A 113,561-nucleotide genomic window follows, 5' to 3' on the forward strand; every position below is an offset into this window, starting at 1 on the left:
GGGTGGTGGGGGCATCGCTCTGGGGTGAGGAAGACCGAGGCGCGTGCGCCCGCGGTGGTTTGTGGAGCGGCGTCTCGCGGTGGTTGAGGAGGGCCGCCAGGCCCGTCTCGAAACCACGCCTGCGGTGGTTGAGCAGGGCCACCAGGCCCGCGGTGGCGGAGGAGCGGCGTCTCGCGGTGGTTGAGGAGCGAGCGCCAGCGAGCGTCTCGAAACCACGGCTCCGGTGCTCGAGGAGGGCCGAAGCGCTCGCGCCCGTGGTGATCCAGGAGGGCCGCCAGGCCCGTCTCGACACCATGTCGCCCGGGGCGCCAAAAGCCCTCTGACCTGGTCAAACAGTTATCCCCAGATCACCATCAGAGGCTAGCGATCGAACGCGTGATCGAATAGAATCAGGGTATGAGCCCGACCACCGCCACCCTCGGAGACACCGTCTCGAGCGCCGCCTCCCCGGCTGTGCTGCTCGACGGTGCCCGGGCGGCGCTGGCGCGCCAGCGGGTCGCTGAGGTCGAGGTGCTCGTCGCCGTCGCGGACTGGGCGGACGCCCACACCGAGGACGGTGAGGTCGCCAACCAGCACGGGCCGTTCGGGCTGATCCGCCCTGATGCGCATCTCCTGCCGGGCGCGGACGTGTTCGGGGAGCTCGGCGGACCGGGCGCGCCGCTGGTGTCCGAGTTCTGCGTCGTCGAGATCGCGGCCGCACTCGGCCTGTCGACCGACTCGGGTCGCCGGCTCGTCGGCGAGGCGGTCGAGCTCCGCCACCGCCTCCCGCGTCTCTGGAACCGGGTGGTCGACGGGGTGCTGCCGGCGTGGCGGGCACGGAAGATCGCCCAGGAAACCACCCAGCTCACACCGGATGGCGCCGAGTTCGTCGACCGCCACCTCGCCCCCGTGGCGCACAAGACCGGGATGGTCACCGCCCAGAAGCTGGTCGCGGAGGCGGTCGCCCGGTTCGACCCCGAGAAGGCCGAGCTCGACCGCGCCGACTCCGACGCCACCCGCCGGTTCGACATCGACTTCGACGCCCAGGTGGACCCGGCTCGGGGTGTGGTGCCGGTGTCCGGCACCCTCGACCTCGCCGACGCCCTCGACCTCGAGAACGCCGTGTCCCGCGTGGCCGCTGACCTCGCAGTGGCAGGGTCGCTGGACTCCCTCGACGCACGACGATCATCCGCGGTCGGTGAGATCGCGCGGCGCCAGACGACCCTCGACCTCAGCGGCTGCGACAACGCCGACGCTGTGCGGACCACGACGGGCGAGGCCAGCAACCAGACCGGCAGCGACACCGCGCCAGCCGCGACGCGATCGAAGGCCCGCCAGGTCGTCCTGCACGTCCACCTCGCCGAAGCCGCCCTCACCGACCTGGACCCCAACGCCTGCGGCGGCGTCGACCTCGCCCGGGTCGAGAAGACCCGCAGCTTCGTGCTCGCCGAGCAGGTCCGCGAATGGTGCAGGTCATCCTTGACGCAGGTCGTCGTGAAGCCGGTCATCGACCTGCGCGACCAGGTCGCGGTCGACGCCTACGAGATCCCCGACCGGATCGCCGAACGCGTCCGCCTCACGAGGCCCACCTGCGTGTTCCCCCACTGCACTCGACCCGCACGGGGTTGCGACCTCGACCACGTCGACGAGTACGTCCGAGCAGAGGACGGCGGACCACCGGGCCAGACCTCCACGACCAACCTCGCCCCGCTCTGTCGCAGGCATCACCGCGTGAAGACGCACCCCTCAATGAGCGGCGTAGGGCGAGAACGCAGGTGGCGCTACCGGCGCCTACCCGACGGCTCCTTCATCTGGACGAGCCCGCACGACCACCAGTACCTCGTCGACCCCCACGGCACGATCCCGCTACCGCCTGACCGCGCCGCCTGACCCACCGCGCGTCGTACCCGCCTGACCGCACACCCCAGCGACACCACCGTCGCTGGGGTGTGCCGTCATGCCCGAAGTTGTGGCTTCGAGACGCTCGCTGCGCTCGCTCCTCACCCACCGACCAACTGCGCTCGCCCCGCACCCACCGACCAGCCGCACTCACCCCTCACCCACCGACCAGCTGCGCTCACCCCTCACTCACCGGACGCGCCGCACTCACCCCTCACCCACCAGCCAAGCCGCGCTCACCGCGACCGGGCTCGCGACGCCAGACCTCACCCTCCGGGCAGCTCGGCGGATCGCGTCAGGAGCGCCGCCTCGATGACGTGGTCGGGCACGAGTGCGAAGTACGCCTCGTCGAGCTCGACCCACAGCTGATCCCAGAGGGCGTCGTCCTCGTCGGAGAACTCGGTGCCCTCGGCGGGCTGGAAGCGGCGGTACTCGGCGGTCGCGCGCTCCACCAGATCGGCGGCGTCGTCGAGACCGAGCCAGCGGTACGCGGCGACCGCGTCGGCCAGGTGCTGCTCGTTGCCGCTGAGCAGGCAGTTCTCGACCCCGCCACCCACCAGCCCGCCGTTCAGGGCGATCCCGTGGAACATGACCAGCGCCCCCACGCGACGCAGGGCCGGGGCGTGCGGCGAGTCCTCATCGAGGTTGTAGGCGTCGATGGCGCGCTCGGCGAGGGCGTCGAGGTAGGGCGTCTCGTCCATGCCGACGATTCTCTCGAACACGCCCGGCGGACGCACGACGAGCACGGTCCGGGGAGCGACCGCTCAGCTCCCGACGCCCGCGACCGCCTCGAACCCCGCCGCGACCTCGAGCAGGCGTCGGTCGGCGCCGTGGGGGGCGACGATCTGGACGCCGACGGGGAGTCCGTCGCGGGTGGTGCCGGCGGGCACGGAGATGGCCGGGCAGCCGGTGACGGTGACGTAGTACGCGGAGCGCATCCAGTCGAGGTAGGTCGCCATCTCCTGGCCGTCGACGTGGGTCGGGTACTCCTGGTCCGCAGGGAAGGGCGGCACCTGCGAGACGGGGAGGACGAGCACGTCGTACGACGTGAAGAACTCCCGCATGCGCTCCGACAGAGCGGTGCGCTGCGCGTAGGCGCGGGCGACGTCGCGGCCCGTGAGGTGCGCGCCCGCGCGGATGTTGTCGGCGAGGCTCTGCTTGAAGCCGTCCGGGTGCGCCTCGAGCAGCGCGCCGAACTTCGCCTGGAAGTGCCAGGCCCGCAAGGTGCGGAAGGTGTCCTCGGCCTCGTCGAGACGCGGGTGGGCGTCGTCGACCTGCGCGCCGGCGCCGGCCAGGAGGGCACCGGCCTCGGCGACCACGCGTCGTACCTCGGGGTCGACGGCGAACGCACCGCCGAGGTCCGGCGACAGCGCCACGCGCAGCCCGGCCAGCGGGGTCGCGCCGTCCGCGAGCAGCGGCGGGGCGAAGGTCGCTCCCGGGTCGCCGAGGGCGTGGGGGGCGCGGGCGTCGGGCCCGGCGAGCGCGGAGAGCAGGAGGGCGAGGTCACCGACGTTGCGCGCCAGCGGTCCCCCGACCGACGTGGTCTCCCACTGGTTGGCCAGCGGCCACTCCGGCACGCGGCCGAGGCTGGGGCGCAGGCCGACGACGCCGCAGAACGACGCCGGGTTGCGCAGGCTGCCCCCCATGTCGGAGCCGTCCGCCAGGGCCACCATGCCGCTCGCGAGCGCGCACGCCGCTCCCCCGCTGGACCCGCCCGCCGACCGCGTCGGGTCGTGCGGGTTGAGGGTCGTGCCGAAGACGCGGTTGAAGGTGTGGGAGCCGGCGGCGAACTCCGGCACGTTCGACTTCGCCACCACCACCGCGCCCGCGCCGCGGATGCGCTCGACGATGAGCTCGTCGCGCTCCGGGACGTGGTCGGCGAAGAGCGGCGAGCCGTACGTCGTGCGCCAGCCCGCCACGGCGTGGGTGTCCTTCACCGCGAACGGCAGGCCGTGCAGCGGGCCGAGCGTCGCGCCGTCCCGTGCCGCCCGTACGACGGTCTCGTCGGCGACGTGCGCGGCCGCCCGTGCCTTCTCGGGGTCGAGCGACACCAGGGCGTTGAGCTCCGGGTTGCGCTCGTCGATGCGCTCCAGGTGCAGCTCGAGGAGCTCGCGGGCGGAGATCTCCCGGGCGGCGACGGCCGCGGCCATCGCCCGCGCCGTGGAGTCGGGGGTGAGCGTCACCGCCGACGCCCGAGCACCGACCCGAGCACGACGCCGAACGTGACGAGCCCGGCCCCGACGGCGACGCCGGTGAGGAAGTCCCCGCCCGACGACGACCCACCGGACGCGGCGGGACGGCGGAACTGCTGGCCCACGGTCTGACCGCCGGCCGGGGCCCCGCTCTGCCCGCCCGACGCGGCCGGGACGCCCGCGGCACCGGGCTCTGCCGCCGCCGGCGCGTCCGTGACCGGTCCGTCCGCCACCGCCATCGTGACGTTGCCGAAGAACTCCTTCGCCATGCGCTTCGCGACGGACGTGAGCATCCGCTGGCCGACCCCACCGACCATGCCGCCCACGACGGCGTCGGCGTCGTACGTGATGCGGGTGCCGTCCTCGGTCGGGGCGAACGCGACGTTCACCGTGGCGCCGATGGTGCCGGGTGCCCCCGCGCCCTGGAGCCGCATCACGAGCGAGTCGTGCGGCGCGAGGTCGGAGAGGACGCAGGTGCCGTCGTACGTGCCCTTGATCGAAGCGACCCCGGCGCTCACCGTCATGCCGTACGCGTTCTCCCCCGTCGTCTCGAGCCGCTCGCAACCCGGGATCGTGGCGACGAGCACCTGCGGGTCGAGCAGCGCGTCCCACACCTGCTCGGGCGGGAACGGCAGCACGTGGTCGCCGGTGATCTTCATCGGTCCTCCTGGTCGGACGGGTCGGACGGGCGGGACGGGTCGGGCGCGCCGGACGCGCCGGCGGCGTGCTGCTGGCGCAGCGCGAAGAGGTCGGACGGCGATATCGGCATGGCGGTGATCGGGAAGCCCTCGGCGTCCTCGATCGCGGAGGCGAAGACCGCCGCCGACGGGATCACGCCGGCCTCGCCGGCACCCTTGATGCCGAGCGGGTTGAGCGGCGAGGGCGTCTCGAGGTGGTCGATGTCGATGCCGTCGGGCACCTCGGTCACGTACGGCATGAGGAAGTCCATGAAGGAGGCGTTGAGCAGCTGCCCGGACTCGTCGTACTCCATGCGCTCGTAGAGCGCGCCGCCGATCCCCTGGGCCACGCCACCGTGCACCTGGCCCTCCACGATCATCGGGTTGAGCAGGTGGCCGCAGTCGTGCACGACGGCGTACTTGAGGATGCGGATCTCGCACGTCTCCGGGTCGGTCTCGACGATCACGGCGTGCATCCCCGACGCGAACGTCGAGCGCTCGGGCGAGTAGAAGTCCTTGCCCTCGAGGCCGGGCTCGTCGTCCTCCGCCACGGGCGGGCGGCCGGGGTCGCCGACCGTGAACTGCGTGGCGGCCTTCGACGCCTCGTCGAACGCGTAGCGCAGCGGGTTGGAGAGCACGGCGACCGTGCCGAGCGAGATCGACGACCCGGGCGCGCCGCGGACCGAGACGATGCCGTCCACGATCTCGAGGTCGCCCTCGTCGGCCTCGAGCGCGTCGGCGGCGATGCGCAGCGCCTTCTCCTTCGCCCGCTTGGCGGCGAGGTGGATGGCCGAGCCGCTCATGACGGCGGCCCGCGACGCGAACGTGCCGACCGAGTAGGGCATGCGGCGGGTGTCGCCGGTGACGACCTCGACGTCCTCGAACCGGCAGCCGAGCTCGTCGGCCACCAGCTGGGCGAAGACGGTCGCGTGGCCCTGGCCCTGGGTCGTCAGGCCGGTCGCGACCTTCACCTTGCCCGAGGTCTCGACGTGCACGTGGGCGCCCTCGTAGGGCCCGACGCCGGTGCCCTCGACGTAGCAGGCCAGCCCGATGCCGACCGTGCGTCCCTCGGCGCGGGCCGCGTCGCGCACGGCGGTGAACTCGTCCCAGCCCACGAGCGCCTTGATCTTCTCCAGCGACTGCGGGTAGTCGCCGGAGTCGTAGACCAGCGGCCGACCGTCCTGGAACACCATCTGGTGGTCGTAGGGGAACTCGTCGGGCTGGATGAAGTTGACGGCCCGCACCTCGGTGCGGTCCTTGCCCAGGTAGGCGGCGATGGCGTCCATCGTCCGCTCCATCGCGTAGACGCCCTGCGGCCGACCGGCGCCGCGGTAGGGCGTCACCATCACGGTGTTCGTGTAGAGGCTCTCGAACACCACCCGGTAGGCGCCCGGCTTGTAGGGCCCGAGCAGCTGGGTGGAGGTGATGATGGGGACGATCAGCCCGTACGGCGTGTAGGCGCCGTGGTCGTGCCAGAACTCCACGTCGAGGCCGAGCAGGCGTCCGTCGTCGTCGAAGCCGACCTCGACGTGCTGCACCTGGCCGCGCTCGTGGGCCGACGAGATGAAGTGCTCGCGCCGGTCCTCGGTGAACTTCACCGGGCGGCCCAGCACCTTCGCCGCCATCGGGACGAGGAGCTCCTCGGGCCACGGGTGGTTGATCTTCACGCCGAAGCCGCCGCCGGTGTCGGGCGTCAGCACGTCGACCTGACCGAGGTCGAGGCCCAGCTTCACGGCCACGGCTGCGCGCACGCCGCTCGCGGTCTGCGTCGAGGTCCACATGGTCAGGCGGCCGGAGTCCGGGTCCCAGCGCGCCACGGTGCCGCGGCCCTCGAGCGGCATGCAGGCGCTGCGCTCGACGGTGAGGTCGAGCGCGAGCCGGTGGGGTGCCGCCGCGATCGCGGCCGGCGCGTCGCCGACCGTCTGCTCGAGGCGGGCACCGACGTTGCCGGGCACGTCGTCGTGCACCAGGTTCGTGGCCGCCCGGGCGGCGTCGACGCCGACCACGGGCGGCAGGAAGTCGTAGGTCACCCTGATGCGGGCGAGGGCGTCCTCCGCGACGTACCGGTCGCTCGCCACCACGAACGCGACGGCCTCGCCGACGTAGTTGACCTCGTCCTTCGCGAGCGCGTACTGCGTGCGGCCGTGGGTCAGCGCCGGGTGCGGGATGAGCAGCGGCAGCGGCTCCGCCATCGTCGCCGGCATCACGGCGGCGTCGGCGAGGTCCTCGTAGGTCCACACGAGGTGGACGCCCTCGACGTCGAGCACGTCCTCGACGTCGATCTCCACCACGCGGGCGTGGGCGTGCGGGCTGCGCAGCACCGCGGCGTGCAGGGTGGTCGCCCCGACGAGCACGTCGTCGACGTACTTCCCGCCGCCGCGCAGGAAGCGCTGGTCCTCGACGCGGGGCACCTTCTGGCCGACGAGCCTCGTGGTCATGCGGCACCCCCGTCGGCAGGCCGGGCGTCGTCGCCGTCGGGACGGCCCCGCCCGGCGAGGTCGGCCGCGCGCTCGACGGCCTTGACGATGTTCTGGTAGCCCGTGCAGCGGCACAGGTTGCCGGCGACCATCTCGCGGGCCTCGTCGTGCGTGGGGTCGGGGTTGTCGCGGAGCCCCGCGGTGATGGTCGTGAGGAAGCCGGGCGTGCAGAACCCGCACTGCAGCCCGTGGCAGTCGACGAACGCCTGCTGCACGGGGCCGAGGCGGCCCTGCGGCGTGCCGTCGTCCTCGGTGAGGCCCTCGACCGTCGTGACCTCCGCGCCGTCGGCCGAGACCGCCAGCACCAGGCACGAGCGGGCGGGCGCACCGTCGAGCAGCACGGTGCAGGCGCCGCAGACGCCGTGCTCGCACCCGACGTGGGTGCCCGTGAGCCCGAGGTCGTGGCGCAGCGCGTCGGAGAGCAGCCGCCGGGCCGGCAGCCGCACCTCGTGGGGCGTGCCGTTGACGACGAGCCGCACGTCGTACGTCGGCTCCGCCGCCTGGTCGGTGCTGGTCGTGCTCACGCCGTGCCTCCAGTGGTCGGGGTCGGGGCTGTCGTCCGGGTGGTGGTGCGGGTGGCCGCGTCGTCGTACGCCGTGCGCAGCGCCCGCGCCGTCAGCACGCGCACGAGGTGACGTCGGTAGGCGGCGGTGCCGTGGATGTCGCCCTCGACGTCGAGCACGCCCAGCGCCAGGTCGGAGGCGGCCGTGACGACGTCGTCGCCCAGCGGTCCGCGCGCGCCGACGAGCGCCGGCAGGTCGACCACCGCGGGGGTCTCGTGCACCGCGAGGTAGCCGCAGCGCGCGCTCGCCACCGCGCCGTCCTCGTCGAGCATCACGACCGCGGCGACGCCGCAGAGCGCGTAGTCGCCCTGGCGTCGCGAGATCTCCGTGAACGCCGTGCCGGCGCGGGCGTCGAGCGCCGGGAAGCACGCCTCGAGCGCAACCTCGTCGTGCTCGAGCGACGACTGCAGCGGGCCGACGACCAGGTCGCGGGCCTCGATGCGGCGCCGGCCGCGCACCGACGCGACCTCGACGTGGCCGTCGAGCACCGCCAGCACGGCCGGCATCTCGGCGGCGGCGTCGGCGTGCACGATCGAGCCCACCGTGGTGCCGCGGTTGCGGATCGTGGCGTGCGCGACGTGCGAGAGCGCGTCCGCCAGCAACGGCTGCGTACGACGGGCCGCGGCGTCGGCGAGCACCGCACTGTGGCGGGCGAGGGCGCCCACGTGCACGCCGTCCGGCGCGGCCATCACGTGGTCGAGACCGGGCAGCCGGTTGATGTCGACCAGCAGCGTCGGGGCCGCGAGCCGCATGTTGAGCAGCGGCACGAGGCTCTGGCCACCGGCCAGCACCTTGGCGTCGGGCGTGCCCGCGAGCAGCTCGAGCGCCTCGGTGAGGCTGGTCGGGCGGGCGTAGGCGACCGGGGCGGGCTTCACGCGGTCTTCCTCACCCCGTCGCCGTCGTCGGGCGTGGCCCGGCGGGAACCACCGCCCGTGGCGGCACGGCCGCGGTTCACCAGGTGGTAGTAGACGAGCACGAGGATCGTGCCGAGCGCGATGCCGCCGATCTGGAAGTCGTCGGTGACCACGAGGGTCACGTCGCCGACGCCGACGATGATGCCGGCGGCCAGGCCGACCAGGTTGACGGGGTTGCCGAAGTCGACCCGGTTCTCGACCCAGATCTTGGCGCCGACGAGGCCGATCATCCCGTAGAGCACGACCGTGATGCCGCCGAGCACGCCGCCGGGGATCGCGTTGACGACCGCTCCGAACTTCGGGCAGAGGCCGAGAAGGATCGCGACGATCGCCGCCACGTAGTAGGCGGCCGTCGAGTAGACGCGGGTGGCCGACATGACGCCGATGTTCTCGGCGTACGTCGTGGTGGGCGACCCGCCGAACGCCGAGGAGAAGGCGGTGGCGAAGCCGTCGGCGCCGATGGCGCGGCCCATGTAGGGGTCGAGGTCCTCACCGGTCATCTCGGCGACGGCCTTCACGTGACCGGTGTTCTCCGCGATGAGGGCGATGACGCCGGGGATGACGAGCAGGATGAACGTGAGCGAGAAGCTCGGGCCGTGCACGACGCTGACGCCGTCGCCCAGCGTGCCGCTCGGGAAGCCGAGCCAGCTGGCGTTGCCGACCGCGTCCCAGTTGACGCGGTCGTGCTCGAACGCCGTGGCGACGCAGTAGAGGCCCTCCGGCGTGCAGGGGTTGCCGTCGGCGTCGAGGGTGTTGGCGCCCGGCAGCACCGAGCTGATGGTGCCGGTCGTGAGGTCGAGGGCGTACGAGAGCGCGTAGCCGAAGACGAGCGCGAGGAACACCGCGATGCGGCTCCAGAAGCCCGGCAGCAGGACCGCCGCGACGACCATGAACGACGCGGTCGCGAGCGCGACCCACTGGTCCTGGGGCCAGTAGGTGTTCGCCACGACGGGCGCGAGGTTGAAGCCGATGAGCATGACGACCGCGCCGGTGACGGCCGGCGGGAGCAGGCGGTTGATGAGGCCGGTGCCGCCGAAGTGCACCGCGAGCCCGATGGCCCCGAGCAGCAGCCCGGCGACCATGATCGCGCCGGTGACGTCCGAGGAGTCACCGCCCGAGGCCCGGATCGCGAAGACACCGCCCACGAACGAGGCGCTGGTGCCGAGGTAGCTCGGCACCTTGTTCTTCACGATGAGCAGGAACAGGATCGTGCAGACCCCGGAGAACATGATGGCCAGGTTGGCGTCGAGGCCCATGATGAGCGGGAACACGAAGGTGGCGCCGAACATGGCCACCACGTGCTGCGCGCCCAGCCCGATCGTCTTGCCCCACGACAGCCGCTGGTGCGGCGCCACGGCCTCCCCCGGAGCGGGATCGACCTTCTCCCACGTGAACAGACCCATGCCGACTCCCTCACCGCGATCGTGCTGACCCGGCATGCGTGCCGGTCCGTCCGTGACCCGTGTGCCGGGCCCGTGCCGACCGAACCTAGTGCCGGCCCCGGGGCTCGGTAACGTCGAGTTCTGCCGAACGACCGGTCCAGCCTGTAGCAGGACTCGCCCGCGCGTCCAGGGCGACGGCGGGCGCGCGTCGTACCGTCACGGAACGGTGACCCGGCCGCGACCGTCCCGCCCGGCGGCCGGCTCCCGCGGGCCCTCGCGGACGCCGGGCCGCAGCACCTCGAGCACCCGCAGCGCCACCGCGACGTCGAGCCGGAGGTGCGGGTCGCGCGACAGCGGACCGAGCAGCCGCTCGAGCTTGCCGACCCGGTAGCGCATCGTGTTGTAGTGGAAGAACTGGGTGCGCGCGGCCTCCGCGACGTTGAAGTTCGTGTCGAGCAGCACCTGCAGCGTCTCCCGCAGGTCGACGGCCTCGGCGTCGTCGCCGGCCAGCGGCCCGAGCACGTCGGCGGTGAACGACGCCAGCTCGGCCTCGTCGGGCACGAGGGCGATCAGGCGGTGCACGCCCAGCTGGTCGAAGTACGTCGTCGAGCGGCCGCCGTGGACCCGTCGGCCGACCTCGACCGCACGTCGCGCCTGGGCGTAGGCGTCGGGCAGGGCGGCGATGCCCGTCACCACCCGGCTGACCCCGACGGAGAACGGCCGGCGACCGCCGCCCCGGTCCCCCGCGACCCCGGCCACGATGCGGCCCACCGAGCGCTCCGCGAACGCGCCGAGGTCGACCTCGGGGGCGTCGTCGGCGCCGGACGTCCCGCCCCCCGGGGGCCGCAGCGGCACGATCGTCACGACCTCGGAGGAGAAGTCGACGCTGGGCGCGGAGTCGTCGTGGCCCTTCGCCACCACGCTCCACGCGTGGGCGAACCGCTCCTGCCAGCGGCGACGCACCCGGCTCGAGACCGGCGACTCCCCCGCGTCGAGGGGGTCGATCTCGGCCGCGACGACCACGACGGGCCAGGTCAGGTCCCAGCCGAAGGAGCGGGCGTGCTCCACGACGTACTGCTCGTTGCCCGCCCGTCGCAGGAAGACGTCGCGCAGGAAGTCGCCGCGGTACTTGTTCTCGACCGCGGTCACCGCCTCCTCCCGGGTGATGAGCAGCGCCGCGACCGCGGCGGCGCGCTCGAGCGCGTGCACGTCGTCGGCGCTGACCGGGCCCTCGGCGCGGAAGGCCACCAGCCGGCCCAGGTCGTCGCCGCCGGCCACGATCCGCAGCTGCCGCAGCTCGCCGGCCCCGACCTCGATGCCGCGCCCGCTGGCGCGCTCGACGCGGAAGCGGCCGGTCGGGTCGACGAGCTCGCGCTCGGTCAGCGCGGCCCAGGACGCGTCGGAGACCACGGCCGCCCGCTCCCGACCGTCGGTCGACGTGACGAGCACGTCGACGCCGAGCACGCGGGCGACCTCCGCAGCGATCTGGTCGAGCGCCCCGCCCTCGAGCACGATCTGGGTCAGGGCCGTGTGCAGCGCGTCGATCCGCGCCAGTGCCGCCGCAGCAGCTTCACCGGTGGTTATCAAGGTTTGTCCTCGCATCGACGTTCCGTTGGCACAACCTCACATCGCCGGAGTGTAGGCCCGCTGACTAGGTTCGGGGCGTGACCCGTCGAGCTCCTGGCCCCCGCGTGGTGCCGGCCGCCGCTCCCGCCCGGGTGCGCGACCGCCTCGCCGCGGCGTCGGGCCCCGTGCCGGTCGTGCACCGCGGCCTCCACGCGCTCTACCTCCGCCTCGACGACCTGTGCGTCGGGGTGACGGCCGCCGGGGCGACCTCGGTGCCGTGCGCCCTGCGCGTCGCCTCCCCCGACCTCGGCCCGCTCGCCGCGGTGCGCTCGGCCCGGGTCGCCGACGGGGTGCTGCACCTCGACGACTCCGCCGTCGTCGTGCGCCGCCTCGTCGACGTCTCCGTCCCCCGCCTCGACCCCGCCCCGCTGCGGCAGGTGCCCCTCGCCCGGGGCGCGGCCGACGTCGTCGGCGCGGTCGCCGCCGAGCTGCCCGCCCCCGCGCTGCGGCTCCTGGCCGCCGGCGACCCGGCCGCGGTGCTCCTGCTGGTCGGCCGGGGCAGCGGGCTGACGCCCCTCGGCGACGACGTGCTCGCGGGGTGGCTCGCGCTGCACCGGGCCTCCGGCGCCGCCGCCCCCGCCGTCGAGGACGCCGTCGTCCGACACCTCGGCCGCACCACCCTGCTCTCCGCCACGCTCCTCGACTGCGCCCTGCGCGGCGAGGTGCTCCCGCAGTACGCCGCCGTGGTCCGGGCCCTGCCCGGCCACCTGGCCGGCACGGGTCGGCCCGCGCTGCAGGCCGCCGTCACCGACCTGGTGCGGGTCGGCCACACCTCGGGCGCCGGCCTGCTGCTCGGCCTGCGCACGGCGATCGACCACCTCACGAACCAGCACACGTCCCCGCTCACGTCCCCCCGCTCCCTCGTCCCGTCCCACGGAGGCCATGCCGCATGAGTCACGAGCACGTCGAGGTCCGAGCCGGCGCCTATGCCGACTCCGTCGCCCTCCTCCAGGTGAGCCGCACCGTGGCCGGGACCCCGGGGGTGGAGGCGGCGCAGGTGGCGATGGCGACCGACCTCAACCTCGAGGTGCTGGCCCAGATGGGGTTCACCCTGCCGGCGACCACGCCCGACGCGATGGTCGTCGCCCTGCGCCTGGCCGACGCCGACGCGCTGCCCGCCGCGCTGGCCGCGGTCGACGCGGCACTGGTGCGCCGCCGCAGCGACACGACCGCCGAGGTCGCCCCGCACCGCACCACCCGGGCCGCCCTGCGCGAGCACGGCGGCGACCTGGCGCTGGTGTCGGTGCCCGGCAGCGGCGCCTTCCTGGAGGCGATGGACGCCCTCGACGCCGACCGCGACGTCATGGTCTTCAGCGACAACGTGCCGCTCGCCCAGGAGGTGGCGCTCAAGCGCACGGCCGCCGAGCGTGGGCTCCTCGTCATGGGCCCCGACTGCGGCACCGCCGTCGTCGGCGGGGTCGGGCTCGGGTTCGCCAACGTGGTCGAGCCGGGCCCGGTCGGCCTCGTCGCCGCCTCCGGCACCGGCTGCCAGCAGCTGCTCGCCCTGCTCGACCGGGCCGGCGTCGGGGTCGCCTCGGCGCTCGGCGTCGGCGGACGCGACCTCTCGGCCGAGGTCGGTGGGCTCGCGACGCTGGAGGCCCTGCGCCGCCTCGACGCCGACCCGGCGGTCGAGGTCATCGTGCTCGTCTCCAAGCCCCCGGCGCCCGAGGTCGGCGAGGCGGTCGAGCGGGCCGCCGCCGCCCTCTCGACGCCCGTCGAGCTCGCGCTGCTCGGCCCGGGCCGTGCCGACCTCACCGAGGTCGCCGAGCGGGTCGTCACCCGCCTGGGCCTCAGCGTCGACCTGGCTCCGTCGGGCACCGCCCGGGCCGCGGTCGACGGCACGCTGGTGCGCGGGCTCTACGTCGGCGGCACCCTGGCCCAGGAGGCGGCGCTGCTGCTCGCGGACGGCACCGGCACGACGGTCGGCCGCGCGGCCGCCGACCTCGCGGGCCCCGGGCACGCCGTCGTCGACTTCGGCGACGACGAGCTCACCGTGGGCCGGGCCCACCCGATGATCGACCCCACGCTCCGCGACGAGCACCTCGCCCGCGTGCTCGCCGACCCCGCCACCGGCGCCGTGGTGCTCGACGTCGTGCTCGGCCACGGCGCCGAGGCCGACCCCGCAGCCGGCCTGGCGCCGCTGGTGGCCGGGAGCGCCGTACCCGTGGTCGTCGCGCTCGTCGGCACGCGGGGCGACCCGCAGGGCCACGACGCCCAGGCCGCCGCGCTCGTCGCGGCCGGCGCCGAGGTCCACCCGTCCAACGCGGCCGCCGTCCGACGCGCGCTCGCCCTCGCCCTCTCCCCCGCAGGAGGAGCCGCATGAGCAGCCCCGCCCCCACCCCCGAGCGCGTCACGACCTCCGGGATCGCCCTGCTCTCCGACGCCCTCGTCGACCAGGCCGTCGCCGTCGACCGCGTCGACTGGCGTCCGCCCATGCCGGGCACGGAGGCCGACCTCGTCACCGTCGCGGGCGACCCGCTGCGCCGTACGGCGAACGCCCGCGCCCTCGAGGCGGTCCTCGGCGTCCAGGCGACGCTCGTCGACGTGGCGCCCGCGTCCGAGGTGCTCGGCCTGGGCCGCGGCGAGTTCCTGCACGCCGGTCCCCCGATCACCTGGGACCGCGCGTCGGGCCCGCTGCGCGGCGGGCTCATGGCCGGCGCGGCCTTCGAGGGTCTCGTCGACGACCCGGAGGCGGCCCCCGCGTCGTTCGCCGACGGCACCTTCACGCTCGGCCCCTGCCACCACCGCGGTGCGGTGGGCCCGATGGCGGGCGTCGTCACGCCGTCGATGTGGATGTTCGTGCTGGAGGACCCGGAGACCGGCCGACGCACCTACTGCTCGCTCAACGAGGGCCTCGGCAAGGTGCTGCGGTACGGCGCCTACTCCCCCGACGTGCTCGAGCGCCTGCGCTGGATGGCCGACGTGCTCGGCCCGCTGCTGCGCGCGGCGGTGCGGGCGAAGGCGGCCGACACCTCGCCGAAGGGCGGCGCGGTCGACGTCACCGGGATCCTCACCCAGATGCTGCAGATGGGCGACGAGGCCCACAACCGCAACCGGGCGGGCACGCTCATGCTGCTGCGCGACCTCGCGCCCTACCTGGTGACCGCGGGACCCGACGCCGGCTTCAGCGCCGACGACGTCGCCGCCGCGCTGGCCTTCGTGGGCGGCAACGACCACTTCTTCCTCAACCTCGCCATGCCCGCCTGCAAGCTGGCGCTCGACGCGGCCCGCGGCATCGAGGGCGCCACGCTCGTCGTGGCGATGGCGCGCAACGGCACCGACTTCGGCATCCAGACGGCCGGCACGGGCGACGAGTGGTTCACCGGTCCGGCCCAGGTGGCGGAGGGACTGTTCCTCGGCGACTACGGGCCCGACGACGCGAACCCCGACATCGGCGACTCGGCCATCACCGAGACGGCCGGCATCGGCGGGTTCGCCATGGCCACGGCCCCGGCGATCGTGCGGCTGGTCGGCGGCTCCGTGCCCGACGCCCTCGCGACGACGCGGCGGATGCACGAGATCACGCTGGGCGAGAACCCCCGGTGGCAGGTGCCGGTGCTGGAGTTCCAGGGCACCCCGACCGGCATCGACGTCTCCCTCGTCTGCCGCACCGGGATCCTGCCGCAGATCAACACCGGCATGGCCGGCAAGGTCGCCGGCGTGGGCCAGGTCGGCGCCGGCCTCGTGACCCCGCCGGCCGAGATCTTCCCCGCGGCGCTCGCGCGGCTCGCCGAGCTGGCGCGCGCCCGCGGCTGACCGGGCAGCTGTCGGGCGGCTCGTCAGGCGGCTCGTCAGGCGGCTCGTCAGGCGCCGGTCAGGAGGGCTGCCAGTACGCCGCGACCATGTCGACGCGGCCGGAGGCCGTCAGCGGGGTGCCCTCCTCGGCGTACGCCGCGTGGGCCCGCTCGTCGTGGCTCGGGGGCAGCGAGCCGTCGGCGCGCACGACGCGCCACCACGGCAGGCCGTCCGCCTCGCGCGCCATCACGGAGCCGACGCGGCGGGGGCCGCTGCCCACGACGTCGGCGATCGAGCCGTACGTCGTGACCCGGCCCGGCGGCACCTGCTCGACCACCGCCAGCACCGCCTCGACGTACGCCTCGCGCGGGTCCGGCGGGTCGCTGTGGCTCACGTGCCCACGGTAGCGACCCGCCGGCCCCCGTCGGTCAGGTGCGTCGGCCGACCTCAGCCGAGCGGCAGCGCGCGGAACGGCTCCGTGCCGGCCGCCAGGGTGAGACCGTCGATGCCCGCGTGGGTCTGCGCGTAGGCCAGCTCGCGGGAGAGGTCACCGACGCCGTTGGAGAGCGGCACCGGCGCGAGCGCCAGCGTGGAGAGCGTGCCGAGCGCCCGGCCCTGCGCGTCGAGGAAGCCCGAGCCGGAGTCTCCCGGGACGCCCGGCGTCACGGTGTAGACCGAGTGCGTCCAGCCGCCGCCGCTCTGGCCGAGGCTCGTGCCCACCTTGGGCGAGAGGATCTCGACGCCGGCGCGCAGGCTCGAGTTGCCGAAGGAGTAGACGGCCGTCGCCGCCCCGTTGCCGGTGGTGTTGAGCGCGACCGGGCCGCCGAAGAACGGCACGGACGGGTTGACGTCGTCGGTGTCGGCGGCGTCGACCTGCACCAGGGCGAAGTCGTTGTAGGCGCAGGTGTCGGCGTCGGTCTCACCGACCGCGTCCATCGCGAGCCAGCTCGAGTAGACCAGCGTGCCGCCGCCCACGCGCTCGCCGGCACCGAGGAGCGAGCCGCCCTCGACGAAGTCGACCGGGGTGCCCAGCGGCAGCGAGCCGGCCTCGCACCCGTTGGTGTCCGTCGCCTCGCCCAGGCCCGCGCAGTGCGCGGCGTAGCCGACGTACGTCGCGCCGGCGGCGTCGGTGAAGACGAAGTTCGCGGTGCACTGCGCGCCGTCGGTGTACATCTGCACACCCGGGTGGATGGCGGCGGAGTCGGCCGGGGCCCAGTCGGTGCGGGGCGCGGCGGAGGCCGGGGCGGAGGACGCGACGGTCACGGCGAGGGCCGAGACCAGGGTCGTGGCGGCGAGGCCGGCGAGGGTACGGCGCGCGCCGGCGGAGGAGGGGGTCCGAGAGAGGGTCATGCTCGGTGAACGGTCGTCCCCCGCGCGGGGTTACGCACGAGTAGTGACCCGGGACACACGCCACGGGCCCTGCCGGGACGCCGCGAGGGCCGGCCCCCGTGCGGGAGGCCGGCCCTCGTGGGGTCGAGCAGTGAGGCGTGAGCGGTCAGTACGACGGCTGGCTGGGGTCGATCTGGTTGACCCAGGCCACCACGCCGCCGCCGACGTGGACGGCGTCGCCGTACCCCGCGCCCTTGACCACGGCGAGGGCCTCGGCGGAGCGCACGCCGGACTTGCAGTGCAGCACGATCGGCTTGTCGGCCGGCAGCTGGCCGAGGGCGTTGCCGTTAAGGAACTCGCCCTTGGGGATCAGCACCGAGCCCGGGATCTTGTTGATCTCGTACTCGTTCGGCTCGCGGACGTCGACGAGCAGGAAGTCGCGCGTGCCCTCCTCGCGCTCCTTGAGCATGTGCTCGAGCTGGACGACCGAGATCGTCGAGCCCGCGGCGGCGTCGGCGGCCTCGTCGGAGACGGCCCCGCAGAAGGCCTCGTAGTCGATGAGCTCGGTGACCGTGGCGTTGTCGCCGCACAGCGCGCACTTGGGGTCCTTGCGGACCTTCAGCTTGCGGTACTCCATCTCGAGGGCGTCGTAGATCATCAGCTTGCCGACGAGGGGCTCACCGGCGCCGGTGAGCATCTTGATGGCCTCGTTGACCTGGATGGAGCCGATGCTGGCGCAGAGCACGCCCAGCACGCCGCCCTCGGCGCACGACGGCACCATGCCCGGCGGCGGCGGCTCGGGGTAGAGGCAGCGGTAGCAGGGCGCCTCGGCCGACTCGCCGTTCTCGTCGACCGCGTGCGGCCAGAAGACCGACGCCTGGCCGTCGAAGCGGTAGATCGAGCCCCAGACGTAGGGGATCTTCAGGAAGTACGCCGCGTCGTTGACCATGTAGCGCGTCGCGAAGTTGTCGGTGCCGTCGACGATGAGGTCCCAGCCCTCGAAGATGCCGAGCACGTTGTCGTTGTCGAGACGCTCCTCGTAGACGACGACCTCGATCAGCGGGTTGATCTCCTGCACCGACTCCTTCGCGGAGACGGCCTTGGGCCGGCCGACGTCGGACTGCCCGTGGATGATCTGGCGCTGGAGGTTGGACTCGTCCACCTCGTCGAACTCGACGATGCCGAGCGTGCCGACACCGGCGGCCGCCAGGTACAGCAGCGCCGGGCTGCCGAGACCACCGGCGCCGATCACGAGCACGCGGGCGTTCTTCAGGCGCTTCTGCCCCGTCATGCCGACGTCCGGGATGATCAGGTGGCGGCTGTAGCGGCGGACCTCGTCGACGGTCAGCTCGTCAGCCGGCTCCACGAGTGCTGGGAAGGACACGGGTTCTCCTCGTCCGGTGGTGGTGCGCCCGGTGTCGCCGGACGTACGTCTGTCTGCGTGCCAGGCCCAACGTCACGCGCGGCGACGATGTTCCCGGGCGGCCCGCGGGGAGCCGCGGCACGCACCCCACCATGGTCCCCGGCCCCCGTCGGGCGCCGCGCGGGCGTCCCGTCATCCGGACGGAGGTGACCGGGCGGTAGGCTCGGCGCCCGCGGCGAGGTGGCCGCGCACGGAGACGAGGGAGCGAACGTGAGCATTGGCGACTACGCCGGGGGCAGCAACGTCCGTCCTCGCGGCGGACGGCTGCCGCGACGCGAGCGGCGCGCTCAGCTGCTCGAGTCCGCGCTCGAGGTCTTCGTCGCGCAGGGCTACCACGCGGCCGCGATGGACGACATCGCCGAGCGCGCCGGCGTCTCGAAGCCGGTGCTCTACCAGCACTTCCCCGGCAAGCTCGACCTCTACCTCGCGCTCCTCGACGAGTCGTGCACGATGATCATCGCGAACTGCCGCGAGGCGCTCGCGTCGACCGACGACAACAAGCTCCGCGTCGCCGCGACCATCAAGGCGCTCTACGACTACGTCGCCGCCGACACCGGCGCCTTCCGCCTCGTCTTCGAGTCCGACCTCACCAGCGAGCCCGCCGTGCGCCTCCAGGTCGAGCGCGTCACCAGCGACACCGCCGAGCTCGTCGCCGAGGTCATCCGCGACGACACCGGTCTCCCCGACGAGGCGTCGCGGCTGCTCGCCGTGTCGCTCGTCGGAATGGCTCAGGTCAGCGCGCGGTTCTGGCTCTCGGAGACGGCGGGCATCACGCTCGACCAGGCCACGGCCCTCGTCTCCGGACTCGCCTGGCGCGGCATCCGCGGCTACCCGAAGGCCGACGAGCACGAGGGCGGCGGCGCACCCGCCTGAGTCCGCACCACCGGCACGACCGCACGACCCGCAGCAGCACGACGTACCCAGCCCGCACCACCACCGACTTCGGGAGGACCCCCATGGAGATCAAGATCGGCGTGCAGCACGCCCCCCGCGAGCTCGTCATCGACACGAACGAGGACGCCGACGCGGTCGCTGCCATCGTCACCGGCGGCGGCCCGTTCCTGACGCTCACCGACACCAAGGGCCGGCGCGTCCTCGTGCCGACCGACAAGATCGCCTACGTGGAGATCGGGTCGCCGTCCGCCAGCACGGTCGGCTTCCGCGGCTGACGCTCCTGCGTCCACCACGCCACCACCCGGTCGACGACCGGTCCTGGTGAGCGGACCCACCGAACGTGGTCGTTGCTCGCTCCGGCGGGCACGGCCACGTTCGTGTACGTCCAGCGGGTGACCTCGGCGGGGTCGTGCGTCCAGCGCCCGGCGAGCGCGCCGACCGCCCGCGGCACCGCGAGGCCGTCGCCCTCGAGCACCACCGACAGCACCGGCCCCCGCAGGCCGCGGCTGACGTCGTACGGCGGACGCCCCGTCAGACCCATCCGGGCCCACTCGCGCATGAGCGTGCGGGCGCCCGGCCCGCCGAAGAGGCGCCGCGGGTGGTGGCCCAGCACCCGCGTGACGACCGGGACGAGTGCGGCCATCGTCAGGATCCCGAGGCCGAGGCGTCCCGGGTAGAGACGGTGGTGCGGCAGGGCCGCACCGATGAGCACGAGCCCGTCGGCCGGCTCCCGCGTCAGCTGGTGGCCGACGGCGAGCTGGCCGCCGAGGCTGTGGCCCAGCACGACGACCGGCCGGCCGGGCTCCTCGGAGCGCACGCGCGCGACCGCCTCGGCGATGACGTCGATCTCGTCGGCGTACGACCAGTCGTGGCCCCGCGACGCCGGCGGCAGGTCCTTCTCGAACCCGCGCCGGGGCAGCGCCCGCGCCGACCAGCCGACGGCCTCGAAGGCCTCGACGAGGGGCCGGTAGTAGCCGGAGCCGATGCCCATCGCCGGGGAGACGAGCACGACCGGGGGCAGGTCGGCGGGCACCGCGCTCAGTGCGCCAGGCCCAGCTGCGTCATGCGCTCGGCGTGGCGCTCGGTCATGCGGGTGAACATGCGCCCGATGGCGGCGAGGTCGAGACCGGGGCGGTCGACGCCGCCGGCGAGCATCGCGGAGAGCGAGTCGCGCTCGGCGGCCACGCGCTGCGCCTGGGTGAGGGCCTCGCCCATGAGCCGGCGACCCCACAGCGCGAGCCGGCCCGCGATCTGCGGCTCGGTCTCGAACGCCTTGCGCACGCGGTCGACCACGAAGTCCGCGTAGCCGGCGTCGCCCAGCGAGTCGATGATGAGGTCGCGGGTGTCGGCGTCGAGGAACGCGGCGATCTCGCGGTAGAAGTCGTCGGCGAGGCCGTCCCCGACGTACGCCTTGACGAGGCCCTCGTACCAGTCCGCCGGGGCCGTGTGGCGGTGGAAGTCGTCGATCGGGGTGCGGAACGGCTTCATGGCCTCGAACGGGTCGGCACCCAGCTCCTCCAGCCGGGTGAGCAGCGCGGTGAGGTGCTCGACCTGGGCGGCGGCCATGGCGGCGAGGGCCACCTTGTCCTCCAGCGTGGGCGCCAGCTTCGCGTCCTCGGCGAGCCGCTCGAAGGCGGACAGCTCGCCGTACGCGATCGCGCCCAGGAGATCGACGACGGCGGCCCGGTAGTGGGGGTCGTCGAGCGCCACGGACGGGGCGGGATCCGCCTCGGGGGTCGCGCCGTCGGTGGGGGCGTCGCTGCTTCCCGCGGGGGATTCGGTCATGGCGTGCAGCCTAGCGATACACTCGGCTGCACCGAGCGCACCCCGCGCCGCTGCCGCAGGCCGGCCAGCACGCGCGAGACGCGCCCGGGCGATCGGCGGGAGACCCCGCCGGCATGTGCGTGGCAGACCTCCTTCTCCGCCACCGCGCGGTCGATCCTCCCGAGCAGATCGGGCGGACCTGCGTGGGTGAGCGCTTCGACGGGTCGTCGGCCACAGACGACACGAAAGCGACCAGGACACTGACCACCACGTTTCGCACGCTCGGCGTGCACCCCCAGATCTGCGACGCCCTCGAGCGCGCCGGCATCGTCACCCCCTTCGCCATCCAGGAGATGACCCTCTCGGTCGCCCTCGGCGGCACCGACCTCATCGGCCAGGCCCGCACCGGCACCGGCAAGACGCTCGCGTTCGGCATCCCCGTGCTGCAGCGCAGCCTCGCGGCGACCGACCCCGGGTACGACGCGCTGCCCGCCGGCAAGCCGCAGGCCCTCGTCGTGGCCCCGACCCGTGAGCTCGCGCTCCAGGTCTCCAACGACCTCAAGCTCGCCGGCGCCGACCGCGGCATCCGCGTGCTCACCGTGTACGGCGGCGTGGGCTACGAGCCGCAGCTCGAGGCCCTCGAGTCCGGCGTCGACGTCGTCGTCGGCACCCCCGGCCGCCTGCTCGACCTGGCGAACCGCAAGGCCCTCGACCTCTCGCACGTGCGCTCGCTCGTGCTCGACGAGGCCGACGAGATGCTCGACCTCGGCTTCCTGCCCGACGTGGAGCGCCTGCTCTCCAAGACGCCCAGCACGCGCCAGACGATGCTCTTCTCGGCGACCATGCCGTCGGCCATCGTCGCGCTTGCCCGCGTGCACATGCGCACGCCGATGAACATCCGCGCCGAGTCGTCGTACGAGAACGCGACCGTCCCGCTGACGGCCCAGTTCATCTACCAGGCGCACGACCTCGACAAGCCCGAGATCATCGCCCGCATCCTGCAGGCCGACAACGCCGACAAGGTCATCGTCTTCACGCGCACGAAGCGCCAGGCGCAGCGCGTGGCCGACGACCTCGAGGTGCGCGGCTTCGCGGCCAGCGCCCTCCACGGCGACATGCAGCAGGCCGCCCGCGAGCGCGCGCTCACGAAGTTCCGTGAGAACAAGCTGCGCGTGCTCGTCGCCACCGACGTCGCTGCCCGCGGCATCGACGTCGCCGGCGTCAGCCACGTGATCAACCACAACTGCCCTGAGGACGACAAGACCTACGTGCACCGCATCGGTCGCACGGGTCGCGCCGGCGCCACGGGCGTGGCGGTCACGTTCGTCGACTGGGCCGACGTGACGCGCTGGAAGGTCATCAACAAGACCCTTTCGCTGCCGTTCGAGGAGCCGGTCGAGACCTACTCGACGTCGCCGCACCTCTACACCGACATGGGCATCCCGGAGGGCACCAAGGGCCGCCTCGTGCCCGAGCCCCCGCGCGAGCCGAAGCCCCGCACCGACCGCGACCGCGACCGCGGCGGTGACCGCGGCGGCCGTTCCGAGGGCGGCGACCGCTCCGGCCGCAACCGCAGCCGCACGCGCACCCGCAGCACGTCCACCGACGAGGCCGCGGTCCCGACCCACGCCGCTCCGGCCGAGGGCGCGGCTCCCGCGTCCGCCGAGGGCGAGGGTGGCGAGGGCGGTCCGACCCGCAGCCGCAACCGCCGTCGCCGCCGCCGCTCGGGCGGTTCGGGTGGCGAGGGCAACGCGACGACGACCGAGTCGGCGCCCGCCACGGCCACCGAGGCCTGAGCACCCGCACGACGTACGACAGCAGCGCCCCACCACCTCCGGGTGGTGGGGCGCTCGTCGTTGCGTGGTGTGTCGGGGGCAAGGGGTCTCGCGCGTGGCTGCGGACTCACACGGGCACTGTCCGCAGGCGCCAGACCGCACCTCGGTCCGGACCCCACCGCCGCGGACTCGCACGGGCACTGTCCGCAGGCCCCAGACCGCAGCTCGACGAGGTCAGGCCGTGACGACGACCGTCGTGCCGATCGGGGCGAACTCCCAGAGCGCGATGGCGTCGTCACGCTCCTGACGGATGCAGCCGTGCGAGAGCGGGGTGCCGAGCTGGGCGGTCGTCTGGACGAGCTCGCCCTCGTGGATCGGGATGTCGTGGAAGCCGATGGCGGCGCGGTCGCCGCGGGTGAAGCGCACGAAGTACTTCATCGTGCCCGAGTCGTCGATGCCCGTGGCGTTCTCGGAGCGCGAGTAGACCTCGAACGTGCCGGGGTCGAGGTTGTCGTAGACGCTGCCCGAGACGAGGTAGGTGCGCCGTACCTGCTCGGCGTCGTCGACGAGCCAGACGCGCTGGCGCTCCTCGCTGAACACGACGCGGCGGCCCTCCCCGGAGGCCGCCGGCAGCGCGGTGTCGAGGGCGGGGTCGGGCGCAGGCGCAGGCGCGGGCGCGGGCGGCGGAGCCGGTTCCGGGGCGATCGGCTCGGTGGCCGTCGGGGCCGCTGGCACCTCGTACGCCGTGGGGTCGAGGGCGCTGGTGGCGGCCTCCTCCGGAGGCAGGAGCGACGCGGGCAGGAGGCCGACCGTGCCGAGCAGGGCCCCGACCATCGTGCCGACCGCGAGCAGCGCGACGACGATGCGTCCGTAGCGCACCCGGGTGCGGGGCGCCCGACGTGCGCCGCCCGTCCGATGGGTGCCCACGGGGCCGCCTCAGCGTCCGGCGCGCTTGGTGGGCTTGCCGGGCTCGGGCTGGGCGGCCCGGGCCACGAGGTGGCGGGCGACCTCGCGGTACGCCTCGGCGCCCTTCGTGGTGCGGGCGGTCCCGAGGATGGAACGACCCTTCGAGGGAGCCTCGGCGAACCGGATCGTCTTGGGGATCGGCGGCGAGAGCACCTCGAGGTCGAACGCCTCGGGGATCGAGGCCAGCACGGCCCGGGCGTGGGAGGACCTCCCGTCGTACAGGGTCGGGAGCACCCCCCAGACCTCGAGTCCGCGGTTCGTGAACCGGCGGACGTCGTGCACGGTGTCGAGCAGCTGCGCGACCCCGCGGTGCGAGAGCGTCTCGCACTGCAGCGGGATGAGCACGCCGTCGGCGGCGGTCAGCGCGGCGACGGTGAGCACGCCCAGGGAGGGCGGGCAGTCGAGCAGCACCCAGTCGTAGTGGACGTCGTCGTCCTCGAGCTGGTCGAGGACGGACTTGAGCACGTGCTCGCGACCGGTGCGGGTGAGCAGCTCGGCCTCGGCACGGGCCAGCTCGATGGTGGCCGGCAGCAGGTCGACGCCGTCCTCGGTCGCCAGGATGACCTCACGGGCGTCGAGGCCCTTGGTCAGCACGTGGTGGATGGAGAGCTCGAGGTCCTCCGGGTCGATGCCCAGCGAGAACGTCAGCGACTCCTGCGGGTCGAGGTCGACGAGCAGGACCTTCTGGCCCAGCTCCGCGAGCGCGGCCCCGATCGACGCGACCGATGTCGTCTTCGCGACGCCACCCTTCTGGTTCGCCACGGCGAGAACGGTGCCCATGGGGCCTCATCATGCCCGACCCGGGTGCGCGCACGGGGATCCGACACCGATTCCAGCCGTCGAGACGGCCCGACGGCATCCCGGGGCGGGTCATGATGGGCCCATGAACGACTCCTCCACGCCCTCCCCCGGCACCGCGGTGGTCACGGGTGGCACCTCCGGCATCGGGCTCGCGTTCGCCGAGCACCTGGGCGCCCGCGGCCACGACCTGGTGCTGGTCGCGCGCGACCGGGCCCGCCTCGACACCGTCGCGGCCGAGCTGCGGACCCGCCACGGGGTGGCCGTCGACGTGCTCGTCGCCGACCTCTCCGACCGTGCCGACGTCGACCGGGTCGCCGCCCGTCTCGCCGACCCGGCCGCTCCCGTCGCCTGGCTCGTCAACAACGCCGGCTTCGGGCTCAAGGAGCGCTTCGTCGACGCCGACGTCGAGGCCGAGCAGCGCATGCTCGACGTGCTCGTCACCGCCGTCCTGCGACTCTCCCACGCGGCCATCGGCGGCATGGTCGCGCGCGGCGGCGGCACCGTCGTCAACGTCTCGAGCGTCGCGGCGTTCCTGCCGCGGGGCACGTACGGCGCCGCGAAGGCCTGGGTCAACCGCTTCGGTCTCTGGGCCGCGGCCGAGTACGCCCCGCGCGGCGTGCGGGTCACCACCGTCTGCCCCGGCTTCGTGCGCACCGAGTTCCACGGCCGGATGGGGGTCGAGCAGTCCTCCGCCCCGCGCGCGCTGTGGCTCGACGCCGACCGCGTCGTGCTCGACACCCTCGCCGCGGTCGAGAAGGGCAAGGCCCTGGTCGTGCCGTCGAGGCGCTACCAGGTGCTCATCGGGGCGGCCCGCGTCGTACCGGCCGGGATGGTGCAGCGCCTGCAGTCGCTCGGTCGCTGAGCACGACGGAGGCCGACGGTCACGGCCAGAGCATCGCCGGGGCGGGTCGTCCCGAGGCGGCGGCCGCGTCAGCGGCGGCCGCCAGCAGCCGCTCGAGCTGGTCCGGCGGGGTGGTGTTGCACCCGAGGTCGTGGTCGACCTTGCCGGTGCCGTGGTAGTCGCTCGACCCGGTCATCACGAGGCCCAGCTCGGTGCCGATGCGTCGCAGCGCCGCCCGCGAGGCCGGGTCGTGGTCCTGGTGGTCGACCTCGATGCCCACGAGCCCGCGGGACTGCAGGTGGGCCAGGCCGTCGGCGTCCAGCACGCCCGGGTCGTGGCGTCCCCACGGGTGGGCGACGACGCCGACGCCCCCAGCCGCGGTCACCAGCGCGAGCATCGTCTCGAGGTCGGCGGCGGAGCGGTTGTGGTAGGCCGGGCGCCCCGGCGAGAGGAAGCGGTCGAACGCCTCGGCCCGGTCGACGACCACCCCGAGCCGCACGAGCTCGTCGGCCACGTGGGGTCGGCCGACGGCCGCGGTCGGTCCGGCCACGCGTCGTACCTGCTCGACGGTGATGTCGATGTCGAGGGCCCGGAGCCGCTCGACCATGCCCGGCACCCGCGCGTCGCGGCCCTCGAGCACCGCGGTCAGCTCGGCCGCCAGGCCCGGGTGGGTGGGGTCCGGCAGGTAGGCCAGCAGGTGCACGCCGCGCCCGCGGAACCGCGTGCTGATCTCCATGCCGCGCACGAGGCCGACGCCGACCTCGGCGGCCGTCTCGGCCGCGCTCGCCCACCCCACGCTGGTGTCGTGGTCGGTGATCGCCAGCACGTCGAGCCCCGCCTGCGCCGCGGCACGGACGAGCGCGGCGGGGGTGTCGGTCCCGTCGCTCGCCGACGTGTGGGCGTGGAGGTCGATGCGCACGGACCGACCCTAGGGCACGCCTCACCAGGTGGGGCGGTCACCACCGAACGGCAGCTCGACCAGCGGCGGACCGAGGCCCGAGACGTCCTTCAGGATCCAGTCGTCGCGCAGCAGCAGGATCGCCGAGGCGGGTCGCAGCACGATCCACAGCCACCGGCCGTACGCCTCCCCCGCCACCACCGAGCGGTCGAAGCGGTCGTCGTCGGCGCTGGTCGAGACCGTCCACAGCGGCACCGACTGGTGGCCGATGCGCACGCGCACCACGGGCGGACCCTGGCCGATCTCGCCGCCCGGGTCGCTCGCCGTCGTACCGGCGACACGGCTGCCGAGCCCGACCCCGGGCTCCTCGGCGACCACGACCACCTCGACCTCCCCGTCGAGCGCGCTCGTGCCCGAGGCGCAGGTGAGGGTGGCGGTGGCCTCGTCGGGCGCCGCGCCGACGAGCGCGAAGTCCGCCACCCGCCAGCCCGGTCCCAACGGCCACGGCAGGTAGGTCGGGAAGCTCGGCGTGCGCCCCAGGTGGCGGGTGAACTCGTCGTACGACGCCTCCTGCGGCCGCCACAGCGGCGCAACGGGCCCGTGCTCGCCGCACGCCCAGGTGCGCTCCCACTCCGTCACCGGGGAGGGACACCTCGGACAACCCGCGACCAGAGCCATGCGCCTACGGTGCTGGGCGCACGGGATCGGCGTCAAGGGCCTCCTACGCGTTCCAGCTAAGCAGCACGCGCTGCTCCCGCTCGTGGCCGAGCTCGGTGAGCCGGGCCGTGTCGAGGCGGAACAGCCGGCCGTCGGTGGGCGGCAGGCCGAGCCAGCGGGCCGTGAGCACGCGCAGCAGGTGGCCGTGCGCCACGAGCAGCGCCTCGGGCTCGGGGGCGTCGTCGCCGCGCAGGCGCCGTACGTCGTTCAGCCCCGCCACGACCCGGGCGATCACCGCGTCGCAGCGGGCACCGACCTGCTCGGGGGTCTCGCCCTCGGGGCTCTCGTGCGACCAGATGGTCCAGCCCGGCACGTCCGTGCGGATGTCGGGCGTGCTGCGGCCCTCGAAGACGCCGTAGTCCCACTCGACGAGGTCCTCGTCGACCTCCGCGTCGCCGAACCCGATCAGCTCGGCGGTGCGTCGGGCCCGGGTGCGGGGACTGGTGAGGGCGAAGGCGATGTCGCGACCCGCGAGCCGTGGTGCGAGCGCCCGGGCCTGGTCCTCACCGACCTCGGTGAGGGGCAGGTCGGTGGTGGAGGTGTGCTGCCCGCTGCGGCTCCACTCGGTCTCGCCGTGGCGGACGAGGAGGATCGGCATGCGGGGTCAGTCCGCGACCGGGGCGGCGTCGCGCGGACCCGCCCAGTTCTTGTCCGGCTGCGGCACCGGACGACCGGGCTGCTCGCCGCCGCGCGACTCGAGGTAGCTGTTCTTCGGCACCATCACCTTGCGGCGGAAGATGCACACGACCTTGCCGTCCTGGTTGTAGCCGATGGTCTCGACGTAGACGACGCCCCGGTCGTCCTTGCTCTTGCTCTCGGTCTTCTCGAGCACCGTGGTCTCGCCGTAGAGCGTGTCGCCGTGGAACGTGGGCGCGACGTGGCGCAGCGACTCGACCTCGAGGTTGGCGATGGCCTTGCCGGAGATGTCGGCGACGCTCATGCCGAGCAGGATCGAGTAGACGTAGTTGCCGACCACCACGTTCTTGCCGAACTGGGTGGTCTCCTCGGCGTAGTTCGTGTCCAGGTGCAGCGGGTGGTGGTTCATCGTGAGCAGGCAGAACAGGTGGTCGTCGTACTCGGTGACCGTCTTGCCGGGCCAGTGCTTGTACGTCGCCCCGACCTCGAACTCCTCGTAGCTGCGACCGAACTGCATGGGTGTCTCCTTGATCTGCCGGGACCGGTACGACGGCTGTCGCCGGACATCATGACCGACGGGTAACCCCCGCGGGGCGCGGGGTCACGGTGCGGGCACCCGCTCACGACCAGCGCGGCGCCCGCTTCTCGAAGAACGCGGTGATGCCCTCGACGGCGTCGCTCGACGCCGCGGTGCGGGCGGCCGCCTCCTCGGTCCGGCGCCACTGCGCGACCTCCCCCTCGGCGCGGGCCTCGTGCAGGGCGCCCAGCGTGGTCGCGACGGCCTGGGGGCTGTTCTCCACGATCCGGGCGGCCAGGGCCCGCGCGGCGTCGACCGCTCCCCCGGGCTCGCTCAGCACGTTGACGAGGCCGAGCCGGTGGGCCCGCTCGGCGGTGATGCTGTCGCCCGTCAGCAGCATCTCGGTCGCGACCGCCGGGGCCAGCCGCTCGGGCGCGCGGAAGAAGGCGCCGCAGTTGGCGACGACCCCGCGCTTCACCTCGGGCAGGCCGAAGGTGGCGTCGCGCGCCGCGACCACCAGGTCGCACGCGAGCACCATCTCGAACCCGCCGCCGAGCGCGTAGCCCTCCACCGCGGCCACGAGCGGCTTGGTGCGCTGCCGGCGCACGAACCCGTACTCCCCGCCCTCGGTGGCCGGGCTGGCACCCGCGGCGAGGTCGGTGCCGGCGGAGAAGCAGACGTCGTCGCCCGTCAGCACGGCGACGCGCAGCGCGGGGTCGGCCTCGAAGTCGTCGAACGCCGCCGAGAGCGCGTCGGCCAGGGCCCGGTCGACCGCGTTGCGGCGGGCGGGTCGGTGCATTGTCAGCAGGAGCACGCCGTCACGGGCCTCGGTGAGCAGCACGGGCGCGTCGCTCATGCGAACAGCTCCGCCATCAGCCGCATCGTGGCGGGCTCCGCGTCGAGCAGCATCGTCGTCAGCAGCGACGACTCCCAGGCCGGCAGCTCGGCGGCGATCTTCTCGCGGGGCCCGACGAGCGCCACCTTCTCGACCATCGCGAGCGGGATCGACGCGATCGCCTCGTCCTTGCGGCCGGCGAGGTAGAGGTCCTGGATCGTCGCGCACTCGGCCTCGAAACCCATGCGGGCGAAGACCTCGTAGTGGAAGTTGGCCCCCTTGGCGCCCATGCCGCCGATGTAGAGGGCGTAGAACGGCCGCAGCCGGTCGGCTGCGCGCTCCACGTCGTCGTCGAGCACCACGCTCACCATGCAGGCGACCTCGAACTCCTCCGCCGTACGGCGGGCGCCCGGCCGCGCGAAGCCCTCGGCGAGCGCGGCGCGGTAGTGGGCGTCGTCGTGGGGCGAGTAGAAGAGCGGGAGCCAGCCGTCGGCGATCTCCGCGGCCAGGGCGACGTTCTTCGGGCCCTCGGCCGCCAGCAGGATCGGGATGGACTCCCGCACCGGGTGGAGGGTCGAGCGCAGCGGCTTGCCGAGGCCGGTCGAGGGCAGGGCCCCTCCGGTGGAGGCGGGCCCCCCGGTGAACGGGACCTGGAAGTGGTCGCCGTCGAACGTGACCTTCTCGCGGGCCATCGCCGCCCGCAGGATCGCGACGTACTCGCGGGTGCGGGCGAGCGGCTTCGGGTACGACTGGGCGTACCAGCCCTCGACCACCTGGGGGCCGGACGCACCGAGCCCCAGCGCGACCCGGCCGCCGCTGAGGTGGTCGAGCGTCATCGCCGCCATGGCCGTCGCGGCCGGGGTGCGGGCGGCCATCTGGACGATCGAGGTGCCGAGCCGCAGCGTGGACGTGCGTGCCCCCAGCCACGCGAGCGGGGTGAGGGCGTCGGAGCCGTACGCCTCGGCCGTCCACATCGAGTCGAACCCGAGCTCCTCGGCGAGGGCGACGGCCTCCGCCTGCCCCTCGGGCTGGCCCGCTCCCCAGTACCCGAGGCTGAGTCCCAGCTTCATCCACGCACCTGCTTCCGCTGCCGACCGACCGATCAGTCGGTGCGCTCCGAAACTAGGGTGCGCCCCTCGGAGGGTCAAGCACCGGGCGCGCGCCGCAGGTCCGCCGGCACGAAGCGCTCGAGCCCCATCAGGTCGTCGAGGTCGGGCTCCTCGCCGGGCTGCTGCACGACGCCGGCCAGCGCGTCGTACGCCGAGCCGTCGAGGTCCGGACCGATGAGCACGAGCTCGGAGCCCCGGCTGCGCGAGGGGGCGCCGGGCGTGACGCGCACGTGGCGACCGACCCGGTGCACCGTCCAGCGCGACGTGGCCCCGGGCACGTCGATCGTCACGAACCCCTTGATCCGGAAGGCCTCGGGGAGGCCGCCGCCCAGCACCTCCGCCAGACGGCGCGGGTGCAGCGGGGCCGACTGGCGCCAGGCCACGGTCCGGTACGGCGTGTGGAGGTGGGCGTGCTCCCCGGCGTGGATGTCGCCGAGCGTCAGCTGCCGGGACTCCTCGTGGCGCAGCTCGAACAGCAGGCTCGGGTCGAGCGCGCCGTGGCGGGCGGTCGTGACCGGGCGGCCGGGGACCAGCCGCCGGACGCCCGCGCGGACCTCCTCGAGGCGGTCGGCGTCGACCCGGTCGGCCTTGGTGACCACGACGAGGTCCGCCAGCGCGAGGTGGCGCTCGAGCTCGCCGCCCGCGTCGCACGCGTCCGAGGGCGTGTGCTCGGCGTCGACCAGCAGCACCATCCCGCCGAACCGCGCACGCTTGCCGACGCTGCCGAGCACCTTGTGCACGAGCACGGCCGGCTCGGCGACGCCGCTGGCCTCGAGCACGATCACGTCGATGCCGGCCCGCGGCGCGGTCAGCCGCTTCACGAAGTCGGCGATCATGCCGTCGTCGGTGGCGCAGCAGAGGCAGCCGCCGGCCGCGGAGAAGAGCATGTCGGCCTGCCCGGCGACCAGCAGGCCGTCGACGTCGATGTCGCCGAAGTCGTTGACGATGACGCCGATCCGGGTGTCGGCGCTGTGGCGCAGCAGGTGGTTGAGCACCGTCGTCTTGCCGGCGCCGAGGCCGCCGGCCACGACGATCACGGGCACCGGCTCCTTCACGTCCGTGACCCTAACGAGTGCGCCGAGCGCCCCGGACGCCGGTGGTGGGCGTGACCGGGGCGCTCGACGGACGCCGCGCTCAGACGGACCCGAGCCGCTCCCGCAGCCAGGGCGTGCGCCGTACGACGAGGTGGTCGGCCGCCAGCAGCAGGAGCACCGTGAGGCCGAACAACGGCAGCAGGACGCCCAGGACGACGACCGCCACGGCGAGCACCGGCGAGGCGCGCAGCGGCAGGCGACCGCGGGGCGCACCGAGGCCGCCGCCCTTGCGGCGCCGCTTGAGGAACATCAGCGGACCCGTGACGCACGCGGCGATGATGACGACGCACATGAGGGCGGCCCCCCAGAACGACCAGAGCCCGAACGTGCGGCCCTCGTGCAGGCCGATGCCGTGGGAGACGACCTTGGCGAGCGTCGGGTAGTCGTCGAAGCCGTACGTCGACACCACGTCGCCGCCGAAGCGGTCGACGTGCACGGTGCGCTCGTCGCTGGGGGCGTCGAAGGCGTAGCCGATGACGGAGAAGACCCCGTCGTCGTCGGCCGGGAGCGCGATCGTCATCGGGTGCCGCAGGCCCTGCCGCTCGGCCACCAGGACCGCCGTGTCGACGCTCGCGACGCTGAGGTGGTCGGGGGCGTTCTCGCGGTCGGACCTCGGCACCTGGGTGGCGCCCGCACCCCACGGCACGTCGTGGCTGTGCGGCAGGCTCTCGTCGAGCCGGGAGGTGGGGTCGGAGAGCGCACCGTGGTCCTGGCTCCACAACGAGCTGCCGTTCGCCGTCGCGATCTGCTGGACGGTGCCCCCGAACACGCCCGTCCACGGCAGGCCGGAGACGAGCAGCATGATCAGCCCGAGGCCGGCGACGACACCGATGCGGGCGTGCCAGGTGCGCAGCCGGGCGCCCGGTCGCCGGGACTTCTGCTGCCGCTTGCGGGCGGCGCGTCCCTTCACGACGAGGTAGTAGCCCATCAGGGCGCTCACCAGGGCCCAGGAGGCGCCGAGCTCCATGATCCGGTCGCCGACGGTGCCGCTCATGAGGTCGGCGTGGAGGGCGACGGCGACGCCCGACACCGTGGTGTCGGGGTCCAGGTCGCCGAGCACCTCGGCGCGCCACGGGTCGACGAACACGTCGAGGGGTTCGCCGTCGGCGGTCGTCACGGAGAAGCGGGTGCTGTGGTCGACCTCCTCGGGCTCGGTCATCGACACGACCGTGGCGTCGGGGTAGTCGCGCTCGACCGACGCCAGCTGGGCGGAGTAGGGCTGGCTGAAGTCGACGTCCGCCGGCTGCGAGACGCGCATGAGGTCGGCGTGCAGCAGCGGCTCGATCTGGAACCGGAAGAGGTAGATGAGCCCCGTGACGCTGAGCACCAGCAGCACGGGCACGATCAGGAAGCTGGCGAAGAAGTGCCAGCGCCAGAGCGCGCGGAAGAGGCCCCCGCCGCCGGGCTTGCGGGTGGGGCGGGCTCGGGGGCCGGGCGGCGAGGGGTCGGAGGGGTCGGGCCCCTCCGAGGGCGTGCGGGTGGGCGGGGACGACGTGGTGGTCACGGGTTCTCCAGGGCAGGGGTGCACGCAGGCGCGCGCGGACGTGCGACCACCGCCGGGTCTCGTGGGACGAGTCGCGGCGGGATCGGGGACGGGTCGTGTGCGCCCGGACCACGTCCCCTCGCCGGGCGAGGGGGTCGTCGGGTCAGGCGCCCTGGAGGGCAGGTGGCCCGCGTCGTACGACGCTGCGGCTCAGCTGGAGCAGGTGGGCGGGTCTCGCAGGCGTACGACGACCCGCCCGCGGCCGCGGGCCGGTGACGGGACCGGCGTCGAGGCCGACGACGAGGGCCCGCAGGCGCAGCACGCCGCCGACGGCCCAGGCGACGAGGGCCAGGACGGTCCAGAGCGCACGCTCGCCGAGCGCGAGCCACAGCGCGACGAACGCCGCCGCGACGAGGTGGAGCAGCATCATCGGTGCGTGGTCGACCATGTCGGTGACGAGGTGGACGACCGGCTCCGGGACCGTCAGTCCGTGCCCGCCGCCCCCGCCGGCGCCGCGCTGGGCGACGTCGGCCTGGTAGACGTCGAGCAGCGACCGCTGGCCGCCGAGCGCGCTGGGCGCTGGCGGGGCGACGGGCGGCGTCGGTACGGCGGGCGGCGGTACGGCGGGCGCCGCCGACGGCGGGGTCGCGCCGGCGGCGTGATCACCTCGGTGCCCCGCCGCCGCGGTCAGCACGGCGTGCACCACGGTCTGGCCGACGACCGTCAGCACGACGAGCCGGGTCGCGGTCGCCGGACGCCCGAGCAGCGCGGCGCAGACGAGGGTCGTGACACCGAGGACGGTGAGGAGCACCCGGTTCGACGGGAGCATGCCGTCGGCGGTCTGGTGGGCGACGACGCCCGTGCCCAGCACGACGGCGGCGAGCAGGAACGCGCGGACCCACCGCAGCGTCACCCCGACCCGTTGCTCCACGAGGGTCGATGGTGCCAGAGGTCGCTCAGAACTCGCGGTCGGAGGCGCCGGTCTCGGTGACCGGGGTGGCCGAGACGGCGCGGCCGGCGAGGTCGAGGGCCGTCGTCGAGGGGGTCCACGTCATCGCCGAGGCGGTGTTGACCGTCGAGAGACCGGAGCTGCTCGTGGGGGCGCCGAGCACCACGACGACCTGGGTCACGCTCACTCCCCCGACGACCACCGTCGTGGCCGTCATGGTGGCGGCGAACTGGACGGTACGTAGCGACCTGACGTAGCTCTGGCGCAGGTTGACCGAGCCGAGCGCGACCGCCGCGCCGTTCCGGAGGACGTCGAGCGTGTCGCCGGTGCTGCCGGTGCCGACCAGGTTGCCGTCACGCAGCCGCAGCGTGACCGGCAGCGCCGTACCGGTCCAGCCGGCACTGAGGGAGGCCGGCCGTACCTGCCCGCTGTAGGTGAAGGTGACGCGGTCGCCCTGGTCGAGGCGGCCGGCGCTCGCGCCGCCCTGGGTCGTCTGCACGTCGGCCGCCCGGACCGGGCTGTTGTCCACGCGTCGACCGGTGACGGTCGCCGAGGTCGTGGCGCGTCCGGCGGTGTCGGTCGAGATCGCCCGCAGGTCGTAGAGCCCGTTGGCGACGAGCCGGGTGTCCCAGGCGCAGGTGTACGGCGACGTGGTGTCGGTGCAGACGTCGGTCCAGGTCGTGGTGCCGGCGGCGGCGCGCTGGATCCGCACCGAGGCCACACCGGCGGGGGCGTTGGCCGTGGCGGTGAGCTGCACGGTGCCGCTGAGGAACGCACCGGGGTCGGTGACGGCGACCGAGGCGACCCGGTTGTCGACGGTGCGGTTGGCCACGACGGTGGAGGTCGTGGAGTTGCCGGCCTCGTCGGTCGCCACGGCGCGGAACGAGTAGGTGCCGTCGGCCAGCGTCGTGGTGTCGAGACGACAGGTCGCGGGCTCCTCGTCGGACGTGCACACGTCTCGCCACGTGGAGGTGCCGGTCGCGGCGTACTGCACGACCACCCGGTCGACCCCGGAGTGGGCGTCCCCGGCGCTGGCGGTCAGGGTGACGGTGCCGCGCAGCGGCGTGCCCGGGTCCTGGAGGACGACGGTCGGCGCCGTGTTGTCGACGGTGACGTCCTCGACGAGCTCGGAGGTGTGCGTGGTGGTGCCGGCGACGGCGACCGCTCGCAGGTCGTACTCCTGGTTGGTCAGCGACGTCGTCACCCAGCTGCACGAGTACGGCGTGGTGGAGTCCGTGCAGATCGTGCGCCAGGTGGTCGTGCCGGCCACGGCGTAGTCGATGCGCACCGCGGTGACGGTCCCGCCCGAGTCGGTGAGGGTCGCGGTCAGCGGAACGGTGCCGCGCACGGCGTCGCCCGGTCGGGTGAGCGCGACGCGGGTGGCCAGGCTCGTGGAGACCGTCCAGCCGGAGCCGGCGTTCACGGTGGTGGCGGTGAAGGCGGCCCCGGCGGTGCCCGACCAGGCGGCCGCGCCGGCCAGGACGACCGTCATGGCCAGCACCACGGACGCGACCCGACGCAGCGACGAGCGGGTGCGCTCGGCGCGGTGCGCCGGGTCGCCCGGGCCAGCGGAGGGTGCGATGCGGCGGGCGGATCCGTCGGTGGGCTCCGCGTCCGCCTCGTCGGCGGGGGCGGCGGCCTTGTCGACGTCGGTTCCGGTGTCGTCGGTGTCGTCGGTGTCGTCGGGCTCCTCGGTCTTTTCGGCGGTGCCGCGCCGACCGGCCACGACGAAGGCAGCGATGGTCAGCAGGAGCCAGCCGCCGAGCAGCACCAGCTGGGCCGGCGCGCCCCCGGTGACCCAGAGGTAGGGCTTGCCCACGAACGGCACGAGCAGCAGCGCTCGGCTCTGCAGGTCGTCGCGCGAGACCGGCGTGGCGTCGTTCTGGCCGTTGGCGTCGCCGCGGCTGGTCCAGGTGCCGTCGCCGCGGTCGCTGACGATGCGGTGCACGAGCAGCTGCTCCGACTCCGGGTGGGCCGGGTTGCGGAAGACGAGGATCCGGCCGACGGGCACGTCCTCGTCGGCCGAGAAGGGCTGGGCGACCACGATGTCGCCGGTGCTGATGGTGGGCTCCATCGAACCGGTGCGGATGACGTGGCTCGACCAGCTCCACAGCACCGGCACCGTGGCGACCACGACGAGGGTGACGAGAGCTGCCCGGTAGGCGCGGGCAGCGACCACCGCCGCCAGCCCCGCCCACGCCCGCCAGGAGGCGGGCGCGGCGGGCGCGACGGGTCGGGTCGCCCGGTGGCCGGCAGGCGGTTCCGTCGTCGCGGGGATGCCGAGGGGCACGCCCGGCAGGGCGGGCGTGGGGGCCATGGCATCGGCCACGAGCGGAACCTCCTCTCCGGTCACCGGCACTTCTGGGTCGGGACGTCAACGATCGGTGCGGCCGGTGCCGCGACGCGTCACTCGCTCTGCAGCTCCCACTGGAAGTCGATGCCCGTGTGCGCGCCCTGCAGCTGGTCGACCTGGGCCTGGTTGAGACCGGTGGTGTCGAAGGTCCAGGTGATCGCGTAGGTGCGCGAGGTGGTGCCCGCCGGGACGTCCCAGCCACCCACGCCGTCGGCGTACTCGTCGAAGAGAGCGAGGGCCTTGAGGCTGGTGCCCGCAGGGATGACGGTGTTCTCCTCGACGTAGCCGCTGCAGGTGCCGAAGCCGCCACCGTCGCCCGACGTCACCTTGACCTTGACGTAGTTCTCGAGGCCCTGGGGCGACGTGACGGGGTTGATCGCGTAGCCCTTGACGGTGCCGGCCACGGTCGTGTTGGCCGTGACCCGGATGCACTTGGTCTCGGTGTCGCCCGGCGTCATGGTGCCCACCTGGAAGCGCGCGCTACCGGCGTCGTCGTCGGTCAGGCTGACCGCTCCGGTGGCCCAGTCGTTGCCGGAGTTGCGGGTGGTGCCGCTGAACGCGGCGTACGACGACTGCCAGACCAGCGCGCCGGCGACGAGGACGGCGACGGGGGTGGCGGCAACGGTGGCGATCTTCGCCGACTTGCTGGACGGGGTGCGCATGGGGGTGCCTTTCCAGGAGTGATGTGACGTCCTCATCCTCGGCATCCGGAGAGGCGCCCGCAGCGCTCTCGAGCAGCTCGATCCCTTTACCGTCGAGAAATGGCTGATCGGCCGTCGGGGTGGCGAGCATGGGCCACCCGCAGTAGTCCGAACGGGCCCCCCGGGCCGCCCGACCGGGTGGTGGACGTGGCCCATCCGCGGCGCCGGTCCGTGGGCGCCGGTCCGTGGGCGGCAGCGTCGCCGCGCGGGCCATCACCGGGACAGGCGTCACACACGCGTGCGGCGTGCGGCGTGCGGCGTGCGGCGTGCGGGCATGACGGCGCACCCCAGCGACGGAGGTGTCGTGGGGAGCGCGGTCAGGCAGGCAGCGGGATGGTGCCGTGGGGGTCGACCAGGTACTGCTGGTCGTGGGGGCTCGTCCAGACGAACGTGCCACCGGGGAGGCACCGGTAGCGCCACCGTCGCTCCCGGCCGACGCCGCTGAGCGAGGGGTGGGTCTTGACCCGGTGGTGGCGTCGGCAGAGCGGCGCAAGGTTCGTGGTGGAGGTCTGGCCTGGTGGGCCGCCCTCGTCCAGTCCGACGTACTCGTCGACGTGGTCGAGGTCGCAGGCCCGGGCCGGCCTGGTGCAATGCGGGAACACGCAGGTCAGGCGGGTCAACCGGACGCGGTCCGCGACCCGGTCGGGCACCTCGTAGGCGTCGACCGCCAGCGCGGGCAGGAGCGGTCCGGCGAACGCGGCGCGCTCCGAGAACGCCCAGAGGAACGCGGCGGCACCGAACCCGGCGACGAGGATCAGCTCGCCGGTCGGCCAGCGGTCGGCCTCGGCGGGAACGTCGTCGGTGTCCGGTCGCTCACCACTCCCGGTCGTCGCCGGCTTCTGCGCGTCGTCGCGGTCCATGGCGTCATCCTACGCCAGAATTGAACGCGTTCATTTCTGCTTCGGGTGCGCTCCGGTGTCACCTGGTGGCACCGGAGCGCACCTCTGGCCGGCGGCGGTCGCACCGGGCCGGGTCGCGTCGCGTCGCGTCGCGTCGTCGCGAGGATCCGGGTGATCCGGGTGATCCGGTGCCACCAGGTGACACCGGATCACCCGGATCTCGCCGCCTCCTCATGCCCAGTGCCGCCGCATGACGGCGGTGACCGAGAACGGGTCGCTGCCGTGCTGGGCGGTGAGGATGCCGGCGCCCTCGGCCGAACCGGTGTAGAGCGGGGTGCGGGCGCCGCCGACCCAGTGGGCCCAGGCGTCGCCGTACGCGTGGGCCCGGTGGGTGTTGACCCCGAGCACGGTCGGGACGGCGTGCCAGACGGCGCCGTCGGGCCGGACGTCGCCACGGGCGGCCCGCCGCAGCATCTCGGCCGGGTCGCCCTCGGGCGGCTCGGGGGCGAGCACGTGCCGCTGGACGACGTACCGCGGGTGGCGCAGCGGCCCCACCGCCTCCTCCAGGGCGTCGGCGAACAGCTGCGACTCGTCCTCGTCGACGTGCAGCAGCTGGCAGCGGTAGGTGCCCGTCGGGTCGACGTCGACCGTCAGCGACGCCGCGCCGTGGGCCACGAGTCCCGACGCGCGCAGGCCGTCCGCCACCGCGGCCGCGACCTGGTGGACCGAGACCGGCCGGCGCGCCTCGGCGAGCAGGTCCCGCGCCCGCTCGTCCCGGGCACGGGCTGCGGCGACCCTCCGCACGCCGAGCAGGGTGCCGACGACGCCGAGCCCGACCGCCGCCAGGACCACCGCCCCCGCCACGCCGACGAGGTCGATCGCCCACCACGCCAGCACGAGCACGGCCACGGTCCCGACCGCGGCCGCGACGGTCACCGGGCCCTCCCGGCGCGGCGCAGCGACGGCGGTCCGGTCCGGCAGCCGCAGCCCCTGCGGCGTCACGGCCACCTCGCGCCGGCCCACCTGGTCGCCCAGGCCCGCCCCGAGGCCGCCCGTCGCGCGCGAGCGCAGCCGCAAGGCGGTGCCGGCGAGGTCGTCGTACGGCTCCCCCACCCGCCAGCGCGCCCGGATCTCGTCGCGGTCCTGGGAGCGCAGCACCGCGCGCGCGTTGAGTCCGTCGAGCTCGTCGGCCGCTGGTGGTGCGTACGGCGACAGCTGCGGGTCGAGGTGGGCGACGCCGTCGACGACGTCCCCGGTCTCGTCCACGCCGTAGAACCCGTCGTGCTTGCGCACCAGCCGCTGCCAGTCCGCGTCGCCGCGGGGGTGGCCGGGCGCGACGCAGGTGACGGTCCAGTTGACGGCGACCTTCTCGGGCCACCGGGGGTCGAGGCGCAGCGAGCGGCCGCGCGTCTGGACCACCGAGGTGCTCGTCGTCGACGACGTCAGGTCGACGATCCCGGTGACGCGGCGGGCGTCCCAGCCCTCGCCGAGGAGTCCCCGGGTGCCGACCAGCACCCGGCAGCGGCCCTCCTCGAAGAACGCCGTCACGTGCGGCACCCAGCGACGGCTGCGCCAGGCCCCCGTCGTACCGACGAGGCGCGCCGCCGGCACCGACCCCGAGGCCGGGTCGTCCGCCGGCACGGGACGCACCTCGAGGGTGGCGCCGAGCTCGGGGTCGCGGCTCGTCACGTACGACGCGAGGTCGGCCATCGTCGTCGGGTCGCCGGCCACCGTGCGACCGGTGACGAGCACGGGACGCAGCGCGTGGCTGACGGGGTCGGCGAGCAGCCGGTCGAGGATCGCCCAGGCCGAGCCCGCCTTCGCGTCGACCACGCCGGCGAGCGTGAACGGCACGGTCGCCGCCGCGCTCTCGTGGTCGCAGAGCACGAGCATCCGCAGCCGCTCGAGCAGCGTCGACGCCTCGTGGCCCACGATCTCGACGCAGGCGTCGGCCTTGGCCTCGGAGCGGGCGAGCACCCGGTCGACCGTGCTGCGGCCGCGGCGGATGCCGTTACGCGTCCACACCCGCCCCACGGACGGCAGCGCCGCCCGGACCGCGTCGAGCACACCGGCGTCGACCGGGTCGTCGCTCGGCACGATGCTGCGGCGCAGCCAGTCGTCGACCAGCAGCATCCAGTCGTCGGCGCTCGGCGGGCGCCGGTGCTCCTCGCGCAGCACCGCCCCCTCCGGCAGGGCCAGCATCTCGCCGTACGAGAGCCGCAGGACCGCGTCGGTGAGCTCGGGCTCGGAGAGGGCCAGGCCGTTCCACGTGACCAGCGAGGCGGCTGCGCCGGCGGGCTCGACGAACCGGCGCTCGAGCCAGGTGAGGAACGGGGTGCTGCCGACCGTGGGGTCGAGCAGCAGGGTGCTGAGCTCGGTGAAGCGGGTGGCGCCCTCGTCGAGCCACGCCTGCTCGGCCGGGGTCGGCGTGGTGAACCAGGCGAGCTCCGCGAAGGGGGCGAGGTCGCCCTCCCGCACGACGGCCGGCACCGTCGTCGCGTAGGTGATGCGCCCGAAGAGGTCGCGCACGACCTCGGCCTGGCGCCGGTTCAGGGTGTCCTGGGGCGTGGCCGTCAGCCCCAGGACCCGCGCCTGGCCGACGTGCTCCAGCATCGCCAGCAGCAGCTCGCCCCAGAGCTCCAGCAGGTGGTGGCACTCGTCGAGCACGAGCAGCAGCGGCCCGGCCTCGGCCAGGCGCGCCACGAGGTCGCTGCCGTTGGGGTGCAGCCGGGCGAGCAGGTCGGGGTGCCCGGGGTCCTCGGCGTCGTCGGGGTCGCCCGCCTCGTCCGGGTCGATGTCCGGGTCGACGTCCGGGTTGTCGGGGTCCTCCTGCTCGGCGCGGGCGTCGGCCCCGCCGTCGGTCGCGACGGCGTCCGCGGCGCCCGTCCCGAAGACGGCGACGGACTGGTAGGTGAGCACGACGACGTCGTGGTCCAGGCGCCGCGAGGTGCCGGCCGTGAGGCCGAAGTCGGCGAAGGACCGCACCCACTGGCCCTGGATGGCGGTGTTGGGCGTCAGCACGACCACCTGCTCGACCTCGCCGGCGGCGAGCGCCCGGCGGGCGACGTCGACGCCGACGTACGTCTTGCCGGCGCCGGGCGGGAGCACGACCCAGGAGCGGGAGTGGTGGCCCCTCGCCGTCTTGGTCGCGTGGTCCTGGTCGATGGCGGCGAGCGCCCCCCGCTGGTGGTGGCGCCACACCCGGTCGTGGACGGACTCGACCGGCTCCCCCACCGGCTCGGCTGCCGGCTCCCCCACGCTCAGCCCCAGAACACGCGCTCGACCACCGCGCGCGCGTGCCGGGTCGTGCGCAGGTAGTCGTTGACCATCTCGTTGCTGCCGCCGGCCGGGTAGCCGAGCACGTCGGCCACCGCCGCACGCTCCCGGGGGTCGCGCGGCAGCTGGTCGGAGGCCTTGCCGCGCACGAGCGTCACGGCGTTACGGACCCGGCTGACCAGCCGCCAGGCGTCGGAGAGGGTCGCGGCGTCGTCGGAGGTCACGAGGTCGGCGGCCTCCGCGGCCGCGAGCGCCTCGAGGGTGCGGGGCGTGCGGAGGGCGACGATGCTGCCGGCGTGCTGCATCTGCAGCAGCTGCACGGTCCACTCGATGTCGGCGAGACCGCCGCGACCGAGCTTGAGGTGGGTGTGCGGGTCGGCGCCGCGCGGCAGGCGCTCGGTGTCGACGCGCGCCTTGATGCGACGGACTTCCGCCACGTCGTCCTCGCTCAGCCCGGCGGCCGGGAACCGCAGCGGGTCGATGAGAGCGGTGAAGCGCGCGCGCAGGTCGGGGTCGCCCACGACCGCGTCGGCCCGGAGCAGGGCCTGGAACTCCCAGACGTGGGACCAGCGCCGGTAGTAGGCGGTGTAGGAGTCGACGGTGCGCACCATCGCGCCCTGCTTGCCCTCGGGCCGCAGATCGGCGTCGATCTCCAGCGGCGGGTCGGTGCCCGGACCCGCGAGGGCCTTGCGCAGCTCGCCGACGACCGCCTGCGCGAACGAGGCCGCCGCGTGGGTGTCGACGGTGCCGTCGGGGCCGGGCACGGGCTCGTGCACGAACATCACGTCGGCGTCGGAGGAGTAGGAGAGCTCGAACCCGCCGTACCGGCCCATGGCCACGATCGCGATGCGCGTCGGCGCCGCGTCGAGACCGCGCTGCCGGGCGACGGTGCGCACCACGGTCTGCAGCGTCGCCTCGAGCGTCGCGTCGGTGAGGCGCGAGAGCCCGGCGCCCACCGCCTCGACGTCGGTGAGGCCGAGCAGCTCGCCGGCCGAGATCCGGAAGAGCTCGCGACGCCGTACCGCGCGGATCGCCCGCACCGCGGTGACGAGGTCGTCGTGGCGACGGGCGTTGGCGACCATCTCGGTGGTGAGGACCTCGGAGCTGAGCGGCGCGAGGTCGGCGCCGAGGATGCGGACGCCCTCCGGCTCGCGCTGCAGCAGGTCGGTGGCGTAGCGCGAGGTGGCCAGCACCTGCGCGAGCCGCTGGGCGACCTCGCCCTCGTCGCGCAGCAGGCGGAGGTACCACGGCGAGGAGCCGAGGGACTCCGAGATGCGCCGGAAGCCGAACAGCCCGGCGTCGGGATCGGGTGCGTCGGCGAACCACCCGAGCAGCGCCGGCAGCAGGGTGCGCTGGATGAGGGCGCTGCGCGAGAGCCCCGAGGTGAGGGCCTCCAGGTGGCGCAGCGCGGCGGCCGGGTCCTGGTAGCCCAGCGCCGAGAGACGCTTCTGCGCCGACTCGGTCGACAGCCGCTGCTGGTCGCCGGGGATGCGGGCGACCGCGGCGAGCAGCGGTCGGTAGAAGAGCTTCTCGTGCAGCCGCCGGACCTCGCGGCGGTGGTGGCGCCACTCCTTGTCCAGCTCGACGACCGAGTCGCGCAGGTGGCCGAGCGAGCGGCCCAGCCGGCGCAGCGCCGCCTCGTCGTCGGGCACCACGTGGATGCGCCGCATCTGCCACAGCTGCATGCGGTGCTCGAGCGTGCGCAGGAAGGTGTAGGCCTCGTGGAGCGCGATGCCGTCCTCGACCCCGACGTACCCGCCCTCGGTCAGCTCGGCCAGCGCGCTCAGGGTCGTGGGGGTGCGGATGCGCTCGTCGGAGCGGCCGTGCACCAGCTGCAGGAGCTGGACGGCGAACTCGACGTCGCGCAGACCGCCCGAGCCCAGCTTGAGCTGCCGCTCCGCCTCCTGGCTGGGGATGTGCTCCAGCACCCGGCGGCGCATCGCCTGGACGTCGGCGACGAAGCCGTCGCGCTCGGCGGCCCGCCAGACGAAGCCCTGGGCCATCTCGAGGTAGGCCTCCCCGAGGGCACGGTCGCCCGCGACCGGTCGCGCCTTGAGCAGCGCCTGGAACTCCCAGGTCTTCGCCCAGCGGTCGTAGTAGCCCTCGTGGCTGGCGAGCGTGCGGGTGAGCGGACCGCGCCCGCCCTCCGGCCGCAGGTTGGCGTCGACCGGCCAGATCGTGCCCTCACCCGTGTGGTCGGAGCAGACCTGCATCAGCTGGGAGGCCAGCCGGCTCGCGACACGCAGCGCGACGTCGGCGTCGACGCCCTCGGCGGGCTCGTGCACGAACACCACGTCGACGTCGGAGATGTAGTTGAGCTCGTGGCCCCCGCACTTGCCGAGGGCGATCACCGCGAGCCGCGCCTTCGCGGCCTGCTCGGCCCCGACCCGGCCGCGGGCCACCGCCAGCGCGGCCTCGAGCGTGGCGGCCGCGAGGTCGGAGATCTCGGCGGCGACGTCGTCGACGCCCAGGTGGTGGGCCAGGTCGCGGGCCGCCAGGCGCACGAGCCAGCGGCGGTACTCCACGCGCAGCGCGTCGACCGCCGCCCGGTCGGTCGCCGGGGTGGCCACGTCGGCCACCGGGCTCGCCGAGGCCGGGTCGGCGCCGACGGCAAGGAGCAGACCCTCCCGCATCGCCCAGGCCGCCGGCCGGGTGGAGCCGAGGTCGGCGTCGCGCAGCTCGGGCCAGTGCTCGGGGTGGCGGCAGAGGTGGTCGGCCAGGGCCGAGCTCGCGCCGAGCACGCTGAGCAGGCGCATGGCCGTGCCCTCGTCGTCGACCAGCTCGCCGAGCAGGTCGTCGCGGCTGCCGCCGGTCTCGACCACGCGGTCGCCCAGGCGGCAGAGCGCGCTCAGGGCCGCGTCCGGGTCGGCCGTGCGGCCGAGGATCGCCAGCAGCGGCGCCGCGTGCTCCCCCAGGCAGACCAGGCCCGACTGGGCCTCGTCGACGTCGCCGAACCCGAGGCGCACGAGGTCGCCGCGGGTCGGCGGGCGCACGGTCATCCGCCCACCCGGGCGAGCACGCGCTCGCGCACGAGCCGGGCGTACGACGCGGCGAGCGGCTCCCACGTCGCGACGAGCTCGGGCCGGGCGGCCTCGACGGCGTCGAGCACGGCCGCCTGGTCGGTGCCGCGCGCGGCGTGCTCGTCGGCGTCGGCGGCGGCCCAGGGCTCGACGATGGCGCGGTCGGCCTCGGGGTGCAGCTGCACACCCCAGACGCTCGGGGCGTGCCGCGCGGCCTGCACCTCGCCGCCGGGGGCGGTCGCGAGCCGGGTCGCCCCGGCGGGCAGCGTGGTGACGACGTCGTTGTTCCAGTGCACGCCACGGGCCGGGGCGCCCGGGACGGGACCGCCGGCGGCCACGAGCGGACCCACCAGGGGGTCGGCGGCGGCCTCGTCGGTCCAGCCGATCGGCGTCAGCCCGAGCTGCTGGCCGTTCGGGTTGCGGTGGATCTCGCCGCCGAGCGCGACCGCGGCCAGCTGGTGGCCCAGGCAGATGCCGAGCGTCGGCACGCCGGCGGCGGCCGCCGTACGCACGAGGGCGCGGACCCCGGGCAGCCACGGGGCCACCTCGTCGTCGTTCGCCCCCGGTGAGCCGCCCAGCACGAGGAGGCCGTCGTGGTCGCCGAGGTCGGTCGGCACGGGCTCGCCGCTGCCGGCGCTCCAGACGTCGAGGGTGCAGCCGGCCGCGGCCAGCCAGTCGGCGAAGAGCGCGGGCGGGCAGTCGAGCTGGTGCTGCACCACGAGCACCCGGGCCCCGGAGGCGGCGACGGGGTCGGCGACGGGGTCGGGGGCGTGCGGGGCGGGGGGCGGTGTGGTGGCGTCCACGGCTCAGATGACCGGCAGCATCCGGTCGCGCTCGAAGGCGGAGACCTGGGTGCGGTACTCCTCCCACTCGGCACGCTTGTTGCGCAGGAAGAAGTCGTAGACGTGCTCGCCCAGCGCCTCGGCCAGCAGCTCGGACTGCTCGGCGATCACGATCGCCTCCGACAGCGTCTTGGGCAGCGGGTCGATGCCGAGGCTCTTGCGCTCGCGCTCGGTGAGCGACCAGACGTCGTCCTCCGCCTCGGGCGGCAGCTCGTACTCGTTCTCGATGCCCTTCATGCCCGCCGCGAGCACGACGGCGTACGCGAGGTAGGGGTTGCACGCCGGGTCGATGGTGCGCAGCTCGACGCGGGTCGACTGGCCCTTGTTCGGCTTGTACATCGGCACGCGGATCATCGCGGAGCGGTTGTTGTGGCCCCAGCAGACGTACGACGGCGCCTCGCCGCCCCACAGCAGCCGCTTGTAGGAGTTGACCCACTGGTTCGTGACGACCGAGATCTCGCCGGCGTGGCGCATGATGCCCGCGATGAACTGGCGGCCGGTGCGCGAGAGCTGGTACTCCGCGCCCGCCTCGAAGAAGGCGTTGTTGTCGCCCTCGAAGAGCGAGACGTGGGTGTGCATGCCCGAGCCGGGGTGGGTGGTGAACGGCTTCGGCATGAAGGTGGCCCACATGCCCTGGTTGAGCGCCACCTCACGGATGACCGTGCGGAACGTCATGATGTTGTCGGCCGTGCTGAGCGCGTCGGCGTAGCGCAGGTCGATCTCCTGCTGGCCCGGGCCGCCCTCGTGGTGGCTGAACTCGACCGAGATGCCCATCGCCTCGAGCATCGTGATCGCCTCGCGACGGAAGTCGGCGCCCATCGACTGCGGGGTGTGGTCGAAGAAGCCCGTGCGGTCGACCGGCTCGGGCTCTCCCCCGGCCTCCGGCATGGTCTTGAGCAGGTAGAACTCGATCTCGGGGTGCGTGTAGAAGGTGAAGCCCTTCTCGGCCGCGTTGGCGAGGTTGCGCTTGAGCACGAACCGCGGGTCGGCGTACGACGGGCTGCCGTCGGGCATCACGATGTCGCAGAACATGCGGGCCGTCGACGGGCCCTCGGCACGCCACGGCAGGATCTGGAAGGTGGCCGCGTCGGGCAGCAGGAGCATGTCGGACTCGTAGACGCGCGCGAAGCCCTCGATGGCGGAGCCGTCGAAGCCGATGCCCTCCGAGAAGGCGCCCTCGAGCTCGGCCGGGGCCACCGCGACGGACTTCAAAGAGCCCAGCACGTCGGTGAACCAGAGCCGGACGAACCGGACGTCGCGCTCTTCGAGTGCGCGGAGAACGAAGTCTTCCTGCTTGCCCATGGCGTCACCCTAGCCGTGGGCGGGCGCACCCTCGCGGGCGCGGCTCACTCGCTGTGCGGCACGGTCTCCAGGTCGGCCAGCCACGCCGCCGGGGAGGCGTCGGACGGCATCCGCCAGTCGCCCCGCGGGCTCATCGTGCCGCCCGCCGAGACCTTCGGTCCGTTGGGCAGCGCGGAGCGCTTGAACTGGTTCGCGAAGAACCGTCGCACGAAGACCTCGAGCCACGTCCGCACGGTCGCGAGGTCGTACGACGCGCGCCGCTCGGTGGGGAAGCCCGGCGGCCACGCGCCCGCCTCGGCGTCGTGCCACGCGTGCCAGGCGAGGAAGGCGATCCGGCTGGGCCGGTGGCCGCGGCGCAGGAGGTGGTAGAGCGCGTAGTCGGCGAGCGCGTAGGGCCCGACCGAGTCCTCGGTGGCCTGCGGCTTCTCGCCCTCGACGGTCGGGATCAGCTCGGGGGTGATCTCCAGCTCGACGATCTCGCGCAGCACCTGGTTGGCCTCGCTGGCCGGGTCGGGGTCGACCTCGCCGGCGTCGGCCACCCAGCGGATGAGGTGCTGGATGAGCGTCTTCGGCACCCCGGCGTTGACGTTGTAGTGCGACATCTGGTCGCCCACGCCGTACGTGCACCAGCCCAGCGCCAGCTCGGAGAGGTCGCCCGTGCCGAGCACGAGCCCGCCGCGGTGGTTGGCGAGCCGGAAGAGGTAGTCGGTGCGCAGCCCGGCCTGGACGTTCTCGAAGGTGACGTCGTAGACGTTCTGCCCCTCGCCGTACGGGTGGCCCAGGTCGGCGAGCATCTGCGTGGCGGCCGGACGGATGTCGAGCACCTCGAACGTCGTGCCCAGCGCCTGCGAGAGCCGGGTGGCGTAGCCCTTCGTCACGTCGCCGGTCGCGAAGCCGGGCATCGTGAAGGCGTGGATGTCGCTGCGCGGGCGACCCAGGCGGTCCATCGCGCGGGCGGCGACGATGAGCGCATGGGTGGAGTCGAGCCCGCCGCTCACCCCGATGACGACCTTCGGCTGCCACGTCGGCGTGCTCATGGAGACCAGGCGCTGCTCGAGGCCCGCGACCTGGATGTTGTAGGCCTCGTAGCAGTCCTGCGCGAGCAGCGCCGGGTCGTCGGGCACGAACGGGAAGCGGTCGAGGTGGCGGCGCAGGCCGACGTCGTACGTCGGGGGCGCGAGCTCGAAGCCGACCGTGCGGTGGCCGTCGCCGTCGGTCCGCGCCTCGTCGTGGCGGCGGTTGTCGTCGAAGGTGCCCTGGCGCCAGCGCTCCTGCTCCAGGCGCACGAGGTCGACGTCGGCGATCGTGCGGACCGCGCCGGCGGGGAAGCGCTCGCCCTCGGCGAGCAGCTCGCCGCACTCGTAGACGAGGGTCTGGCCGTCCCACGAGAGGTCGGTGGTCGACTCGCCCTGGCCCGCCGCCGCGTAGACGTACGCCGCCAGGCAGCGCGCGCTGGCGCTCCGGGCGAGCAGCTGGCGGTCGGCCGCACGGCCCACGGTGATGGGCGAGCCCGACAGGTTGGCCAGCACCGTCGCGCCCGCCAGCGCGGCACGGGCGCTCGGCGGGACCGGCACCCACATGTCCTCGCAGACCTCGGCGTGCAGGCGGAGCCCCGGGACGTCGAGGGCCTCGAAGACGAGGTCGTTGCCGAAGCGGTGCGACTCCCCCAGGAGGTCGATGTAGCCTCCGGCGCCCTCGCCGGAGCCGTAGTAGCGCGCGTCGTAGAACTCGCGGTAGGTCGGCAGGTAGGTCTTCGGCGCCACCCCGAGGATCGTGCCGTGGTGGACGACGACCGCGCAGTTGTAGATGCGGTTGAGGTGCCGCAGCGGGGCGCCGACGACCAGCACGGGCAGGAGGTCCGCGCTCGCCTCGACCACGGTGGCCAGGGCGTCCTCGACGGCGTCGAGCAGCACGTCCTGCAGCACGAGGTCGTCGATGGCGTAGCCGGTCAGGCACAGCTCGGGGAAGACGGCGACGGCGACACCCTCGTCGTGGCACGCCCGGGCCTGCTCGACGACGGTCGCGGCGTTCACCGCCGGGTCGGCGACGCGCACCGGCATCGTCACGGCCGCGACGCGCGCGAACCCCTGGGCGTAGGCGGACCAGAAGAGGGACTCGTCGGTCGTCGCAGGCACGGCGCCAGTCTGCCAGTCGCCCGCCTCGGGCGTGGCGTCAGCGGCCGCGGCGACGCTGCCGGGCGTCCTCCTCGGCGTACCCCCGCCGGTACTCGCGACGCATGACGACGGCGAGCGGCAGCCAGAAGAAGAGCACGACGAAGGCGAAGAGGCCGAGCTGGACGGGGGTCGACACCGGGATCACGGCCACCGCGACGACGAAGACGACGAGCAGCCAGACGGGCGCGGAGTGCACCCGGGCGACGGCGCGGGCGTACGTCGGCAGCAGGCCGCCCGGGGATCGCTCCATGGCCCCGATCGTGCCACGGCGGCCGCGCCCGCGTCGTACTCCGCCGGAGCCCCGGTGTGGCGCACGCGTCACCCCCACCGACGTGGAGCGACCGCGCGGGCGACCTACGGTTGAAGCTGTGACCATCACCTACGCGCACGTCGACGGCCTGTCCAGCATGACCCTCAGCCAGGAGGAGCCGCCGGCCGACCTGGCGCCCGGCACCGTCGAGGTGGCCATCACCTACTGCGGCATCTGCGCCACGGACACCCACAACTACACGTCCGGGGGCCAGGTGCCGCCCGCCGTCTTCGGGCACGAGTGGACCGGCACCGTCAGCCGCGTGGCCGACGACGTCACCGGGCTCCACCTCGGCCAGCGGGTGCTGGCCTGCGTCGGCCCCGCCTGCGGCGCGTGCGCGATGTGCCGGGCCGGGCACGCCGACCACTGCGACCTCGCGTTCGCCGAGGCCAACGGGGTCGCGCCCGGCTCGCCCGCCCACGGCGGCTTCGCCGCGTCGATGGTCGTGCCGGCCCGCCGCGTCATGCCCGTGCTCGACGCCCTCAGCGACGTCGAGGCCGCGCTCGTCGAGCCGACCGCCGTGACGTTCCACGCGGTGAAGCGCACCCGGCAGCGGCTGGGCGCGGTCGTGGTGGTGCAGGGTGCCGGCCCGATCGGCCTCCTCGCCGCGCAGCACGCCCGGCACGCCGGCGCGGGCCGCCTCGTCGTGATCGAGCCGAACGAGTCCCGCCGCCGTGCCGCCGAGGCACTGGGCTTCACCGAGGTCCTGGCGCCCGGCGACGCCGCCCGCGAGGCCGTGCTCGCCGCGACCGACGGCCTGGGCGCCGACGTGCTCTACGAGTGCACCGGCGTGGCCGCGCTGCTCCAGCCGTCCGCCGAGCTGGTGCGCCGCGGCGGCACCCTCTCGCTGCTCGGCTTCCCGATGACCGACTCCACCGTGAGCTACGGCGACTGGCAGGTGCGCGAGCTGACCGTCGTCGGTTCGCTCGCCTACAACCACGAGGACTTCCTCGGCGCCCAGCGCGCGATCGCCGACGGCTCGGTGCAGGTCGCGGGCCTGCACACCGGGACGATCGGTCTGGGCGACCTGCAGACGATGCTCGACGAGCTCGACTCCGGCGAGACCACCCACGCGAAGGTGCTGGTCGACCCGTCCCGCTGAGCCCCGCCGGGTGATCCGGACCACACCCGCCGGCCGGGCTGCGGGCGTAGCCTGGCCGGCGGTCCGTGGACTCCAGTGGGGAGCCGCGAGAGCACAGCAAGGAACTCGACGATGAGTGAGCAGCCCAGCCCGTACGGCGCAGGGCCGCAGGCGTCAGCCGCGGCACCCGGAGCCACCCCGAGCGCGACCGGCACCCCGCCCGTGAAGCGCGTCCGCACCCACCACCTCCGCGAGATGAAGTCGCGCGGCGAGCGGTGGTCGATGCTGACGGCGTACGACATGTACACCGCCCAGGTGTTCGACGAGGCCGGGGTGGAGGTGCTCCTCGTCGGTGACAGCGCGTCCAACAACGTCTTCGGCAACGAGACCTCGCTGCCCGTGACCGTCGACGAGCTGATCCCGCTCACGCGGGCGGTGGCGCGGTCGGTACGGCGGGCGCTCGTGCTCGCCGACCTGCCGTTCGGCTCCTACCAGGCCAGCCCGGAGCAGGCCTACCTGACCGCGGTGCGGTTCATGAAGGAGGCGGGCGCCCACGCGGTCAAGCTCGAGGGCGGCGCGGAGATGGCCCCCCAGATCGCCAAGCTCACCCAGGGCGGCATCCCGGTCTGCGCCCACATCGGCTTCACGCCGCAGTCGGAGCACACGCTGGGCGGCTACCGCGTGCAGGGCCGCGGCGAGACCGCCGACCGGGTGCTCGCCGACGCGCACGCCGTGCAGGAGGCGGGCGCGTTCGCCGTCGTCATGGAGATGGTGCCCGGCGACGTCGCCGCCCAGGTGACGAAGGAGCTCGACATCCCCACCGTCGGCATCGGGGCCGGCCCGGACTGCGACGCGCAGGTGCTCGTCTGGCAGGACGCCTTCGGCCTGCGCACCGGCCGCATGCCGCGCTTCGTCAAGCAGTACGTCGACGTCCGCTCCGTGCTCCTCAAGGGGGCGCAGGCCTACGTCGCCGACGTCCGCGGCGGCGCCTTCCCCGGGCCCGAGCACACGTTCTGAGCCGGGCGGGGCGGCGGGCGGCTCAGTCCTCGAGCTGCTCGTCGCTCCAGCCCGCGTCCTTCTCGTTCTCGGCGTCCCAGGCCTCGTTGCGGGCCTCGACCTTCTCGAGCGCGCCGGCGGCCTCCTCGCGCGTGGCGAAGGGGCCGAGCCGGTCGGAGTTCTTGCAGCCCTTGCGCGGCTCGACCGTGTGGTGCTTGAGGCAGAACCAGTAGTCGTCCGGGGTGGTGTCGGAGAGGGTGGCCATGGCCGAGAACCTACGCCCCGAACCTAGACTCGACCACATGTCTGCTGCCGGAACGCTCGTCCCCGGGACCGTCTCCCCCACCCGCCCGGTGCCGCGCCACATCGTCCGCCCGGAGTACGTCGGGAAGGAGACCCCCGCCCGGTTCACGGGCGAGGAGGTCAAGGACGCGGAGACCATCGAGAGGATGCGGGTCGCCGGCCGCGTCGCCGCCCAGGCCCTCGCCGAGGTCGGGCGCCACGTCGTACCGGGCGTGACCACCGACGAGCTCGACCGCATCGGCCACGAGTTCCTCTGCGACCACGGCGCCTACCCGTCGACGCTCGGCTACCGCGGCTACCCGAAGTCGCTCTGCTCGAGCCTCAACGAGGTCATCTGCCACGGCATCCCCGACTCCACCGTGGTCGCCGACGGCGACATAGTGAACATCGACATCACCGGCTACCTCGACGGGGTGCACGGCGACACCAACGCCACGTTCCTCGCGGGCGACGTCGACGAGGAGTCGCGCCTGCTGGTCGAGCGCACCCACGAGGCGATGAGCCGCGGCATCAGGGCCGTGAAGCCGGGCCGCCGGCTCAACGTGATCGGCCGTGTCATCGAGGCCTACGCCGCGCGGTTCGGCTACGGCGTGGTGCGCGACTTCACCGGGCACGGCATCGGCACCCACTTCCACTCGGGGCTCGTCGTGGCCCACTACGACAACGACGTGTACGACGACCTGATCCGGGTCGGCATGACCTTCACGATCGAGCCGATGCTGACCCTCGGCACGCCCGACTACGACATGTGGGACGACGGGTGGACGGCCGTGACGAAGGACCGCCGCCGGACGGCGCAGTTCGAGCACACCCTCCTCGTGACGCCCACGGGTGCGGAGATCCTCACGCTCCCCTGACCGGTGGTCCCCGGTCGTCCGAACGTGCGTTCCGTCCGTGAGCGCGGCGTGCAACACCCGTGTCACAGGGTCTGGGTAGGGTCCGGCCCATGACCGCCATGTTCGAGGGCTACACCGGGGCACACGGGCCGGCGTACGACGAGATGTTCGACCCCGAGGGGTTGCGCACGTCGTACCAGCAGCTGTCGTCCAGCTTGGACGACATGAGCGAGCCCGAGCTGCGAAGTCGGGTCGACGCCCTCCAGGCGGCCTACCTGGACCAGGGCGTCACGTTCGACATCGGCGGCGAGGAGCGCGCGTTCCCCCTCGACATCCTGCCGCGCGTGATCGAGATGGACGCGTGGACCCGCATCGAGAAGGGCGTGCAGCAGCGCGTCAAGGTGCTGGAGATGTTCCTGGCCGACGTGTACGACGAGGGCCGCGTCTTCGACGACGGCGTCATCCCGCGCTCGGTCGTCAACACCTCCTCGCACTACCACCGCGCCGCCGCGGGGATCGAGCCGCCGAACGGCGTGCGCATCCAGGTGTCGGGCATCGACCTGATCCGCGACAACGCGGGTGAGTTCCGGGTGCTCGAGGACAACGTTCGCGTGCCGTCCGGGGTCTCCTACGTGATGACGAACCGGCGGGCGATCTCGTCGGCCCTGCCCGAGACGTTCGCGCAGCACCGCATCCGGCCGGTCGCCAGCTACCCCCAGCGCCTGCTCTCCGCGCTGCGCGCCGCGGCCCCGGCCGGCGTCACCGACCCGACCGTCGTCGTGCTCACCCCGGGCGTCTACAACGGCGCCTACTTCGAGCACGCCCTGCTCGCCCGCACGATGGGCGTCGAGCTCGTCGAGGGGCGCGACCTGGTGTGCCGCCGCGGCCGCGTCATGATGCGCACCACCCACGGCCTCGAGCAGGTGCACGTCATCTACCGCCGCGTCGACGACGAGTTCCTCGACCCGGTGCAGTTCAAGGGCGACTCGCTGCTCGGCTGCCCCGGCCTCATCAACGCCGCCCGCGGCGGCAACGTGACCATCGCCAACGCGGTCGGCAACGGCGTGGCCGACGACAAGCTCGTCTACACCTACATGCCCGACCTGATCCGCTACTACGTCGGCGAGGAGCCGGTGCTCCGCAACGTCGACACGTGGCGGATGGGCGAGCCGGCCCACCGCGCGGAGGTGATGGACCGCCTCGACGAGCTGGTGCTCAAGCCCGTCGACGGCTCGGGCGGCAAGGGCATCGTCATCGGGCCGCGCGCGACCAGGGCCGAGCTCGACGAGCTGCGCACGAAGGTGCTGGAGGACCCGCGCGCGTGGATCGCGCAGCCGGTCGTGCAGCTCTCGACCGTGCCGACCTACATCGGTGGCCGCATGGCGCCGCGCCACGTCGACCTGCGGCCGTTCGCCGTCAACGACGGGCAGCGCGTGTGGGTGCTGCCCGGCGGCCTCACCCGCGTCGCCCTGGCCGAGGGCGAGCTGATCGTGAACTCGTCGCGCGGCGGCGGCTCGAAGGACACCTGGGTGCTCGCCGGCCCCGGCGGCGGCCAGCGCCGTCCCGCCCCGTCGCGCCCCGCCCCGTCGAGCACCGCTCCCCCGGTCGCCGGCCCGGCCATCGCCGCCCTCACCGGCCCGGCCGAGCAGGAGCAGCAGCAACAGCAGCAACAGGGCCCGGGCGGCGGGTCGCAGTCCCAGTCGCAGGGCCGGTCGCAGGGCCAGTCGCAGAGCCAGGAGCAGGGAGACCCCACGTGCTGAGCCGGATCGCCGAGTCGATGTTCTGGATCGGGCGCTACGTCGAGCGCGCGGAGGACACGGCACGCATCCTCGACGTCCAGACCCAGCTCATGCTCGAGGACCCGACGGTCGACGAGCCGGCCACCTGCCGCACCCTGCTGTCGATCATGGGCGTGCCCCACGACGACGACGCGGACGTCAACCGCCAGACCGTGCTCGAGCTGCTGGCGTACGACGCGACCGCCCCCGCCTCGATCGCCGCCACCCTGGGCGCGGCGCGCGAGTCGGCCCGGCGGGCCCGGGAGACGCTGTCGGAGCCGCTGTGGGAGGCGGTCAACACCACGTGGCGGGCGCTGCCCTCGGGCCGGTTCCGCACGCTGCGTCCCCCGGCGGTCTTCGGCTGGGTGCGTGACCGCGCGGCGCTCATCAACGGCACCGCCGAGGCGACGATGACCCGCGACGAGGGCTACCAGTTCCTGGTGCTGGGGCGCAGCATCGAGCGGGCCGACATGACCGCGCGGCTCGTGGCGACGGCCGCCCTGACCACCACGGGCAGCGCGTCGGCGTGGACCTCCACGCTCCGCGCGTGCGGCGCCTACGAGGCGTTCCTGCGCACCTACCGCGGCCTCGAGACCGACCGGGGCGCGGCGGAGTTCCTGCTGCTCGACCGCCTGTTCCCGCGCTCGATCGTGCACTCCATCAGCCGGGCCGAGCAGTGCCTCGACAACCTGGAGTCGGCGGGCCAGCGGGCCGGCTTCCAGAACGACGCCCAGCGCCTCCTCGGACGCACGCGTGCCGACCTCGAGTACCGCTCGCTCTCCGACGTCGTCGCCAACCTGCCCGCCGAGATGGAGCGCCTTCAGTACACGTGCGCCGCGGCCACCGAGTCCGTCACCCGTCGCTACTTCGCCGGCTCCGAGGCGACCGAGTGGCACGGAGGTGCCCTGTGAGCATGCAGCTGAGGATCACCCACACGACCGGCTACGAGTACGACGGCAAGGCCGTGACGTCCTACAACGAGGCGCGGCTGACCCCGCAGACCTCCCCCGAGCAGATCGTCGTGCACACCCGTCTCGACATCTCGCCGACGCCGTGGACCTACACGTTCCGCGACTACTTCGGCACCCAGGTGACGAGCTTCGAGGTGCTCGACCCGCACGACTCGCTGACCGTGAGCGCTCACGCGACGGTGCACACCAACCGGTCGCCGCTGGCCGCGCCCACCCTGGGCTGGGACGACCTGGCCTCGCCGGACGTCGCCGAGGTGCACACCGAGTACCTGATGCTCCCCGACCTCGTCGTGCCGACGACGGACCTCGCGGCGAAGATCGAGACCATCCGCGGTGACTCGGCCACGCCCGGCGAGGCCGCCACCGCGGTCTGCCGGCTGGTGCACGACGAGGTCGAGTACATCCCCGGCGCGACCCAGGTGCACAGCCGGGCGGCCGAGGCGTGGGAGAAGCGCGGCGGCGTCTGCCAGGACATGGCGCACCTCGCCATCGGCGGCCTGCGGTCGCTGGGCATCCCCGCGCGCTACGTCTCCGGCTACCTCCACCCGCAGTCCGACCCGGAGGTCGGCGCCACGGTGCAGGGCGAGTCGCACGCCTGGGTGGAGTGGTGGGACGCCGGCTGGCACGCCTACGACCTCACCAACGACCAGCCCATCGGCGACCGCCACGTCGTCATCGCGGCGGGTCGCGACTACGGCGACGTGAAGCCGCTGAGCGGGATCTTCTCGGGCACCCGCACGTCGCGCATGTTCGTCAACGTGGAGGTCACCCGCCTGGCGTGAGCCGGGCCTGCTCGACGAACGCGCGGATCCGCGCGGGGTCCTTGACGCCGCGCACGCCCTCGACCCCGCTGGAGACGTCGACGCCCCAGGGGCGCGCGGCCCGCACGGCGTCGGCGACGTTGTCGGGGCCGAGCCCGCCGGCGAGCAGCCAACGGCCCTCGGGGCGGGCCCCGTCGAGCGCGGCGAGGTCCCACCGCTCGCCCGCGCCGGGCACCGGGGCGTCGAGCAGCAGGGCGTCCTCGCCCCAGGCGCCGACCGTACGGCGCGCCTCGCCCTCCGCCGTGAGGGCGGCGAGCGTCGTGGCCCACCAGACGCGGGGGTGCCCGGCGACCGCGGTCTCGACGTCGGCCCGGCCGTAGGCGCCGTGCAGCTGCAGCACGTCCGCCCCGATCTCGGACGCCACCGCCAGCGCTGTCGCGACCGGCAGGTCGGCGACCACCAGCACCCCGTCGACGCCGGCCGGCAGACCGCCCAGGATCGTGGCGGCCTCGGCCGTCGTACGGTGACGCGGGCTCCGCTCGCAGACGACCACGCCCACGGCGTCGGCGCCGGCCGCCACCGCGACGGCGGCGTTCTTGGGGGTGTCCAGGCCGCAGATCTTCACGTACATGCCGCCCATCCTCCCCGGGCGGGCGCCGGGCCCGCCGTACGGGCCCGGCGCGTCAGCGCCCCTCGGTCAGCGCAGCCGGTCGAAGTCCCCGGTGGTCTCGGCGAGGCGCCGCTCCGTGCGCAGCACGGCCGTCTCGTGCTCGGGGTCGCCGGTCATGGCCGCCGCGAGCCGCAGGTGCGGCAGCGCGTCGGCGTACCGGGACTGCCGCTCGAGGCTGCGCCCGAGCGCGTGACGCGCCCAGTCGTCGCTCGGGTTCTCGTCCACGAGGCCCCGCAGCTCGGACTCCGCCCGCTGCAGCTGGGCGCGGAGCAGGAAGGCCCACGCCCGCAGGCTGCGCAGGCCGTAGTTGCCCTCGTCGACGGCGAGGGCCGGCTCGATCACCTCGAGCGCCTCGACCGGGGCCCGGCGGGCGAGCAGGTCGAAGGCGACGCGGTGGGCGTCCGTCGGGTCGGCCGTCTGGCCGGGGAAGACGAGGGCGGGAGCGGCGATCTCGACCTCGTCGTACGTCGGCGTCTCGCTCCGCTGGGGCTCGAGCTCGTTCATCGCTGCTCCTCTCGTTCGTGGGTCCCGCGTCAACGTTCGGTGATCCGCGGTGATTCCCCTATCCTGACGCGTGCGGATGGGCTGGCCGGGCGACCGCGTGACGTGCTCGAGAGGGTGCGTCCCGAGGAAGGTCCGGGCTCCACAGGGCGAGGTGGTGGGTAACGCCCACCCGGGGTGACCCGCGGGAAAGTGCCACAGAGAACAGACCGCCTCCGGCCACGGCCGGCGGTAAGGGTGAAACGGTGGTGCAAGAGACCACCAGCGTTCCGGGTGACCGGAACGGCTCGGTAAACCCCACCTGGAGCAAGGTCGAGAAGCCGGTGTCCTCACGGGGACGCCGGTGCGCGTGCGTTCGAGGGCTGCCCGCCCGAGCACGCGGGTGGACTGCACGAGGCTGTCGGCAACGGCAGCCCTAGATGGATGGTCGCTCACCGGAGGCCCGCGAGGGTCCCGGGGACAGAACCCGGCCTACAGGCCAGCCCGTCCGCACCACGGGGGTTCGGCCGGGTAGACGCTGCGCTGCGGCGTTCTCCGGACGCCGCGGCCGACGGCGTGCCAGCATGTCGGGGTGCCCTCGATCTCCTCTCGTCGCACCGTCCTCCGCACGGCGGCCTGGTCGGTGCCCGTGATCGCCGTGGTGGGAGCCGCGCCCGCGTTCGCCGCCAGCGTCGCGCAGGCGCTGCGCCTGGACCACGAACTGGCTCCGTGGCAGTACTCCCTGGGCACCCGCGCCCTCCGGCTCACGGTGACGAACCCGACCACCGACGATCTCGACGTCGTCGTCACCTACGCCGAGAACGGCCCCGACGGCACGGTGACGTTCCCCCTGTTCGGCGGGTCGGGCCACTGGACGCTGCAGAAGGTGGACGGGCAGTGCGTCGTCACGGGACGCGTCGGCGCGGGGGCGACCTCCCCGGCGTTCACGCAGGTCTGGGGCACAGCTGCGGCCGACGGCATCGCCCAGACCGCACTCCTCACACTCGCCGCACCCGGGCTGGCGACCGTGGTCGTTCCCGTCCCCCTCCGCTTCGACATCCCGCTCGGCTCGCCGGGTCCGGGGCCCGGCCTCCCGGACAGGCCCTGACGCCGGGCGGCACCACGCCCACCCACTGTCCAGGAACTGAACAGTCGCCGCGGGCCCGGACGAGCATGATGTGACGCCAGGCACGGTCACGGAGGGCGCGAGGGCAGATGGCAGAGGTCGTGAGGCGTCCCACCGTCGAGGACCCCCGTCCGGACATCGCCGCCTCGTGGCGACGGGCCAGCATGGCCGGCGTCCGGCACGTCGGCGTGCTCGAGCGTCTCGTCCCCGGTGACGTCGACCCCCGCAGCTCGCTCCTCATCGGGGCCGGGCCCGTGCTCGACGAGCTCGAGCACAGCCTCGCCGGCACCGGCTACCTCACGATCGTGGCCGACCGCGAGTGCCGCGTCGTACGGCGGTGGTTCGACGACGCCGCCACCCGCGCCAGCCTCGACGCGCTCAACATCCGGGAGGGCGTCAGCCTCCTCGAGGACGTCGTCGGCACCAACGGGCTCGGCACCGTGTTCGAGACGCGCGACCCCGTCGTCGTACGCGGGGACGAGCACTTCGCGGAGTCGCTGCGCCGGTTCAGCTGCTACGGCCACCCCATCCGCCACCCCCTGACGCGTCGCATCGAGGGCGTGCTCAACGTCGCGTCGCGCACCGACACCGAGAGCAACCTGCTGCCGCCGATGATCGCGCGCGCCGTGCACGACATCGAGCAGCGGCTGCTCGGCGGCAGCCGGGTCTCCGAGAAGAGCCTGCTGGCGGCGTTCCAGGCGGCCTCCGGGCACCGCCGGCGGGCGGTCCTCGCGATCGGCGAGGACATCGTGATGTGCAACCGGGCCGCCTCGAGCCTGCTGAGCCCGGCCGACATCGCCCTGCTGCGCGTGCTCGCCGAGGACCCGCCGTCGGCGGACCACGGGGTGGTCAGGGTGACCCTCGAGTCCGGTCGGGCGGCGGAGGTGACGGTCGAACGGGTGCCCGCCGCCCGCCGCGCCGTCCTGCTCCACGTCGAGGAACGGCAGGCCGCGCCGCACCCGGCGCCCTCCGTCCTCTCCCCCACGTCGTCGCGTGCCGAGCCGCCCGTCCTGGTGAGCGGCCCGGCCGGGACGGGCCGCTCGACCCGGGCGCGGGAGCTGTCCGCGCTGCCCACGAACGTGCTGCGGGCGGCGACCGCGCTGCTCGAGGGCGGGAGCGCCTGGGCGCAGGACCTCTCGACGGCGCTGGAGCGCACCGAGGGGTCGCTCGTCGTCGACGGCATCGACCTGCTGCCGGACGACCTGCTCGACCTGGTCATCGAGGGGTGCGACCAGCGCCGCCGTCCGCAGATCATCCTGACCTCGGGCCCGGTGTCCACGCTCACCGGGCGGGCCGCCACCCTCGCCGCCATGGCCATGGTGCAGGTCGAGCTGACACCGCTCGCGTCGCGTCGCGCCGAGCTGCCCGACCTGGCCGTCTCGATGCTCCGCAGCGTCGCGGCCAGCGACTCGGTGCACCTCACCCCCGGCGTGGTGCAGGCCCTCGCCGCGCACGACTGGCCCGGCAACCTGCGCGAGCTGAAGGCCGTGATGAGCCACGTGGCCGCCCGCCGCCCCACCGGGGGCATCGTCGTCGACGACCTGCCCGAGCAGTACCGCGCGCTGACGCCGCTGCGTCCGTTGAGCCCGCTCGAGCAGGCCGAGCGCGACGCGATCGTGGTCGCGCTGCGCGCTGCGGGCGGCAACAAGGTGCAGGCCGCGCGGACGCTCGAGGTGTCGCGCACGACCCTCTACTCCCGCATCCGGCAGCTGCGCATCACGACGTACTGAACCCGGCGCGCACCCGCACAGCGGTCACACCCGCACAGCCGTCGCGGCCGGCACCCCGAGGGTGCCGGCCGCGACGTCGTACGGTCACGCGCTCGTCAGAGGGCGATGTTGACCGCCTTGACCTGCGTGTACAGCTCGAGCGACTCGGCGCCGAGCTCGCGGCCCCAGCCCGACTGGCGGTAGCCGCCGAACGGCAGGCCGGCGTCGAAGGCGTGGAACGTGTTGACCCAGACCTGTCCCGACTTGAGGCGGGCGGCGACGCGGTGGGCGCGGCTCAGGTCCTGCGTCCAGATGCCGGCGGCGAGGCCGTACTCGCTGTCGTTGGCGGCGGCCACGACCTCGTCCTCGTCGCTGAACCTCATGGCCACGGCGACCGGGCCGAAGATCTCCTCGCGGACGATCGACATGTCCGGGGTGGCGTCGACGAACACGGTCGCCTGCACGTAGTAGCCGGAGTCCCCGACCCGCTCCCCGCCCACGAGCACGCGGGCGCCGTCGGCCTTGCCGGCCTCGAGGTAGCCGGTCACGCGGTCGAGCTGCTCCTGCGAGACCAGCGGCGTGATGACCGACTGCGGGTCGTTGCCGGGCCCGACCTGCAGCTGCCCGACCGCCTCCGCGAGGGCGGTCGTGAACTCGTCGTAGATGGCGTCGTGGACGTACACGCGCGTGCCCGACTCGCAGGCCTGGCCGGAGTTGAAGGTGAAGCCCATGATCGTGCCGGCGACGGCCGCCGGGATGTCGGCGTCGGCGAAGACGATGTTGGGCGACTTGCCGCCCAGCTCGAGCGACACCTTCTTCAGGTTGCCCCGCGCGGCGTCGACGATGAGCTTGCCGACCTCCGTCGACCCGGTGAAGGCCACCTTGTCGACGTCGTCGTGGGCCGACAGCGCCGCACCCGTCTCACCGGCGCCCGTGACGATGTTGACGACGCCGGCGGGCACCCCGGCCTCGAGGAGGATCTCGCCCAGCATCAGGGCCGACAGCGGGGTCTGCTCGGCAGGCTTCAGGACGACCGTGTTGCCGGTGGCGAGGGCGGGCGCGATCTTCCACGCCGCCATCAGGAGGGGGAAGTTCCACGGCACGATCTGGGCGCAGACCCCGACGGGCTCGCGGCGGGTGTAGGAGTGGAACTCCTGGGCCGGGTCGGCGAGCAGCATCGAGGGCGTGTTGGTCGTGCCCGTCAGCTTCGTCGGCCAGCCGGCGTAGTAGCGGAAGCACTCGGCGGCGAAGCGGACGTCGGCGACGGTGGCGATGCCGAGCGACTTGCCGTTGTCCAGCGACTCGATCTCGGCGAGGTCGGCGGCCCGCTCCTCCATGAGCTCGGCGATGCGCCAGATGATCTTCTCGCGGGTGTTGGGACGCATCCGTACCCAGTCCCCGGCGTCGAAGGCCCGGCGCGCCGCGGCCACGGCGAGGTCGACGTCCTCCGGGCCGGCGAGGGGCACGGAGGCGAGCACCTCGCCCGTGGCGGGGTTGTGGGTGTCGAAGGTCTGACCGGACCGGGCGAGCACCCACTCGCCGTCGATGAGCATGCGGGCCGGCTCGTTCAGGAACTCCTTGACCGCGGCGGAACTGATGGGCATGACCGACTCCTTGGCTGTGGGATGAGACGCACCTCACGTTAGGGAGGTGGTCGCCGGCCTCCTGTTCAGTAACTGGACAATCTGCCGCGCGGGGCGCGGGAGGCGACCCGGACGGCACGGATCGTCGTGTTCCCGTCGTTCGGCAGCCCGGCCGGCAGGGGGTCGCGCGACGACGCTGGAGGTCCGGAGAACCGCGACCCCAGGAGCACACCCATGACTCTGATCGACGAACCCGTCGCGCCCGCACGTGAGCTGACCGTGCTGGGAGCGTGCCCGCAGGACTGTCCCGACACCTGCGCGATGGTGGTGACCGTGCGTGACGGCGTCGCCGTGGAGGTGGCGGGCAGCAAGGCGCAGCCCTACACCAACGGCGGCCTGTGCGTGAAGGTCGACAACTACCTCGACCGGGTCTACCACCCGGACCGGATCCTCCACCCGATGCGACGCGTGGGCCCCAAGGGCTCGGGCGAGTTCGAGCGGATCTCGTGGGACGAGGCCGTCGACGAGGTCGCCCGCCGGTTCACCGCGATCGCGGCCGACCACGGCGCCGAGGCGATCATGCCGGTGAGCTACCTCGGCACGCAGGGCATCCTCAACGGGCTGAACGTCGGTGACCCGTTCTTCAACCGCCTGGGCGCCACCGTCGCCGAGCGCACGTACTGCGACGCGGGCTCGTGCACGGCGTACGCGATGACCATCGGCGACACGGCCGGCGTCGACCCCGAGGCGATGGTGAACTCCAAGTTCATCCTCATCTGGGCCGCGAACATCATGAGCACGAACCTCCACCTCTGGCCCTACATCGCGGAGGCGAAGAAGCGGGGCGCGAAGGTCGTGGTCGTCGACCCGGTGCGCACCAAGACCGCCCGGGCCGCGAGCCAGCACATCCCGATCCGTCCGGGCACCGACGGCGCGCTGGCCATGGCGATGATGCACGTGATCATCAACGAGGGCCTCACCGACGACGACTACGTCGCCGCGCACACGATCGGGTACGACGAGCTGGTCGAGCGCGTGCAGCAGTACACCCCCGAGTGGGCGTCGCAGGAGACCGGCATCCCGGTCGAGACGATCCTGACCCTGGCCCGCGAGTACGCCACCGCCCAGCCCTCGGTGATCCGCATCGGCGTCGCGGTCGAGCGGCACGCCGGCGGCGGCCAGACCGTGCGCGCCCTCTCGTGCCTCCCGGCCCTCGTGGGCGCCTGGCGCAACCCCGGCGGCGGCATCCTCCAGCTGCCGCTGTGGGCCTTCCCGGTCAACTGGCCGGCCTTCATGCACCCGGAGCTCCTGCCCCCCGGCACCCAGGTGGTCAACCAGTACCTGCTGGGCCAGGCGCTCACCGGACAGCTCGACCTGCGCACCCCGCTGAAGGCCCTGATGGTCTACAACTCGAACCCGCTCGTGGTGGCACCCGACCAGGCCCGGATGGTCGAGGGCCTGAGCCGTGACGACCTGTTCACCGTCGTCAGCGAGCAGTTCATGACCGACACGGCGCGCTACGCGGACATCCTGCTGCCGGCCACGACCCAGCTCGAGCAGGAGGACATCATGTTCTCCTGGGGCCACCTCTACGTGACCTACAACAACCCGTCGATCGCCCCCCTCGGTGAGGCGGTGCCCAACACGGAGCTGTTCCGGCGCCTCGCCCGGGCCATGGGGTTCGACGACGACCCGATCTTCACGCGCACCGACGAGCAGATGATCGCCGAGGCCTTCGACTGGTCGTCGCCCGCGATGGAGGGGATCACCGTCGACTCCCTCAAGGAGCAGGGCTTCTCGCGCCTCAACCTCCCGCCGTCCGACGAGTACGCGCCCCACCGCGACGGCAACTTCCGCACGCCGTCAGGCAAGACCGAGTTCGTCTCCTCCGCGGCGGCCGGGGGCAACTTCGTCGTGCCCCTCTTCCGCCAGGGGTCCAACGACCACCAGCCCGGCCAGCCGGTCGACCCCCTGCCCCACTACATCCCGCCGCGCGACAACGCCGCCGCCGACCCCGAGCTCGCCGCCCGCTACCCGCTCAACCTGATCTCGCCGAAGTCGCACGCGTTCATCAACTCGAGCTTCGCCAACATCGAGATCCACCAGCGGGTGCAGAAGCCGGCCACGCTCCTCATCAACCCCGCCGACGCCGAGGCGCGCGGGATCACCACCGGGAGCGTCGTCCGCGCCTTCAACGACCGCGGGAGCGTCGAGCTGCTCGCCAAGGTCGACGCCTCGACCATGGCGGGGGTGACCGTCTGCCACGTCGGGCACTGGCGCTCCGACGCGCTCGGCCTCTCGACGCTCTCCCAGCTCAACCCCACGACCTTCGCCGACCTCGGCAACGCCCCGACCTTCTCCGACACCCTGATCGACGTCGAGCCGGTCGCGGCGCAGGAGGGCTGAGCCATGGCCTACGTCATCACCGAGGCCTGCATCGACGCCGCCGACAAGGCCTGCCGCGAGGAGTGCCCCGTCGACTGCATCTACGAGGGCGACCGGATGCTCTACATCCACCCGGACGAGTGCGTCGACTGCGGCAAGTGCGTCACCGCCTGCCCCAACGGCGCGATCTCGTCGGAGTACAAGCTGGCGGCGGAGGACGAGCGCTTCCGCGACATCGCCGTCGAGTTCTTCGACGCCTTCCCCGACGCGAACGGCGGCGCCGAGGACCTCGGACCGGTCGGCGCCGACCACCCGACGGTGGCGGCGTGGGAGACGGGAGGCCGGACGTGAGCGGGGCCGTGAGCGGGGCCGTGAGCGGGCTCGTGACCCGTGAGGTCGTCGAGGTCGACCTCGTCGTCGTGGGCGCGGGCCCGGTGGGCCTCTACGCCGCGTACTACGCAGGCTTCCGTGGGATGACGGTCGCGGTCGTCGACGCGCTCGACCAGGTGGGCGGCCAGACCACCGCGATGTATCCCGAGAAGCTCGTGTACGACGTCGCCGGCTACGCCGCCGTGAAGGGCCAGCACCTCGTCGACGCCCTGAGCGAGCAGGCCGCCGGGGCCAAGCCGCACTACGTGCTGGGCGAGCAGGTCGTCGATCTCGTCACGGCCCCCGACCACGTGCTGCTGACCACGTCGGAGGGCACGACGCTGCGCGGCCGGGCGGTGCTCCTCGCGGCGGGGATCGGCAGCTTCAGCCCGCGTCCGCTGCCCACGGGCGGGGAGTACGTCGGACGCGGCCTGGTGCACTTCGTGCCCCGACCGGACGAGTTCGCCGGTGCGGACGTCGTGGTGGTCGGCGGGGGTGACAGCGCGGTGGACTGGGCGGTCACGCTCGAACCGGTGGCGCGGCGGGTCACCCTGGTGCACCGGCGGGACGACTTCCGGGCCCACGAGGCGAGCGTGGCCCGGCTGCGGGCGAGCACGGTGGAGATCCTGACCCCGCTCGAGGTCGGCGCCGTCCACGGCGGCGACCGCGTCACCGGCGTCACGCTGGTGGGGGCCGACGGCGCGACGGTGCACCGGGACGCCGACGTCGTCGTGGCCGCGCTCGGGTTCAAGGCCGACCTGGGCCCGCTGAAGCGGTGGGGGCTGGACCTCGACCGGCGGCAGGTCGCCGTCGACCGGGCCCAGCGGACCTCGTTGCCGCGCGTCTTCGCGGCCGGCGACTGCTGCGGCCACCCCGACAAGGTGACGCTCATCAGCGTCGGCTTCGGGGAGGCCGCCACGGCCGTCAACCATGCCGCGCCCCTCGTGCACGCGGGCGCTCCCGTCGTACCGGGTCACTCCAGCGACGACCAGCAGTGACCCACGCCGGTCGTCCGCGCCACCCGGGCGCGGACGGCCGGTTCACCGCCGTGGACGCACCACGGCCCGGGGGTCGTCGGAGGCCCGGCACAGCATCTGGCGGTACTCACGGGGGCTCATCCCGAACTCCTGGCGGAACAGCCGCCCGAACACGTCGAGGTCGACGAACCCCCAGTTGCGCGCGATCTCGCGCAGCGAGCGGTCCCGCGCCAGGCTGCTGCGGATCTCGCGCCGCGCGCCCTCCAGCCGACGCGTCCGGATCGTCTGGGCGACCGTCCGGTCGCGGGAGGCGAAGTGACGGTGCAGCTGGCGCGTCGAGATGGCCACCGCCGCCGCGACCTGGTCGGGGTTGAGGTCCGGGTCGGCGAGGTGCTCGTCGATGTAGGCGTCGACCTGGTGGAGCAGGCTCTCCGGCGCCGAGCGCATGGGCATGGCCGGCAGGGCCTCCGCCGCCACGGCGACGAGCTCGCCCACGTGGTCGGCGACCGCGGCGGCCTGCCCGAGCGCCAGCGAGGACGACTCCGTGAGGAGACCGCAGAGCATCTCGCTCATCACCCGGCCCATGCCCTCGTTCCCCTTGAAGGCGCGGGCCGTCACGTCCCGCGACCGGGCCTCGCCGAGCCGGAACGCGCTCCGCTTCCAGGTGAAGACGGACAGCTCCCAGTGCGGCGACCGGGCCGGCGAGCGCAGCCGCCACTCGAAGGGGCGCGAGGTCTCGTAGACGACGAAGTCGCCCGGGCCGAGCTCGGCGCTGCGGCTGTCCTGCTCCACGAGCGCACGCCCCGAGCGCATCACGGCGACCTGGAGCAGCGACTCTCCGTCGCGGAGCAGGTGAGGCGGGCGGATCACGTCCTGGTCGACCGACGCCACCGTCGACATCTGGACGTGGCCCAGCATGCGGCTCTCGACGGCGCCGCGGAGGTCGCGGGCCCCCTTCTCGACGTCGAGGCGCACGAAGTGCTCGCGCAGGGTGGTGCGCCACTCGTCGGCGTCGCGGGCGTGCACGGAGGTCTCCGGGGCGAACTCGTGGAGCATGGGGACCTACTTCCTGCGGGCCGTGCCGCGGTGGATCGCCCGACCATAGACCCGCCGTCGGGCCCGCTCAAGACCTTCGCGCCGGAGGAAACAGGACCGTCACAGACGAGCCCGCCGATGTCGCCAGACGTCGACTTCCGGTCGCGGATCGCCGGTCGGGGGCGTCCGTCGGGGTCGATCCTGGGGCCTCGAGCCAAGGAGGCAGCCCGTGCCCACGTCGTCGTACCCGTCGGACCTGACCGAGCCCCGCACCGCGCCGCACCGGGCGTCGGAGCACCTCACCGCGCGGCAGTGGTGCCTCGTCGCCCCGGAGCTCCCGGACGCCGCGGCGGCGACCGCGTGGGCCGTCCGCCCGGGCACGGGCGCGGTCGTGACGTTCCACGGCGTCGTGCGTGACCACGCCCCGGGCCACACGGGCGTGCGGGCGGTCTCCTACGAGGCGTACGACGCGGTCGTCCTCGACCGGCTGTCCCAGGTGGCCGAGGCGGCGCACGCGTCGTGGCCCGGACTCGGCGGCGTCGCGCTCTGGCACCGCACCGGTCTCGTCGACCTCGGCGCGGCGAGCGTGAACGTCACCGTGGGCGCGGGCCACCGCCACACGGCGTTCGACGCCGCCCGCTTCTGCATCGACGTCCTCAAGGCCTCGGTGCCCGTGTGGAAGCTGGAGCACACGGCGGACGGTCCGGACTGGTCGCGGAGCGGCACCGCGGCGGTGTCGGTGGCCGAGGCCGCCCGGTCGTGGTGGGCGGGCCGGTCGTCCGACCCCGGCCGCGGCGGCGCCGACGGGTGCTGCCCGTGACGCCGCTCCTGGACCGACGGGCGCGACCGCTGCGCGACCTCCGGATCTCCCTCACCGACCGGTGCAACTTCCGCTGCGGCTACTGCATGCCGCGGGACCTCTTCGGCGCCGACCACGCGTTCCTCGAGCGCGACGAGCTCCTGTCGTTCGACGAGATCGAGGAGGTCGTCCGCGCCGCCGCCGATCTCGGGGTGACGACGGTCCGGCTCACGGGCGGCGAGCCCCTGATGCGGGCCGGCGCGCCCGGCCTCGTCGCCCGGCTGGCGGCGATCGGCGGGCTGGACCTCGCCATGACCACCAACGGGGTCCTGCTCCCCCGCCACGCCGGCGCGCTCGCCGCGGCCGGCCTGTCACGGCTCACCGTCAGCCTCGACGCCATCGACGACGTCGTCTTCCGCCGCGCGAGCGACAGCCCGTTCGCGGTGTCGGCCGTCATGGCCGGGATCGACGCCGCGGTCGCGGCCGGGTTCGACACCGTCAAGGTCAACGCCGTCGTGCGCCGCGGCGTGAACGAGCACCAGGTGGTGCCGCTCGTGGAGCACTTCCGGGGCACCGGGCACGAGCTCCGCTTCATCGAGTTCATGGACGTCGGCGCGACCAACGGCTGGACCGGGTCCGAGGTCGTCCCCGCCGCCGAGATCCGCGCGGCCATCGAGACACGGTGGCGCCTCGAGGACCTGCCCGCCCGCCGCCACGGCGAGGTGGCCCGCCGGTTCCGGCTCGCCGACGGCACCGCGCAGGTGGGCATCATCAGCTCGGTCTCCTCGCCCTTCTGCGGCACCTGCACCCGGGCCAGGGTCACCGCCGACGGGCGCGTGCACACCTGCCTGTTCTCCTCCCGCGGCACCGACCTGCGTCCGCTGCTGCGGGGTGCCCGCCACGAGGGCGACCTGCGGCGGGCGCTCGCCGGTCTCTGGAACCGGCGCGACGACCGCTACTCGGAGCTCCGTGCGGCCGGCGGACGGGTGGAGGCACCCGTCGAGATGTCCTACATCGGGGGCTGAGCGGTGGTCCGCCGTCGCCGTCGCTGCTCCCCCGTCCCGACCACCGAGGAGGTCCCGTGGCCCACCTGCTGATGTTCGCCACCGCCCGCGACGCCGCGGGGCGCTCGCGCGACGTGTTCGAGCTCGGCACGGTCGCCGAGCTCGTCGTCGCCGCCGAGCAGAGGTACGGCGCCGGCTTCGGCCGCGTGCTGAGCGGTTGCCGCGTGTGGGTCAACGGCGAGGACGTCGACCCGGAGACGTGCGTGCTGGGCGAGCGGGACGAGGTGGCGGTGATCCCGCCGGTCGCCGGTGGGTGACCACCGGGCACCCGGCAGCGGGTGCTGCGACGACGACGTCGACGGGATGCGCACCGTCGCGGACGTCCGGCACGACGTCGTCGCGCAGGTGGACCCGACGCCGTCCACGACGGTCCCGCCCGTGTCCGCCGCCGGCCTCGTGCTGGCCGCCGACGTCGTCGCCCGGATCCCCCTGCCGCGCTTCGACAACGCCGCGATGGACGGCTACGCCGTGCACCACGAGGACGTCGACGGCGCGCAGCACGACCGTCCGGCGCGGATCCCCGTGGTCGCGTCCGTCGCCGCCGGGGCCGGGCGCGGGGTGCGGCTCCGCGGGGGCGAGGCCGCCAGGATCATGACCGGAGCGCTCCTTCCTGCCGGTGCCACCGCGGTCGTGCCCCACGAGTGGACCGACCGGGGCTCGACGGTGGTGGCGGTCCACCGTTCCGTCGCGCCGGGGCGGCACGTCCGACGGGCCGGCGAGGACCTCCGGGAGGGGGACCTCGCCGTCCGCGCGGGCACGGTGCTGCGCTCGCGGCACCTGGGCGTGCTGGCCGCCCTCGGCGTCACCGACGTCCCGGTCCACCCGGCCCCTCGGGTGGGGGTCGTCGCGACCGGGTCGGAGCTGCGTCGCCCGGGCGAGCCCCTGCTCGACGACGGGATCCACGACTCGAACTCGGTGACCGTCGCCGCCGCCGTGCGGGAGGCGGGCGGCGTGGTGACGGTCGTGCGCACGGTGGGCGACGACATCGGTCTGCTCACCGCCACCCTCGACGCCCTCGCGTCCGACGTCGACGTGGTCGTCACGACGGGCGGTGTCTCGGAGGGCGACCACGACGTCGTACGCCTCGCCCTCACCGGGCGCGGCACGATGTGGTTCGGCACGGTCGCCATGCAGCCCGGCAAGCCGCAGGGGTTCGGACGGCTGAAGGCCGGCGGGCCGCTCGTGTGCTGCCTCCCCGGCAACCCCGTCGCCGCCACCACGTCGTTCCACGTCTTCGTCCGTCCCGCGCTGCTCCGCCTGCGGGGGCTGGCGCCGAGCTGGCCCACGAGCGTCGGCATCCTGACCGAGGACGTGCGCTCGCCCGCCGGTCGCACGCAGTTCGTGCGGGGCGCGCGGGTGCCGGGAGTCCAGCAGGACCGGGACCACGTCGTCCCCCGCGGCACGGGCTCCCACATGGTGGCCGCGATGGCGGGCAGCGACGTGCTCGTCGTCGTCCCGGCGGCCACCACCCTGCTGCGCGCCGGCGACGAGGTCACCCTCCTGCACCTGGACCCGGACGACGGGTGACCGCAGCCCACCCACTTTCCTGGTCTACTGGGCGGCCGGACCGGCACGACCTGCGACAGAGAGTGGTGGACGACGATCGACGCACTGGACCTCGACCCGTACGTGCGGGTGCGCGGCGCGAGCGAGCACAACCTCCGCGACGTCGACGTCGACCTCCCGCGCAACGCCCTGGTCGTCTTCACCGGGGTGTCGGGCTCGGGCAAGTCGTCGCTCGCCTTCGGCACGATCTACGCCGAGGCGCAGCGTCGCTACTTCGAGTCGGTCGCGCCGTACGCCCGGCGGCTGCTGCAGCAGGTCGGGGCACCCCACGTGGAGGAGATCAGCGGGTTGCCGCCCGCCGTCGCGCTCCAGCAGCGCCGCGGGTCGGCGAGCTCGCGCTCGACCGTCGGCACCATGACGACGCTCTCCAACCTCCTGCGTGTCCTCTACTCGCGCGCGGGTGACTACCCCGCCGGCAGCGACCGGCTGGCGGCGGAGGCCTTCTCGCCGAACACCACCGCCGGCGCCTGCAGCGAGTGCCAGGGCCTCGGGGTCACGCACGATGTCACCGAGGAGCTGCTCGTCCCGGACCCGTCGCTCAGCATCCGCGAGGGCGCGATCGCGGCGTGGCCGGGCGCCTGGCAGGGCCACAACCTGCGGCGCATCGTGACGAACCTGGGCATCGACGTCGACCGGCCCTGGCGCGAGCTGGCGCCCGAGGACCGCTCGTGGCTGCTGTTCACCGACGAGCGACCGTCGGTGCTCATCCGCCCGCAGGACAAGGACGGCGGGGGCGGCCGCGACTACCACGGCACCTTCCGCAGCGCCCGGAGCCACGTCCGCAACGTGCTGGCGACGTCGTCGAGCGAGAGCGCGCGCGCCAAGATGGCGCCGTACGTCGCCAGCGCGATCTGCCGGGCCTGCCACGGGAGCGGGCTGCGGCCCGAGGCCCTGGCCGTCACGTTCGCCGGCGTGTCCATCGCCGCGATGAACGCCCTGCCCCTGGCGGACGTCGCCGAGAAGCTGCGGCCCGGGGCCGGCGGCGACCCCGACGACCCCGCCGCGCGCATCAGCGCCGACCTCGTCGCCCGTATCGAGGTGCTGCTCGACCTGGGGCTGGGCTACCTGACGCTGGCCCGCACCTCGACGACGCTCTCCCCCGGCGAGGCCCAGCGGCTGCGCATCGCCACGCAGCTGCGGGCCGGGCTCTTCGGGGTCGTCTACGTGCTCGACGAGCCGTCGGCGGGTCTCCACCCCGCGGACGCCGAGCCGCTCCTGGCGGTGCTCGACCAGCTCAAGGCCGCCGGCAACTCGCTCTTCGTCGTCGAGCACGACCTGGACGTCGTGCGGCGGGCCGACTGGATCGTCGACATCGGCCCGGGCGCCGGGGCGGGTGGCGGGTCGGTGCTCTACTCCGGGCCGGTCCCGGGGCTGGAGGCCGTGCACGACTCCCCCACGAGCGACTACCTCTTCGGGCGGTCGGTGCGCCAGGTGCACGCCCCGCGCACCCTCACCGACCGGATCCGGATGTCCGGCGTCACCCGCCACAACCTCCGCGACGTCTCCCTCGACCTCCCGCTCGGGGCCATGACGGCCGTCACCGGCGTCTCGGGTTCCGGCAAGTCGACCCTCGTCGTCCGGGTGCTCGCCGACGCCGTGCGGCACCACCTGGGCACGACGGCGCCCGAGACGGACGACGAGGACGACCGCCCGTCGCCCGTCGACGTCACGCACCCGCGGATCTCCGGCGTCGACGCGCTCGACCGGCTCGTCGTGGTCGACCAGCGCCCGATCGGCCGCACGCCGCGCTCCACGCTGGCGACGTACACAGGCCTGTTCGACGTGGTCCGACGGGTGTTCGCCGCCACCCCGTCGGCCAAGGAGCGCGGGTACGGCGTGGGGCGCTTCTCGTTCAACGTCGCCGAGGGCCGGTGCGAGACGTGCCAGGGCGAGGGGTTCGTCTCGGTCGAGCTGGTCTTCCTGCCCGGCACCCACGCGCCCTGCCCGACGTGCGGCGGCGCCCGCTACAACGCCGAGACGCTCGAGGTGACCTACCGCGACCGGAACGTCGCCGACGTGCTGACCATGTCCGTCGACGCGGCCGCGGAGTTCCTCGCCGACGTGCCCGCCGCCGCCCGCAGCCTGGGCACGCTGCAGGAGGTCGGGCTGGGCTACCTCTCGCTCGGGCAGCCCGCCACCGAGCTGAGCGGCGGCGAGGCCCAGCGCATCAAGCTGGCCACCGAGCTGCAGCGCGTCAGCCGGGGGCACACCCTCTACCTCCTGGACGAGCCGACCGCCGGCCTGCACCCTGCCGACGCCGACCTGCTCCTCACCCAGCTGCACCGCCTCGTGGACGCCGGCAACACCGTCGTCCTGGTCGAGCACGACCTCCCGACCATCGCCGGCGCCGACTGGGTGGTGGACCTCGGACCGGGCGGCGGCGACGCCGGTGGTCGCGTCGTGGCGGAGGGCACGCCCACCGAGATCGCCGCCGGGACGGGCGCGACCGGGCGCTACCTCGCCGCGCACCTCGCCCGGCGGACGGGTGCCTGACGACGTACGCTGCACGACCGACCGCCGTTCGAGGAGCCCCCATGGCGTACGACGCCCTCGCCGCCCGGATCCGCACCGCCCTGGACGCCGCTGCCGGCCCGGGCGAGTACCGCGAGATCAGGATGTTCGGCGGCCTGTGCTGGACCGTCAACACCCACATGGTCGTCGGCACCGGCGACGACGACCTGATGGTCCACGTCGGCAAGGACGGTCTCGCCGCGGCGCTCGAGCACGGCGCCCGGCCGGCGACGATGGGCGGACGCACCATGCACGGCCTGGTGCTGGTCGCGGCGGCCGATCTCCCCGATGCGGCGGCACTCGACGCCTGGGTGGCGCCGGCGGTCGCGAGGGCACGGGCGAAGGCGCCGAAGAAGCCGAGAGCCTCGCACTGACGGGCGGCGCTGGTACGGCGGGGAGTGGGAGTCCGTGCGGTGGTTGAGGAGCGAGCGCCTGCCCGACCTGGTGGTTGAGGAGCGAGCGCCAGCGAGCGTCTCGAAACCACGCGCCCACGGTGGTTGAGCAGGACCGCCAGCCCGCCGGTGGTTGAGGAGCGAGCGCCAGCGAGCGTCTCGAAAGCACGCGCCCGCGGTGGTCGAGCAGGACCGCCAGCCCGCCGGTGGTTGAGGAGCGAGCGCCAGCGAGCGTCTCGAAACCACGCCCAGGGGTGGTGGAGGAGGGCCGCCAGCCCGCCGGTGGTTGAGGAGCGAGCGCCAGCGAGCGTCTCGAAACCACGGCCCCGGTGGTGGAGAGGAGGGTCGGCAGGCCCGTGCCGGCGTTGGTTGAGGAGGGCCGCTAGGCCCGACTCGAAACCACCCCCTTTTCGGCAATCGAAGGCCTCTTGACCTGGTCAAACAGTTATCCCCAGATCACTTGCCGACCCTGGCGATCGAACGCGTGATCGAATAGAATCAGGGCATGAGCCCGACCACCGCCACCTCTGAGCGCACCGCCTCCCCGGCCGTGCTGCTCGACGGTGCCCGGGCGGCTCTGGCGCGTCAGCGGGTCGCTGAGGTCGAGGTCCTCCTGGCGGTCGCGGACTGGGCCGACGCCCACACCGAGGACGGCGTGGTGGCCGACCAGTACGGGCCGTTCGGGTTGCTCCGCGGCGATGCGCATCTCCTGCCGGGTGCGGACGTGTTCGGCGAGCTCGGTGGTCCGGGCGCGCCGTTGGTGTCGGAGTTCTGCGTCGTGGAGATCGCGGCCGCACTCGGCCTGTCGACCGACTCCGGTCGCCGGCTGCTCGGTGACGCGGTCGAACTGCGCCACCGCCTCCCGCGGCTGTGGAACCGAGTGACCGCTGGCGTATTGCCCGTGTGGCGGGCTCGGAAGATCGCGCAGGAGACGACCCAGCTCACGGTCGAGGGCGCGGACTTCGTCGACCGTCACCTCGCACCCGTGGCGCACAAGACCGGGATGGTCACCGCGCAGAAGCTCGTGGCCGAGGCGATCGCGAGGTTCGACCCCGAGAAGGCCGAGCTCGACCGCGCCGACTCCGACGCCACCCGCCGCTTCGACATCGACCTCCAGGGCCAGATCGACCCCGCCCGAGGGGTCGTGCCGGTGTCGGGCACCCTCGACCTCGCCGACGCCCTCGACCTCGAGAACGCCGTGTCCCGCGTGGCCGCCGACCTCGCGCTCGCCGGGTCGCTGGACTCCCTCGACGCACGGCGATCATCCGCGGTCGGTGAGATCGCGCGGCGCCAGACGACGCTCGACCTCAGCGGCTGCGACAACGCCGACGCTGTGCGGACCACGACGGGCGAGGCCAGCAAACAGACCGGCAGCGACACCGCGCCGGCCGCGACGCGATCGAAGGCCCGCCAGGTCGTGCTCCACGTCCACCTCGCCGAAGCCGCCCTCACCGACCTGGACCCCAACGCCTGCGGCGGCGTCGACCTCGCCCGTGTCGAGGAGACCCGCAGCTTCGTGCTCGCCGAGCAGGTCCGCGAATGGTGCAGGTCATCCTTGATGCACGTGGTGGTGAAGCCCGTCATCGACCTGCGCGACCAGGTCGCGGTCGACGCCTACGAGATCCCCGACCGGATCGCCGACCGCGTCCGCCTCACCCGACCGACCTGCGTCTTCCCGCACTGCACCCGACCCGCGCGGGGCTGCGACCTCGACCATGTCGACGAGTACGTCCCGCCCGACCCGCACCACCCGGGCGGCGGCGGGCCACCAGGTCAGACCTCCACTGCGAACCTCGCCCCACTCTGCCGCCGACATCACCGCGTGAAGACCCACCCCTCGCTGAGCGGCACGGGACCCGAGAGACGGTGGCGCTACCGGCGCCTGCCCGACGGATCGTTCGTCTGGACGAGCCCGCACGACCAGCAGTACCTCGTCGACCCCCACGGCACGATCGCGCTCCCCGCTTGAACCTGCCCGCCTGACCGCACACCCCGGACGCCAGCGTCCCTGGGGTGTGCCGTCATGCCCGAAGAATCGTGACTTCGAGACACTCGCTGCGCCCGCTCCTCACCCACCGGACGCACCGCGCCCGCTCCTCACCCACCGGACGCGCTGCGCTCGCTCCTCACCCACCGGACGCGCTGCGCTCGCTCCTCACCCACCGGCAGCACTGCGCTCGCTCCTCACCCACCGGCCCGACCCGCGAGCGCGACGTCAATTCCCGCCCACGGCTGCCGCGGCCGCGGCGCTGCGCCGCGTCAGCACCCGGTCGATGACGACCCCCGCCGTGAACCCGACCCCCATGCCGATCACCATCGCCAGGATCGGGCGATCGCTGAGCCCGAAGCCGGCGACGGCGCCGATGACGACCGTGAAGGCCGCCCACAGGGAGCAGCCGGCCGTGGCGAGGGGCAGCCAGGTGCGGTAGCGGAGGGCACCGCCGGCGACGAGGTTGACGCCGATCCGGACGACGGGGAGGAACCGGGCGGTCACGATGACGTGGGGCCCGCGGTCGCGCACGAGCCGTTCGGCCAGGTCGAGGCCCCGGCCCAGGCGCCGACGTCGGCGCAGCCGCTCCCGGGGCAGCCGGCCACCGATCCAGAACCCGGTGCTGTCGCCCAGCAACGCTCCGACCACTCCGGCCGCGAACAGGCCCGGCAGCACCCACTGCTCGTCGGAGGCCACCGCGAGCGCAGCGACGGAGATCAGCACCTCGTCGCTCGGCACGAGCGGGACGAAGCAGTCGGCGTACGTCAGCAGCGCGACCACGACGTACAGCCACGGCGAGTCGAGCAACCCCCGCGCGACGTCGAGCAGCCCGTCCATGCGCCCACCTCCGGCGCCAGCATCCCAGGGCGCCCTAGGGCGGACCCGGCGGCCAGGGTGCCCCAGGCAGACCCGGTCCCGGGGACGCACTGCGGCCGGGGTCCCTCCCCTACCGTGGAGGACCCACGCCACCGACCGACCGACGGAGACCCCCGTGCCCGACTCCCCGCTCACCCCCGACGCCCGCGCCATGCTGGCGAAGCCGAACCCCGCCGTCATCGCGACCGTGCGCCGCGACGGCCAGCCCGTCTCGGCGGCGACCTGGTACCTCCTGCGCAACGACGACCGCATCCTCGTCAACATGGACGAGGGCCGGGTGCGCCTCAAGCACCTGCGCAACGACCCTCGCATCACGCTCACCGCGATCGACGAGGCGAACTGGTACACCCACGTGACCGTCATCGGCCGCGTCGTCGAGATCTACGACGACCCCGACCTGGTCGACATCGACGCGCTCTCCCGCCACTACGGCGGCAAGCCCTACCCCCGCCGCGACCGCCTCCGCGTCAGCGCCCTCATCGAGGTCGACCGCGTGCATGGCTGGGGCGAGCAGAAGAACAACGACCAGGCCTAGGCGTCGGCCCTCGCCGGCTCCAGCCGGTAGCGCGTGGTCCGGCTCGAGTTCGCCACGACGGCGATCGAGGACGCGTTGTGGAGCAGTGCGGCCACGACCGGCGACAGGGCCCCGCCGGCGCTGACGACCAGCCCGACCGAGTTCACCGCGATCGACATGCCGTAGTTCTGGCGGATCACGCGGACGGCCTGGCGCGAGAGGTCGCGCAGCTCGAGCAACCGGTGGAGGTCGTCCCCGGCGAGAGCGATCTGGGCGGTCTCGAGGGCGACGTCGGTGCCGCCGACACCCATCGCGATGCCCACGTCGGCCAGCGCCAGCGCCGGCGCGTCGTTCGTGCCGTCGCCGACCATGGCGACCGTGTGGCCCGCGGCCTGCAGCGCGGCGACGACGTCCTGCTTCTCCTCGGGCATCACCTGGGCCCGCCACTCGTCGATGCCGAGCTCGGCGGCGACGGCGGCGGCCGTGAGCGGGTGGTCGCCGGTGAGCATGACGATGCGTCGTACGCCGTCGGCGCGCAGCGCCTCCACGACCTCGCGAGCCTCCGGACGCACGGTGTCGCGCAGGCTGACGAGCCCGGTCAGCACGCCGTCGACCGCCAGCAGCAGCGGCGTCTCGGCCTCCTGCTGCAGCTGCCGCACCCAGCCGGTCGCGACCTCGTCGACGGCGACGCCCTCGCGCTCGAGCAGGGGCAGGTTGCCGAGCAGGAGCGTCCGACCGTCGGCGATGGTGCGCATCCCGAGGCCCAGCAGCACCTCGCACTCCTCGTGGGGAGGGATCGCGATGTGGCGCTCCTCGGTGGAGCGGATGACGGCCTGCGCCAACGGGTGCCGGGAGTGGATCTCCGAGCTGGCGACGTACGCGAGCACCTGCTCGGGCTCCCAGGCGTCGTCGAACGAGACCACGTTGGTGACGACGGGCCGGCCCACCGTCAGCGTGCCGGTCTTGTCGAAGACGAACGCGTCGACCTGGGCGGCGGCCTCCAGGTGGGAGCCGCCCTTCACCAGGATGCCGCGGCGCGCCCCGTTGCCGATCGCGGCGCTGATGGCCGTCGGGGTGGCGAGTCCGACCGCGCAGGGGCAGGCGACGAGCAGCATGGTCATCGCGCGTCGTACGTCGCGGGTGACCAGGAACGTCGCGGCGGCCAGGGCGAAGGACGCGGGCACGAAGCGGCGGGAGAAGTTCTCGCCGACGGTCTGGATGGGCGCGCGGTCGGTCTGCGCCTCCTCGACCCGGCTGATCACCCGCCCGATGGCGGTGTCGCGCCCGACCGCGGTGGCGCGCACGACCACACGGCCCTTCATCAGGACGCTGCCGGCGTGCACCCGCTGACCCAGCACGATCGCCACCGGCAGGGTCTCGCCGGTGATCGCGGACTGGTCGAGCACGCCGTCACCGTCGACCACGACGCCGTCCACCGGCACGGCCACGTGCTCGTGCACGACGACCTCGTCGCCCACGGCGAGCCGGTCGATGTCGACGAGCTCCTCGGTCGTGACGCCGGCGGCGTCGGTGCGCCGTACCCACGCGTCGGCCTGCGTGCCGGTGAGCAGGTCGCGGATGGCGTGGCGCGTACGACGCAGCGTGAGGTCCTGGAGGTACTCGCCGATGTTGAGCAGCCAGAGCACCGTCAGGGCGACGATGTTCTCGCGCAGCAGCAGGCTCGCGACCGTGGCCGCCGAGACCAGCGCGTCGGTGCCGGCGGCGCGGCGACCGGCCAGGCCCCGCAGCGCGCCGCGCAGGAACGGGTAGCCGGTGAAGATCGTGACGCCGGTGGCGAAGGTGCGGCTGGTGGGGCCGAGCACCGGCGGGCGCCGCAGCACGTAGCGCCGTCCGCCCAGCAGCAGGAGCGCGAGGCCGCCGACCACCATGCGGGCGAGGTCGCCGTTCGAGACGTCGGCGGAACGCGGCAGCCGCGCGGGTACGGCGGACGCGGGCGTCGCCGTCGTGGCCGCACCGATGGCCGCCACGACGTCGTCGAGGTCGCAGCGCTCGGGCCGGAACCACACGACCACGGAGCCCGTGCGCGGGAACGCCTGCACGGCACGGACGCCCGCGACCCGGTCGACGGCCTCCTCGACCGCGACGGCGCGGCCCGAGGAGGCGAGCAGGTCGGGGACCGCGTACCGCGCGCGACCCGCCTGGGCCGCCAGCGCCACCCGGGTGACGACCACGGGCTCAGTGCTCGTGGTCGTGAGCGGCGATGTCGGCGCCCGGCGGCGGCGCCTGCTCCCCCACGCGCTGGCGGGCGTCGGCCACGATGTCGCCGGTGGCGAGGCGCACGCGCTCGGCGCCGGCCTCGACACGGCGCTTGCCCCGCAGGCCGAGCGCGACCGTCGTCACCGCGCTCTCGCGGACGGCGCCGGTCTCGGCCGCCTTCTTGACCCCGTCCCACGCGACGGCGCCGACCAGGCCCGTGACGATGGTCGAGCCGGCCTTCGCGAACAGTCCGATCACCGGAGTTCTCCTCACTGGTCCACGGCCGCCGGGTGCGGCCGAGGGAGACGATAGACGACGACAATGATTCTCATCTGCATCGGGTCGACCGATGGACGCTCACTCCGCCCCGAAGGCCCGGTGCCGCAGGCCGGTGCCCGCTCCGGCGACGACGCTCAGCGCCAGGACGACGGCCGCACCGGCCATCGCGGCCCCCACGCCGACCGTCTCGGCCGCGGCCCCGCCCAGCACCGCACCGAACGGGGTGCCGCCCCAGGCGATCATGCGGGCCGTCGTGTTCACCCGCGCCTGGAGGGGGTCCGGGGTGACCCGCTGCCGCGTGGCGATGCCGTTGAGCACCACGAGGGTGTGCGCGCCGGACCAGGCCAGCAGCAGCACGAGCACGACGGGGTACGGCGCGGAGCCCGCGAGCCCGGCCACCGCCGGGACCCCGAGGGCGAGGCCGCCGAGCGTCAGCCACCCGGTCGGCACCCGGCGCGCGAGCCACGGGAGCGCGCTGGCCGCGAGGAACCCGCCCACGGCCACGACGGCGAGCATCACGCCGTACCGCTGCCCCTCCCCGACCGCGCCCGTGCCCGCCCCGTCCACCGCGAGCACGACGAGCAGCGCGGTGACGGCGCCCCCGGCGACCGAGTTGCCGACCCCGACGAGCGTGAGGTCCCGCACCACGGGCTGACGGAGCACGAACCGCAGGCCCTCCGCGACGTCGGCACGCAGGGTCGGCCGGGGGGACGGGCCCGCCCCGTCCCGCCCGACCGCCAGCGGACCCATCGGCGCCGTGACCACGAGCAGCAGCGCGGCCGCCGCGACGTACGCCGCGGCGTCGACCGCCAGCGCCGACGCCGACCCCAGCCACGCGACCAGCAGGCCGCCGAGCGCGGGGGCGCCGATGCCGACGAGCGTGGTGCTCGTCCAGACCAGGCTGTTCGCGGCCACGATCCGCTCCCGGCCGACGATCGCCGGGAGCGCACCGAAGGCGGCCGCGTCGAACCACACGAACGCCGAGGCCACCACGAGCGCCACGACGAGGGCGTGCGTCGAGGTCAGGGCACCCGCGGCCTGGGCGAGCGGCACGCTGAGCAAGGCCGCCGCCGACGTCAGCTGCGCCGCGAGCATCACCCGGCGCCGGGGCCACCGGTCGGCCATGGCGCCGGCGAGCAGGCCGAGCACGAGGTACGGCGCGACCTGCGCCGCGGCGACGAGCGCGGCGACGAACGCCGAGCCCGAGAGCTGGAGCACCAGCAGGGGCATCGCGACCCCGGTCACCGCCGAGCCCGCCACCGCCACGACGCGCGCCGCCGCGAAGAGCAGCAGGTCGCGGTCGTGGAGCAGCGGGCGGGCGGCGACCGGGGGCGCAGTGCTCACGGGTGCAGGCCCGCCGCGACGTCGCGCACGCCCTCGACGGCGGCCAGCGTGCCGGGCTGGATGAACGTGTTGTCGACGGCCACGAGACGTCCGTCCCGCACCGCCCTGCTCTCCGGGAACGTCGACGTCAGGTAGTCGATCGTCTCCTGCTCGTGCTCGGGGCTGTTGACGGCGAACACGAACGCCTCGGGGTCCTCCGCGAGCACGGCCTCGGGGCCGACCTCGGCGGCGAAGAAGTCGGCGAAGAGCCCGTCGCCGGAGTCCCAGACGTTCTCCCCGCCGGCGAGGCGCAGCACGTCGACCTCGATGGCCCCGCCGATCGCGTAGACCTTGCCGGCCTCGACGTACACCTGCGCGGCCCGCACGGGCGCCTCGCCCTCGAAGGAGGCCGCCACCTCGGCGAGCGCGGCCCGCGCCTGCTCCTCCAGCTCGGCGGCCCGCTCCTCGACGCCGAAGACCTCGCCCAGGAAGGCGACGTCGGCGAACGCGTCCTCGACGGTGCCGGCGGTCCGCCGGTCGGCGCAGCCCCCCGTGGCCACGTAGGTGACCGCGCCGAGGTCGGCCAGGTCGTCGTACCCCGCGAAGCCCATCTCGGTGTTGAACTCGTACTCCGTGCCGCTGAGCACGAGGTCGGGCGTCTGCGAGACCAGGGTCTCCTTGTCGGGCGGGCTGTCGCTGCTCAGCGACGGGATGGCGTCGACCTGCTCGGCGAGCTCGGGGCTCGGCTCGCCCAGGGCGTCCTGCGCCTGGGCGACGACGCGGTCGCCGACACCGAGCTGGATCAGCAGCTCGGTGATGCTCGGGTGGAGGCTGACGACCCGCTGCGGCGCCGCGGGCACGCTGATCTCGCGCCCGCAGGTGGTGCCCGTGACGGGGTACGACGCGCCGTCGCCGTCCGCGGCGTCCTCCGCGCCCCCGGCGTCGGCCGGGGTGACGGTGCCGCAGCCCGTGGCCAGGAGGCCGACGGCCAGGACGGCCGCGAGGGCGGGGCCGGGGGTACGGCGCCGGCTCCGGGTCGACGTGGGAGTGGGGGTCGGGGTGCTGAGGGACATGGTGCTCCTGCTTCTCGGGTGGTCGTGCCGGGTGGGTCGGGTCAGTCGGGGTGGACGGGTCGCCCGCGGTGGGAGACCGCGACGAGCGGGCGCCGGGTGCGCGGGTGGGGCAGCACGTCGCAGGTCACGCCGTACACGTCCTCGACGCGTTCCGGGGTGAGCACGGCGGCGGGTGCGCCCTCAGCGACGAGGCGGCCGTCGGCGAGCAGCGCGATCCGGTCGCAGTAGGCCGCCGCGAGCGTCAGGTCGTGGAGCGCGACGACGCAGGTGACGCCGAGCGCGGCGACCAGCTCGAGCAGCTCGAGCTGGTGGGCGACGTCGAGGTGGTTGGTGGGCTCGTCGAGCAGCAGCACCTGCGGCTCCTGGCACAGCGCCCGTGCCAGCAGCACCCGCTGGCGCTCGCCGCCCGAGAGGGTCGGGAACGCACGGTCGGCCAGGTGGATGCCGTCGACGCGCTCGAGGCAGGTGCGGGCCAGGTCGACGTCGCTGCGGCGCCCGCCCCGCGACCGGGGGTGCGGGATCCGGCCGAGCAGCACCACGTCGAGCACGGTGAGCTCGAGGTCGACGGCGTGGTCCTGGGTGAGCACCGCGCAGCGGCGGGCGAGCTCGCGGGGCCGCGCGGTCGCGACGTCGAGCCCGGCGGTGCGCACGCTGCCCGCGCTCGGCCGCACCACGCCGTACGCGGTGCGCAGCAGCGTCGACTTGCCGCTGCCGTTGGGGCCGAGGAGGCCGACGACCTCGCCCGCGGCGGCGTGCAGCGAGACGCCGTGGAGCAGGCGGCGTCCGCCCAGGACGACGTCGACGTCGCGGATCTCGAGGGCGGCGCTCACGCGACCCCACCCACCGGCCGGCGGCGCAGCAGCCAGAGGAAGAACGGGGCACCGACGAGGGCGGTGACCACCCCGACGGGCAGCTCGCGCGGCGCGGCGGCGGTGCGGGCGAGCGTGTCGACCGCCACGAGCAGCAGGGCGCCGGCGAGCGCAGCGACGGGCAGGAGCCGGCGGTGGTCGGCGCCGACGAGGAGCCGGCAGACGTGCGGCACCACCATGCCCACGAACCCGATGCCGCCCGCGACCGCGACCACGCTGCCGACGAGCAGCGACGTGACGAGGAGCGTCTCGATGCGGAACCGGGTGACGTCGACCCCCAGCGAGGTCGCCGTCTCGTCGCCGGTCATGACGGCGTTGAGGTGGTCGGTGCGCAGCAGCGCGTACGCCGCGCCCAGGCCCAGCACCAGCGCCGGCAGGGGCAGCGTCGCCCAGTCGGCCGAGGAGATGCTGCCGAGGAGGAAGAACAGGATCCCCGGCAGCTTGCCGTGCTCGGCCGTCACGGTGATCCAGCTGGTGACGGCGCTGAAGAGGTAGGAGAGGGCGACCCCGGCGAGCACGAGCCGCAGCGACTCGATCCGGCCGCCGCGGGACGCCAGCAGGTAGACGAGCAGTCCGGCGAGCACGGCCCCGGCGAAGGCCGACCCCGAGACGAGGAGGCCGGGCACGCTCGCGCCGAGCACCAGGCCGATGACGGCCCCGAGGGCGGCGCCCGACGAGGCGCCCAGCACGTACGGGTCCGCCAGCGGGTTGCGGATGACCGCCTGCAGGATCACGCCCACGATCGCCAGGGCCGCCCCCACCACCGCGGCCAGGAGCACCCGTGGGGTCCGGAACGACCAGACGATGCGGTCCTCGACGAGGGTCCAGGTCGCGACGTGCTCGCCCGGCAGCAGGTGGGCCGCCAGGATGCGCAGCGTCGTGCCGGGCCCCACCCCGGTGGAGCCGATGCCGATACTCGCGACGACGGCCACCAGCAGGGCGACCACCAGGCCCGCCACGACGAGGACGAACCGGGGGTGGGTACGGCGGACGGCGGCGGGACGGGCCGGGCTGCCGGGAGGTCGAGGGGATCGGATCACGGCTGAATGATAATGATTCTCATCTTGATGTCGAGCGGATCCGTCGAATTGCCCTACGAATGAGACTCGTTATCATTTCCGCTCGTGACCTCTCCCCCGTCCGACCTCCCACCGGCGCTCGCCGCCCGCGGCCTGACCGTGCGCGTCGGCGGCACGGTGCTGGTCGATGGCCTCGACCTCGACCTGGCTCCGGGTGAGCGGGTCGCGCTGCTGGGCGCGTCGGGGTCGGGCAAGTCGGTCACGGCGGCGGCCCTCACCGGGTCGCTGCCGCCCGGCCTGGTCGTCACCGGCTCGCTGGTCGTGGGCGGCGAGGTCGTCGTCCCGGCCCCCGGGCGCCGCCGTTCCGCCCCGCGGACGGCGCTCGTGCCCCAGGACTCGCTCTTCGCCCTCAACCCGCTGGTGCCCGTGGGCCGCCAGCTCACCCGCCCCTGGCGACGCCGCGGGCTCGACGCGCACACCGCCCGCTCCCGGGCCGCCGCGTCGCTGGTGTCCGTCGGGTTCACGGACGCGGAGGCCGTGCTGCGCCGCTTGCCCGCCGAGCTCTCCGGCGGCCAGCGGCAGCGGGTCTGCATCGCGATGGCGGCCGCGTGCGACGTACCGGTGCTCGTCGCCGACGAGCCCACCACCGCCCTCGACACGGTCACCCAGCGCCAGGTGCTCGACGCCCTGCGCACGGTCCCCGCGGCACTGCTGCTCATCACCCACGACGTCGCCGTCGCGGCCGAGCTCTGCGCCCGCGTGCTCGTCGTGCACCGCGGCCTCCTCGTCGACGACCTCGCCACCGACGCCCTGCTGGCCGGTGCCGGCGGGCCCGAGACCCGACGCCTGGTCGGCGCTGTCGCGGACCCGTCGGCCCCCCGGACGGGCGCCGCGTGAGCGCCGCCGAGCTCCGGGCCGCCCGCGTGAGCGCGCGCCCGCGCGGCGCCCACCGGGACGTGCTCGTCGACGTCGACCTCGCCGTCGCGGCGGGCACCACCGTGGGCCTGGTCGGGCGGTCGGGCGCGGGCAAGTCCACGCTCGTCCGGCTCCTCCTGGGCCTGGAGCAGCCCTCGTCCGGCGCGGTCACCTGGCAGGACGCGCACCTGCCCACCCGGCGCGCCGACCGGCGCGGGTTCCGGCGGGCCGTGCAGTACGTGCCGCAGGACCCCCTCGGCAGCCTCGACCCCCGCCACGACGTCGATCACCTCGTCCGCGAGCCGTTGCGCTGCCTGGGCGTCGCCGGCGACCACCGGCAGCGCGTGGCGGCGGCGCTGGCCGCGGTCGATCTCGACCCCTCCCTGGGGCGCCGCCGGCCGCGCGAGCTCTCCGGCGGTCAGGCCCAGCGGGTCGCCGTCGCCCGGGCGCTGGCCACCGGGCCCTCGCTGCTCGTGGCCGACGAGCCGCTCAGCGCCGTCGACCGTCCGCTGCGCGACGAGCTGGTCGACCTGCTCTCCCGGTTGCACCACGAGCGCGGCCTCGGCCTCCTGCTGGTCTCCCACGACCTCGGCGCCGTGGCCCGGCTGTGCGGCACGACGGTGGTGCTCGACGCCGGACGCGCCGTCGAGAGCGGCGCCACCGACCAGCTCCTGCACGAGCCCCGACACCCGGCCACCCGCGCCCTGGTCGAGGCGGCCCCGCGGCTCGATGGTCGAGCCGCGTGAGCGCTGCGCCCCGACCGGCGGTCCTCCTCGGCACCCAGCTCGTCTTCAACGTCGGCTTCTACGCCGTCGTCCCCTTCCTCGCCGTCGTGCTCCGCGACGACTACCTGCTGGGCGGCGCCGCCGTCGGCCTCGTGCTCGGCGTGCGCACGTTCGCCCAGCAGGGCCTCTTCCTGCTCGGCGGGATCCTCACCGACCTGCTCGGGGCGCGGCGTCTCATCCTGCTCGGCTGCGCCGTACGTGTCGCCGGCTTCGCGGCGCTCGCCCTGGCGCCCGGGCTGGGCGTGCTGGTGCTCGGTGCCGTGCTCACCGGGCTCGGCGGCGCGCTCTTCTCCCCCGCGGTCGAGACCCTGGTGGCCCGGGCCGAGGCGGCCCGACCGCCCGGGCCCGCGACCCGGTCGAGCCTGTTCGCACTGCTGGCGGTCGTGGGCGAGACGGGCGCCGTGCTGGGTCCGCTCCTGGGCGCGGCTCTGTTCGGCTGGGGCTTCACCACGGTCGCGCTCAGCGGCGCGGCCCTCTTCGCCTGCGTCGGCGTCGCCCTCGTCCGGTTGATCCCCGCGGGCACCGACGCCCCCTCGCACGCGTCCGCCCGCGCCCGGGCCGACGACCTGCGCTCCGGTCTGAGCCTGCGCCACCGCCGCTTCGTGGCCTTCGCGCTGCTGCACGCGGTCAACCTGCTCGCCTGGAACCAGCTCTACCTCGGGCTGCCCGCCGAGCTGCAGCGGGTCGGTGCCGGTCCCGTGGCGCTCGGCGTGCTCCTCGCCGTTGTCTCCGCCGTCACCATCACCCTCCAGATCCCCGTCGCGCGCCTGGCCCGTCGCCTCGGGCCCCGTGTGGCCCTGCCCGCGGGCTACTGCCTCATCGCCGCGGGCTTCGCCGTGCTGGCCGTCGCCGCCCCGATGGCCCCGCCCGCCTGGTCGACCGCTCCGGCCCTCGGCGCAGCGGTGCTGCTCACCCTCGGCCACCTCACCGTCGGTCCGACCGCGCTCGACCTCGTTCCACGCTTCGCGGACGGCCGCCCGCTGGGGTCGTACTACGGCCTGCTCGCCACCTGCGGCGGCGTGGTCGTGCTGCTGCTCAGCGTGCCGCTCGGCGCCTGGTACGTCGCGGCCAGCACCCCCGGCCCGGGCGCCTCCTTGCCCTGGGCCGTCCTCACGGTCCTCCCCCTCTGCTCGGCCCTCGGCATGGCCGCCCTGCTCCGCCGCATGCCGACGCGCACCGCCGTACCCGCCTGACCCGCCCGACCCGCACCACGTCCCCCACCCGATCCAGGAGTGCCCGTGACCCACCCCCGTCCGTCCCCGTCCCCCCGCACCCGCCGGCACCTGCTCGCCGGCGTCTCCGCGCTGGTGCTGGCGTCGACCACCGCCTGCGTCGGCGGCGGCGCCGACAGCACCGACGCCGCGGACCGCATCGACCTCGCCATGCTGCAGCCGCCCCGCTCCGGGATGTCGCCGCTCAGCGACGACGCGTTCAAGCTGGCCCGCTGGAGCACCGCCGAGACGCTGGTGCGCCTCGACGCGGACGGCAACGCCGAGCCCTTCCTGGCCACCGCCTGGGAGCAGGTCGAGCCGACCGTGTGGCAGGTCGACGTGCGCGAGGGCGTGCAGTTCCACGACGGCAGCGCGCTCGACGCCGCCGCGGTCGTCGGCTCGCTGGAGGCGGCGACCGAGGCCTCCCCTGTGCCGCGCATCCTCGACGGCGTCGACCTGACGGTGAGCGAGGTCGACGCCGACACCGTCGAGATCCGCACCGCCACGGCCGACCCCCTGCTGCCCCAGCGGCTCTCGAGCCCCCAGCTGTCGGTGCTCTCCCCCGCGGCCTACGGCGAGGGGTCCGTCGACCCGGTCGGCACCGGGACCGGGCCGTTCGAGCTCGTCGACGTCGACGGCACCGCCGGCGCTACCCTCGACCGCTTCGACGACTACTGGGGAGAGACGGCCGCGGCGGCCGGCATCGACGTCTCCTTCGTGCCCGACGGCACGGCCCGCGCGGCCGCGCTGCGCACGGGCGAGGCCGACGTCGTGGAGGCGATCCCGGTCGGCCAGGCGGGCCTGCTCGACCCCGAGCTGGTGCACGAGGTGCCGATGCCGCGCACCAACACGCTCTACCTGAACACCGCCGAGGGACCCTTCGCCGACCCGGCCGTCCGTGCCGCGGCCCGGGCGGCGATCGACCGGGCCCGCCTGGTCGCCGACGTCTACGAGGGGCGCGCCGACGAGGCCGCGGGGCTGCTGGGCCCCGCGCTGCCCTGGGCGGCCGACCTGCGCGGCGACCCGTCGTACACGGCGCTCGTCGCGGAGCAGGCGACGCCGGCCGAGGTCGACGGCGCCCGCATCACGCTCGGCACCTTCACGGACCGCTCCGAGCTGCCCGAGGTGGCGGTGCTGATCGAGCAGTCCCTCGAGGCGGCGGGCTTCGTCGTGGAGCAGGACGTCCGGGAGTACCAGTTCATCGAGGCCGACGCGCTCGACGGCGCGTTCGACGCCTTCATCCTGTCGCGGGCGACGGTGCTCGACTCCGGCGACCCGGTCGCCTACCTCTACAGCGACTTCGCCTGCGAGGGCTCGTTCAACCTCTCGCAGTTCTGCGACCCCGCGGTCGACGCGGCGATCGAGGCCGCGGCCGCCGAGCCCGCGGGCCCGGGCCGGCAGGCGGCGATCATGCGCGCCGAGGCCGAGATCCTCGCCCGTGACGCCGCCGTGCCGCTCCTGCACGAGCGCGTCATCCAGGGCGAGGCGGCCGGCGCCGGCGAGATCGCCCGCGACCCCCGGGAGCGCGAGCTGATCGGCGTCGCGAGCACGCCCGGTGACTGAGCGGGCCCTCGCACGGGTCCCGGTGGTCGCGCTCTCCCGGGCCCTGGCCGTCGCGCTCCTCCTCGGCCTGGTCGGGGCCCTGCCGTGGCTCTCGGACCGCGACCCCGCCTACACGATCCTGCGGGCCCGGTACGCCGACCGCGAGGCCACCCCGGAGGCGCTGGCCGCCGTACGCACCGACCTCGGCCTGGAGGGCGGTCCCCTCGGGGCGCTGCGCGTCTGGCTCGGCGGGCTGCTGCGGGGCGACCTCGGCACCTCGTGGGTGAGCGGCAACCCGGTCGGTCCCGGCACGTTCTCGGCCCTCGGCGTCTCCCTGACGTTGATGGGGTTCGCGCTGCTCGTCGCGGGGGTCGTGGCCGCGCTCGTGGTGCTGCCGGCGCTGCGGCGCGGGCTGCGGGGTCGGCCCTCCCGGGGCGCCGGGGCGGGGGCGGCGACCCTCACGGCGCTGCCCGAGTTCCTGCTCGCGGTGGTGCTCCTGCTGGTCGGCGCCGTGTGGCTGGGCTGGTTCCCGCCGTACGGCTGGGACGGCCTGCGCCACGTCGTGCTGCCCGCCCTCGCGCTGGGGTTGCCGGCCGGCGGCCTGCTCGGCCGCCTGCTGGCCACCGCCGTCGCCGCCACGTTCTCCGAGCGCTGGGTGACGACGTGGCGCCTGGCGGGGTACGGCGAGCGCGAGGTCGCGGTCGCCGTCCTGCGCCGCACGCTGCCCTCCGTCGTCGACCAGGTCGGCCTCGTCGTCGTCGGCCTCACCGGCGGCGCCGTCGCCGTCGAGGAGGTCTTCGCGATCCCCGGCCTGGGCCGTGCGACCCTCGGCGCCGCGGCGGCGCAGGACCTGCCGGCCCTGCAGGCGGGGGTGCTCGTCCTGGTCGGCCTCGCGCTCCTGGTCGGCGGGCTGGCCGCGCTCGGACGTCGGCTGCTGCTCGGCCGGGCGGCCCGTCTCGGCAGCCTGCCGCTGCCCGACCCGGTCCTCGTGCGACGCCGCCGGGACCTGGTGCTGCCGCTCACGTGCGCCGCCCTGCTCCTGCTCCTCCTGCTCACCGGGCTGCCCCGCGACCCGTACGCCGCCACCCACGACCGCCTCGCCGCCCCCGGGCCCGACCTGCCCCTCGGCGCCGACGCCAGCGGCCGCGACCTGCTCGCCCGCGTGGGCCACGGTGCGCTCGCCACCGTGGGCACGGCGCTCGCCGTCGTCGCGGTCTGCCTCCTCGTCGGTGTGGCGCTGGGCTGCCTCACCCGGGCCAGCACCGGGCTGGTCGAGGTCGCCAACGCGACGCCGCCCGTGCTGGCCGGGCTCGTCGTGGCCGCCGCGTCGGGCCCGTCCCTGACCGGTGCCGCCGTGGCGGTCGCCGCCGTCGGCTGGGCCCCGCTCGCCGCCCACACGGCGGCCCTCGTCGACGAGGCCCGGGCGCAGCCGCACATCGCGGTGCTGCCCGTGCTCGGGGTGGGCCGCGCCCGTCGCCTCACGCACTACGTGCTGCCGGCGGTCGTGCCGGCCGTCGCCCGGCACGCCCTGCTGCGCCTCCCCGGAACCGCCCTCGCCCTCGCCGCTCTGGGGTTCCTCGGTCTCGGCTCGCGGCCACCGTCGCCGGAGTGGGGCCTCGTGCTCTCCGAGGGCGCCGCCTACATCGAGCGTGCGCCCTGGGCCGTGCTCGCCCCGACGACGGCGCTCGTGCTCGTCGCCGTCCTGGCGGTGTCGTTGTCGGGGTACGGCGGACGGGGGTCGCGACCGGAGCCCGGCTACCGTCGGGACCGTGCCCGAGGGAGACAGCGTCCGCCTGGTCGCACGCCGACTGGACCGGTCGCTGCAGGGACGCACGGTGGCCCGGAGCGACCTGCGGGTGCCGCGGCTCGCGACGCGTGACCTCACCGGGCGCACCGTGCTCGAGCACGCGACCCACGGCAAGCACCTGCTCACGCGCTTCTCCGGCGCCGTGACCCTCCACTCCCACCTGCGGATGGACGGCAGCTGGACCGTGACGGGCGCCGGCAAGCGCCTCCCGCGGCGACTGATGCACGAGGTGCGGGTCGTGCTGGAGACGACGGAGGGCGCGACCGCGTGGGGCCTGCTGCTGCACGACCTCGCCCTGGTGCCGACCTCCGAGGAGCACACGCTCGTCGGTCACCTCGGTCCCGACCCGCTGCGCGACGACTGGGACGCCGACGAGGCGGTACGGCGCCTGCTCGCCCGGCCCGGGACGCCCCTGGTCTCGGCGCTCCTCGACCAGACCCGCATGGCCGGGCTCGGCAACCTGTGGGCGAACGAGCTGGCGTTCGTCGTCGGGCGCAGCCCGTGGACCCCGGTCGGCGAGCTCGACGTGCCGCGCCTCGTGGCGCGGGCCGCGACCGCGCTGCGGCACTCCGCCTCGGTGCCCGGCGCCTACCAGGTCACCACCGGGGTCAGCCGTCGCGGCGAGGACCACTGGGTGGCGGGTCGCGCCCGCAAGCCCTGCCTGCGCTGCGGGACGACGGTGCTGATGATGCCCGAGCTGCCGAACGACCCGGCCCACCGACGTACCTGGTGGTGCCCCCGCTGCCAGCCCGGGCCGGGCCCCGAGACGCGCGTGCCCTCGGTCGTCGACCGACCCCGCGGCGGGCCCGACCAGGCGGACCCGGTCAGGCCGAGCGGCTGACCAGCGACGGCGGCAGCTCGATGCCGGGGACGAGCTCGACGAGCAGGTCGCGCACGCGGGTGTCGATGTCGGCGACCACGCGTCGTACGACGGTCTCGTCCTGGCCCTTGGGATCCTCGAGCGGCCAGTCGCGGTAGCGGGCTCCCGGGACGTACGGGCAGTTCTCGCCGCAGCCCTGGGTGATCGCCAGGTCGCTCGCCGCGATCATCTCGGAGGTGAGCAGCTTCGGGGACTCGCGGGAGGTGTCCAGGCCCAGGGACTCCAGGACCCGGGCGACCTCGGGGTGGACGTGCTCACCGGGCTCGGTGCCGGCCGAGATCGCGACCACCCGGCCCCCTGCGTAGTGCTCGGTGAGCAGCCGCGAGGCGACCGAGCGGCCCCCGTTGGCGCGGCAGGCGAAGACCACGACCGGGGTGTGGCCATGGTCGGTGGTGGCGGCTGCGGTGCTGGTCATGCGGGGCTCCTGGGATGTCGGGCTCGGGGATGCGGGAGGGGCGGTCAGGTGGAGGTGCGGAGGTCAGGCGGCGTGGCGCCCGGCGGTGCCGTCCGTCCGGCGCTCGGCGCCGCGGTCGCGCAGCCACAGCGCGACGTACACGAGCCCGACCAGCACCGGCACCTCGATCAGCGGGCCGACGACGCCGGCCAGGGCCTGGCCCGAGGTCACGCCGAAGGTGCCGATCGCCACGGCGATGGCGAGCTCGAAGTTGTTGCCCGCCGCGGTGAACGCCAGCGTCGACGTCTTCGCGTAGCCCAGCCCCAGCCGCGAGCCGGTGAACCACGACACGGAGAACATCAGCACGAAGTAGGCGAGCAGCGGGAGCGCGATCCGGGCGACGTCCCAGGGCTGGGAGGTGATGGCGTCGCCCTGGAGCGCGAACAGCATCACGATGGTGAACAGCAGGCCGTAGAGGGCGACCGGGCCGATCTTCGGCAGGAAGGTCCCCTCGTACCACTCCCGGCCCCTCGCCCGCTCCCCGACGTACCGCGTCAGGAACCCCGCGACCAGCGGGACGCCGAGGAAGATGAGCACGCTCAGCGCGATCGCCCCCACCGAGAACTCGGCCGAGGTGGTCTCCAGACCGAGCCAGTCCGGCAGCGTCTGGAGGTAGAACCACCCGAGCGCCGCGAACGCCACGATCTGGAAGACCGAGTTGAGGGCGACCAGCACCGCGGCGGCCTCGCGGTCGCCGCACGCGAGGTCGTTCCAGATGAGCACCATCGCGATGCAGCGGGCGAGGCCGACGATGATGAGGCCGGTGCGGTACTCCGGGAGGTCCGGGAGCAGCAGCCACGCCAGCGCGAACATCAGCGCGGGCCCGACGAGCCAGTTCAGCACCAGCGACGAGACCAGCAGCCTGCGGTCGGAGGTGACGCGGGAGGTCTCGGTGTAGCGGACCTTGGCCAGCACCGGGTACATCATCAGCAGCAGGCCGACGGCGATCGGCAGCGAGACGCCGCCGATCTCGACGGCCTCCAGGGCGTCGTCGAGGCCGGAGAACGAGCGGCCGAGCACGAGCCCGAGCACCATGGCGGCGATGATCCAGACCGGTAGGAACCGGTCGAGCAGCGAGAGCTGCCGCATCACGGGCTCCGCGGAGGGTGGTGCGGGCGGGTCGGTCTGCTCGGTCTGCTGCCTGGCCACGGCGGGATCTCCTGCTGCTTCGACGGGTCTCGAACCAGGAGTGAGACTTGCCGACTGTTTCGACGTCTGTCAACTTAGACCCATGGCGAAGCAGGACATCGACCTCTCGTGCCGGCCCGACGACGACGCTCCCGTCCCGCCGCTCCCGGCCGAGCAGGCAGCCCGTACGGCGCGCGGCCTCAAGGCGCTCGCCGACCCCGTCCGGCTCCAGCTGGTCTCGCTCATCGCGGCCCACGAGGGCGCGGAGGCCTGTGTCTGCGACCTCACCGGCGCCTTCGACCTCTCGGGCCCCACGATCTCCCACCACCTCAAGGTGCTCCGGGAGGCCGGGATCCTCAGCTCCGAGCGCCGCGGCACGTGGGTGCACTACCGACTGGAGGCCGAGGTGCTCGGCGCCCTGGTCTCCCAGGTGGAGGCGCTGGGAACGCCGGTCGGCGGTCGGACCCTGGTGTCGGCCGCCCCGTAGGTCGGGCGGCTCCCGGTCGTGGAACGATCGTCCGGTGACCGACGAGACCGCAGCCCCACCGACCTCCCCTCGCGCGGCCGCACCCGACCAGGAAGCCGCGGCGGCCATGTGGGCCGCCTACCGCGCCGCCCACCCCGAGGCGGCCGACGCGTGCCCCGAGCACACCGTCGAGCACTTCGGTGACTCGGCACGACTGGCCGACGAGCTGCTCGGGCACGTGCTGTCGGGCCGCAAGCGGGCCACCGCCGAGCTGGTGGCCGACTTCGTCGCCCGCGGCGACCAGGTGCCGCGCATCGGCTCGCACTGGATCGCCTGCGACAGCACCGGCGCGCCCCGCATCGTCATCCGGAGCACCGAGCTGCGCGTCGGCCCCTTCACCAGCGCCGACGCGCGCTTCGCCTTCGACGAGGGTGAGGACGACCGCACGCTGGAGAGCTGGCAGCGCGAGCACCGCCGCTACTGGCGACGGGTGAGCGCGGCCCGCGGCGCCGAGTGGTCGGAGTCCGGCGAGATCGTCTTCGAGCGCTTCGCGGTCGTCTGGCCGCCGGAGCACGCCGACCCCGTGGCCTGACCGGGGTCAGGCGACGCCCTCGTCGACGATCTCCCACCGGCCGTCGTCGCCGCGGACCAGGTAGTAGCCCCACCAGCCGTCCTCCATGCTGATGTCGAAGCCCTCGAAGTCCGCCCGGAACATCACGTGCGTGCCGTTGGGGTCACCTTCGAACGTGTCACCCATCTCCTGGAGGTGGATCTGACCGGGCCGGTCGAACCGGTCCAGGTCCGACCCCGGACGCCCGTCGATCGCGTTGACGGTGTCGAAGTCGCGGGCGTCGAGCGCCTCGACGTACGCGCGGACCACCTGCTCCGGGGTCGCGTCCGGCCCCGGCAGGGCCACCTGGTCACGCGGCGCCGACCAGGCCACGTACGCGACGGGCACCGCGACCACGGGGGCCAGGACGAGCCCGAGCACGCGCGTACGGCGCGAGAGGCGCGACCGCGAGGTCGGCAGGGTCCGGGTCACGCGACGGATCCTCCCACCGGGGGCCGTCCCCAGTCCGGATGAGCGGCGACGAGCGCGTCGTACGCGGCCTCGACCTCGTCGGGCACGTCCACGTGCGCCTGGAACCCGAGCCCGCGGGGGCCGTAGCCGTGCGCGTCGTCGCGCAGGCGCGGCACCTCCCCCATCACGAGCGCGGTCCACCGCGTGCGCGGCCACGTGTCGCGCCCGTCGGGTCCCGGTCGGTTCACGAGCCGCACGCCGGGCCACTCCTGCCGGGCCACGGCGTCCATGCGGCGCTGCATCGTCGGGTCCTGCACGAGCGCGACCGTCGACGGACGCAGGCCGTGGTCGGCGGCGAGGTCCCGGGCGAGGGTGACGTTGGTGCCGCAGTTGGTCGAGGCCCGCTCGCGCAGCACCCCGGCGATCCCGTGCCGCCGCTCGAGGTACGACGCGATGAGGTCCGCCTCGAGGGTCCCGGGCCCGGCCCCGACGAGCTGCCGGAGAACGTCCGTCGTGTGACCCTCTCCCCCGACCACCATCAGGGTCCCGACCCTCCCCGCCCGCACCGCCGCGGCGGCGGCGTCCCAGCCCGACGGCAACGACCCGCCGAACAGGAGCATGAGGTCGACGTGCGCGGGCTCGGGGTCCTCCAGGGCCAGCCACGACGCGATCGTGTCGAGGTGCGTGGCGTCGCGGGTCATGGCGCCATCCTGCGCGATCCGGGGCCGACGGGTACGACGTTCCCGGTTCTGCCCGCCGCGAGGGTGCGGGCGCCGTACCCGCGGGCGCTACGAAGGCGGCCTGGCCGCCTCGAAGTGCTCGCCGTCCGACGGCGCGCAGACGAAGACCTGCCGGACCTCCGACTGCGTCGCGTTCGCGTAGGTACGGCGCTCGCCCCGCACCGGGCCGTCGCAGGTCGGGCACCGGCTCGGCGTCCTCCAGCTGAGCACGTCCTGCAGCGTCGCGACGTGCAGGCTCGGGTCGCGACGACGCCGCAGCCACGTGAGCAGGGCCCACGTCAGCATGCCGACACCCACGGACCCCAGCGCGAGGGCGAGCAGCACCCGCGAGCTCGAACGCGGATCCGAGATCTGGACGACGCCCTGGAGGAGGGCGACGGCCCCCACGAGCGCCATCGTCCTCTGGTCGGACGTCGACGTGCGGAGCCTCAGCTCCCGACGGTCGAGCTCCCCCACCCGGCGACGCCCGTCAGGCGTCGAGGTTGACGAGCGCGGTCACGGTCGTGCCGTCCGGGCCGGTGTGGACGTCCCACGAGCGGCTCATCGCCGCCACGAGGTGCAGGCCACGGCCGCGCAGCGAGCCCGTGTCGACCGGCTCGAGCACCTTGTCGCGCCAGGCGTCGGCGGCGCTGCTGCCGTCCCGCCCGCCGGCCGGGGCGCACGCGCCGGCGGGCGTGCCGCAGTCGGTGACCTCGATCGTGATGAGGCCGGCGGTGATCCGCCACGCCACCTTCAGGGTGTGGTTCTCGCAGGGCTCACCGTGGTCGATGCCGTTGCAGATCAGCTCGTGCACCACGAGGAGCGCGTTCTCGACCGCCACCTGCGGCGCACCGTGCTCGTGCAGGTGGTCGCTCATCGCCCGTCGCGCGATGGTGGCGGTCTCGTCGGTGAACGGCAGCGAGTCCTCGAACGTCAGGTCGCGGCCGCTGGTGGGCTCCGCCGAGGAGGTCGTGGCACGCCCCCGGTCACCCTCGTCGGCCGCGGCCTCCCCGCCCGTCGGGTAGGGAGCCGTCATCGAGCCCTGAGGCTCGGAGTGACTGTCGGGCATGCGGGCCTTCCCGGAAGCTGGCGGAGGGGCCCGTCACCGGGCCTCTTCCTCTGCGGTTCCCATCCAGCGACGGAGCATACGGCCACCGACCACTGTGTCTGGACTAACCGCCCGCAAGCGCTCGACGGCCTTGCGGGGACGTTGAGGGAAAGTCGACCCGACCCTGAGGCGGCGGGTGCAGAGTGGTGCTCAGAACCGCGGTGGAGACCCGAGACTCCACCGCGGTTCTGCTATTTCCGGGCCGCCGACGTGCGCCCGTGACGACCGGGACCCCGTGATCGGTTCCCTCGATGTGCCGCCGTCCAGACCGGTGCCGCAGAATGTTCGCGAACTCCGCGAGGCGCCTGACCCGGGCGCCCCCGCCCTGCCAGTCTGTCGCTGGCACCGCACGTCCGGTCGGCACGGGGGCCGCGCGTCATCGCTGTGGACACGACTCGAGAACGGGGAGCCATGCGCACGACCAGACCGTTCCGGCCCACCCGGCGCACCGGGGTCCTCGTCTGCATCGTGCTGGCCCTCGTGGTCTGCGCCGCCACCGTCTCGGCCGCCGTCCTGCCGGACCGGCCGGGGGCACCCGCACCGTCGGGCACCGCCGCCTCGAGCGCCGGCCCTCGGCCGACCGATCCGACCCGGGACCCGTCCAAGAGCCCCGACCCCACGGACGGGACGGCACCCGTGCGCGTCATGCTGGTCGGCGACTCCGTCACGCAGGGCGCGCGCGGCGACGCCACCTGGCGCTACCTCCTCTGGGAGCGGCTGCAGGCACTCGGGGTCGACGTCGACCTGGTGGGCCCCTATCGCGGCGTGCGCTACCAGGCGCCCGACGGCTCCATCACCCACTACGACGGCGGCTACCGGTTCCCGGACTTCGACACCGACCACGCCTCCAAGTGGGGCCTGGAGGTCGCCGACATCCCGGGGATCGACGGCTGGATGCGGACCTTCCGCCCGGACGTGGTGGTCCTCGCCCTCGGGGTCAACGACCTCCTCACGGGCACGACGCCGGAGCAGACCGCCGGGCTCGTGGAGCAGCGCATCGCCACGATGCGATCCGTCGATCCCGACGTCGACGTCGTGCTGTCGGCGCCCACCCAGACCTGGGTGGCGGGCGTCCCGGCGTACGCGCGGCTCCTCGCCGACCTGGCGCTGCGGCTCGACACCGCGACCTCGCGCGTCGACCTGGCGCCGGCGCCACCCGGCTACGCGCAGGGCGTGCACACCTACGACCTGCTGCACCCGAACCCGGTGGGCGAGGAGCTGATCATGCGGTCGGTCCTGGACGGGTTGCTGGCCTCCGGGGCCGTCACGCCCACCGCGGTGGCCGACCCCGCCTCCGACGTCAGCGGGTGCTGGCGCGAAAGATGTCCATGAGCAGGAGGACGGCGTCCTCCGGCGTCGCGTCCGCCGCCCCGGGGCTCCGGGCACCCGAGCGCCGCGCGAAGTAGTCGCTCAGGCCCTCCACCGCAGCCTCGTCCGGGCCGGCATCCGCACCGGGCGTCGGTCGCACCACGTCGCGGAAGTCCATCCCCCAGTCGGGGAAGACGCGATCGTCGACCTCGCGGCGCAGCACGACCGTGACGTCGTGGTGCCGGGCGTCCGCCGAGATGGTGGTGAAGAGCCCCTCCACCGCGTCCGGCGGGCCCTCGAGGGTCTGCAGCACGTTGCCGCCGCTGTAGAGGAGGAGTCCGGTCACGTCGAGGGACAGGTTGTTCGGGCGCCAGCGTCCGAGGTCGTCGAGGAGCTCCTCGCGGGTGAGCAGGCGGCTGACGGTGCTGAGGTAGGTGAGGGAGAGCATCCCTTCCTTCGTACCCAGTTCTCCTGCACCCCACTCTCTCGGGAGCGCTCCTCAGAGCAGGGTGGTGTCGCGCAGCTCACGGGGACGGCCGTCGGGGTTGTGGATGCGGTCGAGCAGCACCGTCGCCACGGGTCGCCGGAGCCGCGAGAGGTCGAAGGGCGGCAGGTGGCGCAGCCGGCCGTCGGGGCGCGGACCGCGGCGACCGCCCCGGTGCCAGGCCTCCAGAGCCTCGGCCTGCTCCGCGTAGCGGTCGAACATCGCGTGCGGGTCGACGCAGTCCGCCATGACCTCGGCCAGGTCGCCGTGGTCGTCGTCGAGGAGGTCGAGGCGGTCCAGGTGCTCGGCCGCGAGGCGGAGCCGCAGGTCGCGCGCGTAGTCGGCGTCGAGCACGGCGGCGGTCAGCTCGGAGTCGTGGGTCCAGGAGCGGCGGTTGAAGTTGTCGGAGCCCGTGCTCGCCCACTGGTCGTCGATGATGCTGACCTTGGCGTGCACGTAGACCGGGCGGCTCTCGCGGTTCTCGAGCCCGTACGCCGCGACGCGTCCCGGGGCGATCTTCCGGAGGGTGTCGATCGCCTGGTGGCGGCCGAGGGTCTGGGCCGACCGGTTGAGGCCGACGACGTCGGGATGGAGCGGGATGACGACCAGCAGCCGCAGCCCGGGGTTCCTCCGCAGCTGCGCGCCGAAGATCTCCGCGACGCCGTGACCCCAGAAGTACTGGTCCTCGACGTAGACGAGCGACTCCGCGTTACCGATCGCCTTGCGGTAGCCGCGCGCGACGCTCCGCTCCCCGCGGGGCGCGAACGGGTAGGACCGTCCCCAGCCCAGGTCGGGGTAGGTGAGCAGGAGCTGCACGGTGTGGTGACCCACCTCGGGCGGCGCGGGCGCCTGGGGCTGGAGGGGCGCCGGAGTGGTGTCCACCCGTCGTACGGCGTCGATCGCGCGCCGCCACGGAGCCCGCGAGAGCGCGGACGGGTCGGCCCAGCGCTCGCGGAAGACGGTCTCGACGTCGTGCACCACCGGCCCCTGCAAGCGCACCTGGACGTCGTGCCAGGGAGCATGCGCGCCGTACTCGGGCGTGAGCTCGCGTCCCTGGGGGTCGCCGGCGTGCGTGTGGTCGTCGCGACGGTTGCGGGCCAGGTCGATGCCACCGATGAAGGCCACGTCGCGCGCGGGGTCGTCCGCGTGCCGGATCACGACGAACTTCTGGTGGTGCGAGCCGCCGGGCCGCACGCGCATGTCGAGCATGACGGCGACGCCGCGGCGGTGGAGCTGCTCGCCGAGGTGACGGTTCGCCGCGGCGAAGAAGCCCACCTGGTCTCCGTGGGAGCGCCACACCAGCCCGCGCACGTCCACGCCACGCTCGCGGGCGGAGGCGAGGACCTCCACGACCTCGGTGCCGGCGTCGCCGGTCAGCCGCTCGCTCGCGTCGCCCTGCCAGTCGGTGAAGAACACCAGGTCGCCGGCCTTGGTCGCCTCGATCGCCTCGTGGAGCGCGGCGAAGTAGGCGGCCCCGTCGACGAGCGGCTCGGCGATGTTGCCGGACGACCAGGCCCGGCCGTCGCCGTAGCGCTCGTCGATCGTGGTGTGGGCGTTGTCCCGCTCCGCATGACTCAACAACCAGCTACCGGGCTCGACCACGCCGCGAAGTATGGCGGAGCCCGACGGCCGCCCCGCGGCCGGGCTGCCCGCTGATCGGGCGCGCGGGCGGAAGGGGCCCGCCAGGCCCGTCAGGCGGGCGCGGTCCGCCGTACGCCGCGCACCGCGACCACGAGGGCCAGGGCGAGCGCGAGGGCGGCGCCCGCGGCGAGCGCCAGGACCGCGGTGTCGCCGTTGTCGGCCCCGGTCACGGCGATGCCGGCCAGCGCCCAGACACCGGCCGCCGCGTACGCGGGCACCCGGGTGACGAGGGTGAGCGCCAGGAGGGCGACGCCCGCGACGGCCAGCAGCGCGACCTGCCAGCCGAGCCGCTCGACGTCGAATGCGTCGAGCTCGACCAGCGCCGTGCCCAGGTTGAGGAAGAAGGCGGCCGTGACCCAGCCGGCGTACAGGCCGACGGCGAACCGGGTGAGCCGCGGGAGCCAGCCCGTGGGCGGGACCTGCCGGCCGGCCGTCAGCACCCCGTCGACCGCGGCGACGAGCATCAGGAGCAGCGCTGCGGCGGTGGCGAGGCTGCTCTCGAGGGTGGAGGCACCGATCCAGAGGGCGCCCCCGACGTACAGCACCACCTGGTCGACCTGCAGGCGTCGCGGCAGCGAGGTGCAGCCGCGCACCAGGACCGCCACGGCCTGGACGAGCGCGCCGAGGTAGATGACGCCCCAGATGGCGAACGCCCAGCCCACCGGCGTGATGAGAAGGTCGGGCGCGGAGCCTGCCCCCGGGGGCTGCCCCGACCCGCCGATGGTGATCGCGGGCGCGACGACCTGCAGAACCGCGGCGCCGAGCACCGCCCAGGCGAGGGGGCGGGTGCCGGCCCCGGCCTCCGTGGCGACCGCGGGGGTCATCGGGGTCATCCCTCCGAGGGGTCGTCCGGCGTGACGTCCACGACCGCCACGTCGACGAGGCGTGGGCGGGTCGCCGGACCCAGGGTGGCGTCGAGCAGCACCAGCAGGTCAGCCCGCAGCTCGTCACCCACCCGACGCAGGTCGGTGCCGTAGCGCGCGACGACATCGAGCTCGAGGTCGACGTGCTGGGTGGGGGCGCCCGAGGGCGAGGTCCCCTCCTCGACCACCACCCGGAGCCGGTCGGGGGCGACGTCGGGCCCCGTCACCGCGCGACGCACGGCGGCGCGGAGCACGCGCTCGGCCACGGTCACCCGGGAGCCGGCTGCGTCGTGGGTCGGCGCACCGTCCGGTGCGTGGACCACCAGCTCGCGGCCCGCGGACACCAGGCCGTGCACGCGCTGCTTCACGGTGCTCGTGATGTCGAAGTGCCGGTCGGGGGGCTCGGCCCGCATGGCGCTGGTGGCGCGCTCGAGCACGGCGGACCGGAGCGGTCCCGACTCGGGCAGGTCGGTGCGGTCGGGCAGGTCGGTGCCTTCGTCTAGCGCCATCTCTCGAGCTTCACCCCCAACGTCGTCCGGGCGCGGTGCAGGTTGCCGCGCACGCTTGCTGCGGTCGTGCCCAGGGTCTCGGCGATCTCCTGGTATCCCATGCCCTCGATCTCCCTGAGCAGCCACGTGGCCCGCTGCTGCTCCGGCAGCTCCAGCAGGGCCGCTCGCAGGGCGTCGAGCAGCTCCCGGTCCAGCACCGCCTGCAGCGGGTCGGTGGACGGAGCCGTCCAGCCCAGCGTGACGCTGCCGGGATGGTCGCCCTGGTGGGCGAGCACCTCGTCGTCGACGGGGACCGCACGGCGGACCCGCAGCAGGTCGACCACACGGCGGTGCGCCAAGCGGTAGAGCCACGTCTTCAGCGTGGAGCGGCCCTCGAACGAGTCGAGGTTGCGCCAGGCCGACACGAAGGCCTCCTGCACCGCGTCGGCCGCCAGGTCCTGCTCGCCGACCATCCGCATGGCGTAGCGCAGCATGCCCGGGGCGTAGCGGTCGACGATCTCCGCGAACGCGTCCTCGTCGTCGAGGCGCGCGGCCCGGACGAGTGCGAGGTCGGTGCGTGCGGTCACGTCGTCATAGTGCGGGAGAGCTCCAAGGAACGGGGCCGGACAGCAAAAGTGACGCAGGTCACCCATCCGACGCGTGACGAACGGCGAACCAGCCCCGACCAACCACTGTCCGATCCGTTGAGCACGACCCACGAAGGAGTGGCACCTTGCCCGAGAACACCAGCACCAGCACCGCCGTCGCGAAGTCCTCGTCGAACGCACTGACGACCGACCAGGGCCGCACCACGATCTCCGACACCGTCGTGTCGAAGATCGCCGGCATCGCCACCCGCGAGGTCCACGGCGTGTACAACCTCGGCGGCGGCGCCACCCGCGCGGTCGGCGCCCTCCGCGAGCGCATCCCGGGCTCGCGCACCAACCACTCCCAGGGTGTCTCGGTCGAGGTCGGCGAGCGCCAGGCCGCGATCGACATCGACATCGTGGCCGAGTACGGCGTCGCGATCGCCGACCTGGCCGCCGCCATCCGCCAGAACGTCATCGCCGCCGTCGAGCGCATGACCGCTCTCGAGGTCACCGAGGTCAACGTCGTCGTGCACGACGTGCACCTCGAGGACGAGGACTCCGAGCCCGCCGAGTCGCGCGTCGAGTGACGACCTCCGCAGAGGCACTGCCGCACGGCGAGCTCGTCGCCGCGATCGCCGATGCCGTGCGTGCCGTCCCGGAGGTCGACGACCTCCACGGCGGCGCGCTCGGCGAGGTCGCGACGCTGCTCCCCGGCGAGCGGATCCCCGGGCTCCGCCTGCGCGACGACGCGTGGGAGGTGCACGTGACCCTCGTCTGGGGCGCGTCCGTCGCCTCCTCCGCCGCGTCGGTACGACGTGCGCTCGCCGGCCTCGCCGGCGAACGACCGATCCACGTGGTGGTCGAGGACTTCGCCCGGCCCGCGACCTCCTGATCGCGGCGGGCGAACGACCCACCCACCACCTCCCCCCCACGCCTGATCCACCTCTTCCCGAGGAGACACACATGTCCCACGCAGCCACCGGTCTCCTGGCCGGTCTGTTGATCGCGGTCGTCGCGGTCGTCGGCGGCTTCACCGGTTTCCTTCTGGCCGTCGTCCTCGGCGGCGTCGGTCTCGCCGTCGGCCTCCAGCTCGACGGTCGCGTCGATCTCCGAGAGGTCGTCCGTGGCCGCCCTGAGTGAGGCCCCGGTCCCGGGCGGCCTGGGCGGCGCCGGTCTGGTCGCCTCCGACCTGCCCGGTCGCGGCGCCGATCGCCCCGCCGCCGAGCGCGGTGACCTCTCGGTCGCCGACCGCGCCGTGCAGCACGTGATCGAGCACGTCACCCGCACCGTTCCCGGCACCGTGGTCCACGACCCCGCCCTGCGCCGCCTGGTCGGCACCGCCTACCCGCACGCCAAGGTGCGGGTCGAGGGTCGCCGTGCCCTGGTCGCCCTCGACGTCGCCGTGGGCTGGCCGAGCTCGCTGACCCAGGTCGCCGCCTCCGTCCGCGAGGCCGTCGCCACCGAGGGCTCGCGCCTGACCGGCCTGTCCATCGGCGTCGTCGACGTCACCGTCCACGTCGTCGACACCCCCACCACCACGAGGAGGGTCCAGTGAGCAGCACCAACGTCGGATCCCGCCTGCTCGGTGGTCCGCCCCCGCGCCGTACGCCGCTCGCCCGGTTCCTCGGTCCCCTCCTCGCCATCGCCCTCGTGGCGCTCGGCGTCGTCGGGATCCAGGCGCTCGCCGCCTCCCAGCAGTGGACGAGCGAGCGGTCGTGGATCACGGCCGCCGTCGACTCCCTCGACGGGCTCGAGCCCACCACCGGGGTGCTGGTCGTCGTGACCATCGCCGGCGTGATCGGGCTCGTCCTCCTGCTGACGGCGATCGCCCCGCCCCGCCGCAGCCACCGCTACGCCGGCGGTGACGGCGGCGCCGAGCTGTGGATCACGGCCGACGCGCTGGCCGAGGTCGCCGCCGACGCCGCGGACCGCGCCGACGGGGTCCTCACCGCCACCGCCCGGGCCACCCGTCGTGGCGTCCGCGTCACCGCGGTCGCCCGTGGCGCCGAGGACAAGGGCCGTCGCGGGGACATCGAGAAGACGGTCCGGTCCGCCGTGGCCGACCGCCTCGGCGACCTCCCCGCCGGACGCCTGCACGTGAACGTCAAGGAGGAAACCGCATGAGGCCTCTGAACGCCCGTCCCGGCGTCGCCGCCGCGAACCGGATCGTCGTCGCCGTCGTGGGCGCCCTGCTGGTCGCCACCGCCGTCGTGGCCTGGTTCTGGCACGCCGACTACCTGGGCAGCGCACCCCGCACCCTCGACCTCGCCTCGACGCGCGACGTCGTCGAGGCCGCCTGGTTCGGCTGGGCCGCCGGCGCGGCCGGGCTCGTGCTCGTGGCCGCCGGGGCCTGGTGGCTCGTGGCCAACGCGACCCCGCCCTCCGCGCCCACCGTGCGCCTGGCCGGCAGCGGCTCCTCCGGCCGCCTGGACGTCGACCTCGGCTCGGTCGCCTCGGCGATCGCGCCCCGGTTCGAGCGGGCCGCCCCGGTGCGCTCGGCCCGCGCCGTCACCCGGCGCGCCCGCCGCGACAACGTCGTCGAGGTGCGCGCCGTGATCGATCCCCGTGCCGACGCCACCGCGCTGCACACCGCAGCCGGCGGCCTGGCCGCCGAGCTGGCCCACGCCTTCCCCGACGGGGAGGCCAAGGGTCGGATCCTCCTGGGCACCGGGCGCACGCGCCTCGCCCGGGACCGCACGCCCCGCGTGCGGTAGCCCCACCGCCGGTCGCTCCACCGCACCACCGCACATCCATCCGCGCACCACCATCGAGAAGGAGAGCACCATGGGACTCGCAGACAAGGCGAAGAACGCAGCCGAGGACCTCGTCGGGAAGGCCAAGGAGGTCGTCGGCGACGCGAAGAACGACGACGAGCTCAAGGCCGAGGGCAAGGCCGACCAGACGAAGGCGTCGGCCAAGAAGACCGGCGAGAACGTCAAGGACGTCTTCAAGGGCTGACCCGCCCCGCACCGCGAGGCCGCGAGCGCTCCGCCGTACCCCGGCAGCGGTCGCGGCCTCGTGCCGTGCACCTTCCCCGTCCCCGCACCGCCTGCCCCCACAGGACACCGCCATGCCGCAGCAGAGCCTCGTCGACCGCGTAGACGCCTTCCAACGCCGACGTCGCGGGATCGGCCTGCCCATCGGCGTGATCTACAAGTACGTCGACGACGGCGGGCCCCACCTCGCGGCGCTCATCACCTACTACGGCTTCATCTCGCTGTTCCCGCTGCTGCTCCTCGGCTCCACCGTGCTCGGGCTCCTGCTCGTGGACAACCCCGAGCTGCAGGCGCGGATCCTGGGCTCGGCCGTCTCGCAGATCCCCGGGCTCGGCGACGACCTGCAGCAGCCCGAGCGCATCGGGGGCGGGGTGGCGGGCATCGTGCTGGGTGGGCTCGGCGCCCTGTACGGCGCGCTCGGCGTCGGCCAGGCGATGCAGAACGCCGCCAACACCGCCTGGACGGTGCCCCGCAACTCGCGCCCGAACCCGTTCCTGGCGCGGGGCCGCAGCCTCGCCCTCGCGGTCGCGATCGGCCTGGACGTGGTCGCCACGACCGTCGTCGCCTCCCTCGTCGGCCGCGCGGACTTCCTCGGCCCCGTGACGAGCGTGCTCGCGCTCGTCGCGACCTTCGCGGTGCACACGGGCGTGTTCTGCCTGGTCTTCCAGATCGCCACCGGCCGCCCGCTGCCGTGGATGGACCTGCTGCCCGGCGCGCTGCTCGCCGCAGCGTCGTGGCTCGGCCTGCAGTACGTCGGCGTGGCCTACGTCAACCGCTACGTCAACACCAGCTCGACCACCAACGGTGTGTTCGCCGTGGTGCTCGGCCTGCTCGCGTTCCTCTACCTCACCAGCGTGCTGATCGTGCTGAGCATGGAGGTCAACGTGGTGCTGCGCCGACACCTGTGGCCGCGCGCCCTGCTGACCCCGTTCACCGACAACGTCGACCTCACCGCCGCCGACCAGCGCTCCTACGTGCAGATCGCGAAGGCCCAGCGGCTCAAGGGGTTCGAGACGATCGACGTGGAGTTCGACCCGCCGCCCCGACCCGACGACCCAGCACCGGACGACGCGGGACCGGACGACGCACGACCGGACGACGCGGGACCGGGCCGGACCGACTGAGGGGCGCGGTCGGGCGCGCTCACCCGGTGACCGGGCGCCGACGCTCGATCTCGCACCACGCGCGCGGGTCGCTGCCGGCCGCGGCGTCGTCGGTCACGACGAGCACGACCGACGTGAGGTCGTCGGAGGGCACGGCCAACGAGAAGGGCAGCGTGCGGGGCTCGGCGGTGGCGACGAGGGCGTCGCTGTCTCCGGGCTCGCACCAGAGCACGGTGAGCACCGCACCGTCCGCGGGCTCGCCCCACGTCCCGGCCCACAGGTCCAGGAGCGACTCGAGGACGTGGATGACCTGCTCGTCGCCCACCTGTGCCGGGACGCTCGTCGTCACGCTCACCGTGCGCACGCCGTGACCTCCAGTCGGAATCCGGACGGCCAGTGGTTCGGTGCCGACGGCCCCTACGGATGGGTCGTCGACCCGCCCCCGGCACCGGACCGGCCGACCCGGAGCACGCGCCGCACCCGGCGGTGCGCGACGGCCGCCCGTGCGGCGTTCGAGCCCGGGGCGCCGTGCACGCCGCCCCCGGGGTGCGCCGAGGCGGAGCCGAGGTAGAGGCCCCGCACGGGCGTCTCGGCCCGGCCCCACCCGGCCACGGGTCGGAAGACCAGCTGCTGGTGCAGCTGGGAGGTGCCGCCGTTCACGCCGCCACCGGCGAGATTGGCGTCACGGGCCTCGAGCTCGCGCGGCCCAAGCACGCGCCGCGCCACCACCCGGTCGCCGAACCCGGGGGCGATGCGCTCCATCCGGTCCTGGACGCGGTCGCCGAAGCGCTCGCGGTCGTCGGCGTCCCACACCCCGCGGATCGAGCCGTCGCCGGCATCCCGCCGTACCTGCTGGGGCACGTGCGTGTAGGCCCACATCGACTCGGTGCCGGCGGGCGACCGCGTGGGGTCCGTCGTCGTCATCTGTCCGGCGAGCAGGAACGGGTGGGCGGGAACGGTCTGCGACGAGACCTGGTGCAGCGCCTCCGACATCTGCTCGACGGAGTCGGCGACGTGGACGGTCCCGACGCCGTACGGCGGCTCCTCGGCCCACGGGACGGGGCCGTCCAGGGCCCAGTCGACCTTGACGGTGCCGGGATCCATCTCGAAGTCACGCATGGCCCGCACCGTGCGCGCGGGCAGGTCCTCGGGGGCGACGAGCCCGCCGTACAGCTTCGAGGCGACGACGTCGGCGACCACGGCGTGGCGTGCCTCGATGCGGTCCCGGCCACCGTCGACCTCGACCGCGACGGCGCGCCCGTCCCGGACGACGACCGACGTCACCTCGGCGTCGCAGCGGATCTCGCCGCCGAGGGCGAGGACGCGTCGAGCCAGCGCCTGGGTCAGCTCACCGGCGCCGCCCTCGGGCACCGGGAACCCGACCGTCTGGCCGAGCATCGTCATCAGCAGCCCCATGAGGCCGGAGCCGGGTGCGTCGAGCGGGATGTCGGCGTGGCCGGCGTTGCCCGCCAGCAGGGCCCGCGGCCCCTCGCCACCGAAGCGCAGGCGCCCGAGGTCCGCCACGGGGGTCAGCATCGTGCGCACGAAGTCGAGGCCGCCGACGCTGCGCAGCCGGGCCAGCGCACCGACGCCCGCACGCACCGGGGGGAACGGGGCGAGGAGGGCCCCGACGACCTGGTCGCCGATCCGGTCCCACGTTGCGCACAGGTCGAGCCAGGCCGCGCCGTCGCCAGCGTGCTGGGCGTCCATGCGGGACGCGGTGACCTCGCGGTCGCGGTGCAGCGTCGCCCACCCCGTGCCGGGCAGGTAGTGGCCGAGCACGGCCGGCGCGTGCCGCCACCGCAGTCCGTGCTCCTCGAGACCGAAGCCGCCGATGGTCGGCGAGACCGCCGCGAGCGGGTAGAAGGCGCTGAAGGTGTCGTGCACGAAGTCCGGGTGCACCTCGCGGTCGCTGCGCACGGCGCCGCCGACGGTCGGCTGTGCCTCGAGTACCAGCACGGACCAGCCGGCGTCGAGGAGGCAGTTCGCGGCGACGAGCCCGTTCGGCCCGGCGCCGACGACGACCGCGTCGTACCCGCTCACCGGCCCGACTCCGGACGGCGACCGGTGCGGACGGACGTGCGCACGTTGCGGAGGATGCCGACGAGGGCGCTGCCCTGGTCGCCGTGGAGGGCGTTGCGCTCGGGGCGGGAGGCGAGGACGTTGCCGTCGGTCGGTGGTGTCGGGCGGTCCAGGTCGGTGGCCCCGAGCCGGAACGACGTGGTGATGATCGCGTCGTACAGGCGTGGGAACGCGGTGAAGCCGAGCCGGATCACCTCGTTGGTGAGGGCGAGCTGGGGGCGGGCGTGCGAGCGTCCGACCCGGGCCAGGACCTGCCGGCCGGTACGGCGCGCCGAGGCGACCGGGGGCGGCGGGCGTCCCTCGGTGCCCACGACCGTCGCGGCCTGCTGGTAGATGGGGGTGTCGACGCCGCCGGGCGCGACATACGCGACGTGCATGCCCGGACGGTCGCGGTTCTCGATGCGCAGCTGGCGGGCGAGCGCCCGCACGCCCCACTTGCTGACGACGTAGGCCGACATCGTGGGCACGGCGATGTGCCCGATCACCGACCCGACCAGCACGAGGGTGCCCTCGTCCTGGCGACGGAGCACGGGGACGACGTGGCGCGCGACCGTCGCCGAACCGAGGAGGTTGGTGCGCACGACGCCCTCGAAGACCTCGGGCGGGACGTCCTCGGTGCGCCCGTAGGCGACCACACCGGCGGAGTTGACGACCACGTCGAGTCGGCCGTGGGTCGCGACGACGTCGGCCACGACGCGGGCGATCGCCGGGTCGTCGGCGACGTCGGCGGCGTGGACCTCGACCGTGGCGGCGCCCGCCCGCTCGCAGGCGGCGCCCGCCGCGTGCAGCGTGACCAGGTCCCGGGCGACGAGCACGACGTGGGCACCGTCGGTGGCGGCCTCGGCCGCCACGGCGAGGCCGATGCCGCTCGACGCGCCCGTCACGAGCACGACGCGGCCCGCCAGGGAGACCCGTCGCGTCACGCGCGTCCCTCGACGACGTACGCCAGGCGCCGCAGCGTCTCGACGTTGCGCCAGCCGATGGCCACGGCACGCAGGGGCTTCGGCACGAGACGGCCCGGTCCGGCGACGGCGTCCTCGCGGATGTCGACCCGCGTGCCGGCGTCGTCGGGCTCGAGCGTGATCGTCACCGACGCCTCGCCCGCCGGCCAGCCGCGGGCGCGGAGCACGAGACGCTCGAGCGGGACCGACGCCATGACCTGGGTGTCGTCGTCGATGAGCAGCGGCCACGCACCGACGGAGTGGTGCAGGCGGGAGCCCTCGGCGGGCCAGGCGGGCTCGACGTCGCGCAGGCGGGAGGCGCCGACGACCCAGAGGGGGTACAGCCACCCGTCGGCGAGCACGTCCCAGACCTGGGCGGGCGAGGCGGAGATGACGCGGGAGTTGTGGCTCATGCGGGTCGGTACCCGGCTCCCCGGGTGGCGACGCGGACGATGCGGACGACGGCGCCTCAGGCCACGTCGAGCCCGTGCCGCATGCCCCACACGACGGCGCGGGCCCGCCGGTCGACACCGATCTTGGCGTAGGCCGACCGCGCGTAGGTCTTGACCGAGTTGACCGAGACGTGGAGCTCGGCCGCGATCTCGTCGTTGGAGTGCCCCCGGGCGATGAGTCGCAGCACGTCCTTCTCCCGCGGGGTGAGGCCCAGCGCACGAGCCACTCCCCCGGCCGTCGTGGACCGGACCGTCACCCGCGGCCGCCTGCCGGTCGGCCCCGCCCCCTCGACCGCACGCAGCTGGCGGACGAGCTCGTCGACAGCGGTGCGCTTCGACAACCAGGGCACGGCGAGGCCCCCCATCCCCAGCGCCACGGGCACGGGCCACGCGGGCGTCCGGGCGGCGTCTGGCCCCGGCGCACGCCACGTGAACACGGCCGGCCTCGCGCCGTCGGCGACCAGGCTGATCACCTACGCCCTGCTCGCGGCACTGAGGGCCTCGGGCTCGTAGAGGACGAGGTCCACGGGCGTGGGCAGCCCGACCGCCCGCGCCGGGTCGACGAGGCACACGTCCGACCCGGCGAGCACCGCGCCCAGACCGGGCAGGGAGAGCGCGTGGTCGTCCACCTGCGTCAGCCGCAGCGGTCGCGGGGCCTCGAGGGGTTGCATTCGGCGCGGTACCCGGGCCGACAGGCCCCGATGCGGCGCCGCCGCCGCCGGTGGACCAGACCGGGACCGCCCGGACCACTCGTCGGGAGGCGAATCGGGTATCGGTGTCGGTGGAACACCGCAAGCAGTCGAGGCCGAGTGCCGAGCGCGACCCGTACGAGGGCGCGCCCGTCCCCGGCGAGCGTCGGACTGCGACCCCACGATGAACGGCCAGGGCACCACCCGCCGCACCGTCCGCGTCGCCGACCCGCTCTGGACCGATGCCCTCACCCTGGCCGAGCGCCGCGGCGAGACGGTCTCCGAGATCATCCGCAAGGCGCTGCGCGCGTACGTCGCCGAGCACGCCTGACGGGCACGCCGTCCCGCCCTCAGGCTCGCGGCTGCGGTGGTCGAGAAGGGCCGCCGGACCCGTCCCCGGTGGTCGAGGAGCGAGCGCCGGGGACACGGCCCGGTGGTGGAGGAGCGAGCGCCGGCGGTGGTTGAGGAGGGCCGCTAGGCCCGTCTCGAAACCGCGACCCCTCTCGGCAGCCGAAGGCCTCCTGACCTGGTCAAACAGTTATCCGCAGATGACCGTCGGGACCTAGCGTTCGAACGCGTGATCGAATAGAATCGGGGCATGAGCCCGACCACCGCCACCTCCGACCGCACCGCCTTCCCGGCCGTGCTGCTCGACGGTGCCCGGGCGGCGCTAGCACGCCAGCGCACGGCGGAGGTCGAGGTCCTCGTCGCCGTCGCGGACTGGGCGAACGCCCACACCGAGGGCGGTGAGGTCGCCGACCAGTACGGCCCGTTCGGGCTGCTCCGTGGCGACGCGCACCTGCTCCCGGGCGCCGATGTGTTCGGGGAGCTCGGCGGACCGGGCGCTCCGTTGGTGTCCGAGTTCTGCGTCGTCGAGATCGCGGCAGCCCTGGGTCTGTCGACCGACTCGGGTCGCCGGCTCGTCGGCGAGGCGGTCGAGCTGCGCCACCGCCTCCCGCGTCTCTGGAACCGGGTGGTCGACGGGGTGCTGCCGGCGTGGCGGGCACGGAAGATCGCCCAGGAGACCACCCAGCTCACCCCGGATGGCGCGGAGTTCGTCGACCGCCACCTCGCCCCGGTCGCGCACAAGACCGGGATGGTCACCGCCCAGAAGCTGGTCGCCGAGGCGGTCGCCCGGTTCGACCCCGAGAAGGCCGAGCTCGACCGCGCCGACTCCGACGCCACCCGCCGCTTCGACATCGACCTCCACGGCCAGATCGACCCCACCCGAGGAGTGGTGGCGGTGTCCGGCACCCTCGACCTGGCCGATGCGCTGGACCTGGAGAACGCCGTGTCCCGCGTGGCCGCTGACCTCGCAGTGGCAGGGTCGCTCGACTCCCTCGACGCACGACGATCATCCGCGGTCGGTGAGATCGCGCGGCGCCAGACGACGCTCGACCTCAGCGGCTGCGACAACGCCGACGCTGTGCGGACCACGACGGGCGAGGCCAGCAACCAGACCGGCAGCGACACCGCGCCGGCCGCGACGCGGTCGAAGGCCCGCCAGGTCGTCCTCCACGTCCACCTCGCCGAGGCCGCGCTCACCGACCTCGACCCCAACGTCTGCGGCGGCATCGACCTGGCTCGGGTCGAGAAGACCCGGAGCTTCGTGCTCGCCGAGCAGGTCCGGGAATGGTGCCGCGCCACCTCGACGCAGGTGGTGGTGAAGCCGGTGATCGATCTGCGTGACCGGGTCGCGGTCGACGCCTACGAGGTTCCCGACCGGATCGCCGAACGCGTCCGCCTCACGAAGCCCACCTGCGTGTTCCCGCACTGCACGAGGCCCGCTCGGGGTTGCGACCTCGACCACGTCGACGAATACGTCGCGCCCGACCCGAACCACCCAGGCGACGGCGGGCCACCGGGCCAGACGGCCAACCTCGCCCCGCTCTGTCGCAGGCATCACCGCGTGAAGACGCACCCTTCGATGAGCGGTGTAGGGCGAGAACGCAGGTGGCGCTACCGGCGCCTACCCGACGGCTCCTTCATCTGGACGAGCCCGCACGACCACCAGTACCTCGTCGACCCCCACGGCACGATCCCGCTCGCGCCAGACCGCCAGCCTGACAGCGCAGCCTGACGAACTGCGCCGTGCCCACGCCTGACCGCACATCTCAGCGACACCACCGCCGCTGGGGTGCGCCGTCATGCCCGGATCCGCGCCGAAGACCCTCCCGGGCCGGTCGACCCGGGCACGCAGCTGGCGCAGCGCCTCCATCGGCAGGACCACCGTCTCGAGGTCGCGCTCGTCCCGGGGCCGCCCGATCCAGACCAGGGCGGCCCCGGCAGCGCCCCAGCAGGGCGCGTGCGCACCTGGGTGGACGAGCACCACCGGGTCGGCACGGACTGATCCGGCCGGCACCGGCCCGCAGCCTGCCCGCGCCGGGCGCGTCAGTCCTTCGGACCGTCCTCGTGGCCGTGCGTCTCCCGGACGCGACGGCCGCGGGTGAGGTCGGCCTCGTGCTGCGCGTCGGCCTTCTCGATGTTCCGGGTGTCGCGCGGGGGCAGCTGGATGGTGTCCTCCGCGACGATGCCGGCCTGCAGCTCGCGGCCGCGCTCGAGCTCGGCGTCCAGCTCGGCCCCGAAGAGGAGCGCGAGGTTGGTGATCCACAGCCACAGCAGGAACACCACGACGCCCGCCAGGGAGCCGTAGGTCTTGTTGTAGCTGGAGAAGTTGGCGACGTAGAAGCCGAACCCGGCGGAGGCGAGCACCCACACGACGATGGCGAGCACCGCGCCGATGCTGACCCAGCGGAACGTCGGCTGCTGCACGTTCGGCGTCGCGTAGTAGAGCAGCGCGACGATCACCACGACCATCACCAGCATGAGGGGCCACTTCGCGATGGCCCACACCAGCTGGGCGGCGTCGCCGAGCCCGACCGCGTCACCGACGGCGGTGGCCGCGGGGCCCGTCAGCACGAGGCCCAGCGCGACGACGGCGGCGAGCACCGAGAGGATCGCGGTGAGCAGCAGCATCTGCGGTCGGAGCTTCCAGATCGGGCGTCCCTCGCGGATCTCGTAGACCCGATTCATCGCGCGGCCGAACGAGCCGACGTACCCCGACGCCGACCACAGCGCGGTGGCGAGCCCGACGACGAAGGCAACGCCGGCGCCCGGTGTCTCGCTCAGCTGCACGAGGATCGGCTCGACGGTCTCGGCGACCGAGGAGGCGCCCACGTCGCGCAGGATGTCGAGCAGGGTCTCGACGGTCTGGCGGCCCTGGCCCACGAGCCCCACGAGCGACAGCAGCGCCAGGATCGCCGGGAACAGCGCGAGCACCGCGTAGTAGGTCAGGGCGGCGGCCAGGTCGGTGCACTGGTCCTTGCTGAACTCGCGGGCGGTACGACGCACGACGTAGCGCCAGGACCCCTTCTCCAGGTCCGTGACGGAGTCCGCCTTGCGCGGGTCGTCCGGGGACGGGGCGGCCGCGCGGGCCGCCCCGTCGTCCGGGGCCCCGGCGTCGTCGTTGTCGGTCCCGCGGCGCAGCCTCATCGGCGTCGCCGGACGACGACCACGCTGACCGCGGTCGCGACGAGCAGGAACGCCGCGAGCCCGGCGACGACCGGGGGCTGCGGGCGGCCGCGCTCGTCGAGGGCGGCGCTGCGCGCCCGGGTGCCGAGGGCGACGGCGTGACCCCGGGCGACGTCGACCTGCTCGCGGCCCTGGTGGACGACGTCGCTCGCGCGGGTCTTCACCCGGCCCTTGACGTCGAGCTTCGCGGTCAGGGCCTCGACGGTGTCGCTGAGGTCGGCACGCGTGCGCTCGATCTGCGCCTCGATCTCCTCGACGGTGGGCTCGGGCTCGCTCGAGCGGTCAGGCGTGGTCACGGTGTCGGCTCTCCTTGAGGGTCTCGATGTCCTGCTGCACGTTCGCGACGGTGCGCTCGGGCTGCGGCGGCACGGCGTGGCGGACCTTGCCCCGGCCGAACAGCGCCAGGCATCCGGCGACGACGAACAGCCCGACCGTGACGGCCAGGCCGGCCAACCAGGTCGGCAGCGCCAGGTCGAGCGCGATGATGGCCGTGGCCACCAGCGCGCCCAGGCCGAGGACGGCGACGAGCGCCGCCGCGGCGAGCGCCCCGGCCCCGAAGCCGGCGTACTTCGCCTTGTGGGTCATCTCGAGCTGGGCGAGCTTCAGCTCGGCGCGCACGAGCTCGGTGGTCTGCTGGGACAGCCGCGTGACGAGCGCCGCGGTGGTCTCGTCCCCCCGGACGTCGGTCATCGTCCGCTCGCTCAGCGACGCGTGTCGTCGTCGGCGGACACGTCGTCGGAGACGGCGGTGAGCCCGGGGGTGCCGTAGCCGAGCGCCGAGCCGGCGCTCGTGCTGATGCCGGTCTCGGCCGCCAGGTCGGGCTCGGGTCGTACGACGGGCTGCGGCGCCGTGTCGGACCCCGGGGTGGTCTCGGCTGCGTCGTCGGACCCCTTCACCTTCGCCGCGAGGTCGGACGCGACCTGGCCGGCCTTGTCCGCGACCTTCGGCGCGTTCTGCTCGACGAGGTCCTGCGCGGCGGCGGCCTTCTCCTGCACCCGCGGGTCCTGCCAGGTCTGCTGCGCCTTCGACTTGATCTGCTCGTAGCGCTCGCGTCCGGCGCGCGACCCCAGCACGTACCCGATCCCGACCCCGGCCAGCAACGTCAGCTTCCTCATCGTGCGTCTCCCTCTGTGTACGACATGTGGACGCAGACCTGTACCCGAGGCCTCCGGGGCTGACCCGGCGCGGCAGCGGGTCAGCCGGCCAGGGGCTCCAGCCGGGACCCGAGGTCGCGGAGCACCCGGTCGAGGTGGCGCGAGACCTGGGTCTGGCTCATCCCCAGCCGGGCGCCGATCTCGCGCTGGGACAGCTCGTCGTAGAAGCGGAGCTGCACGAGCCTGCGGTCCTGCTGCGAGAGCGCGCGGACCACGGGGCCCAGCAGCAGCCGCGCGTCGGCGGCTCGGAAGCCGTCACGGTCGCGCTCGTCCTCCTCGCCGGCCACCGGTACGCCGGTGGTGGCGGGCAGGTCGAGGGTGAGCGGCTGGAAGCAGCCGCTCGCCCGGAGCGCCTCGCCCACCCGGGCGGCGGAGACGCCCAGCTCACGGGCGATCTCGTCGACCGAGGGCTCCGCCCCGTCGTGGTCGCCGAGCGAGTCGCGCACCCGCACGACCTGGGTCTGCAGCTCCTGGATGCTGCGGGGAGGGCGGATCATCCACCCGCGGTCGCGGAAGTGCTTCTGCACGCTGCCGCGGATCGTCGGCACCGCGAAGGTGAGGAAGTCGTCGCTGCGGCCCTGGTCGAAGCGGCGGACCGCCTGGAGCAGGGCGAGCGCCGCGGTCTGCTCGAGGTCGTCGACCGCGAGCCCCCGACCGGCGTAGCGCCAGGCGACGGCCTCGGCGACCCGGAGGTTGAGGCGGACGAGGCGGTCCTCGATCCCCTCCACGAGCGGGACCGAGGGCTCGCCCGGCGCTGCGGCCGCGCGGACGTCGGCCCGCAGCGCGAAGAGGGAGGCCGTCAGGACCCGACGCGTCTCCCGCGGCGTGCGGCGGGCGGTCGGGTCGGCGACCAGGGCGTCGTCGACGTCTCCGAGCACGGCGGCCGGAGCGAGCGAGGGGGTGATGTCGTGCAGGGCCACGGTGCGCCTCCGAAGGGCGACGAGGCGGCCTGGCCGGTGGTTGCAGCCAGCAGGGGGACCTCGGGATCCGGTCCTGCTCCGACCGTAGCCCCCCACGGTCCCCCGCGCCAGGGCAGCCCGTGCCCTCACCCCGGGGAGCGGTTCAGTCGACCGGACGGGCCAGGGCGTCGACCGAGCGCGCGAACACCCCCGGGAGGAGCCGGGCGGCCGGCACGAGCACCCGTCGCCCCACCGCCGGGCGCGTGGCGGCGAGCAGGGCGGTCGTCAGCCAGCGGTAGCGCCGGGTCACCCGGAGGTAGTCGCGCTCGTAGCGCTCGGGGTCGTCGTCGACCATCGCGGCGACCGCCGCACGGGCCTGGGCGAAGGCGAGCGCCAGCCCCTCGCCGGTGAGGGCGTCGACGTAGCCGGCGGCGTCGCCGACCAGCACGACCCGACCGGC

The 113,561-nt window shown here is 74.3% G+C and carries 114 protein-coding genes and 1 other RNA gene (1 of these 115 running past the window's edge); 47 read left to right on the forward strand and 68 right to left on the reverse strand.

Translation table 11 applies throughout. The annotated features are described in order from the left end of the window. The first annotated feature begins 396 nt into the window (after positions 1–396). On the forward strand, positions 397–1,869 hold the full coding sequence (locus K329_RS0111920; protein WP_028473221.1) for an HNH endonuclease signature motif containing protein: 1,473 nt from the start codon (positions 397–399) through the stop codon (positions 1,867–1,869). A gap of 275 nt (positions 1,870–2,144) precedes the next feature. Here the strand turns inward: K329_RS0111920 and K329_RS0111925 are convergent, their stop codons facing one another. The 8 genes from K329_RS0111925 to K329_RS26400 all read right to left on the reverse strand — a co-directional run bounded on the left by K329_RS0111925 (position 2,145) and on the right by K329_RS26400 (position 11,670). Then, positions 2,145–2,579, reverse strand: coding sequence for a DMP19 family protein (locus K329_RS0111925; RefSeq protein ID WP_157571703.1), 435 nt, complete (start codon positions 2,577–2,579; stop codon positions 2,145–2,147). Between the two features lie 63 nt (positions 2,580–2,642). After that, positions 2,643–4,061, reverse strand: a complete 1,419-nt coding sequence (locus tag K329_RS0111930) for an amidase (RefSeq protein WP_028473223.1) — start codon at positions 4,059–4,061, stop codon at positions 2,643–2,645. Next, positions 4,058–4,729 carry an SRPBCC family protein gene (locus K329_RS0111935; RefSeq protein WP_028473224.1) on the reverse strand — a complete coding sequence of 224 codons (672 nt, stop codon included), beginning with the start codon at positions 4,727–4,729 and terminating at the stop codon, positions 4,058–4,060. The genes K329_RS0111930 and K329_RS0111935 overlap by 4 nt, the downstream gene beginning before the upstream one ends. Then, positions 4,726–7,185, reverse strand: coding sequence for an aerobic carbon-monoxide dehydrogenase large subunit (cutA, locus tag K329_RS26390; RefSeq protein ID WP_052336802.1), 2,460 nt, complete (start codon positions 7,183–7,185; stop codon positions 4,726–4,728). Before cutA ends, K329_RS0111935 begins: the two co-directional genes overlap by 4 nt. Beyond that, positions 7,182–7,748, reverse strand: coding sequence for a (2Fe-2S)-binding protein (locus K329_RS0111945; RefSeq protein ID WP_028473225.1), 567 nt, complete (start codon positions 7,746–7,748; stop codon positions 7,182–7,184). Before K329_RS0111945 ends, cutA begins: the two co-directional genes overlap by 4 nt. Further along, positions 7,745–8,662 carry an FAD binding domain-containing protein gene (locus K329_RS0111950; protein WP_028473226.1) on the reverse strand — a complete coding sequence of 306 codons (918 nt, stop codon included), beginning with the start codon at positions 8,660–8,662 and terminating at the stop codon, positions 7,745–7,747. The genes K329_RS0111945 and K329_RS0111950 overlap by 4 nt, the downstream gene beginning before the upstream one ends. Further along, on the reverse strand, positions 8,659–10,104 hold the full coding sequence (locus K329_RS26395; RefSeq protein WP_084541242.1) for a uracil-xanthine permease family protein: 1,446 nt from the start codon (positions 10,102–10,104) through the stop codon (positions 8,659–8,661). Before K329_RS26395 ends, K329_RS0111950 begins: the two co-directional genes overlap by 4 nt. 195 nt (positions 10,105–10,299) lie before the next feature. After that, positions 10,300–11,670: a PucR family transcriptional regulator gene (locus K329_RS26400; protein ID WP_211225841.1), complete on the reverse strand. Its 1,371-nt coding sequence runs from the start codon at positions 11,668–11,670 to the stop codon at positions 10,300–10,302. A 77-nt stretch (positions 11,671–11,747) separates the two neighbouring features. Between K329_RS26400 and K329_RS26405 the strand changes: the two genes are divergently transcribed. Genes K329_RS26405 through K329_RS0111975 form a run of 3 tightly spaced genes read left to right on the forward strand, consistent with a single transcriptional unit; the run spans position 11,748 to position 15,465 of the window. Next, positions 11,748–12,602 carry an oxamate carbamoyltransferase subunit AllH family protein gene (locus K329_RS26405; protein WP_084541244.1) on the forward strand — a complete coding sequence of 285 codons (855 nt, stop codon included), beginning with the start codon at positions 11,748–11,750 and terminating at the stop codon, positions 12,600–12,602. Then, complete coding sequence (locus K329_RS0111970) at positions 12,599–14,032, forward strand: AllF/FdrA family protein (RefSeq protein WP_028473227.1); 1,434 nt, start codon at positions 12,599–12,601, stop codon at positions 14,030–14,032. The genes K329_RS26405 and K329_RS0111970 overlap by 4 nt, the downstream gene beginning before the upstream one ends. Next, positions 14,029–15,465: a YlbE family protein gene (locus K329_RS0111975; RefSeq protein ID WP_028473228.1), complete on the forward strand. Its 1,437-nt coding sequence runs from the start codon at positions 14,029–14,031 to the stop codon at positions 15,463–15,465. Before K329_RS0111970 ends, K329_RS0111975 begins: the two co-directional genes overlap by 4 nt. A 58-nt stretch (positions 15,466–15,523) precedes the next feature. Here K329_RS0111975 and K329_RS0111980 read toward each other — a convergent pair whose 3' ends face one another. From K329_RS0111980 to moeZ, 3 genes are all read right to left on the reverse strand, one after another. Continuing rightward, positions 15,524–15,838: an MGMT family protein gene (locus K329_RS0111980; protein WP_028473229.1), complete on the reverse strand. Its 315-nt coding sequence runs from the start codon at positions 15,836–15,838 to the stop codon at positions 15,524–15,526. Positions 15,839–15,891: 53 nt separating this feature from the next. Then, entirely contained in the window at positions 15,892–16,794 is a 903-nt protein-coding gene (locus K329_RS0111985) for a hypothetical protein (RefSeq protein WP_028473230.1), read from the reverse strand. A 145-nt stretch (positions 16,795–16,939) separates the two neighbouring features. Next, positions 16,940–18,157: an adenylyltransferase/sulfurtransferase MoeZ gene (gene moeZ / locus K329_RS0111990; protein WP_028473231.1), complete on the reverse strand. Its 1,218-nt coding sequence runs from the start codon at positions 18,155–18,157 to the stop codon at positions 16,940–16,942. A gap of 255 nt (positions 18,158–18,412) precedes the next feature. Between moeZ and K329_RS0111995 the strand changes: the two genes are divergently transcribed. Then, complete coding sequence (locus K329_RS0111995) at positions 18,413–19,069, forward strand: TetR/AcrR family transcriptional regulator (RefSeq protein WP_028473232.1); 657 nt, start codon at positions 18,413–18,415, stop codon at positions 19,067–19,069. An 83-nt stretch (positions 19,070–19,152) separates the two neighbouring features. Then, a complete protein-coding gene (locus tag K329_RS0112000) occupies positions 19,153–19,365 on the forward strand; it encodes a DUF3107 domain-containing protein (protein WP_028473233.1) in 213 nt (70 codons plus the stop codon). Here K329_RS0112000 and K329_RS26410 read toward each other — a convergent pair. Together K329_RS26410 and K329_RS0112010 are read right to left on the reverse strand one after the other, a co-directional pair. After that, complete coding sequence (locus tag K329_RS26410) at positions 19,314–20,123, reverse strand: serine aminopeptidase domain-containing protein (protein ID WP_245596543.1); 810 nt, start codon at positions 20,121–20,123, stop codon at positions 19,314–19,316. The genes K329_RS0112000 and K329_RS26410 overlap by 52 nt on opposite strands. A gap of 5 nt (positions 20,124–20,128) precedes the next feature. Further along, a complete protein-coding gene (locus K329_RS0112010) occupies positions 20,129–20,875 on the reverse strand; it encodes a ferritin-like fold-containing protein (RefSeq protein ID WP_028473234.1) in 747 nt (248 codons plus the stop codon). Between the two features lie 167 nt (positions 20,876–21,042). On the opposite strand from K329_RS0112010, the gene K329_RS0112015 reads away from it, so the two are divergent. Next, complete coding sequence (locus tag K329_RS0112015) at positions 21,043–22,650, forward strand: DEAD/DEAH box helicase (RefSeq protein ID WP_028473235.1); 1,608 nt, start codon at positions 21,043–21,045, stop codon at positions 22,648–22,650. A 213-nt stretch (positions 22,651–22,863) separates the two neighbouring features. On the opposite strand, the gene K329_RS29565 is transcribed toward K329_RS0112015, so the two are convergent. Then, positions 22,864–23,556 (reverse strand): L,D-transpeptidase, encoded by a 693-nt coding sequence (locus tag K329_RS29565; protein WP_157571704.1) that lies wholly within the window; start codon positions 23,554–23,556, stop codon positions 22,864–22,866. Positions 23,557–23,565: 9 nt separating this feature from the next. Next, positions 23,566–24,375: a ParA family protein gene (locus K329_RS26420; protein WP_043643341.1), complete on the reverse strand. Its 810-nt coding sequence runs from the start codon at positions 24,373–24,375 to the stop codon at positions 23,566–23,568. Positions 24,376–24,478: 103 nt separating this feature from the next. On the opposite strand from K329_RS26420, the gene K329_RS0112030 reads away from it, so the two are divergent. After that, a complete protein-coding gene (locus tag K329_RS0112030; RefSeq protein WP_028473236.1) occupies positions 24,479–25,258 on the forward strand; it encodes an SDR family NAD(P)-dependent oxidoreductase in 780 nt (259 codons plus the stop codon). Between the two features lie 19 nt (positions 25,259–25,277). Here K329_RS0112030 and K329_RS0112035 read toward each other — a convergent pair whose 3' ends face one another. The 18 genes from K329_RS0112035 to K329_RS0112120 all read right to left on the reverse strand — a co-directional run bounded on the left by K329_RS0112035 (position 25,278) and on the right by K329_RS0112120 (position 48,232). After that, positions 25,278–26,156, reverse strand: coding sequence for a PHP domain-containing protein (locus K329_RS0112035; RefSeq protein ID WP_028473237.1), 879 nt, complete (start codon positions 26,154–26,156; stop codon positions 25,278–25,280). A 21-nt stretch (positions 26,157–26,177) separates the two neighbouring features. Then, positions 26,178–26,813: a DUF6758 family protein gene (locus tag K329_RS0112040; RefSeq protein ID WP_028473238.1), complete on the reverse strand. Its 636-nt coding sequence runs from the start codon at positions 26,811–26,813 to the stop codon at positions 26,178–26,180. 43 nt (positions 26,814–26,856) lie between these two features. Next, positions 26,857–27,450 carry a histidine phosphatase family protein gene (locus tag K329_RS0112045; protein ID WP_028473239.1) on the reverse strand — a complete coding sequence of 198 codons (594 nt, stop codon included), beginning with the start codon at positions 27,448–27,450 and terminating at the stop codon, positions 26,857–26,859. Positions 27,451–27,456: 6 nt separating this feature from the next. Continuing rightward, complete coding sequence (locus K329_RS0112050; protein ID WP_028473240.1) at positions 27,457–28,005, reverse strand: MaoC family dehydratase; 549 nt, start codon at positions 28,003–28,005, stop codon at positions 27,457–27,459. A gap of 103 nt (positions 28,006–28,108) precedes the next feature. Then, positions 28,109–28,861, reverse strand: coding sequence for an enoyl-CoA hydratase-related protein (locus K329_RS0112055; RefSeq protein WP_043643344.1), 753 nt, complete (start codon positions 28,859–28,861; stop codon positions 28,109–28,111). Beyond that, complete coding sequence (locus K329_RS0112060; protein WP_028473242.1) at positions 28,858–29,910, reverse strand: LLM class F420-dependent oxidoreductase; 1,053 nt, start codon at positions 29,908–29,910, stop codon at positions 28,858–28,860. The genes K329_RS0112055 and K329_RS0112060 overlap by 4 nt, the downstream gene beginning before the upstream one ends. Positions 29,911–29,984: 74 nt before the next feature. Then, the gene (locus K329_RS26425) at positions 29,985–31,004 is read right to left on the reverse strand and encodes a CobW family GTP-binding protein (RefSeq protein WP_043643347.1); all 1,020 of its coding nucleotides are present in this window, start codon (positions 31,002–31,004) and stop codon (positions 29,985–29,987) included. A 79-nt stretch (positions 31,005–31,083) separates the two neighbouring features. After that, complete coding sequence (locus tag K329_RS26430; protein WP_052336807.1) at positions 31,084–32,547, reverse strand: PepSY-associated TM helix domain-containing protein; 1,464 nt, start codon at positions 32,545–32,547, stop codon at positions 31,084–31,086. A 142-nt stretch (positions 32,548–32,689) separates the two neighbouring features. After that, positions 32,690–33,457, reverse strand: coding sequence for a hypothetical protein (locus tag K329_RS0112075; protein WP_157571705.1), 768 nt, complete (start codon positions 33,455–33,457; stop codon positions 32,690–32,692). A gap of 25 nt (positions 33,458–33,482) precedes the next feature. Next, complete coding sequence (locus K329_RS29570; protein WP_157571706.1) at positions 33,483–35,804, reverse strand: signal peptidase I; 2,322 nt, start codon at positions 35,802–35,804, stop codon at positions 33,483–33,485. A gap of 77 nt (positions 35,805–35,881) precedes the next feature. Then, positions 35,882–36,490, reverse strand: a complete 609-nt coding sequence (locus K329_RS0112085) for a hypothetical protein (RefSeq protein WP_028473244.1) — start codon at positions 36,488–36,490, stop codon at positions 35,882–35,884. 356 nt (positions 36,491–36,846) lie between these two features. Further along, positions 36,847–37,389 carry an HNH endonuclease signature motif containing protein gene (locus K329_RS29575; RefSeq protein ID WP_028473245.1) on the reverse strand — a complete coding sequence of 181 codons (543 nt, stop codon included), beginning with the start codon at positions 37,387–37,389 and terminating at the stop codon, positions 36,847–36,849. Between the two features lie 210 nt (positions 37,390–37,599). Next, on the reverse strand, positions 37,600–40,626 hold the full coding sequence (locus K329_RS0112095) for a DEAD/DEAH box helicase family protein (protein ID WP_157571707.1): 3,027 nt from the start codon (positions 40,624–40,626) through the stop codon (positions 37,600–37,602). Positions 40,627–40,628: 2 nt separating this feature from the next. Then, positions 40,629–43,643: a bifunctional [glutamine synthetase] adenylyltransferase/[glutamine synthetase]-adenylyl-L-tyrosine phosphorylase gene (locus tag K329_RS0112100; RefSeq protein ID WP_028473247.1), complete on the reverse strand. Its 3,015-nt coding sequence runs from the start codon at positions 43,641–43,643 to the stop codon at positions 40,629–40,631. Further along, the gene (locus K329_RS26445) at positions 43,640–44,467 is read right to left on the reverse strand and encodes a type 1 glutamine amidotransferase (RefSeq protein WP_052336809.1); all 828 of its coding nucleotides are present in this window, start codon (positions 44,465–44,467) and stop codon (positions 43,640–43,642) included. Before K329_RS26445 ends, K329_RS0112100 begins: the two co-directional genes overlap by 4 nt. A gap of 3 nt (positions 44,468–44,470) precedes the next feature. Then, positions 44,471–45,808, reverse strand: a complete 1,338-nt coding sequence (locus tag K329_RS0112110; protein WP_028473249.1) for a glutamine synthetase family protein — start codon at positions 45,806–45,808, stop codon at positions 44,471–44,473. A gap of 44 nt (positions 45,809–45,852) precedes the next feature. After that, complete coding sequence (locus K329_RS0112115) at positions 45,853–47,943, reverse strand: NAD(+) synthase (protein WP_028473250.1); 2,091 nt, start codon at positions 47,941–47,943, stop codon at positions 45,853–45,855. A gap of 37 nt (positions 47,944–47,980) precedes the next feature. Next, positions 47,981–48,232 carry a hypothetical protein gene (locus tag K329_RS0112120; protein WP_028473251.1) on the reverse strand — a complete coding sequence of 84 codons (252 nt, stop codon included), beginning with the start codon at positions 48,230–48,232 and terminating at the stop codon, positions 47,981–47,983. Between the two features lie 118 nt (positions 48,233–48,350). Here K329_RS0112120 and K329_RS0112125 point away from each other — a divergent pair, with 118 nt between their 5' ends. Both K329_RS0112125 and panB read left to right on the forward strand, forming a co-directional pair. Continuing rightward, on the forward strand, positions 48,351–49,394 hold the full coding sequence (locus tag K329_RS0112125) for a zinc-dependent alcohol dehydrogenase (protein WP_028473252.1): 1,044 nt from the start codon (positions 48,351–48,353) through the stop codon (positions 49,392–49,394). A 111-nt stretch (positions 49,395–49,505) separates the two neighbouring features. Further along, a complete protein-coding gene (panB, locus tag K329_RS0112130; RefSeq protein WP_028473253.1) occupies positions 49,506–50,390 on the forward strand; it encodes a 3-methyl-2-oxobutanoate hydroxymethyltransferase in 885 nt (294 codons plus the stop codon). A 22-nt stretch (positions 50,391–50,412) separates the two neighbouring features. Here panB and K329_RS0112135 read toward each other — a convergent pair whose 3' ends face one another. Beyond that, entirely contained in the window at positions 50,413–50,634 is a 222-nt protein-coding gene (locus K329_RS0112135; protein ID WP_028473254.1) for a hypothetical protein, read from the reverse strand. Positions 50,635–50,671: 37 nt separating this feature from the next. On the opposite strand from K329_RS0112135, the gene map reads away from it, so the two are divergent. The 4 genes from map (at position 50,672) to K329_RS0112155 (ending at position 55,039) form a co-directional block, all read left to right on the forward strand. After that, positions 50,672–51,529, forward strand: a complete 858-nt coding sequence (gene map / locus K329_RS0112140) for a type I methionyl aminopeptidase (protein ID WP_028473255.1) — start codon at positions 50,672–50,674, stop codon at positions 51,527–51,529. Between the two features lie 89 nt (positions 51,530–51,618). Next, on the forward strand, positions 51,619–53,268 hold the full coding sequence (locus K329_RS26450; RefSeq protein WP_043643350.1) for a circularly permuted type 2 ATP-grasp protein: 1,650 nt from the start codon (positions 51,619–51,621) through the stop codon (positions 53,266–53,268). After that, complete coding sequence (locus K329_RS0112150) at positions 53,262–54,197, forward strand: alpha-E domain-containing protein (RefSeq protein WP_028473256.1); 936 nt, start codon at positions 53,262–53,264, stop codon at positions 54,195–54,197. The genes K329_RS26450 and K329_RS0112150 overlap by 7 nt, the downstream gene beginning before the upstream one ends. A 2-nt stretch (positions 54,198–54,199) precedes the next feature. Next, positions 54,200–55,039 (forward strand): transglutaminase family protein, encoded by an 840-nt coding sequence (locus K329_RS0112155; protein WP_028473257.1) that lies wholly within the window; start codon positions 54,200–54,202, stop codon positions 55,037–55,039. Here K329_RS0112155 and K329_RS0112160 read toward each other — a convergent pair. Together K329_RS0112160 and K329_RS26455 are read right to left on the reverse strand one after the other, a co-directional pair. Continuing rightward, positions 55,023–55,649, reverse strand: a complete 627-nt coding sequence (locus K329_RS0112160; protein WP_028473258.1) for a phosphoribosylanthranilate isomerase — start codon at positions 55,647–55,649, stop codon at positions 55,023–55,025. The two genes, K329_RS0112155 and K329_RS0112160, sit on opposite strands and share 17 nt — an antisense overlap. A gap of 66 nt (positions 55,650–55,715) precedes the next feature. Further along, on the reverse strand, positions 55,716–56,192 hold the full coding sequence (locus K329_RS26455; RefSeq protein WP_052336810.1) for a hypothetical protein: 477 nt from the start codon (positions 56,190–56,192) through the stop codon (positions 55,716–55,718). 77 nt (positions 56,193–56,269) lie between these two features. Here K329_RS26455 and rnpB point away from each other — a divergent pair. From rnpB to K329_RS0112175, 3 genes are all read left to right on the forward strand, one after another. After that, positions 56,270–56,679, forward strand: an RNA gene (gene rnpB / locus K329_RS29620) — RNase P RNA component class A. A gap of 81 nt (positions 56,680–56,760) precedes the next feature. After that, positions 56,761–57,276, forward strand: coding sequence for a hypothetical protein (locus tag K329_RS0112170; RefSeq protein WP_028473259.1), 516 nt, complete (start codon positions 56,761–56,763; stop codon positions 57,274–57,276). Positions 57,277–57,395: 119 nt separating this feature from the next. Continuing rightward, positions 57,396–59,024 (forward strand): sigma-54-dependent Fis family transcriptional regulator, encoded by a 1,629-nt coding sequence (locus K329_RS0112175; RefSeq protein WP_028473260.1) that lies wholly within the window; start codon positions 57,396–57,398, stop codon positions 59,022–59,024. 95 nt (positions 59,025–59,119) lie between these two features. Here K329_RS0112175 and K329_RS0112180 read toward each other — a convergent pair whose 3' ends face one another. Continuing rightward, the gene (locus tag K329_RS0112180; RefSeq protein WP_028473261.1) at positions 59,120–60,607 is read right to left on the reverse strand and encodes an aldehyde dehydrogenase family protein; all 1,488 of its coding nucleotides are present in this window, start codon (positions 60,605–60,607) and stop codon (positions 59,120–59,122) included. Positions 60,608–60,820: 213 nt separating this feature from the next. On the opposite strand from K329_RS0112180, the gene K329_RS0112185 reads away from it, so the two are divergent. From K329_RS0112185 to K329_RS0112195, 3 genes are read left to right on the forward strand one after another with little or no spacing between them, the layout of a single operon-like run. After that, positions 60,821–62,992, forward strand: a complete 2,172-nt coding sequence (locus K329_RS0112185) for a molybdopterin-containing oxidoreductase family protein (protein ID WP_028473262.1) — start codon at positions 60,821–60,823, stop codon at positions 62,990–62,992. A gap of 3 nt (positions 62,993–62,995) precedes the next feature. Continuing rightward, positions 62,996–63,322: a ferredoxin gene (gene fdxA / locus K329_RS0112190; RefSeq protein ID WP_028473263.1), complete on the forward strand. Its 327-nt coding sequence runs from the start codon at positions 62,996–62,998 to the stop codon at positions 63,320–63,322. Then, positions 63,319–64,338 carry an NAD(P)/FAD-dependent oxidoreductase gene (locus tag K329_RS0112195; RefSeq protein ID WP_245596544.1) on the forward strand — a complete coding sequence of 340 codons (1,020 nt, stop codon included), beginning with the start codon at positions 63,319–63,321 and terminating at the stop codon, positions 64,336–64,338. The genes fdxA and K329_RS0112195 overlap by 4 nt, the downstream gene beginning before the upstream one ends. A gap of 42 nt (positions 64,339–64,380) precedes the next feature. Here K329_RS0112195 and K329_RS26460 read toward each other — a convergent pair whose 3' ends face one another. After that, positions 64,381–65,373, reverse strand: a complete 993-nt coding sequence (locus K329_RS26460) for a helix-turn-helix domain-containing protein (protein ID WP_052336812.1) — start codon at positions 65,371–65,373, stop codon at positions 64,381–64,383. A 208-nt stretch (positions 65,374–65,581) separates the two neighbouring features. Here K329_RS26460 and K329_RS29580 point away from each other — a divergent pair, with 208 nt between their 5' ends. From K329_RS29580 to K329_RS0112235, 7 genes are all read left to right on the forward strand, one after another. Then, complete coding sequence (locus tag K329_RS29580; RefSeq protein ID WP_052336813.1) at positions 65,582–66,172, forward strand: molybdenum cofactor biosynthesis protein MoaE; 591 nt, start codon at positions 65,582–65,584, stop codon at positions 66,170–66,172. After that, entirely contained in the window at positions 66,169–67,176 is a 1,008-nt protein-coding gene (gene moaA / locus K329_RS0112210; protein WP_211225842.1) for a GTP 3',8-cyclase MoaA, read from the forward strand. The genes K329_RS29580 and moaA overlap by 4 nt, the downstream gene beginning before the upstream one ends. A gap of 56 nt (positions 67,177–67,232) precedes the next feature. After that, complete coding sequence (locus K329_RS26470) at positions 67,233–67,472, forward strand: MoaD/ThiS family protein (protein ID WP_052336814.1); 240 nt, start codon at positions 67,233–67,235, stop codon at positions 67,470–67,472. Between the two features lie 46 nt (positions 67,473–67,518). Beyond that, positions 67,519–68,742: a molybdopterin molybdotransferase MoeA gene (locus tag K329_RS0112220; RefSeq protein ID WP_028473266.1), complete on the forward strand. Its 1,224-nt coding sequence runs from the start codon at positions 67,519–67,521 to the stop codon at positions 68,740–68,742. Positions 68,743–68,850: 108 nt separating this feature from the next. Continuing rightward, entirely contained in the window at positions 68,851–71,274 is a 2,424-nt protein-coding gene (locus K329_RS0112225) for an excinuclease ABC subunit UvrA (RefSeq protein WP_211225843.1), read from the forward strand. Between the two features lie 41 nt (positions 71,275–71,315). Next, positions 71,316–71,666: a TfoX/Sxy family protein gene (locus K329_RS26475; protein WP_052336816.1), complete on the forward strand. Its 351-nt coding sequence runs from the start codon at positions 71,316–71,318 to the stop codon at positions 71,664–71,666. Positions 71,667–72,189: 523 nt separating this feature from the next. Next, positions 72,190–73,653, forward strand: a complete 1,464-nt coding sequence (locus tag K329_RS0112235; RefSeq protein WP_028473268.1) for an HNH endonuclease signature motif containing protein — start codon at positions 72,190–72,192, stop codon at positions 73,651–73,653. Between the two features lie 246 nt (positions 73,654–73,899). Here the strand turns inward: K329_RS0112235 and K329_RS30305 are convergent, their stop codons facing one another. Then, the gene (locus tag K329_RS30305; protein WP_052336817.1) at positions 73,900–74,511 is read right to left on the reverse strand and encodes a DedA family protein; all 612 of its coding nucleotides are present in this window, start codon (positions 74,509–74,511) and stop codon (positions 73,900–73,902) included. Between the two features lie 154 nt (positions 74,512–74,665). Here K329_RS30305 and K329_RS0112245 point away from each other — a divergent pair, with 154 nt between their 5' ends. After that, positions 74,666–75,085, forward strand: coding sequence for a PPOX class F420-dependent oxidoreductase (locus tag K329_RS0112245; protein ID WP_028473269.1), 420 nt, complete (start codon positions 74,666–74,668; stop codon positions 75,083–75,085). Here K329_RS0112245 and K329_RS0112250 read toward each other — a convergent pair. The 6 genes from K329_RS0112250 to K329_RS26485 form a co-directional block, all read right to left on the reverse strand. Further along, positions 75,082–77,256 carry a heavy metal translocating P-type ATPase gene (locus K329_RS0112250; protein ID WP_028473270.1) on the reverse strand — a complete coding sequence of 725 codons (2,175 nt, stop codon included), beginning with the start codon at positions 77,254–77,256 and terminating at the stop codon, positions 75,082–75,084. The two genes, K329_RS0112245 and K329_RS0112250, sit on opposite strands and share 4 nt — an antisense overlap. A gap of 4 nt (positions 77,257–77,260) precedes the next feature. After that, positions 77,261–77,539, reverse strand: coding sequence for a DUF1490 family protein (locus K329_RS0112255; protein ID WP_028473271.1), 279 nt, complete (start codon positions 77,537–77,539; stop codon positions 77,261–77,263). A gap of 99 nt (positions 77,540–77,638) precedes the next feature. Beyond that, positions 77,639–78,904, reverse strand: coding sequence for an MFS transporter (locus K329_RS0112260; RefSeq protein ID WP_052336818.1), 1,266 nt, complete (start codon positions 78,902–78,904; stop codon positions 77,639–77,641). After that, the gene (locus K329_RS0112265) at positions 78,901–79,956 is read right to left on the reverse strand and encodes an ABC transporter substrate-binding protein (RefSeq protein WP_084541248.1); all 1,056 of its coding nucleotides are present in this window, start codon (positions 79,954–79,956) and stop codon (positions 78,901–78,903) included. Before K329_RS0112265 ends, K329_RS0112260 begins: the two co-directional genes overlap by 4 nt. A gap of 41 nt (positions 79,957–79,997) precedes the next feature. Continuing rightward, positions 79,998–80,786, reverse strand: coding sequence for an ABC transporter ATP-binding protein (locus tag K329_RS0112270; RefSeq protein WP_028473274.1), 789 nt, complete (start codon positions 80,784–80,786; stop codon positions 79,998–80,000). Next, on the reverse strand, positions 80,783–81,865 hold the full coding sequence (locus K329_RS26485) for a FecCD family ABC transporter permease (protein WP_245596545.1): 1,083 nt from the start codon (positions 81,863–81,865) through the stop codon (positions 80,783–80,785). The genes K329_RS0112270 and K329_RS26485 overlap by 4 nt, the downstream gene beginning before the upstream one ends. Before the next feature lie 84 nt (positions 81,866–81,949). Here K329_RS26485 and K329_RS30885 point away from each other — a divergent pair, with 84 nt between their 5' ends. From K329_RS30885 to K329_RS26505, 6 genes are read left to right on the forward strand one after another with little or no spacing between them, the layout of a single operon-like run. Further along, entirely contained in the window at positions 81,950–82,741 is a 792-nt protein-coding gene (locus K329_RS30885; protein ID WP_052336819.1) for an ATP-binding cassette domain-containing protein, read from the forward strand. Then, positions 82,738–83,505: an ABC transporter ATP-binding protein gene (locus tag K329_RS30890; RefSeq protein ID WP_211225844.1), complete on the forward strand. Its 768-nt coding sequence runs from the start codon at positions 82,738–82,740 to the stop codon at positions 83,503–83,505. The genes K329_RS30885 and K329_RS30890 overlap by 4 nt, the downstream gene beginning before the upstream one ends. Then, positions 83,502–84,737, forward strand: coding sequence for an MFS transporter (locus tag K329_RS0112290; protein ID WP_028473275.1), 1,236 nt, complete (start codon positions 83,502–83,504; stop codon positions 84,735–84,737). Before K329_RS30890 ends, K329_RS0112290 begins: the two co-directional genes overlap by 4 nt. Before the next feature lie 45 nt (positions 84,738–84,782). Next, positions 84,783–86,318: an ABC transporter substrate-binding protein gene (locus tag K329_RS0112295; protein WP_028473276.1), complete on the forward strand. Its 1,536-nt coding sequence runs from the start codon at positions 84,783–84,785 to the stop codon at positions 86,316–86,318. Continuing rightward, the gene (locus tag K329_RS26500; protein ID WP_084541249.1) at positions 86,311–88,176 is read left to right on the forward strand and encodes an ABC transporter permease subunit; all 1,866 of its coding nucleotides are present in this window, start codon (positions 86,311–86,313) and stop codon (positions 88,174–88,176) included. The genes K329_RS0112295 and K329_RS26500 overlap by 8 nt, the downstream gene beginning before the upstream one ends. Then, a complete protein-coding gene (locus K329_RS26505; RefSeq protein WP_084541250.1) occupies positions 88,067–88,945 on the forward strand; it encodes a DNA-formamidopyrimidine glycosylase family protein in 879 nt (292 codons plus the stop codon). Before K329_RS26500 ends, K329_RS26505 begins: the two co-directional genes overlap by 110 nt. Here the strand turns inward: K329_RS26505 and K329_RS0112310 are convergent. After that, on the reverse strand, positions 88,929–89,399 hold the full coding sequence (locus K329_RS0112310) for an arsenate-mycothiol transferase ArsC (protein ID WP_052336820.1): 471 nt from the start codon (positions 89,397–89,399) through the stop codon (positions 88,929–88,931). The genes K329_RS26505 and K329_RS0112310 overlap by 17 nt on opposite strands. Before the next feature lie 63 nt (positions 89,400–89,462). Beyond that, positions 89,463–90,527, reverse strand: coding sequence for an ACR3 family arsenite efflux transporter (gene arsB / locus K329_RS26510; protein WP_052336863.1), 1,065 nt, complete (start codon positions 90,525–90,527; stop codon positions 89,463–89,465). 142 nt (positions 90,528–90,669) lie between these two features. Here arsB and K329_RS0112320 point away from each other — a divergent pair, with 142 nt between their 5' ends. Together K329_RS0112320 and K329_RS0112325 are read left to right on the forward strand one after the other, a co-directional pair. Continuing rightward, complete coding sequence (locus tag K329_RS0112320) at positions 90,670–91,053, forward strand: ArsR/SmtB family transcription factor (RefSeq protein WP_028473278.1); 384 nt, start codon at positions 90,670–90,672, stop codon at positions 91,051–91,053. Positions 91,054–91,087: 34 nt separating this feature from the next. Beyond that, positions 91,088–91,624: an ASCH domain-containing protein gene (locus K329_RS0112325; RefSeq protein ID WP_028473279.1), complete on the forward strand. Its 537-nt coding sequence runs from the start codon at positions 91,088–91,090 to the stop codon at positions 91,622–91,624. A 6-nt stretch (positions 91,625–91,630) separates the two neighbouring features. Here K329_RS0112325 and K329_RS0112330 read toward each other — a convergent pair whose 3' ends face one another. The 4 genes from K329_RS0112330 to K329_RS0112345 all read right to left on the reverse strand — a co-directional run bounded on the left by K329_RS0112330 (position 91,631) and on the right by K329_RS0112345 (position 93,841). Next, the gene (locus K329_RS0112330; protein ID WP_028473280.1) at positions 91,631–92,074 is read right to left on the reverse strand and encodes a hypothetical protein; all 444 of its coding nucleotides are present in this window, start codon (positions 92,072–92,074) and stop codon (positions 91,631–91,633) included. Then, positions 92,071–92,754: an ElyC/SanA/YdcF family protein gene (locus K329_RS26515; protein WP_052336822.1), complete on the reverse strand. Its 684-nt coding sequence runs from the start codon at positions 92,752–92,754 to the stop codon at positions 92,071–92,073. The genes K329_RS0112330 and K329_RS26515 overlap by 4 nt, the downstream gene beginning before the upstream one ends. 87 nt (positions 92,755–92,841) lie before the next feature. Next, complete coding sequence (locus K329_RS0112340; protein WP_157571709.1) at positions 92,842–93,180, reverse strand: hypothetical protein; 339 nt, start codon at positions 93,178–93,180, stop codon at positions 92,842–92,844. A gap of 82 nt (positions 93,181–93,262) precedes the next feature. Beyond that, complete coding sequence (locus tag K329_RS0112345) at positions 93,263–93,841, reverse strand: ATP-binding protein (protein ID WP_084541251.1); 579 nt, start codon at positions 93,839–93,841, stop codon at positions 93,263–93,265. A 450-nt stretch (positions 93,842–94,291) separates the two neighbouring features. On the opposite strand from K329_RS0112345, the gene K329_RS0112350 reads away from it, so the two are divergent. Next, positions 94,292–95,212 carry a GDSL-type esterase/lipase family protein gene (locus tag K329_RS0112350; RefSeq protein ID WP_028473283.1) on the forward strand — a complete coding sequence of 307 codons (921 nt, stop codon included), beginning with the start codon at positions 94,292–94,294 and terminating at the stop codon, positions 95,210–95,212. Here the strand turns inward: K329_RS0112350 and K329_RS29585 are convergent. The 5 genes from K329_RS29585 to K329_RS0112375 all read right to left on the reverse strand — a co-directional run bounded on the left by K329_RS29585 (position 95,181) and on the right by K329_RS0112375 (position 99,251). After that, complete coding sequence (locus K329_RS29585; protein ID WP_052336823.1) at positions 95,181–95,636, reverse strand: BLUF domain-containing protein; 456 nt, start codon at positions 95,634–95,636, stop codon at positions 95,181–95,183. The genes K329_RS0112350 and K329_RS29585 overlap by 32 nt on opposite strands. Before the next feature lie 51 nt (positions 95,637–95,687). Then, positions 95,688–97,274 carry a phospholipase D-like domain-containing protein gene (locus tag K329_RS31690; protein WP_043643355.1) on the reverse strand — a complete coding sequence of 529 codons (1,587 nt, stop codon included), beginning with the start codon at positions 97,272–97,274 and terminating at the stop codon, positions 95,688–95,690. Between the two features lie 89 nt (positions 97,275–97,363). Next, on the reverse strand, positions 97,364–98,137 hold the full coding sequence (locus tag K329_RS31695; RefSeq protein WP_157571710.1) for an MFS transporter: 774 nt from the start codon (positions 98,135–98,137) through the stop codon (positions 97,364–97,366). Positions 98,138–98,142: 5 nt separating this feature from the next. Beyond that, complete coding sequence (locus K329_RS31700; protein ID WP_028473285.1) at positions 98,143–98,685, reverse strand: hypothetical protein; 543 nt, start codon at positions 98,683–98,685, stop codon at positions 98,143–98,145. After that, on the reverse strand, positions 98,676–99,251 hold the full coding sequence (locus K329_RS0112375; protein ID WP_028473286.1) for an RNA polymerase sigma factor: 576 nt from the start codon (positions 99,249–99,251) through the stop codon (positions 98,676–98,678). The genes K329_RS31700 and K329_RS0112375 overlap by 10 nt, the downstream gene beginning before the upstream one ends. A gap of 146 nt (positions 99,252–99,397) precedes the next feature. Here K329_RS0112375 and K329_RS0112380 point away from each other — a divergent pair, with 146 nt between their 5' ends. The 8 genes from K329_RS0112380 to K329_RS26535 all read left to right on the forward strand — a co-directional run bounded on the left by K329_RS0112380 (position 99,398) and on the right by K329_RS26535 (position 103,374). After that, on the forward strand, positions 99,398–99,841 hold the full coding sequence (locus K329_RS0112380) for an Asp23/Gls24 family envelope stress response protein (RefSeq protein ID WP_028473287.1): 444 nt from the start codon (positions 99,398–99,400) through the stop codon (positions 99,839–99,841). Beyond that, positions 99,838–100,146 (forward strand): hypothetical protein, encoded by a 309-nt coding sequence (locus K329_RS0112385; RefSeq protein ID WP_028473288.1) that lies wholly within the window; start codon positions 99,838–99,840, stop codon positions 100,144–100,146. Before K329_RS0112380 ends, K329_RS0112385 begins: the two co-directional genes overlap by 4 nt. A 71-nt stretch (positions 100,147–100,217) precedes the next feature. After that, positions 100,218–100,394, forward strand: a complete 177-nt coding sequence (locus K329_RS30315; protein ID WP_084541253.1) for a DUF2273 domain-containing protein — start codon at positions 100,218–100,220, stop codon at positions 100,392–100,394. After that, positions 100,378–100,809, forward strand: coding sequence for an Asp23/Gls24 family envelope stress response protein (locus K329_RS29590; RefSeq protein ID WP_052336825.1), 432 nt, complete (start codon positions 100,378–100,380; stop codon positions 100,807–100,809). Before K329_RS30315 ends, K329_RS29590 begins: the two co-directional genes overlap by 17 nt. Beyond that, the gene (locus tag K329_RS30895) at positions 100,806–101,378 is read left to right on the forward strand and encodes a DUF6286 domain-containing protein (protein WP_028473289.1); all 573 of its coding nucleotides are present in this window, start codon (positions 100,806–100,808) and stop codon (positions 101,376–101,378) included. The genes K329_RS29590 and K329_RS30895 overlap by 4 nt, the downstream gene beginning before the upstream one ends. Further along, positions 101,375–101,968 (forward strand): hypothetical protein, encoded by a 594-nt coding sequence (locus tag K329_RS0112405; RefSeq protein ID WP_028473290.1) that lies wholly within the window; start codon positions 101,375–101,377, stop codon positions 101,966–101,968. Before K329_RS30895 ends, K329_RS0112405 begins: the two co-directional genes overlap by 4 nt. Positions 101,969–102,038: 70 nt before the next feature. Next, positions 102,039–102,212, forward strand: coding sequence for a CsbD family protein (locus K329_RS30320; RefSeq protein WP_028473291.1), 174 nt, complete (start codon positions 102,039–102,041; stop codon positions 102,210–102,212). 112 nt (positions 102,213–102,324) lie between these two features. After that, positions 102,325–103,374: a YihY/virulence factor BrkB family protein gene (locus K329_RS26535; protein WP_043643357.1), complete on the forward strand. Its 1,050-nt coding sequence runs from the start codon at positions 102,325–102,327 to the stop codon at positions 103,372–103,374. A gap of 19 nt (positions 103,375–103,393) precedes the next feature. On the opposite strand, the gene K329_RS0112420 is transcribed toward K329_RS26535, so the two are convergent. Genes K329_RS0112420 through K329_RS0112445 form a run of 6 tightly spaced genes read right to left on the reverse strand, consistent with a single transcriptional unit; the run spans position 103,394 to position 107,499 of the window. Beyond that, on the reverse strand, positions 103,394–103,717 hold the full coding sequence (locus K329_RS0112420; protein ID WP_028473292.1) for a hypothetical protein: 324 nt from the start codon (positions 103,715–103,717) through the stop codon (positions 103,394–103,396). Between the two features lie 53 nt (positions 103,718–103,770). Beyond that, complete coding sequence (locus tag K329_RS0112425; RefSeq protein WP_028473293.1) at positions 103,771–105,396, reverse strand: phytoene desaturase family protein; 1,626 nt, start codon at positions 105,394–105,396, stop codon at positions 103,771–103,773. Then, complete coding sequence (locus tag K329_RS26540; RefSeq protein ID WP_084541256.1) at positions 105,393–106,358, reverse strand: SDR family NAD(P)-dependent oxidoreductase; 966 nt, start codon at positions 106,356–106,358, stop codon at positions 105,393–105,395. The genes K329_RS0112425 and K329_RS26540 overlap by 4 nt, the downstream gene beginning before the upstream one ends. After that, positions 106,355–106,789 (reverse strand): SRPBCC family protein, encoded by a 435-nt coding sequence (locus tag K329_RS0112435; RefSeq protein WP_028473294.1) that lies wholly within the window; start codon positions 106,787–106,789, stop codon positions 106,355–106,357. The genes K329_RS26540 and K329_RS0112435 overlap by 4 nt, the downstream gene beginning before the upstream one ends. 56 nt (positions 106,790–106,845) lie before the next feature. Then, positions 106,846–107,301: a helix-turn-helix transcriptional regulator gene (locus K329_RS29595; RefSeq protein ID WP_028473295.1), complete on the reverse strand. Its 456-nt coding sequence runs from the start codon at positions 107,299–107,301 to the stop codon at positions 106,846–106,848. Beyond that, positions 107,302–107,499, reverse strand: coding sequence for a hypothetical protein (locus K329_RS0112445; protein ID WP_028473296.1), 198 nt, complete (start codon positions 107,497–107,499; stop codon positions 107,302–107,304). Positions 107,500–107,701: 202 nt separating this feature from the next. On the opposite strand from K329_RS0112445, the gene K329_RS30900 reads away from it, so the two are divergent. Together K329_RS30900 and K329_RS0112455 are read left to right on the forward strand one after the other, a co-directional pair. Continuing rightward, a complete protein-coding gene (locus K329_RS30900; protein WP_157571711.1) occupies positions 107,702–107,848 on the forward strand; it encodes a ribbon-helix-helix protein, CopG family in 147 nt (48 codons plus the stop codon). A 267-nt stretch (positions 107,849–108,115) separates the two neighbouring features. Further along, positions 108,116–109,597, forward strand: a complete 1,482-nt coding sequence (locus tag K329_RS0112455) for an HNH endonuclease signature motif containing protein (protein ID WP_028473297.1) — start codon at positions 108,116–108,118, stop codon at positions 109,595–109,597. 311 nt (positions 109,598–109,908) lie between these two features. Here K329_RS0112455 and K329_RS0112460 read toward each other — a convergent pair whose 3' ends face one another. The 6 genes from K329_RS0112460 to K329_RS0112485 all read right to left on the reverse strand — a co-directional run. Then, positions 109,909–111,009 (reverse strand): YihY/virulence factor BrkB family protein, encoded by a 1,101-nt coding sequence (locus K329_RS0112460; protein WP_028473298.1) that lies wholly within the window; start codon positions 111,007–111,009, stop codon positions 109,909–109,911. Then, positions 111,006–111,344: a DUF3618 domain-containing protein gene (locus tag K329_RS0112465; protein ID WP_028473299.1), complete on the reverse strand. Its 339-nt coding sequence runs from the start codon at positions 111,342–111,344 to the stop codon at positions 111,006–111,008. The genes K329_RS0112460 and K329_RS0112465 overlap by 4 nt, the downstream gene beginning before the upstream one ends. Then, on the reverse strand, positions 111,331–111,738 hold the full coding sequence (locus tag K329_RS0112470) for a phage holin family protein (RefSeq protein WP_028473300.1): 408 nt from the start codon (positions 111,736–111,738) through the stop codon (positions 111,331–111,333). Before K329_RS0112470 ends, K329_RS0112465 begins: the two co-directional genes overlap by 14 nt. A gap of 11 nt (positions 111,739–111,749) precedes the next feature. After that, positions 111,750–112,163 (reverse strand): hypothetical protein, encoded by a 414-nt coding sequence (locus K329_RS30905; protein ID WP_157571712.1) that lies wholly within the window; start codon positions 112,161–112,163, stop codon positions 111,750–111,752. 80 nt (positions 112,164–112,243) lie between these two features. Further along, positions 112,244–113,122, reverse strand: coding sequence for a sigma-70 family RNA polymerase sigma factor (locus tag K329_RS26555; protein ID WP_052336826.1), 879 nt, complete (start codon positions 113,120–113,122; stop codon positions 112,244–112,246). Between the two features lie 142 nt (positions 113,123–113,264). Continuing rightward, positions 113,265–113,561, reverse strand: the 3' end of a protein-coding gene (locus tag K329_RS0112485; protein WP_028473301.1) for an NAD(P)/FAD-dependent oxidoreductase. Its footprint extends 744 nt past the window's final position; the window shows 297 of its 1,041 coding nt (coding positions 745–1,041); the start codon falls outside the window, past its right edge; the stop codon is at positions 113,265–113,267.

Source organism: Nocardioides alkalitolerans DSM 16699 (genome assembly GCF_000426525.1).
Taxonomy (GTDB): Bacteria; Actinomycetota; Actinomycetes; order Propionibacteriales; family Nocardioidaceae; genus Nocardioides; species Nocardioides alkalitolerans.

Bases quoted from the DNA above. Each gene is read 5' to 3' on its own strand.
- K329_RS0111920 (WP_028473221.1), top strand. From the start codon at position 397: ATGAGCCCGACCACCGCCACCCTCGGAGACACCGTCTCGAGCGCCGCC.
- K329_RS0111925 (WP_157571703.1), bottom strand. From the start codon at position 2,579: ATGGACGAGACGCCCTACCTCGACGCCCTCGCCGAGCGCGCCATCGAC.
- K329_RS0111935 (WP_028473224.1), bottom strand. From the start codon at position 4,729: ATGAAGATCACCGGCGACCACGTGCTGCCGTTCCCGCCCGAGCAGGTG.
- cutA (WP_052336802.1), bottom strand. From the start codon at position 7,185: ATGACCACGAGGCTCGTCGGCCAGAAGGTGCCCCGCGTCGAGGACCAG.
- K329_RS26395 (WP_084541242.1), bottom strand. From the start codon at position 10,104: ATGGGTCTGTTCACGTGGGAGAAGGTCGATCCCGCTCCGGGGGAGGCC.
- K329_RS0111970 (WP_028473227.1), top strand. From the start codon at position 12,599: ATGAGTCACGAGCACGTCGAGGTCCGAGCCGGCGCCTATGCCGACTCC.
- K329_RS0111975 (WP_028473228.1), top strand. From the start codon at position 14,029: ATGAGCAGCCCCGCCCCCACCCCCGAGCGCGTCACGACCTCCGGGATC.
- K329_RS0111985 (WP_028473230.1), bottom strand. From the start codon at position 16,794: ATGACCCTCTCTCGGACCCCCTCCTCCGCCGGCGCGCGCCGTACCCTC.
- K329_RS0112000 (WP_028473233.1), top strand. From the start codon at position 19,153: ATGGAGATCAAGATCGGCGTGCAGCACGCCCCCCGCGAGCTCGTCATC.
- K329_RS0112010 (WP_028473234.1), bottom strand. From the start codon at position 20,875: ATGACCGAATCCCCCGCGGGAAGCAGCGACGCCCCCACCGACGGCGCG.
- K329_RS26420 (WP_043643341.1), bottom strand. From the start codon at position 24,375: ATGGGCACCGTTCTCGCCGTGGCGAACCAGAAGGGTGGCGTCGCGAAG.
- K329_RS0112030 (WP_028473236.1), top strand. From the start codon at position 24,479: ATGAACGACTCCTCCACGCCCTCCCCCGGCACCGCGGTGGTCACGGGT.
- K329_RS0112040 (WP_028473238.1), bottom strand. From the start codon at position 26,813: ATGGCTCTGGTCGCGGGTTGTCCGAGGTGTCCCTCCCCGGTGACGGAG.
- K329_RS0112045 (WP_028473239.1), bottom strand. From the start codon at position 27,450: ATGCCGATCCTCCTCGTCCGCCACGGCGAGACCGAGTGGAGCCGCAGC.
- K329_RS0112050 (WP_028473240.1), bottom strand. From the start codon at position 28,005: ATGCAGTTCGGTCGCAGCTACGAGGAGTTCGAGGTCGGGGCGACGTAC.
- K329_RS0112055 (WP_043643344.1), bottom strand. From the start codon at position 28,861: ATGAGCGACGCGCCCGTGCTGCTCACCGAGGCCCGTGACGGCGTGCTC.
- K329_RS0112060 (WP_028473242.1), bottom strand. From the start codon at position 29,910: ATGAAGCTGGGACTCAGCCTCGGGTACTGGGGAGCGGGCCAGCCCGAG.
- K329_RS0112085 (WP_028473244.1), bottom strand. From the start codon at position 36,490: ATGCGCACCCCGTCCAGCAAGTCGGCGAAGATCGCCACCGTTGCCGCC.
- K329_RS29575 (WP_028473245.1), bottom strand. From the start codon at position 37,389: ATGGACCGCGACGACGCGCAGAAGCCGGCGACGACCGGGAGTGGTGAG.
- K329_RS0112100 (WP_028473247.1), bottom strand. From the start codon at position 43,643: ATGACCGTGCGCCCGCCGACCCGCGGCGACCTCGTGCGCCTCGGGTTC.
- K329_RS0112110 (WP_028473249.1), bottom strand. From the start codon at position 45,808: ATGGGCAAGCAGGAAGACTTCGTTCTCCGCGCACTCGAAGAGCGCGAC.
- K329_RS0112120 (WP_028473251.1), bottom strand. From the start codon at position 48,232: ATGGAGCGATCCCCGGGCGGCCTGCTGCCGACGTACGCCCGCGCCGTC.
- panB (WP_028473253.1), top strand. From the start codon at position 49,506: ATGAGTGAGCAGCCCAGCCCGTACGGCGCAGGGCCGCAGGCGTCAGCC.
- K329_RS0112135 (WP_028473254.1), bottom strand. From the start codon at position 50,634: ATGGCCACCCTCTCCGACACCACCCCGGACGACTACTGGTTCTGCCTC.
- map (WP_028473255.1), top strand. From the start codon at position 50,672: ATGTCTGCTGCCGGAACGCTCGTCCCCGGGACCGTCTCCCCCACCCGC.
- K329_RS26450 (WP_043643350.1), top strand. From the start codon at position 51,619: ATGACCGCCATGTTCGAGGGCTACACCGGGGCACACGGGCCGGCGTAC.
- K329_RS0112155 (WP_028473257.1), top strand. From the start codon at position 54,200: ATGCAGCTGAGGATCACCCACACGACCGGCTACGAGTACGACGGCAAG.
- K329_RS0112160 (WP_028473258.1), bottom strand. From the start codon at position 55,649: ATGTACGTGAAGATCTGCGGCCTGGACACCCCCAAGAACGCCGCCGTC.
- K329_RS26455 (WP_052336810.1), bottom strand. From the start codon at position 56,192: ATGAACGAGCTCGAGCCCCAGCGGAGCGAGACGCCGACGTACGACGAG.
- K329_RS0112180 (WP_028473261.1), bottom strand. From the start codon at position 60,607: ATGCCCATCAGTTCCGCCGCGGTCAAGGAGTTCCTGAACGAGCCGGCC.
- K329_RS0112185 (WP_028473262.1), top strand. From the start codon at position 60,821: ATGACTCTGATCGACGAACCCGTCGCGCCCGCACGTGAGCTGACCGTG.
- fdxA (WP_028473263.1), top strand. From the start codon at position 62,996: ATGGCCTACGTCATCACCGAGGCCTGCATCGACGCCGCCGACAAGGCC.
- K329_RS26460 (WP_052336812.1), bottom strand. From the start codon at position 65,373: ATGCTCCACGAGTTCGCCCCGGAGACCTCCGTGCACGCCCGCGACGCC.
- K329_RS0112220 (WP_028473266.1), top strand. From the start codon at position 67,519: ATGCGCACCGTCGCGGACGTCCGGCACGACGTCGTCGCGCAGGTGGAC.
- K329_RS26475 (WP_052336816.1), top strand. From the start codon at position 71,316: ATGGCGTACGACGCCCTCGCCGCCCGGATCCGCACCGCCCTGGACGCC.
- K329_RS0112235 (WP_028473268.1), top strand. From the start codon at position 72,190: ATGAGCCCGACCACCGCCACCTCTGAGCGCACCGCCTCCCCGGCCGTG.
- K329_RS30305 (WP_052336817.1), bottom strand. From the start codon at position 74,511: ATGGACGGGCTGCTCGACGTCGCGCGGGGGTTGCTCGACTCGCCGTGG.
- K329_RS0112265 (WP_084541248.1), bottom strand. From the start codon at position 79,956: ATGTCCCTCAGCACCCCGACCCCCACTCCCACGTCGACCCGGAGCCGG.
- K329_RS0112310 (WP_052336820.1), bottom strand. From the start codon at position 89,399: ATGACCAGCACCGCAGCCGCCACCACCGACCATGGCCACACCCCGGTC.
- arsB (WP_052336863.1), bottom strand. From the start codon at position 90,527: ATGCGGCAGCTCTCGCTGCTCGACCGGTTCCTACCGGTCTGGATCATC.
- K329_RS0112320 (WP_028473278.1), top strand. From the start codon at position 90,670: ATGGCGAAGCAGGACATCGACCTCTCGTGCCGGCCCGACGACGACGCT.
- K329_RS26515 (WP_052336822.1), bottom strand. From the start codon at position 92,754: ATGACCCGCGACGCCACGCACCTCGACACGATCGCGTCGTGGCTGGCC.
- K329_RS0112345 (WP_084541251.1), bottom strand. From the start codon at position 93,841: ATGCCCGACAGTCACTCCGAGCCTCAGGGCTCGATGACGGCTCCCTAC.
- K329_RS0112350 (WP_028473283.1), top strand. From the start codon at position 94,292: ATGCGCACGACCAGACCGTTCCGGCCCACCCGGCGCACCGGGGTCCTC.
- K329_RS29585 (WP_052336823.1), bottom strand. From the start codon at position 95,636: ATGCTCTCCCTCACCTACCTCAGCACCGTCAGCCGCCTGCTCACCCGC.
- K329_RS31695 (WP_157571710.1), bottom strand. From the start codon at position 98,137: ATGACCCCCGCGGTCGCCACGGAGGCCGGGGCCGGCACCCGCCCCCTC.
- K329_RS31700 (WP_028473285.1), bottom strand. From the start codon at position 98,685: ATGGCGCTAGACGAAGGCACCGACCTGCCCGACCGCACCGACCTGCCC.
- K329_RS30315 (WP_084541253.1), top strand. From the start codon at position 100,218: ATGTCCCACGCAGCCACCGGTCTCCTGGCCGGTCTGTTGATCGCGGTC.
- K329_RS0112405 (WP_028473290.1), top strand. From the start codon at position 101,375: ATGAGGCCTCTGAACGCCCGTCCCGGCGTCGCCGCCGCGAACCGGATC.
- K329_RS30320 (WP_028473291.1), top strand. From the start codon at position 102,039: ATGGGACTCGCAGACAAGGCGAAGAACGCAGCCGAGGACCTCGTCGGG.
- K329_RS26535 (WP_043643357.1), top strand. From the start codon at position 102,325: ATGCCGCAGCAGAGCCTCGTCGACCGCGTAGACGCCTTCCAACGCCGA.
- K329_RS0112435 (WP_028473294.1), bottom strand. From the start codon at position 106,789: ATGAGCCACAACTCCCGCGTCATCTCCGCCTCGCCCGCCCAGGTCTGG.
- K329_RS0112445 (WP_028473296.1), bottom strand. From the start codon at position 107,499: ATGCAACCCCTCGAGGCCCCGCGACCGCTGCGGCTGACGCAGGTGGAC.
- K329_RS30900 (WP_157571711.1), top strand. From the start codon at position 107,702: ATGAACGGCCAGGGCACCACCCGCCGCACCGTCCGCGTCGCCGACCCG.
- K329_RS0112455 (WP_028473297.1), top strand. From the start codon at position 108,116: ATGAGCCCGACCACCGCCACCTCCGACCGCACCGCCTTCCCGGCCGTG.
- K329_RS0112460 (WP_028473298.1), bottom strand. From the start codon at position 111,009: ATGAGGCTGCGCCGCGGGACCGACAACGACGACGCCGGGGCCCCGGAC.
- K329_RS0112470 (WP_028473300.1), bottom strand. From the start codon at position 111,738: ATGACCGACGTCCGGGGGGACGAGACCACCGCGGCGCTCGTCACGCGG.
- K329_RS30905 (WP_157571712.1), bottom strand. From the start codon at position 112,163: ATGAGGAAGCTGACGTTGCTGGCCGGGGTCGGGATCGGGTACGTGCTG.